Origin of the sequence: Blautia sp. AF19-1, from assembly GCF_003479155.1 — a bacterium.
GTDB classification, from domain to species: Bacteria; Bacillota; Clostridia; order Lachnospirales; family Lachnospiraceae; genus Fusicatenibacter; species Fusicatenibacter saccharivorans.
The window spans coordinates 1-115,343 of the sequence record NZ_QUGQ01000011.1; the positions used below are offsets into that span (position 1 = coordinate 1).

98 protein-coding genes and 5 pseudogenes (1 of these 103 running past the window's edge) are annotated in these 115,343 nt (G+C 45.9%); 21 read left to right on the forward strand and 82 right to left on the reverse strand.

Translation table 11 applies throughout. The features are described 5' to 3' along the window. Window positions 1-51: 51 nt before the first annotated feature. The 15 genes from DWX26_RS08805 to DWX26_RS08880 all read right to left on the reverse strand — a co-directional run bounded on the left by DWX26_RS08805 (window position 52) and on the right by DWX26_RS08880 (window position 19,477). The gene (locus DWX26_RS08805; RefSeq protein WP_118601248.1) at window positions 52-966 is read right to left on the reverse strand and encodes an ABC transporter permease; all 915 of its coding nucleotides are present in this window, start codon (window positions 964-966) and stop codon (window positions 52-54) included. A gap of 96 nt (window positions 967-1,062) precedes the next feature. Further along, window positions 1,063-1,401 (reverse strand): P-II family nitrogen regulator, encoded by a 339-nt coding sequence (locus DWX26_RS08810; protein WP_118601249.1) that lies wholly within the window; start codon window positions 1,399-1,401, stop codon window positions 1,063-1,065. Between the two features lie 42 nt (window positions 1,402-1,443). Next, window positions 1,444-2,658, reverse strand: a complete 1,215-nt coding sequence (locus DWX26_RS08815) for an ammonium transporter (protein ID WP_118601250.1) — start codon at window positions 2,656-2,658, stop codon at window positions 1,444-1,446. An 88-nt stretch (window positions 2,659-2,746) separates the two neighbouring features. Then, on the reverse strand, window positions 2,747-3,085 hold the full coding sequence (locus tag DWX26_RS08820; protein WP_118601251.1) for a P-II family nitrogen regulator: 339 nt from the start codon (window positions 3,083-3,085) through the stop codon (window positions 2,747-2,749). 250 nt (window positions 3,086-3,335) lie between these two features. Continuing rightward, window positions 3,336-4,370, reverse strand: coding sequence for a 2-hydroxyacid dehydrogenase (locus tag DWX26_RS08830; protein WP_118601253.1), 1,035 nt, complete (start codon window positions 4,368-4,370; stop codon window positions 3,336-3,338). Between the two features lie 88 nt (window positions 4,371-4,458). After that, window positions 4,459-5,832, reverse strand: a complete 1,374-nt coding sequence (locus DWX26_RS08835) for an MATE family efflux transporter (RefSeq protein WP_118601254.1) — start codon at window positions 5,830-5,832, stop codon at window positions 4,459-4,461. 680 nt (window positions 5,833-6,512) lie between these two features. Next, window positions 6,513-6,782, reverse strand: coding sequence for a hypothetical protein (locus tag DWX26_RS08840; RefSeq protein ID WP_022462435.1), 270 nt, complete (start codon window positions 6,780-6,782; stop codon window positions 6,513-6,515). Window positions 6,783-7,785: 1,003 nt separating this feature from the next. Next, complete coding sequence (locus tag DWX26_RS08845; protein ID WP_118601318.1) at window positions 7,786-8,943, reverse strand: FprA family A-type flavoprotein; 1,158 nt, start codon at window positions 8,941-8,943, stop codon at window positions 7,786-7,788. A gap of 355 nt (window positions 8,944-9,298) precedes the next feature. Then, entirely contained in the window at window positions 9,299-10,366 is a 1,068-nt protein-coding gene (locus tag DWX26_RS08850; protein WP_118595820.1) for a helix-turn-helix domain-containing protein, read from the reverse strand. Between the two features lie 322 nt (window positions 10,367-10,688). Beyond that, window positions 10,689-12,296 (reverse strand): glycoside hydrolase family 43 protein, encoded by a 1,608-nt coding sequence (locus DWX26_RS08855; protein ID WP_118601255.1) that lies wholly within the window; start codon window positions 12,294-12,296, stop codon window positions 10,689-10,691. A gap of 70 nt (window positions 12,297-12,366) precedes the next feature. Continuing rightward, a complete protein-coding gene (locus DWX26_RS08860; protein WP_118595818.1) occupies window positions 12,367-13,260 on the reverse strand; it encodes a carbohydrate ABC transporter permease in 894 nt (297 codons plus the stop codon). 11 nt (window positions 13,261-13,271) lie between these two features. After that, entirely contained in the window at window positions 13,272-14,222 is a 951-nt protein-coding gene (locus DWX26_RS08865; RefSeq protein ID WP_118595817.1) for an ABC transporter permease, read from the reverse strand. A gap of 67 nt (window positions 14,223-14,289) precedes the next feature. Further along, entirely contained in the window at window positions 14,290-15,960 is a 1,671-nt protein-coding gene (locus DWX26_RS08870; protein WP_118595816.1) for an extracellular solute-binding protein, read from the reverse strand. Window positions 15,961-16,102: 142 nt separating this feature from the next. Beyond that, window positions 16,103-17,698, reverse strand: a complete 1,596-nt coding sequence (locus tag DWX26_RS08875; protein ID WP_118595815.1) for a response regulator transcription factor — start codon at window positions 17,696-17,698, stop codon at window positions 16,103-16,105. A 21-nt stretch (window positions 17,699-17,719) separates the two neighbouring features. After that, on the reverse strand, window positions 17,720-19,477 hold the full coding sequence (locus tag DWX26_RS08880) for a sensor histidine kinase (protein WP_118601256.1): 1,758 nt from the start codon (window positions 19,475-19,477) through the stop codon (window positions 17,720-17,722). A 211-nt stretch (window positions 19,478-19,688) separates the two neighbouring features. On the opposite strand from DWX26_RS08880, the gene DWX26_RS08885 reads away from it, so the two are divergent. Beyond that, window positions 19,689-20,570 carry a helix-turn-helix transcriptional regulator gene (locus DWX26_RS08885; RefSeq protein WP_118601257.1) on the forward strand — a complete coding sequence of 294 codons (882 nt, stop codon included), beginning with the start codon at window positions 19,689-19,691 and terminating at the stop codon, window positions 20,568-20,570. On the opposite strand, the gene DWX26_RS08890 is transcribed toward DWX26_RS08885, so the two are convergent. The 9 genes from DWX26_RS08890 to DWX26_RS08935 all read right to left on the reverse strand — a co-directional run bounded on the left by DWX26_RS08890 (window position 20,567) and on the right by DWX26_RS08935 (window position 35,721). Then, window positions 20,567-22,132 (reverse strand): glycoside hydrolase family 43 protein, encoded by a 1,566-nt coding sequence (locus tag DWX26_RS08890; protein WP_118601258.1) that lies wholly within the window; start codon window positions 22,130-22,132, stop codon window positions 20,567-20,569. The genes DWX26_RS08885 and DWX26_RS08890 overlap by 4 nt on opposite strands. An 11-nt stretch (window positions 22,133-22,143) precedes the next feature. Further along, complete coding sequence (locus DWX26_RS08895) at window positions 22,144-23,880, reverse strand: SGNH/GDSL hydrolase family protein (RefSeq protein WP_118601259.1); 1,737 nt, start codon at window positions 23,878-23,880, stop codon at window positions 22,144-22,146. A gap of 119 nt (window positions 23,881-23,999) precedes the next feature. Continuing rightward, window positions 24,000-25,145 (reverse strand): glycosyl hydrolase family 8, encoded by a 1,146-nt coding sequence (locus DWX26_RS08900; RefSeq protein WP_118601260.1) that lies wholly within the window; start codon window positions 25,143-25,145, stop codon window positions 24,000-24,002. 3 nt (window positions 25,146-25,148) lie between these two features. After that, a complete protein-coding gene (locus tag DWX26_RS08905) occupies window positions 25,149-28,046 on the reverse strand; it encodes a glycosyl hydrolase 115 family protein (RefSeq protein WP_118601261.1) in 2,898 nt (965 codons plus the stop codon). Between the two features lie 84 nt (window positions 28,047-28,130). Next, the gene (locus tag DWX26_RS08910; protein ID WP_118601262.1) at window positions 28,131-29,804 is read right to left on the reverse strand and encodes an extracellular solute-binding protein; all 1,674 of its coding nucleotides are present in this window, start codon (window positions 29,802-29,804) and stop codon (window positions 28,131-28,133) included. 547 nt (window positions 29,805-30,351) lie between these two features. Further along, entirely contained in the window at window positions 30,352-31,113 is a 762-nt protein-coding gene (locus tag DWX26_RS08920) for an aldo/keto reductase (RefSeq protein WP_226906347.1), read from the reverse strand. A gap of 229 nt (window positions 31,114-31,342) precedes the next feature. Then, a complete protein-coding gene (locus tag DWX26_RS08925) occupies window positions 31,343-32,929 on the reverse strand; it encodes an AAA family ATPase (protein ID WP_118601263.1) in 1,587 nt (528 codons plus the stop codon). Window positions 32,930-33,073: 144 nt separating this feature from the next. After that, a complete protein-coding gene (locus DWX26_RS08930) occupies window positions 33,074-35,023 on the reverse strand; it encodes an oxidoreductase (RefSeq protein ID WP_118601264.1) in 1,950 nt (649 codons plus the stop codon). A gap of 47 nt (window positions 35,024-35,070) precedes the next feature. Beyond that, complete coding sequence (locus tag DWX26_RS08935; protein ID WP_118601265.1) at window positions 35,071-35,721, reverse strand: YczE/YyaS/YitT family protein; 651 nt, start codon at window positions 35,719-35,721, stop codon at window positions 35,071-35,073. A 193-nt stretch (window positions 35,722-35,914) separates the two neighbouring features. On the opposite strand from DWX26_RS08935, the gene DWX26_RS08940 reads away from it, so the two are divergent. Next, a complete protein-coding gene (locus tag DWX26_RS08940; RefSeq protein WP_118601266.1) occupies window positions 35,915-36,472 on the forward strand; it encodes a PadR family transcriptional regulator in 558 nt (185 codons plus the stop codon). Between the two features lie 61 nt (window positions 36,473-36,533). Here the strand turns inward: DWX26_RS08940 and thrH are convergent, their stop codons facing one another. Further along, complete coding sequence (gene thrH, locus DWX26_RS08945; RefSeq protein ID WP_118601267.1) at window positions 36,534-37,139, reverse strand: bifunctional phosphoserine phosphatase/homoserine phosphotransferase ThrH; 606 nt, start codon at window positions 37,137-37,139, stop codon at window positions 36,534-36,536. Between the two features lie 389 nt (window positions 37,140-37,528). On the opposite strand from thrH, the gene DWX26_RS08950 reads away from it, so the two are divergent. Together DWX26_RS08950 and DWX26_RS08955 are read left to right on the forward strand one after the other, a co-directional pair. Continuing rightward, entirely contained in the window at window positions 37,529-38,269 is a 741-nt protein-coding gene (locus DWX26_RS08950; protein WP_022462533.1) for a hypothetical protein, read from the forward strand. Between the two features lie 282 nt (window positions 38,270-38,551). Further along, a complete protein-coding gene (locus tag DWX26_RS08955; protein ID WP_022462534.1) occupies window positions 38,552-39,280 on the forward strand; it encodes a hypothetical protein in 729 nt (242 codons plus the stop codon). 76 nt (window positions 39,281-39,356) lie between these two features. Here the strand turns inward: DWX26_RS08955 and DWX26_RS08960 are convergent, their stop codons facing one another. From DWX26_RS08960 to DWX26_RS17180, 4 genes are all read right to left on the reverse strand, one after another. Further along, window positions 39,357-40,541, reverse strand: a complete 1,185-nt coding sequence (locus tag DWX26_RS08960; RefSeq protein WP_118601268.1) for a MalY/PatB family protein — start codon at window positions 40,539-40,541, stop codon at window positions 39,357-39,359. Next, a complete protein-coding gene (locus tag DWX26_RS08965) occupies window positions 40,522-41,700 on the reverse strand; it encodes a trans-sulfuration enzyme family protein (protein WP_118601269.1) in 1,179 nt (392 codons plus the stop codon). The genes DWX26_RS08960 and DWX26_RS08965 overlap by 20 nt, the downstream gene beginning before the upstream one ends. Window positions 41,701-41,901: 201 nt before the next feature. Then, complete coding sequence (locus DWX26_RS08970; RefSeq protein WP_118601270.1) at window positions 41,902-42,663, reverse strand: endonuclease/exonuclease/phosphatase family protein; 762 nt, start codon at window positions 42,661-42,663, stop codon at window positions 41,902-41,904. Window positions 42,664-42,698: 35 nt separating this feature from the next. After that, the gene (locus DWX26_RS17180; RefSeq protein WP_243030594.1) at window positions 42,699-44,492 is read right to left on the reverse strand and encodes a transglutaminase-like domain-containing protein; all 1,794 of its coding nucleotides are present in this window, start codon (window positions 44,490-44,492) and stop codon (window positions 42,699-42,701) included. A gap of 110 nt (window positions 44,493-44,602) precedes the next feature. Between DWX26_RS17180 and DWX26_RS08980 the strand changes: the two genes are divergently transcribed. The 3 genes and pseudogenes from DWX26_RS08980 to DWX26_RS17875 all read left to right on the forward strand — a co-directional run. Then, window positions 44,603-45,019, forward strand: a complete 417-nt coding sequence (locus DWX26_RS08980) for a helix-turn-helix domain-containing protein (protein ID WP_118601271.1) — start codon at window positions 44,603-44,605, stop codon at window positions 45,017-45,019. Next, window positions 45,000-45,566, forward strand: coding sequence for an IS630 family transposase (locus DWX26_RS08985; RefSeq protein WP_158580596.1), 567 nt, complete (start codon window positions 45,000-45,002; stop codon window positions 45,564-45,566). Before DWX26_RS08980 ends, DWX26_RS08985 begins: the two co-directional genes overlap by 20 nt. Next, a pseudogene (locus DWX26_RS17875) lies at window positions 45,473-45,832 on the forward strand (IS110 family transposase); the annotation flags it as partial. The gene DWX26_RS08985 and the pseudogene DWX26_RS17875, both read left to right, overlap by 94 nt. Before the next feature lie 344 nt (window positions 45,833-46,176). Here DWX26_RS17875 and DWX26_RS08995 read toward each other — a convergent pair. The 7 genes from DWX26_RS08995 to DWX26_RS09025 all read right to left on the reverse strand — a co-directional run bounded on the left by DWX26_RS08995 (window position 46,177) and on the right by DWX26_RS09025 (window position 54,321). Beyond that, window positions 46,177-47,070 (reverse strand): ABC transporter permease, encoded by an 894-nt coding sequence (locus DWX26_RS08995; protein ID WP_118601273.1) that lies wholly within the window; start codon window positions 47,068-47,070, stop codon window positions 46,177-46,179. Then, window positions 47,067-48,074, reverse strand: coding sequence for an ABC transporter permease (locus tag DWX26_RS09000; RefSeq protein ID WP_118601274.1), 1,008 nt, complete (start codon window positions 48,072-48,074; stop codon window positions 47,067-47,069). Before DWX26_RS09000 ends, DWX26_RS08995 begins: the two co-directional genes overlap by 4 nt. Next, the gene (locus tag DWX26_RS09005; protein ID WP_118601275.1) at window positions 48,071-48,976 is read right to left on the reverse strand and encodes an ATP-binding cassette domain-containing protein; all 906 of its coding nucleotides are present in this window, start codon (window positions 48,974-48,976) and stop codon (window positions 48,071-48,073) included. Before DWX26_RS09005 ends, DWX26_RS09000 begins: the two co-directional genes overlap by 4 nt. Further along, the gene (locus DWX26_RS09010; protein ID WP_118601320.1) at window positions 48,966-49,982 is read right to left on the reverse strand and encodes an ABC transporter ATP-binding protein; all 1,017 of its coding nucleotides are present in this window, start codon (window positions 49,980-49,982) and stop codon (window positions 48,966-48,968) included. Before DWX26_RS09010 ends, DWX26_RS09005 begins: the two co-directional genes overlap by 11 nt. Before the next feature lie 63 nt (window positions 49,983-50,045). Next, window positions 50,046-51,647 carry an ABC transporter substrate-binding protein gene (locus tag DWX26_RS09015; RefSeq protein ID WP_199676798.1) on the reverse strand — a complete coding sequence of 534 codons (1,602 nt, stop codon included), beginning with the start codon at window positions 51,645-51,647 and terminating at the stop codon, window positions 50,046-50,048. 278 nt (window positions 51,648-51,925) lie between these two features. Beyond that, entirely contained in the window at window positions 51,926-53,113 is a 1,188-nt protein-coding gene (locus DWX26_RS09020; protein WP_118601276.1) for a hypothetical protein, read from the reverse strand. A gap of 95 nt (window positions 53,114-53,208) precedes the next feature. Then, window positions 53,209-54,321, reverse strand: a complete 1,113-nt coding sequence (locus DWX26_RS09025; RefSeq protein ID WP_022461443.1) for a M20/M25/M40 family metallo-hydrolase — start codon at window positions 54,319-54,321, stop codon at window positions 53,209-53,211. 142 nt (window positions 54,322-54,463) lie between these two features. Between DWX26_RS09025 and DWX26_RS09030 the strand changes: the two genes are divergently transcribed. Both DWX26_RS09030 and DWX26_RS09035 read left to right on the forward strand, forming a co-directional pair. Continuing rightward, window positions 54,464-55,750 (forward strand): hypothetical protein, encoded by a 1,287-nt coding sequence (locus tag DWX26_RS09030; RefSeq protein WP_118601277.1) that lies wholly within the window; start codon window positions 54,464-54,466, stop codon window positions 55,748-55,750. A 23-nt stretch (window positions 55,751-55,773) separates the two neighbouring features. Next, on the forward strand, window positions 55,774-56,931 hold the full coding sequence (locus DWX26_RS09035; protein WP_158580597.1) for a M20/M25/M40 family metallo-hydrolase: 1,158 nt from the start codon (window positions 55,774-55,776) through the stop codon (window positions 56,929-56,931). A gap of 127 nt (window positions 56,932-57,058) precedes the next feature. On the opposite strand, the gene DWX26_RS09040 is transcribed toward DWX26_RS09035, so the two are convergent. Then, on the reverse strand, window positions 57,059-57,532 hold the full coding sequence (locus DWX26_RS09040; RefSeq protein ID WP_118601279.1) for a hypothetical protein: 474 nt from the start codon (window positions 57,530-57,532) through the stop codon (window positions 57,059-57,061). Between the two features lie 226 nt (window positions 57,533-57,758). On the opposite strand from DWX26_RS09040, the gene DWX26_RS09045 reads away from it, so the two are divergent. The 3 genes from DWX26_RS09045 (at window position 57,759) to DWX26_RS09055 (ending at window position 58,833) form a co-directional block, all read left to right on the forward strand. Then, window positions 57,759-57,941, forward strand: a complete 183-nt coding sequence (locus tag DWX26_RS09045; RefSeq protein WP_117801888.1) for a FeoA family protein — start codon at window positions 57,759-57,761, stop codon at window positions 57,939-57,941. Further along, complete coding sequence (locus DWX26_RS17880) at window positions 57,941-58,312, forward strand: EAL domain-containing protein (RefSeq protein WP_118601280.1); 372 nt, start codon at window positions 57,941-57,943, stop codon at window positions 58,310-58,312. Before DWX26_RS09045 ends, DWX26_RS17880 begins: the two co-directional genes overlap by 1 nt. A 101-nt stretch (window positions 58,313-58,413) precedes the next feature. After that, window positions 58,414-58,833, forward strand: coding sequence for a MerR family transcriptional regulator (locus DWX26_RS09055; RefSeq protein ID WP_330422998.1), 420 nt, complete (start codon window positions 58,414-58,416; stop codon window positions 58,831-58,833). 107 nt (window positions 58,834-58,940) lie between these two features. Here the strand turns inward: DWX26_RS09055 and DWX26_RS09060 are convergent, their stop codons facing one another. From DWX26_RS09060 to DWX26_RS09080, 5 genes are all read right to left on the reverse strand, one after another. Further along, window positions 58,941-59,141, reverse strand: a complete 201-nt coding sequence (locus DWX26_RS09060) for a hypothetical protein (RefSeq protein ID WP_117801885.1) — start codon at window positions 59,139-59,141, stop codon at window positions 58,941-58,943. Between the two features lie 62 nt (window positions 59,142-59,203). Beyond that, window positions 59,204-60,109, reverse strand: coding sequence for an SIR2 family NAD-dependent protein deacylase (locus DWX26_RS09065; RefSeq protein WP_226906349.1), 906 nt, complete (start codon window positions 60,107-60,109; stop codon window positions 59,204-59,206). 52 nt (window positions 60,110-60,161) lie between these two features. Beyond that, window positions 60,162-60,944, reverse strand: coding sequence for a protein-ADP-ribose hydrolase (locus tag DWX26_RS09070; RefSeq protein ID WP_118601282.1), 783 nt, complete (start codon window positions 60,942-60,944; stop codon window positions 60,162-60,164). A 79-nt stretch (window positions 60,945-61,023) separates the two neighbouring features. Further along, window positions 61,024-61,497 carry a pyridoxamine 5'-phosphate oxidase family protein gene (locus tag DWX26_RS09075; RefSeq protein WP_118601283.1) on the reverse strand — a complete coding sequence of 158 codons (474 nt, stop codon included), beginning with the start codon at window positions 61,495-61,497 and terminating at the stop codon, window positions 61,024-61,026. Window positions 61,498-61,543: 46 nt separating this feature from the next. Then, entirely contained in the window at window positions 61,544-61,939 is a 396-nt protein-coding gene (locus DWX26_RS09080; RefSeq protein ID WP_118601284.1) for a pyridoxamine 5'-phosphate oxidase family protein, read from the reverse strand. Window positions 61,940-62,204: 265 nt separating this feature from the next. On the opposite strand from DWX26_RS09080, the gene DWX26_RS09085 reads away from it, so the two are divergent. Continuing rightward, window positions 62,205-62,573, forward strand: coding sequence for a winged helix-turn-helix transcriptional regulator (locus tag DWX26_RS09085; RefSeq protein WP_118601285.1), 369 nt, complete (start codon window positions 62,205-62,207; stop codon window positions 62,571-62,573). A 67-nt stretch (window positions 62,574-62,640) separates the two neighbouring features. Here the strand turns inward: DWX26_RS09085 and DWX26_RS09090 are convergent, their stop codons facing one another. From DWX26_RS09090 to DWX26_RS09140, 12 genes and pseudogenes are all read right to left on the reverse strand, one after another. Further along, complete coding sequence (locus tag DWX26_RS09090) at window positions 62,641-64,686, reverse strand: beta-galactosidase (RefSeq protein ID WP_118595793.1); 2,046 nt, start codon at window positions 64,684-64,686, stop codon at window positions 62,641-62,643. Between the two features lie 18 nt (window positions 64,687-64,704). Further along, window positions 64,705-67,743 carry a glycoside hydrolase family 2 TIM barrel-domain containing protein gene (locus DWX26_RS09095; protein WP_118601286.1) on the reverse strand — a complete coding sequence of 1,013 codons (3,039 nt, stop codon included), beginning with the start codon at window positions 67,741-67,743 and terminating at the stop codon, window positions 64,705-64,707. Between the two features lie 97 nt (window positions 67,744-67,840). Continuing rightward, complete coding sequence (locus tag DWX26_RS09100; protein WP_243030596.1) at window positions 67,841-68,647, reverse strand: carbohydrate ABC transporter permease; 807 nt, start codon at window positions 68,645-68,647, stop codon at window positions 67,841-67,843. After that, entirely contained in the window at window positions 68,647-69,534 is an 888-nt protein-coding gene (locus DWX26_RS09105) for a carbohydrate ABC transporter permease (protein WP_118601287.1), read from the reverse strand. The genes DWX26_RS09100 and DWX26_RS09105 overlap by 1 nt, the downstream gene beginning before the upstream one ends. Window positions 69,535-69,722: 188 nt before the next feature. Beyond that, window positions 69,723-71,099 (reverse strand): ABC transporter substrate-binding protein, encoded by a 1,377-nt coding sequence (locus tag DWX26_RS09110; protein ID WP_118601288.1) that lies wholly within the window; start codon window positions 71,097-71,099, stop codon window positions 69,723-69,725. Between the two features lie 203 nt (window positions 71,100-71,302). Continuing rightward, complete coding sequence (locus tag DWX26_RS09115; protein ID WP_243030598.1) at window positions 71,303-72,244, reverse strand: AraC family transcriptional regulator; 942 nt, start codon at window positions 72,242-72,244, stop codon at window positions 71,303-71,305. A 173-nt stretch (window positions 72,245-72,417) separates the two neighbouring features. Continuing rightward, on the reverse strand, window positions 72,418-72,717 hold the full coding sequence (locus DWX26_RS09120; protein ID WP_118601289.1) for a cupin domain-containing protein: 300 nt from the start codon (window positions 72,715-72,717) through the stop codon (window positions 72,418-72,420). Between the two features lie 36 nt (window positions 72,718-72,753). Next, on the reverse strand, window positions 72,754-74,157 hold the full coding sequence (locus DWX26_RS09125; protein WP_118601290.1) for an ATP-binding protein: 1,404 nt from the start codon (window positions 74,155-74,157) through the stop codon (window positions 72,754-72,756). A 243-nt stretch (window positions 74,158-74,400) separates the two neighbouring features. Beyond that, window positions 74,401-75,087 (reverse strand): annotated as a pseudogene (locus tag DWX26_RS09130) (ABC transporter ATP-binding protein); the annotation flags it as partial. A 198-nt stretch (window positions 75,088-75,285) separates the two neighbouring features. After that, a complete protein-coding gene (locus DWX26_RS17185) occupies window positions 75,286-76,056 on the reverse strand; it encodes an ATP-binding protein (RefSeq protein ID WP_243030604.1) in 771 nt (256 codons plus the stop codon). 174 nt (window positions 76,057-76,230) lie between these two features. After that, window positions 76,231-76,539: pseudogene (locus tag DWX26_RS17190) on the reverse strand (AlbA family DNA-binding domain-containing protein); the annotation flags it as partial. 116 nt (window positions 76,540-76,655) lie between these two features. Then, window positions 76,656-76,922: a TetR/AcrR family transcriptional regulator gene (locus tag DWX26_RS09140; RefSeq protein WP_118601292.1), complete on the reverse strand. Its 267-nt coding sequence runs from the start codon at window positions 76,920-76,922 to the stop codon at window positions 76,656-76,658. Window positions 76,923-77,230: 308 nt separating this feature from the next. Between DWX26_RS09140 and DWX26_RS17885 the strand changes: the two are divergent. Beyond that, a pseudogene (locus tag DWX26_RS17885) lies at window positions 77,231-77,458 on the forward strand (FCD domain-containing protein); the annotation flags it as partial. A gap of 104 nt (window positions 77,459-77,562) precedes the next feature. Here the strand turns inward: DWX26_RS17885 and DWX26_RS17200 are convergent. The 8 genes and pseudogenes from DWX26_RS17200 to DWX26_RS17895 all read right to left on the reverse strand — a co-directional run. Further along, a complete protein-coding gene (locus DWX26_RS17200; RefSeq protein ID WP_118601294.1) occupies window positions 77,563-78,300 on the reverse strand; it encodes an ABC transporter ATP-binding protein in 738 nt (245 codons plus the stop codon). Between the two features lie 70 nt (window positions 78,301-78,370). Further along, complete coding sequence (locus DWX26_RS09155; RefSeq protein WP_118601295.1) at window positions 78,371-79,159, reverse strand: ABC transporter ATP-binding protein; 789 nt, start codon at window positions 79,157-79,159, stop codon at window positions 78,371-78,373. A gap of 61 nt (window positions 79,160-79,220) precedes the next feature. Then, window positions 79,221-80,870 (reverse strand): ABC transporter substrate-binding protein, encoded by a 1,650-nt coding sequence (locus tag DWX26_RS09160; RefSeq protein ID WP_118601296.1) that lies wholly within the window; start codon window positions 80,868-80,870, stop codon window positions 79,221-79,223. A gap of 102 nt (window positions 80,871-80,972) precedes the next feature. After that, window positions 80,973-81,794: an ABC transporter permease gene (locus tag DWX26_RS09165; RefSeq protein WP_118601297.1), complete on the reverse strand. Its 822-nt coding sequence runs from the start codon at window positions 81,792-81,794 to the stop codon at window positions 80,973-80,975. Further along, a complete protein-coding gene (gene nikB, locus DWX26_RS09170; protein ID WP_118601298.1) occupies window positions 81,791-82,732 on the reverse strand; it encodes a nickel ABC transporter permease in 942 nt (313 codons plus the stop codon). The genes DWX26_RS09165 and nikB overlap by 4 nt, the downstream gene beginning before the upstream one ends. A gap of 9 nt (window positions 82,733-82,741) precedes the next feature. Next, the gene (locus tag DWX26_RS09175; protein WP_158580598.1) at window positions 82,742-83,488 is read right to left on the reverse strand and encodes a class I SAM-dependent methyltransferase; all 747 of its coding nucleotides are present in this window, start codon (window positions 83,486-83,488) and stop codon (window positions 82,742-82,744) included. Window positions 83,489-83,868: 380 nt separating this feature from the next. Next, on the reverse strand, window positions 83,869-84,144 hold the full coding sequence (locus tag DWX26_RS17890) for an IS4 family transposase (protein WP_330422999.1): 276 nt from the start codon (window positions 84,142-84,144) through the stop codon (window positions 83,869-83,871). 42 nt (window positions 84,145-84,186) lie between these two features. Continuing rightward, window positions 84,187-84,501 (reverse strand): annotated as a pseudogene (locus tag DWX26_RS17895) (DUF6783 domain-containing protein); the annotation flags it as partial. A 127-nt stretch (window positions 84,502-84,628) separates the two neighbouring features. On the opposite strand from DWX26_RS17895, the gene DWX26_RS09185 reads away from it, so the two are divergent. Together DWX26_RS09185 and DWX26_RS09190 are read left to right on the forward strand one after the other, a co-directional pair. Then, window positions 84,629-86,215, forward strand: coding sequence for an AAA family ATPase (locus DWX26_RS09185; protein WP_118601300.1), 1,587 nt, complete (start codon window positions 84,629-84,631; stop codon window positions 86,213-86,215). Between the two features lie 11 nt (window positions 86,216-86,226). Next, window positions 86,227-86,574 (forward strand): DUF2116 family Zn-ribbon domain-containing protein, encoded by a 348-nt coding sequence (locus DWX26_RS09190; protein WP_118601301.1) that lies wholly within the window; start codon window positions 86,227-86,229, stop codon window positions 86,572-86,574. Between the two features lie 47 nt (window positions 86,575-86,621). Here DWX26_RS09190 and DWX26_RS09195 read toward each other — a convergent pair whose 3' ends face one another. From DWX26_RS09195 to DWX26_RS09240, 10 genes are all read right to left on the reverse strand, one after another. Further along, window positions 86,622-86,927 carry a cupin domain-containing protein gene (locus DWX26_RS09195; protein WP_118601302.1) on the reverse strand — a complete coding sequence of 102 codons (306 nt, stop codon included), beginning with the start codon at window positions 86,925-86,927 and terminating at the stop codon, window positions 86,622-86,624. 3 nt (window positions 86,928-86,930) lie between these two features. Further along, a complete protein-coding gene (locus DWX26_RS09200) occupies window positions 86,931-87,575 on the reverse strand; it encodes an ABC transporter ATP-binding protein (RefSeq protein ID WP_118601303.1) in 645 nt (214 codons plus the stop codon). A gap of 4 nt (window positions 87,576-87,579) precedes the next feature. Further along, window positions 87,580-88,434 carry a hypothetical protein gene (locus DWX26_RS09205; RefSeq protein ID WP_118601304.1) on the reverse strand — a complete coding sequence of 285 codons (855 nt, stop codon included), beginning with the start codon at window positions 88,432-88,434 and terminating at the stop codon, window positions 87,580-87,582. Further along, window positions 88,427-89,197 carry a hypothetical protein gene (locus tag DWX26_RS09210; RefSeq protein WP_118601305.1) on the reverse strand — a complete coding sequence of 257 codons (771 nt, stop codon included), beginning with the start codon at window positions 89,195-89,197 and terminating at the stop codon, window positions 88,427-88,429. The genes DWX26_RS09205 and DWX26_RS09210 overlap by 8 nt, the downstream gene beginning before the upstream one ends. A 172-nt stretch (window positions 89,198-89,369) precedes the next feature. Further along, a complete protein-coding gene (locus DWX26_RS09215) occupies window positions 89,370-90,572 on the reverse strand; it encodes a hypothetical protein (RefSeq protein WP_118601306.1) in 1,203 nt (400 codons plus the stop codon). A gap of 236 nt (window positions 90,573-90,808) precedes the next feature. Further along, the gene (locus DWX26_RS09220) at window positions 90,809-92,125 is read right to left on the reverse strand and encodes an ATP-binding protein (RefSeq protein ID WP_118601307.1); all 1,317 of its coding nucleotides are present in this window, start codon (window positions 92,123-92,125) and stop codon (window positions 90,809-90,811) included. Next, the gene (locus DWX26_RS09225) at window positions 92,122-92,838 is read right to left on the reverse strand and encodes a LytR/AlgR family response regulator transcription factor (protein ID WP_118601308.1); all 717 of its coding nucleotides are present in this window, start codon (window positions 92,836-92,838) and stop codon (window positions 92,122-92,124) included. Before DWX26_RS09225 ends, DWX26_RS09220 begins: the two co-directional genes overlap by 4 nt. Before the next feature lie 206 nt (window positions 92,839-93,044). Beyond that, on the reverse strand, window positions 93,045-94,898 hold the full coding sequence (locus DWX26_RS09230) for an ABC transporter ATP-binding protein (RefSeq protein WP_118601309.1): 1,854 nt from the start codon (window positions 94,896-94,898) through the stop codon (window positions 93,045-93,047). Beyond that, window positions 94,891-97,209, reverse strand: a complete 2,319-nt coding sequence (locus DWX26_RS09235; protein ID WP_118601310.1) for an ABC transporter ATP-binding protein — start codon at window positions 97,207-97,209, stop codon at window positions 94,891-94,893. The genes DWX26_RS09230 and DWX26_RS09235 overlap by 8 nt, the downstream gene beginning before the upstream one ends. Next, a complete protein-coding gene (locus DWX26_RS09240) occupies window positions 97,202-97,699 on the reverse strand; it encodes a MarR family winged helix-turn-helix transcriptional regulator (RefSeq protein WP_117510074.1) in 498 nt (165 codons plus the stop codon). Before DWX26_RS09240 ends, DWX26_RS09235 begins: the two co-directional genes overlap by 8 nt. A 201-nt stretch (window positions 97,700-97,900) precedes the next feature. Between DWX26_RS09240 and DWX26_RS09245 the strand changes: the two genes are divergently transcribed. After that, a complete protein-coding gene (locus DWX26_RS09245) occupies window positions 97,901-98,596 on the forward strand; it encodes a hypothetical protein (protein ID WP_117801872.1) in 696 nt (231 codons plus the stop codon). 74 nt (window positions 98,597-98,670) lie between these two features. On the opposite strand, the gene DWX26_RS09250 is transcribed toward DWX26_RS09245, so the two are convergent. Further along, entirely contained in the window at window positions 98,671-99,609 is a 939-nt protein-coding gene (locus tag DWX26_RS09250) for an AraC family transcriptional regulator (RefSeq protein WP_118601311.1), read from the reverse strand. 207 nt (window positions 99,610-99,816) lie between these two features. Here DWX26_RS09250 and DWX26_RS09255 point away from each other — a divergent pair, with 207 nt between their 5' ends. Next, window positions 99,817-100,995: an MFS transporter gene (locus tag DWX26_RS09255; protein WP_118601312.1), complete on the forward strand. Its 1,179-nt coding sequence runs from the start codon at window positions 99,817-99,819 to the stop codon at window positions 100,993-100,995. 68 nt (window positions 100,996-101,063) lie between these two features. On the opposite strand, the gene DWX26_RS09260 is transcribed toward DWX26_RS09255, so the two are convergent. The 9 genes from DWX26_RS09260 to DWX26_RS09300 form a co-directional block, all read right to left on the reverse strand. Beyond that, entirely contained in the window at window positions 101,064-102,518 is a 1,455-nt protein-coding gene (locus DWX26_RS09260) for a serpin family protein (protein WP_118601313.1), read from the reverse strand. Further along, complete coding sequence (locus tag DWX26_RS09265) at window positions 102,515-103,075, reverse strand: RNA polymerase sigma factor (protein WP_118601314.1); 561 nt, start codon at window positions 103,073-103,075, stop codon at window positions 102,515-102,517. Before DWX26_RS09265 ends, DWX26_RS09260 begins: the two co-directional genes overlap by 4 nt. Window positions 103,076-103,198: 123 nt before the next feature. Further along, the gene (locus DWX26_RS09270) at window positions 103,199-104,881 is read right to left on the reverse strand and encodes a phospho-sugar mutase (RefSeq protein ID WP_118601315.1); all 1,683 of its coding nucleotides are present in this window, start codon (window positions 104,879-104,881) and stop codon (window positions 103,199-103,201) included. Between the two features lie 219 nt (window positions 104,882-105,100). Continuing rightward, complete coding sequence (locus DWX26_RS09275; protein ID WP_117761871.1) at window positions 105,101-105,769, reverse strand: SGNH/GDSL hydrolase family protein; 669 nt, start codon at window positions 105,767-105,769, stop codon at window positions 105,101-105,103. A gap of 176 nt (window positions 105,770-105,945) precedes the next feature. Continuing rightward, entirely contained in the window at window positions 105,946-106,977 is a 1,032-nt protein-coding gene (locus DWX26_RS09280) for a TRAP transporter substrate-binding protein (protein WP_243030600.1), read from the reverse strand. A 16-nt stretch (window positions 106,978-106,993) separates the two neighbouring features. Next, window positions 106,994-108,283 (reverse strand): TRAP transporter large permease, encoded by a 1,290-nt coding sequence (locus DWX26_RS09285; protein WP_118601316.1) that lies wholly within the window; start codon window positions 108,281-108,283, stop codon window positions 106,994-106,996. Beyond that, window positions 108,283-108,915 carry a TRAP transporter small permease gene (locus DWX26_RS09290; protein ID WP_117761874.1) on the reverse strand — a complete coding sequence of 211 codons (633 nt, stop codon included), beginning with the start codon at window positions 108,913-108,915 and terminating at the stop codon, window positions 108,283-108,285. The genes DWX26_RS09285 and DWX26_RS09290 overlap by 1 nt, the downstream gene beginning before the upstream one ends. Before the next feature lie 104 nt (window positions 108,916-109,019). Then, window positions 109,020-109,781 carry a type I 3-dehydroquinate dehydratase gene (aroD, locus tag DWX26_RS09295; RefSeq protein ID WP_118601317.1) on the reverse strand — a complete coding sequence of 254 codons (762 nt, stop codon included), beginning with the start codon at window positions 109,779-109,781 and terminating at the stop codon, window positions 109,020-109,022. 108 nt (window positions 109,782-109,889) lie between these two features. After that, window positions 109,890-111,104: an MFS transporter gene (locus DWX26_RS09300; protein ID WP_055218956.1), complete on the reverse strand. Its 1,215-nt coding sequence runs from the start codon at window positions 111,102-111,104 to the stop codon at window positions 109,890-109,892. A 281-nt stretch (window positions 111,105-111,385) separates the two neighbouring features. Between DWX26_RS09300 and DWX26_RS09305 the strand changes: the two genes are divergently transcribed. From DWX26_RS09305 to DWX26_RS09315, 3 genes are all read left to right on the forward strand, one after another. Continuing rightward, window positions 111,386-112,333: a LysR family transcriptional regulator gene (locus DWX26_RS09305; RefSeq protein ID WP_055218958.1), complete on the forward strand. Its 948-nt coding sequence runs from the start codon at window positions 111,386-111,388 to the stop codon at window positions 112,331-112,333. Window positions 112,334-112,404: 71 nt separating this feature from the next. After that, window positions 112,405-114,426, forward strand: a complete 2,022-nt coding sequence (locus tag DWX26_RS09310; protein ID WP_022462048.1) for an oxidoreductase — start codon at window positions 112,405-112,407, stop codon at window positions 114,424-114,426. Between the two features lie 50 nt (window positions 114,427-114,476). Then, window positions 114,477-115,343: the 5' portion of a quinate/shikimate dehydrogenase gene (locus DWX26_RS09315; RefSeq protein ID WP_334291836.1), read on the forward strand. It continues 24 nt past the right edge of the window; 867 of the gene's 891 nt are visible here — the first part of the coding sequence; the start codon lies at window positions 114,477-114,479; the stop codon falls past the right edge of the window.

Sequence of the window (115,343 nt, forward strand, 5' to 3'; positions counted from 1 at the left end):
CAATTCAAAAAAATTTCAAAATTCTCTTGACTGTTTATAGTTTGTCACCTCCTAGTTTGTCAGTTTGATTCTCGGGTCAATGAGGGAACAAATGATATCCACCGCCAGGTTTGCAACGGTGATAATCACACCGATGAAAACACTGAAGCCAAGGACTACGGTGTAATCACGGTTTGTGATGGCATTCGTAAATTCACGTCCGATTCCGGGAATGGAAAAAATAGATTCTACAACAAAGCTTCCTGTGATCAGAAATGCGATGGCCGGTCCGAAATAGGTGACAACCGGGATCAGTGCATTTTTAAGGACGTGACGCGCGGTGATGTACAGATTGCTAAGTCCCTTCGCTCTTGCCATCGTTACGTAATCCATCTGGATCGCCTCGGAATACGTACTCTTGGTCAGTCTGGCAATCGAAGCGATCTGTCCGAATGACTGTGCTGCCACCGGAAGAATGTAGTTGGCCGGAGAACCAAGACCGACGATCGGGAGTACCGGCCACCAGACACCGAAAACCATCATCAGCAGGATCGCTGTGACGAATCCCGGGATACTGACCCCCAGCGTCGCAATTCCAAGCAAGGTGTTTTTCACTGCCAGCCGCTTGCTCGTCGCCATCCAGATACCCATCAGAATACCGATGAAAGCGGATACTGCGATAGAGAGAAGTCCGATGCTTAGCGTATACGGAAATCCTCTTGCGATCAGTGTATTAACAGAAACGTTCTTTTTGTAGGAAATGCCGAGATCCCCGTGCATCAGATTTTCCATATAAAGAATATACTGTTTCCACATGGGTTCATCCAGTCCGTAGGTCGATTCGAGCTGTTCAATCGCGCTCTGGGAAAGATTATCCGCCTCGAACGGGCTGCCCGGCATAATCCGAATCAGGAAAAAGGTAATGGTGATCAGTGCCCAGATCGTCACCACTCCGATGAATAAACGTTTTATGATGTATCTTACCATGCAGCATTCCTCCCGTTCCGGCTTTTTTAGCTCAGAAGAGGCAGCCGAACGATCTGTTCTGGCTGCCTCTTTGCACCTTTTTACTGTCTTTTGTTTTTATAATGCTTCCTCGCCGCGCTGGCCGGTACGAACCCGGATGACATCTGCCACTTTCTCGACAAAAATCTTTCCGTCTCCGATATTTCCGGTACACAGCTTCTTTTCCAGGAAGCCTTTTAATACTTCAATTGTCTTATCGTCACCGACGGTCTCGAATTTGCATTTCATCAGTACATTCGGTCCGCTCATGGCTCCGCGGTACATCACCCGGTAACCCTTCTGGTTTCCATATCCGGTGATATCCGTTTCCATCACGCCGTACACGGCACACGATTCCATGATGTCGATGACATCCTCCCGGTTCGCGGGTTTGACAATAACTGTCAGCTTTTTCATATCCGCACCACCTTTTTATTGATCCTTTTTCATCGATTCTTTTTATTTGTCATTGTGGAAGTGGAAGTTTGCATAAGCGCTGCATCCGTGCTCGTGCATATCCAGTCCGTCGATCTCTTCTTTCTCGGTTACGCGAAGTCCGATGGTCTTTTTCAGGACGAAGAACAGGATGAACGCCAGGATCAGGGTATATGCCGCAACTGCTACAAAACCGATCAGCTGGGTGATAAAGCTGCATCCCTCGCCGAAAATACCGGTAAATAGGGTTCCGAGTGCTCCACAGACACCGTGTACACTGATTGCACCAACCGGGTCATCGATTTTTACAACTTTATCAAAGAATTCAACCGCAAATACAACAACGACACCTGCAACTGCTCCAATGAACAGTGCCTCGTAGTCGTTCACTACATCACAGCTTGCTGTAATAGCTACCAGTCCGGCCAGTGCGCCGTTCATTGTCATACTGATATCCGGTTTTCCATAACGTACCCAGGTAACAATCAGGGTAACAAGTGTTGCTGCTGCTGCCGCAAGGTTTGTAGTCATGGCAATGTCGCCAAGGCTGTAGGTTGCTGCTGTGGTCGATCCACAGTTAAATCCGAACCAGCAGAACCAGAGGATAAAGACGCCAAGTGCTCCAAGCGGAAGGTTATGACCAGGAATAGCAACCGGTTTTCCCTCTTTTGTGTATTTTCCGATACGAGGTCCGACCATTTTTGCACCGGCAAGGGCACACAGACCGCCGACCATATGAACTGCAGTAGATCCTGCAAAATCATGGAACCCGATCTGGCTTAACCAGCCGCCGCCCCAGATCCAATGTCCGGTGATCGGGTAAATAAAAATACTGATGGCTGCGGAGTAAATCAAATAAGAGATAAATTTGGTTCTCTCTGCCATAGCTCCTGATACAATCGTTGCCGATGTTGCACAGAACACGGTCTGGAAAATCATGAATACGCCGATCGGCAGTCCGTTGAACATGCCATCTGCATCTGCCAGCGATTTCGGATGAAAGAAACCTGATGTTCCGATAAAGGCATTGCTTCCTCCGAACATCAGTGCAAATCCGATGATAAAGAAGAAAATAGAGCCGAGCACGAAATCCATCATGTTCTTCATCAGAATGTTTCCGGAGTTTTTCGCTCTTGTAAATCCTGTCTCCACCATGGCAAATCCGGCCTGCATAAAATACACCAGAAAGGCTCCGACCATGGTCCATACGATATTGAGTAATACCTGTGTGTTTTCCATAATAAGTTCCTCCTCATTCCCATCTTACCTGTTCCCGTCTGCAGATCTTCTGAAACGGTCATCTCTAAAACGGTAGCTTTCAGATTTTTTAAAGTGCCTGTTCGCCGTGCTCACCTGTCCGGATCCGCACTGCATCTTCGACATCGTAAACGAAAATTTTTCCATCGCCGTAGTTTCCGGTTGACAGGTTTTTCACAACAAAATCAACGATTTTCGGAACCCTGTCGTCCTCCACAACGGTCTCCACTTTAACCTTCGGAAGCATTTTAGCCACGATTTCCGCTCCACGGTACATCTGACGATATCCCTTCTGGTTTCCATATCCAAGGATATTTGTGATCATCATACCGTTTGCCTTCTGCTCCTCGAGGAGTAGCTCCAGGTTTTCGAGGCTCTCCGGACGAATTACAATTTCCAGCTTTTTCATGATTTTCCCTCCCTTTCCGAACCGGCTCCTGTACAGCTTCTGATTTTTCCGGCTGCGGATTTCTTTTTTATCCGCCTTCCCGGTTTTCTCTTCCATTCATTTACCGGCTCTGCTGCTTCTATAATAGAAATCTGTTTTCTGACAGATTTTCTAACCTCTTCTTTCATGCCTGGACTGTTCCGCAGCTCTGCTGTTTTTACAGTTGTTTTTACAGTCGTTTTTTTGCAGCTGTTTTCACAATCCACTGTTTTTAATTAATCACACTCGTCGGCATTCCCTCCAGGTAAGACCGGAAGTTTTTCACCGCCAGATCGACTGCGCGGAGTCTTGCTGCCTTCGGCTGCCAGGCGATATGGGAAGTAATAAAGATGTACGGCGACTGCATCAGCGGAATCTGATACTGCGGCGGCTCATTTGCGACAACATCGAGTCCTGCCATATAAACCTTTCTCGATTCCAGCGCCTCAAGAAGCGCCTCCTCATCGATGATGATTCCCCGCGCGGTGTTGATAATGATGACACCGTCCTTCATTTTGGCAAATGCTTCACGGTTCAGCAGGTTTTCTGTTTCCTTCGTATGCGGACAGTGGATCGAGATTACATCCGACCGTTCGAAGATTTCTTCCATGCTGACCTGCTCGATGCCGTCATACTGCGGCCCCGCCTTTTTGTGACGGCTGTTTGCGATGACCTTCATGCCAAAGCCCTTTGCCATTCTTGCCGTCCAGAGGCCGATTGCGCCAAGTCCGATGATTCCCATCGTTTTCTGGTAGAGCTCAATCTGCGGCACGAACAGTTGATTGTAGCTTGCCTGCGGATTCGTTTCTTTTTCTTTCCAGTACCCTGTTTTGGTGTAATCGCTCTGTACCGTCACGTTATGACAGATGTTCATGAGCAGTGCCATCGCATACTGGGCAATGGTGACATCGCCGTAAATCGTATTCGTTATGGTCACGCCCCGGCGTCTTGTCATTTCCACATCGAAGTCTTCAAATCCATGTCCCAGCGTTGCGATATATTTCAGATTCGGATGCGCTTCAAAGAGCTTTTCGTTGATCACTCCTTTGTGGACCCAGATACCAAGTGCTGCGTCGGCGTTCCCGATCTGACTGCTGTAATCTTCGAAGGTGTACCTCTTTTTCTCCTGATGGATGATACGGAACTTTCCGATCTGTGGTACGGTCTGCAGCATTTTGTTCCACTTTGCTTCTATTTCTTCGTACGTCAGATCGATGGTTCCCGGGTCTCCCTGAAAAACGACTACCTCATAGTTTTCTTCTTTCATACGCCTCGCCTCCTGTTGTACTTCTGTCTTTTTGTGTTCCGATTTCAAGATGGATTTCCAGTATGCCGACAAGTTGATTCTTCTGTTTTTATTCTGTAAGAATTTCCTTTTCCTGTTGCCTTACAACGGATTTATTTTCCCATTTATGACCAAGATACCGGACAATGTAAAATCCTGCACGGACTACCCAGTCGAGGGTCTGTGCAATCCAGACACCAAGGAGTCCCACATGGAGGGAAACACCGATCAGATACGCCAGTGCAATTCGAACGAACCACATGGACAGGATGCTGACAGTCATCGTAAACTTGGCATCGCCGGCAGAACGCATCGTGTTCGGAAGGGTAAAGGCCAGCGGCCAGATCATCATACAGCAGATGCTGTGGTATCGAATCACAATCACTGCCATCCGGTAAGCGCCATCGGAAAGGTTATATGCTCCGGCGAACAGTGGTGCTGCTGCCAGAAGCAGGATATTCAGAATCCAAAGGAATGCGTAGGCTCCTGTGATCAGCTTCTTTGTATAGCTTCTCGCCTGCTTATAATCTCCCGCTCCGACACACTGGCCAACCACGGTTGTCATGGCAAGTCCCATCGCCGATCCCGGCATAAAAGCAAGCTGTTCCACGGTCATTGCACAGGCATTTGCTGCAATCGATGCTGTTCCAAATCCGGCAATCATGCTCTGGGTCAACAGCTTTCCAATCTGGAACATACTGTTTTCCAGTGCCTGCGGAACACCGATGGAAAAGATCTTTTTCATCATCTCCTTGTCCCATCCGGCCAGGAACCATTTCGTACAGTGGATCTCGTATTTTTCCTGATGCAGCAGTACAAGAATCACAATACTGGCAAAGGCTCTGGAAATCAAAGTGGAAAGTGCCACGCCTGCAACTCCCATGTCAAAGCCGAAAACAAAAACAGCATTTCCGATGATGTTCAGCGCATTCATCACGATGGAAGTAACCATTGAAATATTTGAGTTTCCCATAACCCGGAAAAGCGCCGCCCCCGCATTGTAGATTCCAAGAAACGGAAACGAAAGCGATGTAATGAAGAAGTATTCCACCGCGTAGGCCATAACCTGCTCTTCCACCGATCCGTAGACTACCCGGAGAATCCAGCGGTTTCCGAAAAAGGAAATGCCGCAGATGACAAGTGCAATCAGTCCGCAGATCATAACGAGCTGTTCGGCTGCGTGACACGCTGTTTTCTTATCCCCGCTTCCGAGGAACTGTGCTCCGACAACGGAACCGCCGCTTGCCATCGATGTGAAAATCACGATCAACAGTACGCAGATCGTATTGACAAGTGAGATTCCGGAAACAGCCGTTTCACCGGCCCCGGATACTATCACCATATCTGCCATACCGACGGTAACGGCCAGCACCTGTTCCACAATCAAGGGAACGATCAGCCGGACCAGACGCTTTCGGTCAAATAAGACGTTTGTGTTTTCCATCGGACTTTCTCCTTTCCGGTTTCTCATTTTCTCTGTCCTGTTTCTGACAAAATCAAATCTGGTTTTCAGAAGCAGTCCCTGATATCTTTGATAACAAAAAACGACCTGGAAGTCTTCCTTCCAGATCGCCCCGTTGCGAACTTTTTACTGACGTTTCTCCTTTGGATTGAAAAACGCGGCACGAAGCTTTCCTTTCGTACCGCGCCTTTGCGAATCCACTACTTATATGGAGTTTATCTTGAAAAACAGACAGAGCGTTTTCCGGTTTTCTGAGAGTGTTTTTTGGGAGAAATAAAACCTTGGAGAAAGGGAGAAAATTACAAACGGAGCGATTCTATTCCCAGAACCGCTCCGTTGCGTTATCTTTACTCTATTCTTTTTCTCTGCTGTTTTTCAACATAGGCACATTCTAGCGGAATTCCTGCTTTTTGTCAATCCTTAAATTTTTCGATGATTTCCGGTCTTTTGCATCATTTCTGTCAATTTTGCACAATTTCACCGATATTTTTTCGGCTGTTTCTGAATATTTTTCTCATGAACCTTTGAAATTTCTTTGTTTTCTTTTAAAATCGAGGAAAAACTCCGGCAAAATTCTGTGAAAATTCAGAGCGAACGCCAGACTTGGCATTCATCAAATATCCGCTACCTATCTGGAGCGTATTTGAAAAAGCTCTGTTATATCAGATCCAGTCAAAATCTCCGCCGGTAATCGCAAGACTTAAGAGTGCATCCATCTTTTCCACTTCCTCTTCGCCCTCAATTCTTTGCAGCAGCACTGCGGTATCCAGCACATCCTCCAAAGATTCACCAGGCCCGATTTCATAATCCACCTCCGCCTCGCAGTCCGGGCATGGGATTTTTTCCATCGTCTGAAGGGATAAAAAGCGGTTGCCGCATTTCTTGCATTCATAATAACCACATGTTTTGGTTCCGTCTGGTACGTAATACATAGATTCGTTTCCTCCTATCCATTTTCCGTTTCTTATTCTACCATACTTACCTTGCCAAAACCAGCCATCTGAAAAAGAATCGTTTTTGTAAAAAACAACTCGTAAACACATGCGTACAAGTATTACACTGATTCTTGAAAGAAAAACGCCTTTTCAAAATATAATTTATTTTCAACAACGTTGTTGTACCAATTTATTTTCAGGAGGATATGACGATGCTTTTAAATAAAAAGGACGCTGTATGCTCTCGTTTCTTTCGAGGCTGCAGCGTCTTTTCTGCTTTCACGGCTCGCGCAGACCGCAGGGCAGTCAAACAGATTTTTCAGCAGACATAGTTTAAGCCCGATCGATTTATTTTTTTCTCGACCGGGCTTTTAATGAATTTCCAGTAATTTCATTTTATACACCTGCTGCTTTCATTGATTTCGGGGTATTTCGTTATGTTCCTTTTGGACCGTACCTCCTGGATTTTTTTGTTTTTTATTTTTTCCCTATGGGCCTCTGCCTTTCATTGGAATCATCTCCTTTAGGTTCTATATGTAAACTCTTCAGAGATTTTTTTGATGTTCAGATTAACTATGCCATTGGACTGTACCTCTTACTTTCTTAGATTTCGTTTTGATGTTTCTTTTTCGTCTTGATGTTTCTTTCTTGTTTTTATTTTTGTTCTCTTTTCTTTTGTTGATCTTATATTAACTCATCTTCTCTGTTTTGTCAATACTTTCTTTTAATTTATTTTGTATTTTATTATTTTCAGAATATTATGACATCAAAATCGAAAGATCAGAAACCTGATGCAGTCTCACTTACAAAGAGGCGGCCGCAGGCTTTCGCAAAATTCAACCCCCGGCTTTTTTTGACCCACCGCAGGGCGATCCTGCTCCCTCCGGAACTCCACAGAATCTTCTTTCCAAAAGAGTAGAACGAAAGACTCCGCTGTCTTTGCCTTTCGCAAAGTCCAGCGGAGCATTTTTCCCATATTCTTTCTTCTCTTCTTAATTTCTTATTTGCAGAGTTCCTCGGCCAGTGCCTCGATCTCTTTTACGTTCTCTTCCTTCACAGCGGACATTACTTTTACATTATTCTCTGTCCAGGTGATATTTTTGCTCTTCTCAAACATACCTTTCATCACTTTCGCTGCGGTCGGTGCCCAGCTTCCGTTTTCGATCAGACCGATGGTGCGGTTCTGGAAGCTGCGCTCTGTCAGACGGTTGATGAAATCCTGCATGAACGGGTAAATGCCTGCATTGTAGGTCAGGGTTGCGAGAACCAGCTTACTGTAACGGAAAGCATCCGCTACGGCAGCAGACATATCGTCTCTTGCCAGATCGTAAACAACGACCTTCGGGCATCCTTTTTCTTTCAGCTTATCTGCAAGCAATTCGGCAGCTTTTTTTGTATTGCCGTAAACAGAAGTATAGGCAACCACAACACCCTCTTCTTCCGGGCGGTAGGAAGACCAGATATCGTATTTTTCAATGTAGTGGCTAAGATTTTCCGTCAGAACCGGACCGTGCAGGGAACAGATTTTCCGGATATCCAGCGTACCTGCTACTTTCAGGAGCTTCTGTACCTGCAAACCGTATTTTCCGACGATGCCGATGAAATAACGGCGTGCTTCGTCATCCCACGGTTCCTCGCGATCGAGTGCACCGAATTTTCCGAAGCCGTCTGCTGCGAACAGAACCTTGTCGGTGCTGTCGTATGTAACCATAACCTCCGGCCAGTGTACCATCGGAGCGAACACGAAGGTCAGAACGTGTTTTCCGAGCGTAAGGGACTCGCCATCCTTTACTTCCAGTTTCTTTCCGGCGAGATCCATCTTTGGGAAAAAGTTTTTCATCATGGCAAAGGTTTTTGTGTTTGCAACAACGGTTGCTTCCGGATATGCTTTTACGAAGTTTTCAATATTCGCAGAGTGATCCGGCTCCATATGCTGTACGATCAGGTAATCCGGTTTTCTGCCATCCAGTGCTTTCGCAACATTTGCCAGCCATTCATCCGCAAAGTTTGCATCTACGGTATCCATAACTGCCGTTTTTTCATCGAGAATTACGTAAGAATTATATGCCATGCCGTTCGGCACTTTGTACTGACCTTCAAACAGGTCTACCTGATGATCGTTGACTCCCGCGTAGATAATATCCTCTGTAATTTTCATAAAAATCCATATCCTTTCCATCTTGTTTTTTCCTGCCCGGAACCTGCTCCGAACCGTATATTTTTATATTATCCTATGATGGAGGAAAAAGCAAGGAAAAAGCAAGGAAAAATAGTAAAGATTACTATTTTTACTTGCTTTTCTCCGTTCACACACACGATATCCCTTTTCCACAGCTTGCAAATCATCACAATACTTCTATTTTGCAGGCATGTTCTTTTGTTTCTTTATCATAACTGATTCCAACCGCCACTCGCAAAAGCAAGTGCAGAAAGATTCCGAGCGTACATGCTGATACTATGAGTATAGTCTTTTTCTGTGGGAGGCGCAAGAATGGAATCCCGTTTCTCACTTCTTATTTATTTTCCGGGAAAACAATCTCTTTCTCTGGTACGCCTTCTGATTTGATGACGTAGCCGTCAACATCATCAAAATGAATCTTGTACTGATATTCGCTTTCACGTCCCTCTTTTGCGTCATCGGCATCAGCGTAATAGGTAAGGCGAATTTCGAAAGTATTTTTGTTTCCTTCGCGCCAGGACTCATCGCCGATCAGCCAGTCGTTTTCGAGGTTTTTGTTTCTTTTCAGCAGCACCTCGGCGTACTGCTGTGCGCCTCTCCAGATTCCTGTGTTTTTGTACCGGTTCTGCATGGTGTTCTGATACTGCCACAGTGTTACAAACATGATCGTCGCCATAATTGCCGTGAAAAGAACGGTTTTGCATTTCTTTTCTTTTTTCTGTCTCTGCCGGCGGATACATCGAATGGTTCCGATCATCATCATTACCAGAACAAACAGATACCACAGGGTCCAGAAGATCTGCTCTTTTCGTTCCAGACCGCCGGGAATGAATTCTGCCAGCTGATCGCCCCAGACGAAATTTACCAGGGATGCCAGAATGCCGATAGACAGAATGGATGCTGCCCCATAGACTTTCCGGCTTTCTTCATCATCGAGGTTCTGGAAGAAATACCACAGCGATACAAACGCTGCTGCCACCAGACCGCCTAGAATCAGGCCGCCGCCCACGTTTACGATCTTTGCCGCCCACGCTGCCGCTGCCACACCGATCACCAGAAATCCCGCGATCACGTTTGCGTTCCGGTCCTGTTTTTTCTGCTGCCTTGAAATGTCACCTGCGTTCTGCAGCATTTCGGCCACCTCCTTCTGAGTATACTGAATTTCCGGCGCCGCCTCTTCCTTCGCCTTCTCCTGCCGTTCGGAGCGCATCAGTTCCAGCACAGAAATCCCAAGTGCCTGAGCCAGCGGCTCAATCGTCTGGATATCGGGAAAGCCAAGTCCCCGCTCCCACCGGCTGACGGCTTTATCCGTCACATGAATCTTTTCCGCAAGCTCTGCCTGCGTCATCTTTTTCTCTTTTCGCATTCCGGCAATAAACCGCCCGAACTCTTTCGCTTCCACGTCGTGTCCCTTCCTCCTGCTGTTCCCGCACCGTCTCATGTTGCCCAGCGGAGCGTTTTTACAGTCTCAGAATAGGCGAAAATAGGCTGTTTTGTCAATCTACGAATCCTTTACCTGCGTTTTTACGCCAAAAAATCCCCGATTCAGCACAAAAGTGCCAAATCGGGGATCTTGTATTTTCCTGTATTTACAGCCCGATCATATTTGCAAACAATACGATCAGCGGAATGGCAATGATGGTTCTCTCCAGAAAGATCACCAGCAGTTTCCAGAAATTCAACGGAATTTCACTTTTGATAAACGCCGGGGCGGGAACTTTTTGTTAAAAATATCGGAATCTGCCGAATTCTGCGATTCCCCCTGCTTCTTTCGTTGCATAGGCAAACAGTCCAACTCTGCATCCTGTGAAATGATCCATTTTGAAATAGAGCTGATGCCATGGTCCGATCTGTTTCCATTTTTCATCGCTCCAATATAAAAACCGGACTTTATCGTGCTGGTTCTGGAAATCTGCTTCCAGCCGGATTCTTATTCTCGATGATTCAACCGACACTGCTTCCCATTCGATTTCTTCGCTGTTGCCCTGATTTCCTTCCAGGCTGTCATTTTCCGCTTCGAGAGATCTCATAACCAGAAACATCCGTCCATCACGCTTTGTAACTGCCGCCATGCCGTAACATCCCTGTAATGCACACATACCTGCATAATCTCCGTCCTTCAGTCTTTCCGCATCAACGGTTACTTCTGTTATGCACATCGGAAACTTCATCCTCTGGGTGATCGTATTTACTGCCTGCGTGACATTTTTGCACTGCTTTTTACAGCTCATTCGGAGGCACCCTTTTTCTGCATCATTCTCAATCCAGGAAAGTTCCGGTTCGTGATTGAACTGCCAGCAGCTCTTCCATCCAAACGTTCCAAACAGCCGTTTCTGGTCCGGATTCCATTCTGAAAAATCATCACTCTCCACAAGCGAATGATACTGTTCCTCCGGTCTTGTGCTTTTTGTTTCCACTTCACAGAGTGCCCTTCCCGAATCACCCAATACCGGATAATTTTCTTTTATGATCTGCTCTTTTTGTTCGCCCGGCGCCGGCATATAGGTAACTCTGACATTTTTCTCCCATTTTACTGGCACAAGAACCGGGATTCTGCCGACAGCACCTCTGTCCTGGAAAAGTACGGCGTACCATTTATGATCCGGCGTATCCACAATTCCTCCCTGCGCAACGCCCTGGCCGCAATACCCCATGGTATCACACAACACATCTCCGCCTCTAAATTCTCCCGTCAGGCTGTCTGATACATAGCATGCCTGCGTCCGCATCCACCTGTCCGGAAGGGAATGAATCAGGAATAAATAATACATTCCATTGATTTTATAAAAATGACTTCCTTCAAAACCAAGCCCCGGATTCCGACTATCACTGACCAGAATCCGATCCAGTCCGCCTTCCTTTGGACCGCCCAGATCTTTTTTCAATTCCTGCAGACGAACATTTCTATTGCCGGAAACAATATAAACATGATCATCCTCAAACAAAAGTGAGCAGTCATGATAAAAGCCTTCTATGATGCGTTTTTCCCATGGTCCTTCGATATCATCAGCAGTATAAAGGTATGTTTTTCCGGTATCATTCGCCACAAAGCAAATATAATACATCCCTTTATGGTATCGGAGCGATGCGGCCCACATGCCTTTTCCATAGCAGTTTTTCTCACCAACAAGCCTCTGTTCCTCTGTGCTGTCCAGTCTTTCATACACATAGCTCAGATGTTCCCAGTGAATGAGGTCATACGACCGCAGAATCTCACACCCCGGCATAAAGTGCATTGTAGTGCTTACCATGTAATACGTATCATCTACCCGGATGACATCTGGATCCGGATAATCCAGTTCTGTAATTGGATTTTTTCCTGCTATCTTCATATGCTCTCTCCTCATATAATATTTCAGGGTCATGCCAAAACAGCATGACCCTGGATAAAATGCAGTATCTTTATTCTTTTACTCCGCCAAGAGTAAGCCCGGCAACAAAGTATTTCTGTAAAAATGGATAAATACAAATAATTGGAAGCATGGTAATAATGGTTGCTGCTGCACGGACCGACGTCGGTGTGACCGAACCGGCTGCATTTTTCATTGCTTCCACAGAGGTTCCCTGATTCGTAACCGATGATAAGAGTTTCATAAGCTCATACTGAAGGGTCGTCAGATTGCTGTTCATTCTGTTGTACAGCATCGCATCAAACCAGGAGTTCCACTGTCCTACCGCCACAAATAATGCTACGGTTGCATATACCGGCTTACAGAGCGGTGAATAAATCTTCAGAAAAATCGTGGTATATCCTGCACCGTCAAGCTGCGCGGACTCTTCCAGACTGTCGGAAATTCCGTTCATATAGGTACGGATTACCAGCATATTGAACGCACTGACCATTCCAGGAATTACATATACCCCGAAACTGTTTGTCAGGCCAAGTTGTTTGTACAGCAGGAATGTAGGAATCATTCCACCGTTGACATACATGGTGATAACCCAGAATAAGGATAATTCTTTTTTAAACAGAAAGCGTTTTCTGCTTACAATAAACGCCAGGATTGCATTTGCTACCAGTGCCAGCAGCGTTCCGATGATGGTTCGCGCCACTGTGATATATGCGCCCGTGATCAGGTTATCCTTCTGAAGAACGGTGATATAGTTTTTCCATGTGAATTTTCTTGGCAGCAGATAAATTCCTCCGCGAAGGGCATCTGTACCATCGTTTAATGATATTGCCAGTGTATTTAATACCGGATACAGTGTAATGACTATAAACAGTACCATGATAATACCATTTATTATCGGAAACAGATCCAATTTTCCGGTCTTTTTTCCAGTTTTTTTTGCCATGATGAACCTCCTTAGAACAATCGCTCTTCGCCATTGCGTTTTGCAATCTGGTTTGCGATCATAATCAGTATAATGCTGACTGCACTCTTGAAAATACCTGCTGCCGTACCGATTGCATAATCGCCCTGGCTGATACCCCATTTCAATACGTAGATATCAATGGTCTGTGATACTCTCTGTACCAGGCCGTTTCCTAAAAGATACTGAATTTCAAATCCGGCATTCAAAACGTTGCCTACGTTCATCAGGAGAAGAATCATAATGGTCGGTTTGATTCCAGGAAGTGTCACGTACTTAATTTTATTCCACCTTCCGGCGCCGTCTATGGATGCCGCCTCATATAAAGATGGATCAATTGCTGTGATTGCTGCCAGATAAATAATGGCATTCCAGCCGGTTTCCTTCCACACATTTGCAAAAGCAACAATAGGCCAGAAGTAGCTCGTATGTGCAAAAAAGTTAATTGGCTGTTTGATGATATGCAGATTCACCAGAACTTCATTTACAATACCAGTTCCGGAAAGCATATCATGCAGAATACCGGTTACAATAATCCACGAAAGGAAATGCGGCAGATAGGAAATGGTCTGAACCACTTTTTTTCCTATATGGCTTCTGATTTCATTTAATAAAATTGCAAACGCAATTGCCGTTACGAAAGTTACAACAAGATTGATAACTCCCATTGCCAGAGTATTCCGGATAACACGGATAAACGTCATATCTGAGAACAGTGTCCGGAATTTTTCTAATCCTACAAACTCTGAATGCAGGATTCCTAGTTTCGGTTTGTAGTTCTGAAATGCCATTGCCCAGCCAGCAAGCGGAAGGTAATAGAAAATCACACCATATGCTACGATAATTGCTGCCCAGAAAAGCAGGACTTTCTGTCTTTTGATTTCTTTCCATGTGATTTTTGTTCTGGGCTCTTTTGTTTTTGATTTTGTTCTCGCTAAAGACATGACCTCACTCCTTAAAAAAACGGGCAGATGAAATTTTTCACATCTGCCCGCTTCAAAATTTCATTTTTTATTTGAACTTCGCTGCCTGCTCCATTCTTGTGTCTAATTCAGTCTGCAGTTCACTGATAAAGTCTTCCGGGTGGCATGCATTGTAAGCATCCATGTAGGTATCCCATGCCGCGTCAAAATCTTTTGCCATAACAACCTGCGGAAGCTGCTCATGTTTTACATCTGCAATTTTGTTCCATGCAACTCCGCCAGGTGTATCTGTTGTGAAATTGTTAGAGAAGGACCACATCGGATACCAGTCTCCAGGTGCCTCATTTGTTCCAAGCATCTCAACATAAGTCTCAACACCATAAGCCTCAAAGGTTTCTTTTACATCCTGATTTAATCCATCAAAGAACTCACTTGCCTGTCCATCCGGTTTATTGGCGTTAATTCCATCATCACTGGTTCCAGTGTACTGTGGGAAGTAGGAATATGGGCAGGTATGAGATGCTTTGTACGCGGTATCAGACTGTTTCGTCCGCTCTTCCTCTGTTCGGTAGAATTCTCCGTTTTCATCCACCTCATAATCGGTACCCTCTACACCCCAAAATCTGAGATTGTGAATATCCTGATCCAGAAGATCATTTACAAACTGTAATGCTCCTTCCACATCTTCACAGCTTGTTGTAATTGCAAGACCGCTCGACTCATTAAATGCCCCGCCTGAATTGTGCCACTGATTGTCACGGCCATCAATCGTAACCGGAACAGGAATATAATCGCAGCCCTGCTCATCCAGTCCAGCCTGTTTGATTGCATCATTTGCATTCGAGAAATCCCACCACTGATCAATCATTCCAAGTACACGTCCGGTAGAAAGTTTGGAAATATATTCATCGTAACTCTGTGTAAAGGATTCCGGATCTACAATTCCCTTCTGATACTCTTCATTCAGTTTTCGGAAGTAGGCAACCGCTGTATCCGAAGTGTTATAATCTAAAACGGTCAGTGTATCCGGATCTACCATACAGGATCCATCATTTGGATATCCGTCGAGGAACTGCGGGGCATTCTCCAGACAGAAATATCTCCAGTCGTCACAGAGGATGGTGTATGGAATATTTTCCGTTCCGTCTTCCATAGTCGGATTCGCTTCGTTGTAGGATTCAATCAGATTAAAGTAATCATCCATTGTTTTAATTTCCGGATAACCCGCCCATTTTAAGACTCTGGCCTGAATCCAGAATGCTTCATCATTATGTGTACATACTTTTTCTTCATTTTTAATGCAGCTAAACTGTGGAATCCAGTAAATATGGCCATCATCCTGTCTTAATTTTTCCCACTCAAGATCAGAGAACAGATTTTTAATATTAGGATAATCATCCAGATAGTCATCCAGTGCAACCAGTGCATCGGCATCATATAACTGCATCTGTCCGTTTCCGCCCTCAATAAAGTCCGGATACTCTCCTCCTGCGATCATGGTGCCAATAGCCTCAACATCCGTCTGACCCGTCAGCCAGGTTTCTTTTACCTTTGCGCCTGTTTTTTCTGCAATGATCTGCTGAACCTCATTATCATCATTGATTTCGGATCCCGGGACTGCAAAAAATGCGGTAAATTCTTTTATCTCTCCGTCAGAATCTCCCTTAGAGGAACTCTTTCCTCCTGCTCCACATCCTGCGAGCAGGGTTGCTGCCATTGCCGAGGCAAGCAGCATGCTTACAATTTTTTTTCTCTTCATCTTGTAATACCTCCCTTTGATAGTATTTATTTTATCAGTTTGCAGGTTTGAAACAATCGGATGAACTATAGTAAGAAACAGGGTAAATTATAGATCGTAGATACGCACTATAATTTACCCTGTTTCTTACTTCCTGTTTTCTTTAACTTCCCTGCTGCATCTGTTTTCGGAATCTGGCCGGTGTGCACCCTTTCACCTGAATAAAACGGTTTACAAAATAATCCAGATCATGATATCCTACTTCTTCTGCAATCTGCACAATTTTTTTATCCGTGCGGATCAGAAGGCCTGCGGCCTGCTCCATCCGGAAATTGTTCAGATAGTCCTTGAAGGAAAGACCATATTTTTTCCGAAACAGCTGCCCGAGATAGGCACTGTTGACATAGTATTTTTCACTGAGACCCTTCAGCGTGAGGTTGGCGGCATAATTCTCTTTGATTTCTTTTTCTACCATGCCGAGAACGCCCCTGGAAACGTTTTTTCGAAGCTGAGAAAGATAATCGCCGTATTCACATGCAAAGCGCGCCATATGCGCCTTACTGCCACGCAGGATACCATTCTCAAAGCTGCTTTCACTGATCAGACGCAGGATTTCTTCCTGGTTTACGTCATTATCCTGCTCACTCGCCAGATGGATCAGTTGGAAAAGCAGATAATTGATATTCAGATTCATGCTCTCAGCATTCATTCCCATCTGACTCATTTCTTCATAAAACTGTTCTACTGCTTTCCGGATCTCCATGTGGTTATTCTGTTCAATGGTGGTAAGAAGCTGATCCAGCCCCTGTTTGCATAAGACCATTCCAGCCGCTGTAACCTGCACTTCATCCTCATAATAATAGATTTCTTTTCGTGCCCGGAACCCCTGAAAAGAGCGGAGCATACAGGCATTACCATACGATCTTGCCACATTGCTGATATCTGGTACTTTTTTCCCAACCAGCATAATAACCGGCTGTTTCGTATTATTGACAAGATATTGCCGGAATGCAGAAAGGTATGTTTTATCATCCATTCCCAGACGCTCCGCAAGGTTTTCAGAATATACAAAACCAATATCATATATTTTTTCATCCGCAGAAACATCAAATACACAGTGCTTGGCATCTTCTTTCAAAAATTCTCTGCAGCAGTCATACAGCTCTCTTTGAAAATTCCGCAGGTCTTTATCGCTCTGTTCTTCCAGATTGTTCGGCTGTTCTTTCTGAATCTCCACATAACGGATTCCCTGCGTATCTTTCATGTGTTTTTTTACGTAATTAAGATTGACATCATCGTATTTTCCATGGATTAAAGAGATCAGATGTCTCGAAAAATAGGCATGTTCCATTTCCTCATGTGCCTTTGATTCCTGTCTCTCCCGGTCTGATAATGCACGAACCTTATGCAACAGTTTTAACAGGGTTTCCCGGTCAACAGGTTTTAACAGATATTCCGTACATTTATTCTGCATGGCACGCCTTGCGTAATCAAACTCCGCATAACCGCTCAGAATAACAAAATACGCATCCGATATTTCTTCCCTTCGTATCTGCTCCAGTAATTCCAGACCTGTCATACCAGGCATCCGGATATCTGCTATGATAAGATCCACTTTTTCTTTTTTCAAATATTCCAGTGCTTCCAGACCGTTTTCTGCCGTCGCAGCAATTTCAAATCCTTCTTTTTCCCAGTCTATGATGACCTTAATTCCCTGCAGGATAAAGGGTTCATCATCAACCAACAGTACTTTTAACATTTTTCTCCTCCCTGCTCTACACTACATATACTCCAGGGGCATCCAGATTGTTATCAGTGTACCCACCCCTTCTTCTCCATCCAGATCGATCTTCACTTTATTTTCCGATACCATTTTCAATCTTAAACATGCATTGACAATTCCTACCCTTCCTTTCTTTTTCAGCATCTCAATGTCTGCGTTTCTCATGTTTTCCAGAAGTTCCTGCCTTTTGCCTTCTTCCATTCCGTTCCCAGTATCTTCTATTTCCATGCAGATCAGCTCGTTTTGTTCATATACTCTTACAAAAATCCAGCCTGGAGACGCTTTACTTTCAATTCCATGCACACATGCATTTTCTACGAATGTTACCAGCGTAAGTTTTGGAACCTTTCTTTTTCTGCATTCTTCATCAATCTCAATCTGATAACTCAGTCTTTCTCCGAAACGATATTTCTGGAGTGCCAGATACGCCTTTACAAATTCCACTTCCTGTTCAATCGTCACAGAGTCCTCGCCCCATTCGACATACTGTCTTTGCATGACAGCCAGTTTTTCAACCATATCCGCTGTTTCATTCTCATTTTTCAAAATGCTGTGCATGCGGATGCTCTCAAGTGCATTAAACAGAAAATGAGGATTAATCTGGCTGTGAAGGGCAAGAAGTTCTGCATTTTTGCGGCTGACAAGCATCTCCTGCTCTACGAGTTTGTTTTTATAAACTGTCTGAATCAGCTCATTTGTCCTGGCCGCCATTCGATTGTAGCTTCGAACCATACTTCCGATTTCATCTTTTCCGCCTTCATGACGCATCGGTACAAGCTGTTCGGAATCCACGCTTTTAAACACTTCATTCAGCTCCGTAATACGTTTTGTGAACGAATGATTCAGGATATGTACAAAAAAGAATGGCAGAATCGCATTAATCAGGATCAGAAGCAGAATACTCGGTAAATTATGAGCAATATTCGCAATCGCGTTCTCCCCCGTACGTCTGACATACACCTCAAGTTCCGTACCATACAGATTGACCGTCTGATGATATCCCTTCTTTATTTTATCATCCAGTTCTTCAAAGTCTGAACCTGTGCTTCCATGTTTCGTATTGGAAAGTACAATCTGATTCTCCTCACAGATCAAAACTTCGTTGTCAAAATTCATTTTCTGAAGCGTACGCATCATGTTCCCATAGTCAAATTCCAACTGCAGCATTTTTTCCTGATCTCCTGAAAAAAAATCGAGTTTTTGAAGAAATACCACCTTGCGTTCCTCTGCCGTTCCGGATCTGTTTTTGTCATAGACAAAGAAAAAACCTTTTGTTTCCCCACTCTGGTTCAGTTTCTGATACGCCTGCGTTTCTTTCAGATCCTCTATATTACCTACTTTTCCTCCCTTCACAATGGTGTCATTGTTCGTATACATCGTAAATACAATCTGATTCATTCCCAGCAGATTTTCTAACAAAGTATCCTTGAAAAACTCCTGGTATTCCATGATATACTGAGCAGAGGTATCATATTTTCTGGATAGAAAATCATCAATATATCTGCTGGTATAGATCGTTTTTGCCATTTCTCCTGCATTATTTACCACGCTGCTGATGTTGTAGCTTACCGCATTTGCAATGTTGGTCATATCATGTTTCTGCTTTTCCATCTCGGAATTTCTTATGATTAAAAAAACCACGCTGTCCGTAATGATCAGCGGAAGCAGTACGCAAAAAATATATAAAATGTATAATTTCTTTTTGACCGTAAAGTCATCCATCCGTTTTTCAATTTTTTGAAGCAACTCTTTCATTCTCAGAACCTCTCACGTGAATCAGGGAGCAGACACTGCCTGCTCCCTTCTGGATTTTCCAATGTCATCTTTCACACAGTTATCTTATCATATCCAGATTTAGATTGGAATTCTGTTTTCAGTTCTCTTCTTTCAATTTTTTCTCTTGTGATCTCTGTTTTACTGTATTATGATAATATCAAATTTACAGCAGTCCTCCGGAGGCAATATTATGATTGAACATTTAGACGGGATTCACGAAACCGTAACGTATAAAGAGAACAGCAGTCTGCGGCTTTTTGTAAACACAGACTGCGAGGACTATCCCATTCACTGGCATACTCCCATGGAAATCATTATGCCTCTGGAAGGGACTTATACGGTTTTCCTCGGGGATAAACCTGTTCTTCTTCAGGAGGGCGACATTATTTTCATCTGCCCTGGGATCCTTCACTCTCTTGTGGCACCGGAAAACGGAAAACGAATTATTCTGCAGATTGAATGGTCGGTTGTGTCAAAAATCCGCGATCTCAATTCCATCCTCGCGCTGATTTCCCCGGTTCTCACTCTTACTCCTCAGACCGCTCCTGACATCTATTCCGATATTTATCATCTTATCTGCCAGATTCTTTCGGAATATGAAGAGGATTCCTTTCTTTCGGAAGCTGTTATCTATGCGCGCATGCTTGATATTCTTTCTCTGATCGGCAGATACCAGGCCTTTGCATCCTGCCGTTTTGATGCCGGACCGCAAAAGCAGAAAGAATATCTGGATCGTTTTCTTTCCATCTGCAATTATATTGATGAACACTGCACGGAAGATCTTTCCCTTGACCAGGTTGCAAAAACAGCAGGCTTCAGCAAATACCACTTTACCAGACTGTTTAAGCAGTTTACAAATACCACCTATTACAAATACCTTAATCGCAAAAGAATTGATCATGCCATGCTGCTCTTATCCGATCCCGATATTCCTGTCACGGAAGCAGCACTTCAGTCTGGTTTCTCCAGTCTTTCCACCTTTCTTCGCGTCTTCCGTTCTGTCAAACAATGTACGCCTACGGAATTCCGCGATATGTATATTTATCCGGAAAAATTGCAGAAAAATCCCTAATTCCTGCTGCTACAGGTAAACCATGCAAAGTCTGCATGGTTTTTGCTTTCCATTCCATTAGAAGAAGCATACATGCCGATGGTACATCCGACAAAACCACCTGCCTCTTCTGTTGTGTACGGAAGAAGACTGATTTCCTCTGCCGCACATTCCCAGCCATTTTCTGACGCAATCCATACTTTTGCCGTCTGATCATGGCATTGCAGGCGTATTTTCAGCAGTTGTTCCGTCTCTCCTGGCAGTAAAACTTCTGCTGCTTTCGTTTCTGTTCCTTTGATACACGTTACAACACGAAAAACTTTCTGTTCCTGCTTTTTTGCGATTTCCATCCTCAGATGATTCTCATGATTCTGGTAAAGAACCAGACCTGCCGTTTCCTTCTCGTTTTCCGGCACAAAGAAAACTCCTGTTTCCGCTTCAAAGCGATAGCTTTTCTGCCGTAATCCAAGATAGGAGCAATAGGCTGCTTCTGCAATACTTTCTTTTCGGGGATACAACCGCAGCATTCCCTCTTTTTCTTTCAGCGAATAAATGGTTTCATCACACCCGCCAATTCCAATCAGTCTCTGTTCCAACTCTTTATCCCAGAAATGAATCTGATCACATTTTGTAACTTCCTGTGCAAAGCGATATTCTTCCATTGGGATTTCCACCTGTTCTTCCAGATGTCCCACTCCAGGCGCAATGACCGGCCATCCATTTTCCCATATCACTTTAGCAAGAAATGTCTCTCTGCCCATACTGCTGTGTTTTCTGCACGGCCGTGAAGCAAGCATTACTACATACCAGTTTCCATGTCCATCATCTACAAGATCTCCATGGCCTGCATAAATCACCGGATAATCCATTCCCAGATTGCGATGTGTAAAAATGGGGTTCCTCGGGCATCCTTCAAACCACTGAAACAGTTTTCTGCTTCTGGCAACTGAGATACTGTGTTCCGGACCTGTACCGCCCTCTGCATGCATCAGGTAATAATATTCTCCGATTTTGTAAATATGCGGCCCTTCCGGCCAGATGCAGTCTTTTACCGCACCTTTCCAGATTGCCATGCTTTCTCCTGTCAGTTTCATGGTGTTCAGATCAAGTTCCTGTACCCAGATTTCCCAGTCCCCATTATATCGCACACCTTCCGGGTTTGGTCTTGTTCCGCAGTAATAGCACTTTCCATCTTCATCAAAAAACAGGCTTGGATCAATTCCTGCTGCTTCTTCACCAAGGTAATATGGATCTGACCACGGGCCTTCCGGATTTTTCGCTGTAACGATAAAATTTCCACCGTAGCTTACATTTGTTGTTATCATATAAAATAATCCTTCATGATAACGAATCGTCGGTGCAAAAATACCTCTTGAGATTTCACTTCCCTCTACTGGAAGCTGCTCCTTCCGGTTCAGAATATTTCCGATCTGTTCCCAGTGTGCCAGATCTCTGCTGTGAAAAATCGGAACTCCCGGGGCATAAACAAAACTTGAATTTACAATATAGTAATCATCCCCCGCCCTGCAAATCGACGGATCCGGATAAAAACCGGATAAAATTGGATTATTTGCCGTTACCATAACTTTCTCCTTTACTGTACATACCCGAATCCAAGAATCGTAAACTGTTTATTCCTGTCTTCTTCTGGTATTGTAATTCTCACGATATGTTTCTTACTCTCTTCCTCCTGGAAAAGAATGACCGCATTGCAATGCAGCCAGTTATTGATATGCGGATCCGCTGTCATACAGTATCCTCCATCTACGGAAATCTCTGCTTTTCCCGTATAAATTTCACCGGAATCTTTAAAAACAAGAAGCAGACTTCTGCAGGTTATCGTCATTTCGAAATAGTTTTTATCGGAATTGGTGCCATCATACATCCAGTTATACGGGAACTGCGGCACAGGTGTAAGTTCTGCATCCATTTCGACACTCTGCAGTTCCCTGTCCACGGCTGTAAATCCACCTTCATCAATTTCGGCTCCTCTGTATCCATCTTTTCGATCCAGCAGACGAACTGTTTCAAAACTCTTTCCGATTGCGGGTGGCTCGCTCATGCATTCTTTCAGTCGTTCTTCCGCCTTCATCTGTCTTTCCAGTGTTTCAACCCCACATTGATTCCTGAGATCGCATTGTTCAAACAAATACTGCAGACAGTCCGCCATAATCGTGTGCCCCATATTGTTTGGATGAAACATATCATAAAAAAACTGATTTTTTGTCAGAACCCGTCCCCGTCCTTTTGGCATCTGAAACTGCGGGCTTACGGCATCCCGTATACTGACCATCGGAAGATCATAGCGGTATCCCACCGGTTTCAGGCGTTCCTGAAGATTCCAGTCATTTGCAAAAACAGAAAACAGAAGCACTACAGCAGGCTTCCAGGGAAGATTCAGCACTTTACGTACAAGGCTTTCATAGCAGTCCCCCTTTGTTTCATCCCCTTCATCATTAACAGCAAATTCGATCACTACAAGATCCGGCTGTTCCTCTCTGCGCAGAACATCTCTGTCAAAACGGATCATTCCCAGTTCCGAAGGGGTGCCTCCCACTCCTGCTTTTATCAATCTGACATTATCCTGTGCTGCAAAGCGCTTCTGAAATAATTTGCAGGACTGATAGGCGTAACATTTTGTATGGATCGGAATTGCTCCCGCCCCCTGCGTGATAGATCCGCCGATATATGCAAGCGTAACTTCTTTTCCGTCTCTGGCTTTTTCAATTACTCTCTGTATCCGGCAGGTATTTCCGAAATTCATCAGAGATCTTTGTATCATTTCCCTGTATTCTTCCGAACGGACATCTATTTTTTCTTCTGCGGTTTCTTTCGGTGCATCATATCCATCATTTAAATAAAGTCTTACACTTGCTTTTCCCAGCAATTCCGGTATCTGAAAGATAAATTTTATCTGCCCCGGAATATCATCATCTTCTGTCCATGTATAATCGGACAGATCTATTTTTCTCTCCATTCCATCTCCGGGCAGTTTGGTTTTCAGATTCGTTCCCCCTCCATAGAGATCCTTTTTTCCATACATCTGAAACACAAATTCAACAGACTCTCTGGGATCATCCAGTTCCACAGAGATTCCGATGCTGTGTACCAGTTTTCGAAATCCTTCTACGTTCTCCAGTAAGGCCAGTTCCTCCTGATCTGTGATATTTCCGGCAATCTGTGCACTGTTGATCAGTCTTCCGTCACTCTCATACACGAACTGGATTCCGGTTCCATCTTCCTGTTTTGATCCAAAAATTTCTTTGTCCTTTAAAATATAAAAATAGGGTCTCATTTTTTCCGGATCTCTTGGCGCCTTCGGTCCTTCCATCCTTATTATTCCTCCTGCTTTTCCTATGTTAACTCAAGATAACTCCATTGTAACAGAACTCCAGGTGCTGTACACCGGGAGAAACTATAGGAAACCTTCCTGCAAAATATATGATTTTATTACCGATAGATCCGGTAATTTCCTGACAAAGCAAGCATTGCAAAAAGATACAGAAAATTATCATAATACCGTCTCTCGCCTGTCCGAAGCGGTGTATTCCAGAAACGTCTTACACATTTCTCTGCATACGGTCCGTCTGCGGCAAGTGAGGCCTGTGCATTTACCGCAATAATTGCCGTCGGATGAAGTGCTTTTTCTTCCAGCCTGGTGCCGTCAGTCAGAAATACCCCATCCCAGTGTTCCGCCTGTTCTTCACAGTAAAATTGCTGCAGCTTATTGGCATTTTCCGTCTGCCAGGGATCCGCGTCAAACCAGAGATGATCCATTCCGATATTGGCAATCGTACGATACGCATCGCTGTAGTACCAGTCATGACGGCCGAAAATCTCCTGATGCTGTGCATGCGGTGTTCCGTCATAATCTGCATATTCCGCAGATAATCCGGTTCGGAAGTGACATGCCGTGTGAAGATATTTTCGGCTTGCGTCCGCTGCCTTTTTCCAGAATTCATGATCGCAGGGATCTGCCCACAACGCAAACAGCTCATAAAAGTGCGGCAGATGATAGGATGGATCACTGAACTCAAAAGAGGTAACAAATTTGATCAGATGATTTTCCGGATTCCACATCGGCTCTCCTGGATGCCCTGGCTCTCCCTTATGGACACATTCCCGTAAAATTGCTCTTGCCTCGCTGCTGTAATCGAAAATGCCTTCTCCATCTCCCCATCTCTTTGAAGCAAAAAAGAGCGCCATTGCAAAATATTCTTCTCCATCCGGTGCCGGTCCGTCCGCGTTTCTTGTACCATCGACAGCACACGACCAGGCAAAATAATTTTTTCCCGGACCATCCTCGATATACATATACGTCCGTACCCATTTCCATAAACGGTCAAATTCTTTTTTCCGGTTCATCTGGACGCACACCATCATTCCATATGACATGCCCTCCGTTCTGACATCATGATTTCCGGTGTCCTCCATGTATCCCATGTCCGCACCTGCTTCATGATAGAAACGCTCTTCTTCACTCCCATAAAAGATTGTTTCAAATGTTTCTTTCACTCTTTTTTCAATTTCCTCTTCGGAATATCCACACTCTTTAAAAATATTGCGGTATACTCCTGTTTCATATGCTCCTGCCATATTTTATTTTTCCTCCTGTCTGCCGTGATACGTTTCTGCCGGTCCAAGATAACTTTCTTCCGGCTTTTCCCCCATCGGATAAATCACGATTTTTTCGAGAACGAAGCCGGGTGTCACATGATAGACCCGAAGTGTATTGAACCCTGCTCTGCATTTTATCGAAACTGTTTGTCTTCGAATCTGACTCAGAACACCTTCTGCCCATTTCTCTGCCTGATCACCGACCTGATAATCTTTCTCCACTGCGTTTACGGTTTCTGTCATCTCTTCATTTATCCTGACCGCATAAAGAAGTTGATTCTCTCTGGTAACCGGATTGGATGGCTGCATATAGAATTCTGCTTCATATGTTCCGCTTTCTTCCAAAACAAATTGATACTCCAGATACGGCGCATCCTGTCCCGGAACTGTGCAGGCATCGGATGGAAATGCCTTCATCGCTGAATTCGTCTTTCCATATCCCTGCAGATTTTCAAATTTTACCTGTCTGTCTTTGTAATTTCCAGGAACAGAATTTACATAATGTGCCGCTTCGATGCTGAGATACCCCATTGTATCCACAAATACATTTTTCTTATCCTGTAGATTTCCTGTATAAACCGGCACTGTAATCTCACATTTTCCTTCCGGTGTTGCAATCTCGAGCGAATCCTGAATAGTATCCTGGTTCGTTTCCGGTAATCTCTGTTTTATCAAGGTAAGATTCAGCCGCACTTTCTTCTGGCTCACGCCATCCAGCCATCCTTCCATCGGCTCCACAGACAGCCAGCCCGGTTTTTTCAGAACTTTGTACTCTGCCTTTAAATCACTCCGGCTATATAGGGTGACGGATGCTCTGGTACAGTCCGGATTTAAGAAATCCTTTAATTTCATCGTGTTATCCAGCCACGGGCTTCCTTCCGCATGCTGCGCCGTGCCGTCTGCTGCCACAAGGATGGATCTTTTCTTTAATGGTATGACCCGCATAACGACTGGATTCCTGCATTCATCTTCATTCCAGTGTGTAAATCCAATATGCTGTGACATTCCCATTCCATACCATCTTCCCTGATCCATCTGATGATACATTTCCACAGCTTTTCGATCCTGTTCCATGCATCTTTCCACTTCATCCACATAATCATTGGCACAGACCGCACCAAGATTAGCATAATAATGATTCCAGCCTGCAAGAATCTGCATCTTCACAAGATTCATTGTCCCAAATGCCGGATAATATACAAGCGCGATAAATGCGGACAGATTCTGCGGATTCGTTTTTTCAATTGTTTCATATACGTCCTGCAGTTTTTTCAAAAGCTGCTCTGCTTCTTCGAAGATCCTGCTGCTTTCCTTTTCCTGCACCGGATGATACGTCTCCGGGTTCAGTGCTTCCGGCCTTCTTCTGTGGATGATTTTTGTGTACTGCTCTAAAATGTCTGCAATAGTGTCCTGTGTCTCTTCTTCCACAGAACCGAATTGCTGTCTCACCCACTTTCTGGTGTACTCCTGCGTGCAGTTAAGCGCCCTGCTTCCCCAGCGATCAAAGTCATACGCCATGTCCAGAAAAAAGCTCAGTGGAAATTCCTGTGTGGCGATGTCTCCGACATTTACCATCCAGAGTTCCCGCACACCAAAATCGTATGCCATACTCATCTGCTCCCAGATTTTCGGCAGATAAGAACTGTTGATCCACTCATAGGAAACCGGCCATCCGTGGTAGTCCAGATGATAATACATACCATAGCCGCCTGCGTGTTTTCGCATCTCTTCTGTTGGAAGTGTCCGGAGATTTCCATAGTTATCATCACAGAGCATCAGAATCACATCCTCTAACTCCTCTGCTCCCATCAGTCCCTTTGTTTTTTCATCTCCATAGAAAAATTCTTCTACTTCTTTGTATAAGGCTATCATACGCGGAACCCTGGTCAGATCAGGATTGACATGTTCCTGAATCAGTTTTTTCTGCGTTTTCAGTACATCCCGCAGCAATTGAATATTATCTTCCAGTGTTGCATTCTTTCCCATGATCGCAGTATCCGCTTCTCCACGCATGCCGACGGTGATCACATTTTCAAACTTTCCGCTTCTTTTCAGTCCATCTTCCCAGAATTTTGTAATCCCCTCTCTGTTTGTTCTGAAATTCCAGGCATCTCCGTAAACAGAATTCTTTCCCCTAAGATATTTGTATTCTTCCCCCTGCCTTAAGCACGGCTCATGATGTGACATTCCCATAATAATTCCGTATTCATCTGCAAGCTCTGCGTTTAAGAGACCCGGTCCATCATCTGCAAATCTTGCGCTCCACATAGCCGGCCAGAGATAATTTCCTTTTAATCTGAGTAAAAGTTCAAATACATGATCATAAGCTTTTGCATTAAAGCCGCCAAAATTATGATTGCACCAGTTTCCAAATGCCGGCCATTCATCATTAATAAAAAATCCCCGGTATCTGACGGATGGCTCTTTGCTGATACAGGCCATGTCTTCCCTCAGTTCTATCTTTTCCTGCTTTGGCGGCATCAGTCCGCACCAGTCGACAAACGGTGAGACTCCCAGCATTTCCGATAAATGAAAAAGGCCATAAATCGTTCCTCTTTTGTCGCTCCCGGCAATTACAAGAAGGTTCGATTTTGTCCTGTTTTTTATTTCAGGAAAAATCCATGCATAGCATTCTCTCTTTTGTTCCAGCTCTTTTAATTCCGCACTCCCGGCTTCTTCCAGCTTTTTCAGGAAGCTGCTTTTTCCTTTCGTCGCGGCAATGATCGTCCAGTCCTCCCCGCTGCTTTCCAGTGTTTCCGGTATCTCTTTTTCTACCAGAATCTGCGGTTTCTTTCCCGATACAAGTTCCACATCGTGTGCTACCTTTTCCGTAACTCTGATTACGCCCGGAAAGGCACTTTGCTCCAGACAAATTCTCATAGGATTCCCTCCCGTATTTTATAAAAAGCCCCCATCTGTTTACTGGTTATCACCATTGTAAACAAATAGGGGCCTTCGGACTATTTAGTTCTTGTCATTCAATATGCAAAAATTGCTATTCTTTTTGTTCATTCGTTGATTGAGCTCTTTCTGTAAATCCTCAAAATAGCTCTGTGGATCGCATGCGTTGTATGCTTCCATATAGGAATTCCATGTTTCTTCAAAATTCTGTGCCAGAATCACCTGCGGAAGCCACCGGTGTTTTACTTCATCCATCCGTTCCAGTGTCTGTCCTGCCTGTGTATTTGATGTCAGTGAATTGGTATACGAATACATGGGATACCACACTCCCGGCGCATCATTTCTCCCAAGCATATCTACATAGTTTGTTACTCCATACGCCTCAAAACATTCCTGTATATCCCAGGGCTGGCTTTTCCAGAATTCTGCCGGTTGATTTTCCGGCGAAAATGCATTGATTCCATCTGACAGCATTCCTTCACTCCTTGGAAAATAGGAATATGTACAAAAATGCGTCTTTTTCAGTTTCTGATCATTTACCCTTACGCCCTGCTCCTCATTCAGATAAAATATTCCGTTTTCGTCTATCGAATAATCCAGATTTTCTTCTCCCCAGAAACGTAATTTCGTAATCTCCGGATCAAGGAGGTTATTTACAAACTGCATTGCCCCTTCCGGGTCTTCACAGGAAATGGTAATAGAAAGTCCTGACGCGGTATCCAGCTCTGCTGATCTTGCCGTATGCCACTGATTCTTTACTTTTTTGTCTATTGTTATCGGAAGTGGCACATAATCACATCCATAACTGCGCAGATTTCCGGAATCATACGCTGTCTGTATGGCATAATAAAACTGCCATCTTTGATCTACCATGCCAAGAACAGCACCTGTGGATAGTTTGTCCAGATATTCTTCATAAGTATCCAGAAATGTTTCCGGGCTGATCATTCCTTTTTTGTATTCTTCATTTAATTTCTGATAGTATCTTTTGGCTGTCGGTGTTGTATTATAGTCAATGACCTGCAGTGTATCTGGATCTACGATGCAGCTCCCATCATTCGGATATCCATCCAGAAATTGAGGAACATTCTCCAGACAAAAGTATCTCCAGTCATCGCATAAAATAGCAAACGGAATATTCGGTGTTCCATTTTCCAGGCAGGGATTTGCTTCCTGATACCGTTCCAGAAGATCAAAATATTCATCCACCGTCGTGATTTCCGGATAGTCTGCCCATTTCAAAACTCTTGTCTGAATCCAGAAAGCTTCTCCGCTGTGGATTACTTCCGTGTCCTGTCCCTGTGAAACTCCGAATTGTGGAATCCAGTAGATATGTCCGTCTGCCTGCCGAAACAGGTCCCACTGTTCCTCTGTCAGATAATTTTTTATATTGGGATAATTGTCCCAGTATTCGTCAATGGGAATCAGTGCTCCTGCATCATATAATTTACTTTCGCCGGAAATAAAATCCGGATACTCGCCGGCTGCAATATAAGCATTCAGTGCATTATCCTTTGTCTGTCCTTTCAGCCATGTTTCTTCACAATCGGCTCCGATCTGTTCAGCGATCTTCTTTTTCATATCATTATCCGAAGTGATCTCTTCCCCTGTTGTTGAAAAAAAGGCCGTATAATGACGGATCTGATTTCTGCTGTTCTGGCTCTGGTACAGGAGAGCAGCTATTCCAGCTATCATCAGACTCCCTGCCAGTAATAATATTGTTGTTTTTTTCTTCATTCTTTTCCCCTGTCTCATTTCCTCTTTCTATTTGTTATAATAAGCACCTGATATTCTGCAATAATACTTGCTAAAAATAACACCTAGGCCTCTGGCTTAGATATTGTCATTATTGTTTTTATTTTATTGCTTTCTACTTCTTGCACACCAAGGGCAGCCCCATGTTAGCCACTTCAATTAAATAAGCAAGCTAAAACCTATAATAAAAAGAGCCCGACGCATCAGGCTCTTTCAAGGTGTTGTCCGAAGACGGCCACCGCAATTCATAACTATAATGTACCACACAGGGTGAAATCCTGCAAGAAATTTTAAGAGTTATATGTTTTTCCTTTCAGCAGTTCTGCCGCAAGTGCCTCATTGATATCATCGGACAGATTGTTTTCCTCCGGTTTGCCGAAATATGTTTCCATTGCACGGCTTAAGGTATCAAACGCACCGGAAATGACCTACTGGAATGGTACAGACATCGAATATTCTGGATCCAGGAACGCAACGTCTGCCTGTGCAAAAATGATCTTACAGCAGTTGGAAACCAAACCGCCCTGTTTTATTCGTGGATCTTTCTGATATTGCACATTTTAACAAATTCCGGATCAAAATGCTTGACCGCAGTTCCCTGATAGCCAAGATCCAGTGAACTGATTTTCTGCATCTCCTCTTCAGTCAGTGTAAAATCCCATATCTGGAAATTCTCTTCGATTCTCGCTTTGTGAACCGATTTCGGAATGACCACAACGCCGCGCTGCACATTCCAGCGCAGAACAACCTGTCCTACGGTCTTTCCGTGTGCGGCAGCGATTTCTTTTACCATCTCGTTGTCAAACGGATTGTGGCGTCCTCCGCCGAGCGGTGCCCATGCCTCCGGCACGATCTGGTACTCTTCCATGACTTTTAATGCAGACTCCTGTGCGAAGTACGGATGCATTTCAATCTGGTTTACCATCGGACGGATCGCTACCGTTTCCAGTTTACGGTATCCTGCCATGAAATCACCTGCAGGCTGATGGATAAACATCAGATCGATGTAGTCGGTTCCAAGCAGTTCCAGACTCTTTTCTACGGTTCCTTCTGTCAGATACTGGCTTGCCCAGATTTTGGTGGAGATGAAAATGTCCTCTCTTGCCACACCGGATCTTTTGATTCCGCGTCCGACCGCGCGCTCATTCATGTAAGCCTGTGCAGTGTCGATCATGCGGTATCCGCAGGCTAATGCGTCCACAACCGCCTGCTCTGCCTGATCTGGTGTCATCATAAAGGTTCCGATTCCCACTGCCGGAATCTGCACCTGATTGCTTAATGTAAAGTTCATCATCATAACCTCCCTGTTTTATTTTGATGTGTGATATTTTGTTATTTCCCTGTCTTTGTAGCTTTAGCTTATCACCCGGGAGTTGCTACCGGTCAAGGACTTTTTTAAAAAAATTTCTAAAATCTAATCGTTCATTCCTATTTCGTATCGACTGAAATATTTACAAAAACGTCATATCATGAATTCCGTTGTCCATGATATGACGTTTTTCCTCTCAGCATTCGGTTTTCTATCTTTTTATCTTTTCAATCCTGCACTCATGTTCTTTCGTCTTTTTATTGTAGTTAATTCCCACCAGAAGAATATTTCCTGTATATTCCAGAATAGAATCCGGATATTTTTTATCCCAGATCTGCTCTATGGCAGTATCTGTGCTTTTGTTCCACTTAAGTTCTACCAGCAGCGCCGGATAACTTGTTCTGTATTCCGGTTTCGGAAGATAAACAAAATCTGCAAAACCGCGTCCGGTCGGTAGCTCTCTTACGGGTTGGAAATAATACTGCATAGAGCTTAAATATGCTATCGTAAGCACGCTGCTCAGGGAATTTTCATCATTATATTGGATCACCGAACTGTACTCCTGATGAATTCGCTCTATCCCATCTGCTACCGCTTTTTCATCCATATCCAGGGTTGCATCCAGCAAATCTGCGGATTCCTTCTGAAAAGTAATCATTTCATTCCATTTATTGCGTTTCACCGCATTGTTTAATTCATGTCTGATTTCCTCATTTGGAATAAAAACCTGCTCCCTGTCCTGATCGTAAGCCAGATATCCCAAGTGGATCAGATACGTCAGTACATCATCCCGGTTGGCGAAGCTTACGGTATCATTCTGGAAAGATGTCACATCCACATCCACGGCGGCCCCCGACATCATTTCTATAATTGCCGCCCGCAGTCCGTCGAAATTCATGTTAATCAGTGGCACGATTGCTTCATAGCTGCCGGTATTGGACCAGTAGCTTTTATATTTTCCATTCAGCATCAGGCTGACAACGGCTTTTGGATTATATACCTGATACCCTTCCAGAGAATATCCATCATACCATAATTTCACCTGCTCATAGATCTGTCCGTACCTGTCGCATAAATCATGCACTTCCTCTTCTGTAAAGCCAACATACGGTGCCATTCTTCCTGCATCCAGCATGGTAAATTCTTCAAAATTGTTGAGAGCGGACTGTGTCTTTAATTTCTTGATCGGCAGAATTCCTGTCAGATACGCCAATGCAATATATTTTGACGGTTCTGACCCTTTAAACATGCCACGCAGAAAATCAATATACTTTTCCTGTACTTTATGATTCTGTGCCTCATCACGGATCAGTACATCCCATTCATCGATGATGACAACAAATTTGTTTCCGCTGGCAGCCTTGATATAAGACATCGCACCATAAGCAGTTTTTACCGTATCCGGAATCAACTCTCCGTATTTTTCCTTCAGTTCCTGCAGTATTCCATGATTGATATATTCCACAACCTGATCCGCATTCCCGGCGTCCATCATGCACCATTGTACATCAAAATGAATGACATCGTACTGATTCAGATGTTTTTCAAAAGACGAAGCCTTGCAAATCGCATAATCTGCAAACAGTGCTCTGGAATCACAGCCCTTGCTGTAGTATGCTGACAGCATCTCCGCTGTAATCGACTTTCCAAAACGTCTGGGACGGCTGCTGCAGATAAATTTTGATGTCGTACTGATTACTTTATTGGTGTATTCCAGAAGCGGTGTTTTATCTACATAAATTTCCGAATGAATGACTTCCGAAAATGCTTCATTTCCCGGATTTAAAAATCTTCCCATGGCGTCCTCCTGTTCACATTTTTTCTGACTGATACATTCATTATACACGGAAAAAACGCGGATTGGTAGACTTTATCTTTTAAAAAATGCTGCACCACGGATTCTTTTTCCATGGTACAGCATTTCCAAAATTTCTATTCTTGATTAAATATCCAGCGCCGCATGATACCCCTGATATACGGCATTGGTGATGGTAGATACACGTCTTGCGTCTCCGATCACGCGTACAAACGGCGCGGTATTACGGAGCTGCTCTACAACGTCGGTTCTTGCTCTCTGGCCGAGGGCGCAGATGACGGTGGTTCCTTCTACGAGGTGGCGCTCCCCATTCGCATCGGTGCACCATACGCCTTCCGGGGTGATCTCCTCGGCGCGGTAACCGGTGTGGACGGCTTTGACCTGTTTTTCGATTTCTTTTAAGAGCAGCGGGCGGTGGCGGACGTTTGCATCCGGGGCGAGGGCGTCGCGCATTTCGACGAGCTGAACTTCTTTTCCTTCCATGCCAAGAGAGATCGCACACTCGCATCCGGCGAGGCCGCCGCCCATGACAACGACTTTGTCGGAAATCTTGTCGAGATTGCGGTACAGCTCATTGACAACGACAACCTGCTCTCCATCCATGCCTTTGATCGGCGGAACAAGCGGACGGGAGCCTGCGGCGATGATGAGGGCATCCGGTGCTTCTTTCTCGACGTACTCCGGTGTTACCTCGGTGTTGAAGCGGATTTCCACACCTGCATTTCTTGCGAAACGCTCGTAGGTCTCGGTCAGCGCGAACATTTCCCGTTTAAACGGCAGGGCAATTTCGCTCTTTAAGATACCGCCGAGCGCTACTTCTTTCTCGCAGAGCACCACGCTGTGGCCTCTTCTTGCTGCAGTCCATGCCGCATACAGTCCTCCAGGGCCTCCTCCTGCGATGAGGACTTTTTTCTTCACCAGAGCCGGCTGTACTTCATCGCCCTCCATCTCTCTTCCGATCAGCGGATTGACGGTGCATCGTCTCGTGCCGGTTGCCGCACGCTCTGCCATACAGGTGAAGCACCGCAGGCAGTGCACGATATCTTCGGAACGGTTTTCCATGACTTTGCGCGGCAGGAATGGATCTGCGAGAAGGGCTCTTGCCATGTAAACAACATCGGCTTTTCCGGATGCGATGATCTCTTCCATCTGCGCCGGATCATTCAGACCGCCGATCGTTGCGACCGGAATGGAAACGTGTTTTTTGATCTCGGCTGCGAGGTAAACGTTGCATCCGTGGTCTTTGAACATCGACGGATGCGTATCGCCGAAGCCTCTCTGATACGTTCCGGCGGAAACGTGAAGCAGATCGATGCGGGACTCCAATGTCTGTGCGATGCGGACACCTTCTTCCAGATCATAGCCGCCCTCGAACAGCTCGGAACCGCTGAAACGGAACTCGATCGGGAACATCGGGCCGACAGCGGCGCGGACGGCATCGAGTACCTGACAGGCAAAGCGGCAGCGGTTTTCCAGGCTTCCGCCGTACTCATCGGTTCTGTGGTTGAAATACGGGGAGAGGAACTGGTTGATCAGCCAGCCGTGGCCGCCGTGGATCATGATCATCTCGAAACCGGCGCGTTTGGCAAGGCCTGCTACCGTTCCGTATGCCTGTACGATCTCATCAATCTGCTCTTTCGACAGTGCGCGGACCGGTACGCCGTCCGGGCGTGTCGTGTCGGACGGGCCCCACTGGCACATTTCGTGCTGTCTCGTTTTATCGGTCATGTAAGTTCCGGCATACATACCGGAATGGGACAGCTCCAGGCTCGGCACAGCGCCGTGGCGGGAAATTGCATCGGCAGCGTACGTTGCAGATGCCAGGGAATTTAAGACTGCGGTATCCAGATGATACGCATGGGAACCATCGGTTACCGGGTGTACCATGCACTCGCTGACGGTGACAGCTGCTGCTCCGCCCTTTGCGCGAAGCTCATAGAATGCTGCGGACTTCGGTCCGATACATCCGTCGTTCGTGATATCAGTTCCGCCCATCGGTGCGGAAAACATGCGGTTCGGGAAGGTCTTTCCTGCAATGGTAATCGGGCTGCAAAGGTGTGGGTAATCGTATTTCATTTTTGCTTCCTCCTCTTTTTTAAATCTGTAAAATACCCCATTTTTTTTTATTCAAACAGCATCCCCGGAAGGAAATGCAGTTTTTTGCCAATCGTTCTGGCAATGAATCCGACCAGAAGGGCTGCTACGATGGTTCCCTCGCGGACACCGTTCAGCTCACGCGCCAGGAAGAACGAAGCGGCAGCGGCAATGACGGCCATCGAAACATCGAATGCGATTTTCGTCACACCGAACTCCGTTTCCCATCTGGCAACAACCGCGCGGACAAAGGATTCGCCCGGCAGCATGACAACATCAGCGAGCACTTCCATGTAAACACCGACGCCGAGGATCAGACATCCGATCAGAAGATAAGCAACTTTTGCCGCATACATCTGCGGATTCAGTGCGTTTAACAGAATCATACTGAAATCAATGAAAAATCCAAAGGCAATGGATACCGGGATCTGAAGAAGGGATTCCGGTTTGAAATTCTTTCCGAGAATCACAATCTGGAGAACGATCAGCAGGATGCTGAAGATGATCGTAAAGTTTCCGAGAGATAATGCAAAGTTAAGACTTAATACGTAAGGGATCGAAGAGATCGGAGACGTTCCGAGATTTGCTTTGGTGATGAGTGCAACCCCGAGGGAGTTTACAAACAGTCCCGCAAGAAAAATCAGGTAACGTTTCAGAAGGTCTTTTTTGTTGTTTGTCATAGGTGCAGTTCAAATCCTTTCCTCATAATTGTAATTCTTTGTTATCTTATCACCAACCGCAAAACATGTCAACTTTTACATGTTTTATTTTACTTATTTTTTCTGTGGATTTTCCGGTGAAGCTGTGCTATACTCAAAAACACAAAAGCAAAACGGTTTTGAAAAATTATTTGGATAAAGGAGTTTCATGCGAATGGGAACTTTGAAATATGCGATTCTCGGACTTTTGAACCGAAATGAAATGACAGGCTATGAACTGTCGAAAGAATTTGAGACAACCTTATTTGAATTCTGGAATGCAAAGCACAGCCAGATTTATCCGGAACTGAAATCACTGAACGCCGAGGGGCTGATCCAGTATCGGGTGGAAATCACGGGAAATGTGCTGGAGAAGAAGGTCTATACGATCACCGATGAAGGACGGCGCGATTTTTCGGAATGGGAAGAAACGCTCTGCCCGATCCAGACGGCATCCAAGGATGAATCCCGCCTGCGGCTCTTCTTCCTCGACGGCGCTTCGCCGGATTTTCAGCAGCGTTTTCTTGCCGACCAGCTTTCCCAGCATCAGAAGCATCTGGAACATCTGCTGGAAAACCAGAAAAAGTTTGATGAAATCCCTCCCACAGATGACCGCGCGTTTTCGGATTATCTCGTCCTGCGCGGCGCGGTGTACCGGGAAGAAGCTGCACTGCAGTGGATTCAGGAATGCATCAAACTTGGTGAGCAGCGGTCTGCGGAATTAAAAAAATAATTAAAAAATGCAGAGAACCTGTTTTTTCGGTTCTCTGCATTTTTTATAAACGTATTTATACTTATTTCTCCATTGCCTTTTTGATCGCTCCAAGCAGCTCCTCATACGTCTCATACGCCGGGATCTGCGGATAGTCGGCTTTGATCTTATCGGTCGAGCGGAACAGGAATCCTGCCTTGCTTGCCTGAATCATGCCGAGGTCATTATAGGAATCGCCGCTTGCGATCGTTTCGAATCCGATAGACTGCAGTGCTTTGACCGTGGTGAGCTTCGACTGCTCGACTCTCATCTTAAAGCCGGTGATCTCTCCGTCGTCTGCGACTTCCAGGGAGTTGCAGAACAGGGTCGGATAGCCGAGTTTTTTCATCAGCGGTGCGGCAAACTCCGTGAAGGTGTCGCTGATCAGGATCACCTGGGAGAAGGTGCGCAGCTCGTCGAGGAACTCTCTTGCGCCCGGCAGTGGATCAATCTTCTCAATCGTAGCCTGAATCTCTTTCAGTCCCAGGCCGTGCTCTTTTAAGATTCCAAGTCTCCATCTCATCAGTTTATCGTAATCCGGTTCGTCGCGTGTCGTTTTTTTGAGTTCCGGGATTCCGCTTGCCTCTGCAAACGCGATCCAGATCTCCGGTACCAGTACTCCTTCTACGTCCAGGCATGTAATATACATTGTTATAATCCCCTTTCCTGCGCTGCCCGCCTTGTTTGCCGACGGGGTTTTGTTTTTTTTCACAGCATCACTTTACCACACTATATCATAGAATCCATATCACTGCAAATTAAAATCACGTTTTATTTTTTTATACGTATATATCTCTCTAAAATTACATTCTTTTTACAAAATCGTTGTTTTTTACAAATTCATATATTTATTTATATGTTTTTTGACTATTGATTTATTTTTCATATATTTATATAATAATTACAATCATTTTTATTAATTTTCTATTTTATCATCCATATTAACGAACGAATTTACTTTTCAGATAGTGCACTAATCTAAGGATAAATAAAAAACTAAAACCATCCAACAATACTTATGAAAGGAGACCACTCATCATGAAAAAATTAAAAACATGTCTTGCATTTTTTATTTGTTGTATTCTGTCCTTAAATATGGTAATTTGCAATGTAAAGGCAGATAATAATGTTGTTCTATCTAACAAAGCATATCTATTAAAAACCGGAATGCCACAAAAGGAAATAGAAAAGCTGGATGATGACGTCATGCAGTTCATTGTGGATGACTTAAAAAGTGGAGGTAAACATTTTGAATATATTAATTCAAATATCGAAAATCAAATATCGATACTCAGTAGCGAAACTTTAACCGGTATTTCCTTTACTGCATCAGCTTTTAAAAATGCATCAACCATTTATATCTATCCAACATACGAGTTTACTTCTAATAAACAACCTCGCGGAAAAGACAGTTTTTCTTTTCAATTAGGCGCTGCTATGAGACCGTATGAATATGGTGGAAAATTATGGTACAAAGATAATACTATGAACGATTGGAAAGTCGGAGGAACTCTTACTGCAAATAATCAGCAATTATCTGGTGCTGAATTTTCAGGGAGTCAACTAGGAACACCCGACTATGCCATGAAGCTTAAAGGTGTTACATACTGTCACGCTACTGCAGGTAATAGCAGTGATAAAAGAATTGTAATGGGATACTTATATAATCCCCAGAAAACCGGCTACAGTATCTCTTTTTCCTACAACGGTGGTGGAATTAGCTACTCTCCATCAGGAACAGCCTATACTGCATATAAAACAATGAACCTAAGTTATTAAACTTTCATTCACCACATACAAGTACATTTAATTTCTAATTACTCTTTCAAAGTAACAATTTGCCTATCCAGAAGCACAAATTTCTCTGATAGGCAAATTGTGTTTAAGGTATTTTCAAGTAATTTAAGTAAAATCATGAGCAAGTCGCCATTACTCGTAGAAAAACGGGCAGATTATGAATGTTTTAGGAATTGCAGGAACAAAAAGTACAGAACAACCATTCAAAAAAACTTTTAAATCCGGCATCAACTGAATAAAGCCATAAATAAGAGGTAACTCATTATGAAAAAAATCAAATTTTTATTTTTCACCCTGTTATTCTGTTTTTCTGTTCCAGTCAAAGCAGACACTGCATTCGAAAATGACGATACGGTATTGTGCTCTTTTTTAAAAGAAAACGTACCAGAAAATGCTTCGCCAATAGAATCCAGTTTAGAAAACGAGTATCGAAAAACTTCTTCCAAACCTATCGATTTCTATTTTTTTAAACGATCTGAAAAGACAAAAAGTTTCCAAGATCTGTATGCCGCAAATGTACTCACCTATCAGGAAAAATCAGATCGTTCTTTGTTATATCAGACAGTTTTCGATTTTCAAAATATAACCCAGGTAAGAACTGCGAAAGAAGACTTTATCCGTCTGGAGACAGATCCACTGATGTATCTTTTTGAATTAGAAAAAGCAGAATTGTGGACTCGGAACAGCACGGAAGAACCCTGGACGCTGGAACGGAAAATCACAACGCCTGGAAACCCAGATTTTTATCTTCCTTATAGCCAGTTTTCTTCTGATAAAAAATATTTTCGAATTCTGGCATCTTTTTCCTGGAGCCCGAGCCCTGCTGAGGAAAGCGAAGTTTCTTCGCCAGAATATCATTGCATTTATACCTCTGTGTATCCGGTATATCAGATTCCGGTGAAAGTACTCGTTTTGATATGCGGAGGCGCAGCTTTCTTCTTTCTCTACCGGAGACACAAAAAAAATCATATCTCCCAAAAAGATGTTCCGTAAGCTACGCCTTTTCAACATGTTTTCGTCACTGTTCAGAGCCAACTTCCAAAATGCTACGCATCTCATCGGTGTGGCTTTATCTGCTTTTCATCGCATCCCGAATCCGCTCCAGTGCCTCGGTCAGGGTTGCGCGCGGGCAGGCGATGTTGATCCGCTGGAAGCCGCGACCGCAGTCTCCGAAGATCTTGCCGCTGTCGAGCCACAGCTTCGCCTTGTTGATGATCAGGTCTTCCAGTTCGTCGACAGAAAGCCCCGTCTCGCGGAAATCGAGCCATACGAGATATGTTCCCTCCAGGTCGATCATCTTCACGCCCGGAATCTGCTCCTCCACATACTGCCTTGTAAATTCTGCATTTGCCTTCACATAGGAAAGCATTGCCTCATACCACTCCTCGCCCTTATTATATGCCGTCTCGCATGCCACCAGACCCATCACACCAAGCTGGCTCGTTCCGGCTGCATCGAGCTGTTTCCGGAATTTCGCACGGAGTTCCGGGTTGGCGATAAAGATGTTTGACATCATCATACTTGCCAGATTGAATGTCTTACTCGGCGCGGTGCAGGTGATCGTGATGTCCTCGTACTCTTTTTTGATCGCAGCAAACACCTGATGCTCGCCCTTAAAAATGAAATCTCCATGGATCTCATCACTTACAACGGTCACGCCGTACTGCACGCAGAGATCGCCGATCGCCGTCAGCTCATCTTTCGTCCAGACTCTTCCGACCGGATTGTGCGGATTGCAGAGGAAAAAGAGCTTTACGTTTTCAGCTTTCAGCTTCTCCTCGAAATCCGCCACATCCATGTGATAGCGGTTATCATCGCCGAGCACCAGCGTGCTGCTGACAACTCTTCTGCCGTTATCCGCAATGACTTCCGAAAATGGATAGTAAACCGGTGACTGGATCAGCACGGCATCCCCGGGCGCGGTGTAAGCCTTGACTGCCATCGCAAGTGCAAATACAACGCCTGGCGTTTTGATCAGCCATTTTTCTTTCGGCTGCCAGTTGTGATGACGTTTCATCCATCCCGCAACGGCCTCAAAATACGGAGTCTGCGCATCGCTGTAGCCGTAAATGCCCATTTTCGCACGCTCTACCAGCGCATCCTCGATGTAGGAGGATGTCTCAAAGTCCATGTCCGCCACCCACAGCGGCAGCACATCGGATGGCATGCCGCGTTTTACTGCAAAGTCATATTTTAAACAGTCTGTATTTTTTCGGTTGATGATTCTGTCAAAATCAAGATTTCTTTCCGCCATTTTTCTCTTCCTCGATTTCTGCAAAGACCTTCGTAAGCTCGCCGATTAGGTCCTCGATATTTTCAATTCCGACGGAAAAACGAAGGGTGCTCTCCGTAATTCCGTTCCGCTCACGGATTTCCTTCGGCACATCGGCATGTGTCTGCGTCGTCGGATACGTAACGAGTGTCTCCACGCCGCCGAGGCTCTCTGCGAAACGGATCATTCTTACCTTTTCCAGAATGGCAAGGGCAAACTCTTTGCTCTCGAGCTGGATTGTCAGCATGGCACCGAAGCCTCTTGCCTGTTTTTTCATAATCTCATAGCCCGGGTGATCCGGCAGTCCCGGATAAATCACTCTTGTGACTGCTTTCTGTTGCTGCAGCCATGCGGCAATCTGTTTTGCATTCTCCTGGGAGCGTTCCATGCGGATGCCAAGCGTCTTCATGCCGCGCAGTACCAGCCAGCAGTCAAACGGAGCAAGGCCTGCACCTGTTGTCTTGATCAGGAAACGCAGTTTTTCCTGAATATCTTCGCGGTTCGTCACGATAAAGCCTGCCAGTGTATCGTTGTGACCACTCAGGTATTTCGTGCCGCTGTGAATCACAACGTCCGCACCGAGATCGAGCGGATTCTGAAAATACGGGGACATAAAGGTGTTGTCCACAATCAGAATCAGGTTGTGGCGTTTTGCGATATCTGCCATCTTTCTGATATCGGTTACGTTCATCATCGGGTTCGTCGGGGTCTCGATGTAGATGGCTTTTGTATTTTCTTTCACATAGCTTTCCACGTCATCACGACAGCAGTCGATGCCGGAAAATTCGACGCCGTTTTTCTCGTTCACATGGTGGAACAGACGAATGCTTCCGCCGTACAAATCGGAATCCGCAATGATGTGGTCTCCCGGGCGGAACAGCTCCATCAGAAGTGAGATCGCTGCCATGCCGGAGCTTAATGCAAACGCATCAATTCCGTTTTCCAGTGCAGCCACCATCTTCTCCAGATGCTCTCTGGTCGGGTTCTGCAGTCTGCTGTAATCAAATCCGGTGCTCTGTCCTACGCCCGGATGCGCATACGTTGCGGTCTGATAAATCGGGTAGCTGAGTGCGCCGTAGTGGCTACACTGTCCCTCGTCCTCTTCTAAATGGATACATTTTGTGTCAATTCCTCTTGCCATATGAATAATCTCCTGTTATTTCGTGATTTTTCTTTCTATACTAATCTGATAGGTTTTGCAACGTAACCTATCATAACAGAAAATGCGGCGTTTGTATATTCCCTTTTTTCTTTGACTTGTTATAAGTTTTTCCTATAACCGTTATAAAAAAACGCCGCCAGAAGATTTTTTCTCCCGGCGGCCGCCTCTTGCATCCATATTTTAAATAAGTTCCGCACAGATCGGATAATGATCGGAAAGGCACACACCGTCCTTCTGCTCCGTCCATTTCTCCACCTTTTTCAGTTCCCAGTCCCCTTTGAGAATGATGTAGTCAATCGAGCACTGCGGATCGTTCGGATCATCGCGATGATAGTTGTGGAAGGTAATGCCGATTCCTTCCGTCGCATTCACAAGACCTGCAGTTTCCCTCAGCGGTTTCATCTCTTCGCTGTCCGGCTCGGCATTGAAGTCGCCGCTAAGAATCACCGGCACATCGGCAAATGCTTTCTCTGCTCTCAGATGTGCGAGAATCTGCTCCAGGCCAAGCTTTCTCGCCCCGGCGCACTCGTGATCCAGATGGGTGTTGATGACGCGGAACACTTTTCCGGTCTCCATATCCTCAAATACCACATCCGTCGCAGTACGCGGGCACATACTCTGTACCGGATAGCGGGATCCCGGCACGTACGGTGTCGGTGACAGCCAGAAGGTTTCCAGGCTCACACTCTGAAAACGTTCTTTCCGATAGGCAATGATCATTGCCTCGCCGGTCAGATCCTTTTCTCTTCCGCAGCCGACAATGTAATATTCCGTCAGATTTTCCTTCAGCCAGGCAGCCACATGTGGCAGTACCTCCTGAAAACCGATGATATCCGGCTTTTCCTGTCTGATTTTTTCCAGAATCAGCGGTCTGCGGTAGATAAAATTATTGGCTCCATCCTGGCCAAAATCACAGCGAATATTAAATGTTACAAATTTCATCGTAAAATCCCCCTTTTCATTTGTTTTCCTAACCCTTATTTTTGCTGGAAAGCGCTGTGCTTTCTCTTCTTTTTCTTCGTATTCACACGGCGCAGACACGCATAGCGCAGCTTCAGCCGCATTTTCCAGCTGCAGCCCGGTACCGGCTCCGTCAGCTTTTCCAGAAAATGATTCAGCGTACGCTCCTCATAAGGAGACAGCAGAATCTCGCCGTAGATATGTTTCTCGATCAGATGGCAGACACGCGTATATTCGCCTGGCTCGACCGCCGGAAATCTGCGGGCGAGTTCTGCATCGGTTGCTGCCGTTTCCCATCCAAGACCGGCATCTATGCCCCACAGACAAAGATACTGATAAATTCTTGCTTCCGTTCTTCGGATCCGCCCACCCGGCCGCTCCTTCTGCTGTTTCTTTGCCGCCGGTCCAAGGCAGATGATCCGCGCCGCCTCCGCCGCAATCACAAGCAGCGTCAGCAGAATCAGAAGCACGCCAAGCAGTCCGAGAAGAAACAGCGAAACACTGCGCAGTACCGGAAGAACGGCTTCGCCTGCCTTGCTCTTTCGGTTTTCCACACTGGTAATCTGCTCCGCCGACAGTGAATTGTTCTCCAGCGCCACATTCTTCTGTACAGAATCTGGACTTCCGACCATTTTCTGAAGAGATGCAACATTATAATAGTACCCCGGTGTCACATCCGCCGGAAGCCATCCGATGCCGTCGAAGTAAATCTCCACCCACGCATGGGCATCGTTTCCGGTCAGCTCCGCCTGGCCTTTTTCCCCTGTCGGAGCCGATTCCGAAAGAAAATATCCTTCCACATACCGTGCCGGAATGCCCTTCGCACGGAGCGCCTCCACTGCGGTCGACGCATACAGCATCGCATTTCCTTCCTTTGACTCATCCAGGAACCAGAGTACCGGATCCTCGTCTTCCGGAATCGCTCCCTGATTTTCGCTGTACGTTACGCGGCTCTCCAGCACCTTTCGGATCCGGCCAAGCGCACTGTAAATGCCGTCCGTTTCCGATGGATCCTCTTCCCAGAAAACTTCCTGCATTTTATCGTACATCGTCTGGTCAACTGCCGTGTAATGGTCGTAAACAAACGTACGGTAAACGGACTCCGCCTCGCTGTACGTTTTCTGCTTCTCCGTTTCCGGGTTTTCCACCCAGGAACCGGCCACAACAAGCTCCGCCGGACGGGAGGATGACACCTCTGTCATACCGTAGTTCTGTTTTCCAAACAGTCCTTTTGCGGCCAGAAACTGATCTTTTTTCTCTGATGCCGCACCGCGGGTTGTGATCTTTTCCAGCGAAGCAGGCGCATAAATGTAGTAGCGCGATGCTCCCGTATTTTCCACATAAACCCGGTTCGCTTCCGGTTTATCTTCCTCATCCCCGAGTGCATAATACTGCGCCGTCTGTGTCAGCGGATCAAAGTTCTTTTTCGCCAGCCATTCCAGCATGCCCGACGATGTACCGCGGTACGATTCGCCGGAAAGCGGCTCCCATACGCCATTCGCATACGTTCCGCCGACATAACCCTTAAAATACACATTTTTCTTCTGTTCGGAACGGATCGCCAGCACCGGTTCTTCTCCCGTATGAAGGGTATCTGCTTCATACAGATTTCCCTCCGGCAGTCCGTCTTTTCCGTACCGAATCTCATAGATCTTCTGTTTCGTATCGCCCAGAAGCTGTGTAAAAAACGGAATCTTTTCCTGCGGCAGCAGTATTGCCGGAAGCAGGAAAACCAGAAGGCAGGCCAGAAGCCCTGCACAGTTGCTCTTCCACTGCGCATGTGACTTGCTTCCAAGCTCGAGGCCGGTCATTCCCGCACTTAAAAATGCCGCCGATACCGGGTGGAATACATCTATAGCAATTCCATAAATTACTGCAACTCTTGACTAAAGTGATATGCTTAAGCTAAGAGGTGATAGATATGTTACACAACGAAACCAGAAATCTTTTAATTCAAGCTTATAACAAAACACATAACGCAAAAGAAGTAGCAGAATGTTTTTCTGTTGATGTCAGTACCGTATACCGTCTGGTTGAACAAATGAAACGGGAAGGTTCTGTTTCTGTCAAGACAAGTCTCAGGGGGCGTAAAGCTTCTCTCAAAGAGGCTGACCTGCAAAAAATACAAGAACTTGTACAACAAAAACCCGATATTACACTCCAGGAAATTATAGATACCCTTCAGCTGAAAATCTGCATCGAAACTGTCAGAAAAGCATTAATAAAACTGGGATATTCTTATAAAAAGAAATCCCTTCATGCCTCCGAACAGGAGCGTCCCCGATGTACAGGAGAAACGCCGCTCATGGAACGGGACTATGTCTGGCATAAATGCTGAACACTTGGTATTTCTTGATGAAAGCGGTATTAATACAAATCTCACAAGACTCTATGCACATGCATTGCACTGGAAACGGGCGGTTGACGCTGCACCATTAAATACACCAACAGCAACAACTGTCCTTTCATCTATCCGTCTGGATGGTACAACTATATTTACCACCTATCAGGGTGGCACAACAGCAGCGCGATTCCGTGAATACATAGAAAATCAGCTAGTTCCAAGTCTCAAAAAGGAAGACCTTGTAGTTATGGATAATATGCGTTCCCATCATGCCAAAACAGTGACAGAATATCTGGATAAAGCAGGAATTCACTATGCTTATCTACCACCGTACAGTCCAGACCTGAACCCAATAGAGAAAATGTGGTCAAAAATGAAAGCGATTCTTAGAAAACAAAAAGTACGTGTCGCTTCTGAGCTGCCTGAAGCTGTAAAAAAAGCTCTGGAAATGATAAAAGCGACCGCAAAATCAAATCCACCCGGATTTCCCGTTCTGGTACTTATTTTAAACCAGTTTTGGTGCAAGTTGCAAATGCTTTAATCAAATCTAAGAAACATCCTGAATTTATTACACGTTATAAGCGTATTAAAGCACGCCGTGGTCACAAGAAAGCCATCATTGCCATCTGTCGTATGATCCTGACCGCTATCTGGCATATACTTACAGATTTAAAACCGTATACACCTGAAGGTTTTCTTGAATCTCGTCCTGTGAAGGAAGAAAAGATTCTTACCATTTCACAGGCACTTAATCTTCTTAAGTTACGAGGATATGTTATAAAAGACGATCTTCTTCCAACTTCCTGATTAGGTGTTGCGTTAATATTTAATTTTTTTAACCAGCTAGTTAGGTGGTTTGTTTGTTATACTCTTCTTTTCGGGGGTGCCCTCTACTTTCTTGTTTCAAACTTTTGCCTTTCTGTTGGCCGGAACAATGGAACCTGCAAGCGCGGAAGTCCTTTTCCCTAACCGTAAAAACCCTTGTAATTTTTAGCTATATATAACAGATTATATCTCTTATGTCGAAAAGTGTCTACTATAATTATGTATTTCTGTGACTGTCTTTCACGGATATTTTCTGTCAATGGAGACGGCAGAAAAAAGCTGCAGTCTGCAGGGATTCCCCACAGACCGCAGCCTCTCTGAACAGCTCACAGATTTCTCTGTTTTCTGTTTGCCTGCTTCCGCAGATAATTTCCAATGCTTGTAAAACTAAGCAGCGTCACAATCAGAAAAACACCCGGGATCAGAATGATCCACCATGCCTTTGTCATCAGCGCTTTTTCCGAAAGCGACAGCATGCTGCCCCAGGAAATCACCTCCAGAGGAAGACCGATTCCCATAAAACTCAGTGTGGATTCTGCTGCAATCGCACTTCGGATGTTCATAACCACCATAAACATAATAGACGAAAAAAAGTTCGGTGCCAGATGGTGCCATAAAATATAGAAAAAACTGCCTCCCATACAACGCGACGCAATCACGTATTCACTGTTCCGGATCTGCCGTACTTCGGTCCGCACAACCTTTGCAATGCTTGTCCAGCTTGTCATTCCGATCACGGCAGAAATCGTAATCACATTGGATTTTCCCGCAGCGGCCAGAAGAAAAATGACAAGAAGAAGATTCGGCACCGACAAAAAGATCTCGGTCAGCCGCATCAGAAGCGCGTCCAGCCACGCCGGTGCACATCCGCTGACTGCGCCGAAGAGAACGGCAATCACAGTGGAAATCAGCGTAGAAAGCAGACCGATCGCCAGCGATATTCTGCCGCCGTACCAGATCATCGAGAAAATATCTCTTCCCATCGTATCGGTTCCAAACAGAAATTCCCGGCACGGCATGACGGAACAGTTTTTCAGATCCATATACGAGGGATCCTTCGTCATGATCTGCCCACAGAAAAGGCAGCCCAGCACAAGAAGACTCAGAAAAAGCTCTGCTGCCACCGGCCGGTCCTGATACCATTTTTTCTTTTTTTCTGCTTCTGTTTTTTCTGCAGGCCTCTCTCCTGCAAATTGAAATAATTGTGTTTTTTCTGTCACAGCATCATTACCTCCGATGTTTCTGCCGCTTCTTTCTCCCGCATCCGCGGATCAATTCTCTCGTTGATGATCTGTGCCGCCATATTGCACAGAATCACAACGATTCCGGACATCAGGCAAAGCAGCATCAGAAGATTGTAATCTTTGTACCGTGCGCTCTCATACGCCAGCGTTCCGATACCGGGATACGAGAAAACCGTTTCTACAATATAGGTCCCCCCCAGCACATGCGGAACAGAAATGGCCATGATGCCAAGATACGACGGAATCGTATTCCGCAGGCAATGCCGGAACAGAACCGTCTTTCGTTTCAGCCCCTTGGCTCTTGCCAGAAGCACATACTCTTCCCGCACTTCATCCAGAATTTTATTGCGGATCATATATGCGTAATACCACAAATGACTCAGCACTACGACCGTCATCGGCAGGATCAGATGACAGACACGGTCGGAAAAATCTGCCTGTTTTCCAACAGAGTAGGCACCGGAACTCGGCAGCCATTTGAGCTGCATGGAAAAAACAAGAATCAGAAGCAGCGACAGCCAGAATTCCGGAATGCATCCCGTGATGGTTCCCACCTTACAGATGATGCGGTCCAGCCATGTATCTTCCTTCCATGCACAGAGAATTCCAAGAAGCAGCGCGAGGGTGAAAATCAGCAGAAATCCAATGCCGCCAAGCGCCAGCGTATTTCCGATTCTTCCCTCGATCACGCGCGTTACATCCATTTTATATTTGTACGAAATTCCGAAATCCCCATGCAGCGCATTGCCGGCCCAGCGGATATACTGTACGGAAATGGGATCCTTCAGTCCCAGTTTTTCTTCGGCCCACGCTCTTTCTTCGGGCGTCATTTTTTCCACGCGGTCTCCGTAATATGATACCAGCGGATCTCCCGGCGCAAGCCTTGAAATATAAAATACGAGCACAGACAGCAGCAGAACACTTGCCAGAAATGCCGCTGCTTTTTTTCCATAGTAAAGCACTCTGTTCCGGCTTTTCATCCTGCATCGCCTCCCTCCATCAGCACAAAATGATCTTTTTCCACTTCCCGCAGTGTTCCCGTCCGGGGAAATTCTGTATTGGAAAAATCCGGTACGGCTCTCGCTCTTTCCCTTCGCGGATCCGGAATCGGAATGGCAGCGATCAGTGCTTTCGTATACGGATGCAGCGGATTTTCAAACACAGCTCGCGCAGGTCCGGTCTCCACCAGTTTTCCATGGTACATCACACCTACTCTGTCACACAGAAATTCGACCATATCCAGATCATGCGCAATAAACAGGAACGAAAAACCGTGCTCCTTCTGCAGATGACGGAACAGATTCACAATCTGTGCCTGTATTGACGCGTCCAGCGATGCAATCGGTTCATCCGCCACCAGAAGCTCCGGCTCCATCGTCAGTGCCCGTGCAATCGCAACGCGCTGCCGCTGTCCGCCGGACAATTCTCCCGGATATTTTTTCAGATATTCCGGATCCAGCCCCACGTATTTCATCTGGAATCTGGCTTCCTCCTCATAGCTTCCCCGCAGCGGCCGGATTTTCTGCACGCGCATCGGCTCCTCAATAATGTCGCGGACCTTCATTTTCTGATTCAGACTGGAACCGGAATCCTGAAAAATCATCTGGCGTGTCGTCTGCAGCATTTTTTTATTTTTCCGGAACTGGCCTCTGTCGCAGGTATCAATCCCTTTATAATAAATCTGGCCGGCATATGGCTGATAAATATTCATCACACAGCGTGCAGCGGTAGATTTTCCGGAACCGGATTCTCCTACCAGTCCAAAAATTTCTCCTCTTCGAATCTGAAACGATACATCATCGACTGCCTTGACTGCTGTTTTCCGGGACAGTGGAAAAATATGGGTCAGATGACGCACATCCAGCAAAATCTCATGTTCCATCTGTGTTTCCTCCTATCGGCGGCACAACCTTCGGTGCTCTCTCATCCAGCAGCCATGTTGCCGCATAATGGCTGTCTGTGACCCGGAACATCGGCGGCTCCTCCTCAAAATCAATTTCCAGCGCATAAGCATTGCGGCTGGCAAAGGCATCGCCCTTCGGCGGATGGAGAAGAGACGGCGGCATTCCCGGGATAGACGGCAGGCTTTCTTTTCCCCTCGAAAACGCCGGTATGGAACGCAGCAGTCCCCACGTATACGGATGACGGGGATCATAAAAAATCTCATCCACGGTTCCAATCTCTACTATTTTTCCCGCATACATAACCGCTACCCGGTCTGCGATCCGCGCTACAACGCCAAGGTCATGCGTGACAAAGACCGTCGCCGTTCCCAGTTTTTTCTGAATTTCCCGAAGCAGGTCCAGAATCTGTGCCTGAATCGTCACATCCAGCGCTGTCGTCGGCTCATCAGCAAACAGAATTTCCGGATTGCCCGCCAGCGCAATCGCCAGTACGATCCGCTGCCGCATTCCGCCGGAAAAGTGATACGGATATGCCTTTTTCCGCTCTTCTGCCTGCTCGATCCCCACCAGCTGCATCAGTTCTGTCACTCTCTGTTTCACTTCTTCTTTTCCCATGTCTTTCTGATGCGCCCGCACTGCCTCTGCAATCTGCGCTCCGACTGTCATCGTCGGATTTAAGGAAGTCATCGGATTCTGGAAAACCATCGAGAACAGTTTTCCCCGCAGTTCCCGCATTCTTCGCTCCCCGTATCCTGCAATTTCTTCTCCATTGACCAGAATTTTTCCGTTTTTGATCTTTGCATTCTCCGGCAGCAGCTTCATAATACTTTTGCAGAGCACACTTTTTCCGCAGCCTGACTCGCCCACAACAGCGAGCACCTCACCTGCTTTCAGGGAAAAGCTGACATCGCGGACTGCCTGTACTTCCCCCTCATCCGTAAAAAAGCTGACGGAAAGATGCTCCACTTTTAATCGTTCTTTCATTCCGTTTTTCTCCTGTACAGACAAAAAGGAGGTAACCATACCTCCTTCGTCTGCTTTTTGTTTTTATTCTTCGATTGTCCAGTCCTGAATATTCCAGAAAATACCAACGCCGTGGTGCCCCAGTACCGTATCTTTGGAAATGCCCTGAATTTCGGAATCTGCCACATAATTTGCATCAATATAGCAAATGAATGCATAGGCCGGATCTTCTGCCAGTTCTTCCTGGAATTTTCCGTAATATTCTTTCCGCACTTCCGGATCGTCACTCTGGCGGGCAAGAGACAGATACTCATCTACTTTTTCATTGGAATAGCTCGAATAATTCGCCCCTTTGTCCGTGCCGAAAACCTTATATGTATGATCGTCCGCATCGAACGGGCTTCCCCAGCCGATCAGACAGGCCATCTGTCCGCCCCAGTCCATCTGCGCCGGAATTTCTACGGTACAGTTGATACCAGTTTCCCGGAGCTGCTGTGCTGCCGCCTGGGCAATATCAATGCGGTCCTGCTCACCGGACATCACGCTGATGACAAAACCGATTTCTTCGCCGTCCCGCTCATAGAAACCATCGCTGTTTCTGGTGCATCCGGCTGCTTCCAGAATTTCCTGTGCTTTTTCCGGATTGTAATCGTAATGTTCTACGTTTTCGTTATTGTAAATGTTCCGCTGCAGCGGGCTGTATGCCGCCATTCCCTCTCCAAGAAGCACAGAATCGATAATGGCCTGGCGGTCAATCGAATAACAGACGGCCGGAATGATGTCCCTGTTTTTCGTCCAGTAATCATTCGCAAAGTTAAATAAGATTCCGCGGTAATCTGCCGTTGTCATGTCGTAGCAGGTAAAACCGTCTTTTTCTTTGAAATTCTGCGCATTTTTCGGGTCAAGCAGCGCCAGATCCAGTTCGCCGGATTCCAGCTGCATCGCCTGTGCATTATCATCTGGTACAATTTTGAATATAACCTTGTCAATCTTTGGTGCCCCAAGGTAATAATTCTCATTCTTTACCAGAACAATCGACTGGCCCTCGTCCCAGCTCTCCATTTTATACGGGCCGGTTCCAACCGGTGCACGGAAGAAATCCGATTCCTGCATATTTTCACCTTCCAGCAGGTGCTTCGGCAGGATAGCCATCGTCATGTATTCCAGGAAAGCCACGTTCGGCTCGGAAAGGCGGAAGGAAACGGTGCTGTCATCTATAACTGTAATCTCTTCTACATCCTCATAATTTGGTGCATTTTCAGATCCGTTTTCCGGGTCCATGATCGCTTCAATGGTGAATTTCACATCATCCGCCGTAAACTTTTCTCCATCATGCCACTGGATGCCGTCCCGGATATGAAAGGTGTAGGTGCAGGTTTCTGCATCGTACTCCCATTTTTCTGCCAGACCCGGAACAATGTTGTCATCCGCATCGTGTGCCGTCAGTCCGTTGAACAGCAGCAGATTAATTTCGCCATGCTCATCCATCGCCGGATTGATTCTGGTATAATCAGCAGAACCGTAAACCAGGGTCGTCTCTTCCTCCCCTGTCTGGCCGGAAGAAGCTTCCGTCTCTGTTTTCGACAAATCTGTACTGTTGCTGTTTTTCCCGCTGTCCTGACCGCATGCCGCAAGGGATGCTGCAAGAGACACCATCAGCATCAAAGATAATATTTTCTTTTTCATCCTTTTCCTCCCATTTTCAGACCGTTTTTACCCGGACTGACCGCTTTTTTGCTTTGTACTCCCATGATCTGCGCGCCTGATCCATGTACTGTTCGTTCATTATATTTGATATTTCAAGCTCTCACAAGCCGGGTGGGGGGATATTTTTTTCTTTTCTCGTAAAGTTAATCGTCTCATGCAGAGGGAACTGCTCCGCATGCCAACATAAAACATGACCTTGATCAGGGGACTCTTCCTCTGCATCAAGGTCATGTTTCTTTTCCTATGATTTTAAAATTTTACAGCATATTGATAACAAATCCAGCCAGCATCGTGGACAGAACCGTAATAACCGTAATTCCTCCCACAACATATGGCACGTTTAAGGTATCTTCGATAAACGCTTTCTCCTCCGGTGTCTCTCCGACCGCATCGCCGACCTCGCGGCAGATGACCACGTTGCTCGGGAATCCGAGGAACTGCTCGACACCGATGCCGACAGCCAGATCCTTGTCGCCGACAAGTTTCCAGGTCGGGAGAACCCATCCAACCAGTGCAACACCGATCAGAGCCGCGGCAAACAGAACGATGGTCTGGAATGCCATGGTACCGAGATCACTTAAGGAAACCTTCGCCAGAGACGGGATGATGGAGCCAAAGACAGCAACCATCATAAGGCCGTAGGAATTCGATTTCTGCAGCGGTTTTGTCGGAACGAGTCCGGAAGCGGCACAGACAACACCGAGAAGCAGCGCCCAGATGCTGTAGTTGATCGGAGTCAGATCGCCAAGGATGTGGGCAACCCAGGAACCGGCTGCAACGAGCGCCATCATGACGTTGGCGGAATACCATTCTTTGTGTTTATCTGCAAAGGAAACTTTTGCAGAAGTACCGTTTCCGGTCTCCTGCTTTTTAAACTGCGCCGGATTCTCGCGGTATGCTTTCAGCAGTTTTTTTCCGTAACGGATACCCATGGCAGATGCGATCGGCGCACCGACGAATTTCTGTACGGAATAGATGACTGCACAGAGTGCTGCCGCCGTTGCCAGTCCTTTTTCTGCTGCGGCGCTTGCCATCAGCGAAGTTGCCATTGCCGCACCGTTGATAACCGGCATGCCGACGAGCACAGTGTCAAATCCGATGATCGGGGATACCAGAAGCATCACAAGGCAGGACGCCAGCATACAGAGTGCCGCCATTAATACGGTTCTCCACTCCTCGATCAGCTGTTTCACGTTCAGGGTAGTACCCATGTTGAACAGTACCATCGCAATTGCCAGTTTTGATAACGCCGTAAGGCCTCCCTGATCGATGATGTCCGCCGGGATCAGTTTCGTCAGAAAGCCTACCAGGAACAGGAGCATGACGACCATCATTCCGGACAGCTTTCCTTTTGTAATTTTACCGACAATGTCGCCGAGTGCAAACACGATCAGAACAATCATGAAGCTGGAGAACATTGCGTTGTTTGTTAAAATCTCAGCCATTTCTTTTTCTCCCTTGCTCTTTTTAATTTGAAATTATACATAATTTTCTTTTATTTTGCAAGTTTTATCCAGTTTTTATTTTATATTTCGCATATTTATGCAATCTTTCCAATTATCCGCGCCACAAGCTCTCCGGCATGATAGAAGTCATCGAGATGCAGATATTCTTCGGTCGAATGATTCTTGAAATATCCTGTTGCGATACCGACACAGGTGATTCCCTTCTGATTGAAAATATTGCCGTCCATACCGCCGCCTCCGCCGTTGATCTGCGGTTCGATTCCCATCTCTTTCAGGGATTCCGTGACGATCTGAATCATCTCGGAATCCTCCGGGATGAAGAACGGCAGGAAGGTGTTTTCTCTTTTAAATTCCACACGCGCACCGCGCTTTTCTGCGATTTCACGGCAGTGCGACTGGAAATACGCTTCATAGCGGTCGAGTTTTTCTCCCGACCGGCTCCGCATCTCTCCGCGCAGGATTGCGTGGTCGCAGACAACGTTCATTGCCTCGCATGTTTTGGACCAGAGGTGAGAAAAGTTCGACGTTGTATTTTCATCCAGTCTTCCCGTCTCCATCGTTGCGAGCATTTCCGCCATAATTTTTGCCGCATCAATGCCTTTCTCCGGCTCATTTCCCGCATGGGCTGCCTTGCCGAAAACCTGTGCTTCCAGAAGGGCACGGCCCGGCGCACCATTTACAATTCGGCCGATGCGTCCCGGGGAGTCGAGCACATACATCGTTTTTGATGTCAGCAGGCTTACATCGAATGCTTTCGCACCGTACAGACCGGCCTCCTCGCCGACCGTAAAGAGGATCTCCAGTTTCGGAAGCGCCTTCCCGGATTCAATCGCCTGACGCACGCCCTCTAAAATGGCTGCCACACCGGACAGATCATCCGCCGCCAGAATCGTGTCGCCCGAAGAACGAAGGATTCCATCCTCCTCCACCGGTTTGATTCCAATGCCGCCCGGCACACGGTCCATATGGGAACAGAAACAGACAACACCGTCCCGCTCTCCTTCCCGAACCGCCAGAATATTGCCGCACACGCCGCCAAACGTAGCCCCGGCCTCATCCCGCGTAATCGCAAATCCCATCTGCTCCAGTTTTTTCACCAGATGCTCTGCAATCTCCGTCTCCTGACCGCTCGACACATCAATCCGCATCAATTCGGTCAGTTCATCTAACATACGTTGATTTTTCATTTCTTTTCCACTCTCCATTCTTGAAAAAAATTTTCAAAAACAATTCTTCTACATCTTACCATTTGCCTTTCGTCCTTAATAGGTGTAAAATTATGCCATAATTCATTTTTATGTCTTTAATTCTCGGAAAGGAATTTTATATATGAAAATCGGCGTAACAGGTTCTGACCATATCTGCGACAGGATTCAGAAAACGCTGGAGAAGCGCATGCCGGACCTTGAAGTGGTCTACCGGCGTTCCAACGATTACCGGTACGGTCTGGAAGCGGCTGCCCAGTTTCAGAAAGGGAAAGTATCCGGCATTATTTTTACTGGGCCGACCAACTATCACTATGCTTTAAAGCGGCTGGAGCCAAACGTTCCCTGGACCTTTCTTCCGCACAATCAGGCTTCCATCTTAAAAGCGCTGGCAGAATCTGCTGTCCGTTATTCCTGCGTGCCGGATGTCATCAGTATCGATATGTATGAGGAACAGCTTGTGCAGGAAACGCTGGAAGAGATCGGCATTTCCAATGGCCGCGTCCTTGTGGCACACGGCTCTTCTCCCGATCAGGGCGATTTTCAGGATGCCCTCACGGATTTTCACCGTTACAACTATTTTCACAACGGGGCGAAAATCTGCTTTACCAACATGGAAAAAACGTATGAGGCACTGTCGGCAGAAGGCATTCCCTGCATCCGCATCTCGGTTTCCGAGGATGTAATTCTGGAACAGGTTTATCATCTTCAGTTTCTGGAAAATACGGCGCAGAAGAACCGCGGGCAGAGTGCTTCCGTGCAGATCTATTTTGATTATTCCTTTGATCAGGAGACGGATCTTTCGCTCCGGGAATGGGAAAAGGTTCATTATCAGAATGAGATGCGCGAGCTGATCTACTCTGCCGCCCACCGCATGGGGGCTGCTGCGTTCTCCGAGGGCGCTTCTATTTTTTATATCATGTCATCCCGTCCGGTTCTGATGCGGGAATTTATTCAGAACGGGGAATATCAGAAGATTCTGTTTCACGGACAGCAGACGCCGCACAACCGACTGTGGATCGGCATCGGCTACGGTGATACTCCCATGGAGGCGAAATCCCGCGCGGCAATGGCGCTCAACCACTCGATCGCGGACCGCTCCGGCGCGAACTATATTGCGGAGGATGAGCATCAGTTTACCGAAATTAAGATTGATGACCCGACCGATCACACGGCGTATCTTCTGCACCGGCTTCACATCAGCAGCAGTACGTATGAAAAACTGAAAGAGATTCTGCGGTCACATGATCAGGTAATCACTTCCGCACAGCTCGCTACAGATATGGGGATCACGGAGCGGAGCGCCAACCGGCTGATTCTGCGGCTGGAACAGGAAAACTGTGTGACCACGATCGGCAAAATCAGCGGCGGCAGGGGACGGCCGGCACGGATTATGAAAATCACTTTATAAAACATAAGAAATGGAGAATGTTTATGGATAAAAGAACGGAACAGGCATTTGCCTATCTCGAGAAAAACGAACACAGTATGATGGAGCTGCTGAAAAATCTTGTCTCCATTGAAACACCTTCGGCTGATCGCGAGGCGAATGAGCGGATTGCGGCGCATCTCGATACGTACTGTGATGCGCTCGGCATGGAGCGTCAGATTCATCACTTTGAGAAGGCTGGCCCGACGTTTGCCGCGTGGACCCGGCCGCAGGAAAAGAAGCCGATTCTTCTGCTTGGGCATATGGATACAGTTCATGCGGTTGGAAAGTTCGGCCCGGAACCGTTTCTTGTGAAGGATGACCGCGTGTACGGTCCAGGCGTTTATGACATGAAGGGCGGCGATGTGATCGCGCTGTTTGTGCTCCGCGCACTGAATGCGGTCGGGTATGAGGACAGACAGATCAAACTGGTGCTCACCGGTGATGAGGAAGTCGCCCATGCATTTTCCCACGGCGAGGCCGGAAAGCTTGTCGAGCAGTATGCCAGCGGCTGTGAGGCGGCTTTTAATCTGGAATCGGGCTACACCAGCGGCGAAGTGACTACGGGAAGAAACGGCGGCGCGATCATTCGCGTGAAAGTAAAGGGCAAAGCGGCTCATGCAGGAAAGGAGCCGCAGAAAGGCGCGAGTGCGATTCTGCAGGCGGCGCGCATGATTACAGAGATTGAGAGCCGCTCGGTGTTCGGCTATCTTTCCTTCAACTGCGGCCGTATTTCAGGCGGAACCGGAGCCAATGTCATCCCGGATTCCTGTGAGTTTTCCATCGGTATCCGATACGCGGCAAATGCGCAGTATGAAGAAGCCATCGCTTTCTTAAAAAATCTCTGCGAACACGTCACCGTTCCTGGCACAAGCTGCACCATGGAACAGAACGGCTACTACCCCGCCATGGAAATGGTCGACGGTGCCGACCGCCTCCTCTCCCTCTATCAGGAAAGCTGTAAACTCCTCGGCGAACCAATCCCGCAGGGCATCCAGCAGAGCGGCTGCTCCGACACCTCCTTCGTCACCCGCATCGGAATCCCCGCCCTCTGCAGCCTCGGTATCCAGGGCGCAGGCGCACATTCACTTGATGAGTATGCGATTCCGTCCTCACTGCTCGTGCAGTGCAAGAAACTGGTGGCCACGATTTTGGCGATGTAAAATGCTATGCGGTTCTTGACAAAACAGGAAAGTCATTTTAGCATAAAAAAAGAAACGGGTTTTTTGTCCGGTAAGCTCATCGTGAGCCGAGGGAGTTGCTCGTTTCTTTTTTATTATCTTATTTTCTTTACCCAATCACATCCGTAACCGCATTCACCGCTTTCGCCACAAAGCTGATCGTCTTTTCGCTGAACACTTCCCCGTCTTTTGAGAACGAAACGTGTGCCAGTCCGATCTCATCTTTCTCGCTCGCTTCGGTGCTGCCCATGAGGGTGGTCCATTTGATATGGACATCGTCGGCGGTGATGGCGTGGTCGCATATTACGATGTATTGTGCTTCATCGAACAGCGGCGAATTGGATTCCGCATAGACGATGATGTCGTTGTTTTTTTCCTGATAAACGCGCACGGTATAATTTACCAGGTCTTTTTCATCCGTAATATAGTCCTTGTTCGGCGATACGGTTTCTTCGCAGATCAGGCTTGCATCTTTTGGAATGGTATTCTTCTCTTTCGTTTTGGTCATCCCGATCATCAGCATACAGTTGCAGAGCGCTGCGATCAGAACTGCAAGCAGCAGGATTTTTATTCTATGTTTCATTGTTTTCTCTTCCTTTTCCCATGTCATAGTTTGTCACTGATGTTTCATTTCCATTATACATGATTCCCCCAAAATAAAAAACGTTAAAATACGTCCGTCCCCATAAAAGCTTTTTTGAAAAAATTTCTCAAAGAAAAAGTTTTCCATTTTGTTCCAAATATGTTATGCTATACTATCCGTTAGACAATTCTAACTTGATGCACTCTCGCAATAAAGGAGGTCCTGCATGCCTTTAAATTTAACCGTTTTCAATCAGTTTTACGCCATCAATAAAATCTGCGGCCAGGAAAAGCAGCGTCATTATCTGGAGTCGCTTGGGTTTGTTCCCGGGGCCAGGATTTCGATTCTAAAGAAAAAATTTTTACGCTTCTCAATAACAGAAGCGAAGAAAAACAGTACGCCTTTCTGATGACGGATTTCGACAATTTTCATCTGCTCAACGATTACTGGGGTTATGAGACGGGTACGAACATTCTGAATTTCATCCTGAAAAAGCTGGAACTCTTTCCGCAGACACTCTTTGTGAACCGCTATCACTCCGATATCTTTGTCGGCATTATCGATATCACCTGGCAGGATCCGGCCGTGGTGCGGGAAAAGATTTCCGCCTATCACAAGCAGGCGATCCGCTTCTTCCACGATCGGAATATCCGCATTTCCATGGACGATTTCGGATCGGGGTATTCTTCTTTGAATTCGCTGAAGGATATTCTTTTTGATGAAGTCAAGATCGACAAACATTTCCTCTCGGCGGGCCTTTCCGAAAAAGGAAAAATTTGAAGAGCTGATCGCTTGACAAAGTTCGAATTCTATACTATGGTTATCTTACCCGGTAGTTACTACCGATTCAATTCTGTTATGAACTTTGTTGGGAGGTATGCATGATGTATTCCATGAAAGAAGCCTGCATCCAGACAGGCATGTCGTATGAAACCCTGAAATTTTACTGCAAAGAAGGCCTCGTCCCGAACGTAAAACGTGACAGCCACAATTACCGCGTTTTCGACGACCGCGACATCAAATGGATCCAGAGCCTCGGCTGCCTGAAGCGCTGCGGCATGACGCTGGCGGAAATGAAAGAATATCTCGCCTACTGCCTCGAAGGTCCATCCTCCATTCCGGGGCGTAAAGAAATTCTCGCGGTAAAAAAAGAAGCGCTGCTCGCATCGATGGAAAAACTGCAGAAAGCCATCGATTATATCGACTGGAAACAGAATTTTTACGATGATGTCCTGTCGGGAAAAATCGAATATCACAGCAATCTGATTTCCGATGAAGAGATTGCACAGAAGGCACAGTAGTCCTTCCTATCCTATGCAAAAAACGGCGCCGATCTTTTTACAGATCAGTGCCGTTTTCTCATTTTTTCTCTTCTTTCCTCCACCGTCTCCATGCATCGTCTGTGGAGCTATTCATTTACTTCGGCTGCGGTCCGCATACTCTGTCCGAAATCGACGATGTGCCACAGGATTTTTGCTCCCAGGATAAAGGATCCGTAGATGGCTGCATCCAGCGGGCCGTACCAGAAATGCCAGTAATGTGCCAGCGGCAGCAATGTGATTTCCAGCAGGCAGGTATGCAACTCTGTTGAATTTATCTCGTCAATCATGTCATCATCTCGTCACGTAAGTGACGTGATTAATTTTCTCGAATATTATATGTTTTTCCGTCTCAGATCCGATCCAGCACTTCCCCAATATCCCCTTTAATGCACACCGCTCTGTCACGGATCAGATCCGGGACACGCATATCGCTGGTGTTGATGCAGACATAAAGATTATCTTTATCTTCTGCTGTCATGCTGAAAAATGGATATTTGATGATTCCCGGCGTGTTGTATCCCACGCCGAGTTCCAGATACAGGATATGGCCTCTGTTGTGACGAAGCAGGAAATCGATGCGTCGGCTGGATGCCTCATGCCAGCCTTTATCTTCCACAAACGTGTCATCCGCGCGCAGATTCATGCTCATCGGTTTTCCGCAGTGTGGGCAGTACGGCACCAGTTCGGATGGGATCCGCATGCTCAGGTTTCCGTTCTCCGGCGGAACAAGGCTTCCGTCTTCCAGGATCTGATACCCCTGGGCAAGCAGCATCTTTCGAATGATTTCTTCATTGTCATACTTTTCCTTGCAGCACGGCTCAGAGCACTGAAACAGGCCGTAATCTCCCTGCGTGTAAAACAAACGGTTTTTATCAAATCCGGCTTTCTGGAAGCAGTGGTCTACATTTGTGGTGATGACAAAATAGCTCTTATTTTTCATCAGGCTGAGCAGTTTCTGGTAAACCGGTTTTGGCGCGTCCTGATAACGGTTGATGTAAATGTATCTGCTCCAGTACGCCCAGTATTCTTCCAGCGTATCGTAAGGGTAGAAGCCGCCAGAATACATATCGTGGAAACCGTATTTCTGTTCAAAATCTGCAAAATATTTCCGGAACCGCTCACCGCTGTAGGTAAATCCGGCCGATGTCGAAAGCCCAGCCCCGGCTCCTATTAAAATCGTGTTTTTTTCCTGCAGTGCGGTGCGAAAACGCTCCATCTTTTTTTCAAATTCTCTTTCTTTCCAACTTTCAAACATCACAAATTCACCTCTTCTTTTCTTTCTGCTTTTGTTCCCCATTCTTCAGCGATTACTTTTCTCCCAGCAGCTCCTCATAAATCTCCCGGTCGCGGTCCTTGAACACGTTGAAAATGACCTTCTCCACGCTCGTCTCTTTCTGCGCCAGAAACTCTTTCACCGTCGCAACGGCAATCTCCGCTGCTTTCTCGTTCGGAAAATGAAATTCTCCAGTGGAAATGCAGCAGAACGCCACGCTTTTCAGTCCGTTCTCCGCCGCAAGTGACAGGCACGACCGATAGCAGTCCGCCAGCTGCCGGCAGTGTGTTTCCGTCAGATGGCCGCCCACAATCGGTCCAACCGTGTGGAGCACATAGCGGCACGGCAGATTATACGCCGGCGTGATTTTCGCCTGCCCCGTCGGCTCCGCATGGCCCTGCGCTTCCATCATCTCCTCGCAGTACAGCCGAAGCTGCACACCCGCAAACGTATGGATGCAGTTGTCAATGCACCGGTGATTCGGCACGTAACAGCCGGTCATCCCGCTGTTCGCCGCATTCACAATCGCATCGCACCGGAGCGCGGTGATATCGCCCTGCCAGAGATACAGCCCCTGCTGCACCGGCGTAAGGTCGTCGACATTCGTCACGCCCTTTTTTGCCGTCTCCTCCTGCAGATACGCATCCTGAATGTTCAGAAATTCTGCACTGCTCTTTTTCACCATGCGCACATTCATCAGCCCCCGCAGAAGCTGTCTCTGCCCGGTGCTGTCAGACGGAATCTGCATTCCGCGGTACTCCCGGCTCTCTTCCAGCAATGACTGGATCAGAAAATTTCTTCGTTCACTCTGGTTCATGTTATTCCCTCATTTCCATCGTTTCTATAGACTTTATCTTATCACTATTCCCATAAAATCTGTAGCTAAAATAAGGGGACTACTGCCCTCTTTTGCGAATCGTTCCTCTCGGACACGTCTCCGCGCATCGGCCGCAGTGCAGGCACTGGTGCTGGTCGATGACGGCCGGGATGCGGGTGATGTCGAAGTATTCTCCCTCGGCCTCGTACACGCGGAACACCTCAAGTGCCGCGCGTGTATCGCCGGGATAAATTTTCTGCATGTATGGATTTTTTCCGAAAATTTCATCCAGCTTTTCACTGTGGATGTTCTGGATTCTGCCGCGGAGAGAGACTGCTTTTTTATCTTTCGTCGCAGAAATTGCCACATAGCCCTGCTCCATGAGCTGTGCATAAAAGGCTTTTCCTTTTGCCGTCAGAAAATACACTCCTTTCTTGTCCCACAGCATCATATCGATCACACGGGTCTGTGGATGACCGTCTGCACCGATCGTCGCCATCGTGGTTGAGTGCATCTCCTCTACTAACATCTTCAGATAATCATTTCTCTCCATAGCGGCAGATTCCTTTCTCTTTTTACTTCAAATTCATAGCGACAGATTAAAACTCGTACGGCGGGTTTCCGGAAAAGTCTGCGATTACACCGTGTGCATTGTTCAGATAGAACACCTCGAAAATCGGGTTGTCAGCGGTTTGGTACTGGCCTTTTACAATCGGATTTCCCATGCACATTTCTTTTGCAGCCATGTTGTTTTCAAATACAGCTTTTCCGTTCAGACGGATCCATGCATAGGATGGGCTGGAAGTGGAAATTTCAATTTCCGGATTTGCCAGCATATCTTTATAAACATCTTTTGTGTTGTTGGTACAAAACCACAGTTTTCCTTCCATTTCGCCAATAAACATAAACGGACGGCATTTTGCTTTTCCATCGCGCCCTACAGCTGCTAAATACTGTACCGGGTTTTCTTTTAAGAATTCTACTACTTTACTCATGATGATGTCCTCCATTTTCGTTTTTTGATTTTGTTTTTGAGCTTGTTTCTTATGATTTGGTTTCGGCCTTTTTCGAATGCGCTCCAGACCTTTTTTCTCGAAAGGATTGCTTTTTTCTTTCGATGGCTTTATAATAAGCCCAAAGCGTCTTAACGTAAAGTAAGCACAATATTATGCTGTAGTTACCAAAAGGAAACTATTGTGTAAATACAAGGTTTTCCGTGCTTACTTTTACAAGAAAATCTTTATGAAATGGAGGTTTTTTATGTCAGTTTCTGAAAAAAACGCAATATCTTTAGCCGATCTCCCAGCCTGCCCGGTAGAGACTACCTTAACCTTAATCAGTGATAAATGGAAAGTCCTGATTCTCCGTGATCTGATGCCAGGCACCAAACGTTTTGGCGAATTAAAAAAATCCATCGGTCACGTTTCCCAGAAAGTTCTGACGAGCCAGCTCCGTCAGATGGAACAGAGCGGGCTCGTCAGCCGTAAAGTTTATGCAGAAGTTCCACCGCGGGTAGAATATACCCTCACCGACCTGGGCTACAGCCTACAGCCAATCATGGATGCCATGTGGAGCTGGGGAGAAACTTATAAGAAAAAACTCTCCGCCGAAGAATCCGAAACCGCCTGATATTCATTTGTTTTTTGCAAAAAAAATGTCTCAAAACCAGTCTTTTGTTTTGAGACATTTTTATTTTCTATTTTTCCCGGAAATTCGGACTGTTTTCTTTCAGCACCACTGTTTCCCAGCTTCCGATTGTTCCATCATACTGTCCGTTCCACACCGGATACTGTTCGACCGGAAGTTTGATTTCCACGGCATTCCGATTAAAGTTCTGTACGAACACATACCGGATTCCATTCTTTTCGCGCGTTGTAACCTCCACGCCATCCGGAATCTCTTTCACCACCGATGTGACACCTGCTTCTTCTGCCAGTTTTCCGCAGAGCTCATCGTACAGACCCTGTTCAAAACCGGCACAGATCTGATATGCTTTTCCTGCACCATACTGGTTTTCTGTCAGTGCAGGCATTCCTGCATAAAAATCTTTTCCATAAGTCATCAGCACTTCTGCTGTCGATGGTTTCACCAGTTCACAGAGATTGCTGCACCGGTACGTCCGGGTCAGATGCAGACGGTTTTGCGGGACCGGAACTCCTTCGTTCCATTCCCCATCGTACAGGCCGTCAATCTCCATGCTCCGAAGTCCCATTACATCCAGCAGTCCGTGCGGCGTTCCGCCAAGGAAACAAAGATCCGTCTCATCTACAATTCCGGACCAGTACGTTGCCAGGAAAGTGCCGCCTCCGGCCACAAACTGCCGTACTTTTTCCACCCATCCTTCCCGCTGCAGATAAACCACAGGCGCTGCCACGATCTGATAGTCCGAAAGGCCCTGCGTTTCATCGATGACATCAACATCCAGGCCGAGTCTGCGGAAGGCGCGGTATGATTTTTCCACGGTTTCTTTGTAAAACAGGCCCTGATTCCGTGGCCCTGCCGCATCTTCCAGTGCCCACCGGTTTTCGGTGTCATAAATCACAGCCACTTTCGGACTGCAGATGGCACCGGAAAGTTCCTGCATCTGCGCCAGGGTTTCTCCTACCTTTGTCACTTCCCGGAATACACGGGTGTCATCTCCTCCATAATGGTCTATCACCGCTCCATGAAACTTTTCGGAAGCTCCACGGCTCTGGCGCATCTGGAAATACAGGACGCTGTCTGATCCGTGCGCCACGGCCTGCATGGATGCGGCATGCAGCATGCCCGGCTTTTTCAGTTTGCTGACCGGCTGCCAGTTTGTTGCGGACGGACAGCTCTCCATCAGATAAAACGGCTTTTTCTGGATACTGCGCATGATATCATGCTGCATCGCCGTATCTGCTGCCGTAACTGCTTCCGCTTCTTTGTGCCAGGTCGGATAATTGTCCCAGGAAACAAAATCAACAATGTCGGCAAACTTGTGATAATCCAGTCCCTTGAAATCATACATCATATTGATGGTCGTAGGCTGTTTGGCACCGGCATCCCGCAGCGCGCTGATCTCCCATTTCACAAAATCGGCTGTCTGATCTGTTACAAATCGTTTCCAGTCCAGATTCAGTCCGTGCAGCGATGCGTCTCCTTTTGGCGACGGACTCTCCACCTGATCAAAACTCTGGTATGTATGACTCCAGAACGCCGTGTTCCATGCATGGTTTAAGGCCTGTAAACTGCCATATTTTTGTTTTACCCAGTTCCGAAATGCCTCCTGGCAGAGCGGACAATGGCACTCTCCGCCTAGTTCATTCGAAATATGCCATGCAATGACACCTGGATGATCCCTGAACGCTTCTGCCAGTTTTGTATTGATCTTTCTCGTTTTTTCCCGGTACACCGGCGAGGTATAGCAATGGTTATGACGCTCTCCGTACAGATTTCTCTGCCGCATCGCATCCATGCGGAGTACTTCCGGATATTTCTGTGCCATCCAGCGCGGTCTTGCCGCTGTCGGTGTAGCCATCATGACAGAAATTCCATTTTCATACAGGCGGTCTACCATTTTTTTGAGCCATTCCAGATCAAACACGCCTTCTTCCGGCTCCAGGAATGCCCAGGAAAAGATGCCGAGGGAAACTTCATTTATTTTCGCTTTTTTGAAATACGCAAGATCCTGTTCCAGAATTTCCGGATATTCCAGCCATTGTTCCGGATTGTAATCTCCGCCATGCAGAAGTTTTCCAAAATTTATATTCTGTCTCATGAAAATCTCCTTTTATTCTCAAATGCCTCGGAATGTAAAGGTAAATTCCAGTTTCTGGTCAACCGGAATCAGGTATTCCGGATGGGTCTGTGCACCCCAGCTGTCGTCTCCTCCGACACCCATCTGCTGTTTTGCCACGCGCACAACGGTGTAATGTACCTGCGGCAGTTCATACGGATGCATCGCATTTTCCAGCTCGTGCGGTGTGTACGGCAGTGCGGAAAATTCCATCTTGTCGCCGCTGAACATCATACCACGGCCCTTGCGGTTCGTCACGGTTGCCCAGCGTACACCAACCTTGTTGCCGCACTCCTGCGGAACGAGATATTTCGCCATATTGTCTTCGACTTTATTCTTATAAACGCCAAGCTTTGCTCCGGCGCAGCGGTCCACATACGTCTCCTCCGGTCCCATGCCATACCAGGTAACGTGGTCGTAATCGGCATCCAGCTTGAACATCACGCCGAATTCCGGCATATCGCCGAGCTCTTTCACCGGATCATACGTCAGCGTCGTCTGAATGCTTCCATCGCCGAAGACACGGTAGGTCAGACGGCACTCACTCGCCGGTGTGGTCGGCATTACATAGCGGTAGCTGACTTCTGCGCAGTCCTCGTGTACTTCGATTTCCGGTGCATACAGTCCCGGATAATGGCTGCCGTTCGGATATTTGTGGGACAGATACATCGAAGCAATCTTCCACTGGCTGTAACGCATCGGCATCAGGCTTCCGCAGTCATTGTCGATCGGCGCACGCCAGAAGTTCGGTTTCGGAATCATTTTGATCATCTCAACGCCGCCGTAACGGTACGATACGAGTCCGCCGTTCAGATCGGAGAACATCACATCGAAATTCTCGCCGCGCACACCAAAATCATGGTTGGAACGGATCACTTCAAATTTCGCCGGTTTTTCTGCTTTCGCCGGTGCTTCCACTTCATAAACGCCCTGTCCAAATGCAACTTCATGGCCGCGCTTGCCCCATACGGTATCTTCTTTCAGGCGGAAGGAAACGGTCACCGCATACTCTCCCGGAAGTGTCTGTACCGCGATCGGCAGCTCCACCATTTTTTCCGAAAGCGGCTCCACCGAAACTTCCATCGGCACTTCTTTCAGTTTCTTTCCTTCTTTTTCGAGAAGTACTACGCATGCAAATGTATCGGTATTCACAAACAGGTTTTTATTTTTTACAACCGCCTTGTCTTTCTGCACGTCAATGGAAATATTCTGATAGCAGAATTTTACTTCCTGCATCTTCGGAGACGCGTCGCGCTCGCCGCCGTATACGATACCATTTCCACTGAAGTTATAATCACACGGATGGTCGTCAAAATCACCGCCATACGCCTGGAACTCTTTTCCGTAGCGGTCTTTTTTATAAATCGACTGATCGATATAGTCCCAGATAAAGCCGCCCTGGAACATTGGCTCTTCCTCGGTCAGATCCATATATTTCTTCATCGCGCCGCAGGAATTTCCCATGGCATGGGCATACTCACAGCAGACGTACGGTTTTCTGCGGTCTTTCGCTAAAAATTCCCGGATCTCGTTGACCGTGGTGTACATCCGGCTTTCCATATCGCTGGTGTCGTTGTATCTGCGGTCATCGTTCACTCCCTCATAATGGACAAGGCGGGTCGGATCCATCTTCCGGTATAACTGAGACATTTCAAAAATAACCTTTCCGCCAAACGATTCATTTCCGCAGGACCAGATCAGAATCGCCGGATGGTTTTTGTCTCTCTGATACATCGAATTCACACGGTCGAGCATGCAGTCCATCCACTCCGGGCGGTCGCATGGTACAACACCGGAGAAATCTCCGTTTCGTACCGCATCCGTATCTCTCGTTCCATGGGACTCCATGTTGCACTCTGCAATCATGTAAATACCGTATTCATCGCACAGATCATAAATGCCGACCGCATCCGGGTAATGGCAGGTACGGATTGCATTGATGTTGTTCTGTTTCATCGTTGTCAGGTCTTTGATCAGCTCTTCTCTCGAAACAACACGGCCGGATACGGAGCTGAACTCGTGGCGGTTGACGCCTTTAAAGACAATGCGTTTTCCATTCAGCATCATGATGTGGTCTTTCATCTCAAAGCGGCGGAATCCGACTCTCTGCGGAATCAGTTCCTGCACCGTTCCATCCTCTGCGGTGACTTCCAGCAGAAGATCATACAGCACCGGTGTCTCTGCGGACCACAGTTCCGGGTGATCGACTTTCAGAACAAACTGTGTTTCCCCATCCAGCACACCTTCGGTGCTCTGCAGTGCCGTTCCGTCTTTTGACAGGGTAATTTTCACTTTTCCTTTTCCGATCGTTTTCGTATCAATGACCAGATCTGCCTTCGTAAACGTATCATCCAGCAGCGTCTGTACTTTCAGATCCGAAACGTGAACCTCCGGAATCGTGTACAGATACACATCACGGTAAATACCGGAGAAACGGAAGAAATCCTGATCCTCGCACCAGCTTCCGCTCGTCCATTTGAAAACCTGCGCAGCCAGTTTATTTTCGCCCTCTTTCAGATACGGGGTCAGTTCAAACTCGGACGGAGTAAACGTATCCTCGCTGTAGCCAAGGAACGTTCCGTTCAGCCATACGGCAATACCGCTCTCTGCTCCCTGGAAGGAAACAAAAAGCCGTTTTCCTTTCATCTGATCCGGCACTTCAAAATATTTCACATAGGAAGCCGTCGGATTGAACCGCTCCGGAATCTCGCCCGGCTGGATTTCTTCTCTTCCTTCCCACGGATACTGCACATTGGCATACTGCGGTGCGTCGTATCCCTCCATCTGGATATGCGCCGGCACGCGGATATCATCCCATTTTGTGCAGTCATACTCCGGTGTCTCAAATCCCGGAATCGTGCTCTCGTAGTTCTTTGCGTAGTGGAATTTCCACAGTCCGTTCAGACTGTGACGGAAGTTTTCCACATGCTGCTCCATTTCTTCCACCGATCCATAATACCTGTGATCGGAATGCGCCGGTACCCGGTTCTCTCCATAATACGTCGGGTCCTTCACTTTTTCATACTGAAATACACCCATTTTTATTTTCCTCCTTCTGGAATTTTATTTTCTTTGATCTTTTGAAAAAAGGTGGATATTCATCCAAATATCCACCTTTTCTGTTCGATTCTTTTTCTTATTTTACAGCACCTGTGATACCTTCTGTGAAGCTCTTCTGGAAGCAGAAGAAAATGATTGCTGTCGGGATCGTACAGATGAATACGCCGAGCATCAGCACGCCATAATCTACAGTGTAGCCGCCGAGCAGGTTCGCTACCAGCATCGGCATGGTAATGGAATCATTGTTCTGTAAAATAACCTTTGGCCACAGATAGTTGTTCCATGCATTCATGAAGGTGATGATCGTTGCTGCCGCATAGGTCGATTTCATGGTCGGCATATACATGCGGAAGAAAATTCCTGTCTCGCTTAAACCATCCAGTCTTGCCGCTTCGATGATATCGTGCGGGAAAGAACGGGAAGCCTGACGGAACATCATAATCATAAACGGAGTGGAAATCGAAGGAAGCATAAATGCTGCCATCGTGTTGACCATTTTTAACTGTGAAAACATACGGAACATCGGGATCATGATTGCTGCGAACGGGATCATCATCGCAGTCAGAAGCACGGTAAATACCGCATCTTTCGCTTTGTCATGATAAATTTCAAATCCATAACCTGCGATTGAGCAGACCAGAAGACAAAGGACCGTCAGTACCGTTGCATTCCGGAACGAGTTCCACAGTGCAAGACGCAGGTTCTGCTGCGCAATCAGTGACTTGAAGTTTTCCATCAGATACGTACCCGGAATCAGTTTTCCGGCAATAACATCAATACTTCTGTTCGTAGACGCGCAGAACATATAGTACAGCGGAAATACAGAAAGGATGGATGCTACCGTTAAAACCAGATACATGAAGAATTTCTTTGTTTTTCCCATTATCGCTCGTCACCTACTTTCATCTGAAGCAGTGCCAGAATGGCAACCATAATCAGGATCAGGATCGACATTGCTGCCGCATAGCCGAAGTTTGGACTCTGTACAAAGGACATGTTGTAAATGTAATGAGACATGGTCATGGTTGATTTTCCAGGACCTCCGTTTGTCAGGTTCAGGGACTCATCGAACAGCTGCAGCGTACCATTGGTAGAGGTAATCGTGGTCAGCAGGATCATCGGCTTTAACAGCGGAACGGTGATCTTGAAGAAGGTCTGCAGCGGGCTTGCGCCGTCAATTTTTGCTGCTTCGTAGATCGAATATTCAATGTTCTGCATACCGGAGAGATAGAATACCATATTGTATCCCGTCCATCTCCAGACCAATGCGATGATGATAACGGCACGGGCTGTCCAGGCATTGGAGAACCACATGATCGGATGCATGCCAAGTCCGCGCAGAACGGTGTTGATAAATCCATCGTTTGCAAACAGGGAACGGAAAATCATTGCGTAAGATACCAGCGATGTTGCGCACGGCAGGAAAATGCAGGTACGGAACAGTCCCTTGAAACGCAGATCTTTGTTGTTCAGCATCGATGCAAACATCAGACCAAGGATCAGCATGATCGGCACCTGAATAATCAGGTAGAGGAAAGTGTTACTTAAAGTCTGTTTAAAAGTCGGGTCTTTTAAAATACGCGCATAGTTTGCAAATCCGTTGAATTTCAGGTTAATGCCCATACCGGTCTGCAAAGACAGGATAAATGCCTGAATCATCGGATAAAAGCTCATCCATGCGATCAGAATCGTTGCCGGAAGCAGAAAAACCCATCCGGTAAGATTCTGTTTTCTTTCCAAGTTCATTCCTTTTTTCTTCTGGCTGCTCATGGAATCTTCCTTTCTTTTTTCGCTGCGAGGTACGCTTGAAAAAATCTTTTTGCAGACAACATTGCATGTTCTCCTGCAGAAATCATTTTTCAAGCCCACCCCGGTGCAGATACAGAACGGGCCTGCTTCTGTCTGTCTAGAAGCAGACCCGTTTCTTATCGTCCTACTTTTTTACAATATGAGAAATCTCAGTTACCCATGTTGAACTCTACGGTTTCCTGTGCAGTCTGGAGTTCGCTGTCCATATCTGCTCCTGTCTGGATGATATTGGAAAGTGCGGTTCCGACAGCATCGCGTGCATCGTAGTAGAATGCTCCAGTGATGTTGGATGGAGTCTTGGTTGCGAAATCAACGATTTTTGCATAAACCGGGTCATCACTGAAGAATGCAACTGGCTGTGCATATGCTTCGGAATCTCCTGCCGGTGCCCAGGTTGCCAGAGCGCCTTTTGCGATGATGTCATCGTAAAGAGCTGTGCTGCCTGCGAAGGTAGATTTCATAAAGTCAATGGCAAGATCGGTTTTCTTGCAGTTGGAAGAAATTGCCCAGGAAGAACCACCGTTGTTGGAGTAGTTGGTTGCTCCGTCGATGCCGTCCAGTTTTGGCATATTGGTGAGCGCCCATTTACCGGACTGATCTTCGTTTGCTGTGATGGAAGCCATAATCCAGCATCCGTTGATAACGCCTGCTGTGGTTCCGTTGTTGATCGATGCAATGTACTGATCCCAGTCGGTAACTTCTACCAGAGTACCATCTTTTACCATCTGGCTGTAGATCTCAAGGATTGGTTTTAATGCTTTGTTGTCTACGATATTTACGGATCCATCCTCATTAAACAGAGACTCGCCGCAGGACTGCAGCATTTCCATAACAAGGTCTGGAGATCCGGCCTGAGATGTCAGGATTGGCTGGCCTGTTTTCTCTTTGACAACTTTTGCTTTTTCCATAAAGTCATTCCAGGTAATGTCTGTGAAATCATCTACGGTAAAGCCTGCCTCTTCCAGCATATCGGTACGCAGGCACTCGATCACAGCGCCATTGTCAAACGGAATTCCGTAGTTCTTTCCATCCAGTGTAGAGTAAGCAACTTTTGCGGATGAGAATTCGCCAAAGTCGATACCGGAATCGGTCAGATCTGTGAAAATGTCCGGGTAGTTGGTTGCATATTTCTGGAAGGAGTTGTCCTGCATCAGGAAGATATCCGGCAGAGTACTTAAGTCTCCTGCAGAAACTGCTGTGGTCAGGCGGGTTTCAATGTCATCGGACTGTACTTCGCTGACTTCTACCTTAAAGCCTTCGTGATCCTGCGCGTAAATCTCAGCTGCTTTCTGGATCGCATAAACGTTGAAGTTCGGGTCCCAGGTCCATACGGTTAAGGTGTTGTCATCATCTGAACCACCTTCTACTACGTCGCTGCTCTCTGATTTTGCAGTGGTGTCATCTGCTGCTGATGCATCGTTTCCGCCGTTGCTGGAGCTTGTTGTAGTTCCTCCGCTGGATCCGCATGCAGCCAGTCCAAGTACCATTGCTGATGCCATTACGATTGATACAATTTTTCTTCTCATATTGCACATCCTCCTTAAGATGTTATTTTACAACCTGACTTTTTCACATATATCGCTTAAAAGTCTTTTGGTTGTTTTGTACATTTTTTAGGTTTTTATCCCCTCAACATGTACAAATTATAACAACATTCTTTCGTCGGTTGTGCGCATATTCGACTCTATCCTATGCATTTTCAACTATTTATAGATATTTTCACTTTGTTTCACCATCCTTCCTGTGTTTTTATGTCAAATTTCAACAAATTCTGCTCGTAATGTTCCGGTGCCCTCCGCCATTGCTGGGGCGAAACGCCGAGAATCTTTCGAAAATTACGATTAAAAGTGGATATTGTTGTGAATCCGCAGTGCAGTGCAATGTCACTTACGGAGGCATTTGTCTTTCTCAGCTCTTTGCACGCTGCCCGGATCCGAACCCAGTTGATATATTCCACCGGCGGCATCCGCATGGATTCCTGAAAAATACGGCGCAGATGTGTCTCACTGATGTGGCACACATCCGCAAGTTCTTCAATCCGGATGCTCTCGTGGAAATTTTCCCCGATATAATTGAGCGCAGGAAGAATCAGGGCAATGCTGGCATCATCCAGAATGGCATTCTTTTCCTGCGTCTCATCTTTTTCATTCCATCTCGCAATCTGCATCAGAAGCGCCCGCGTCAGCCCCTTTACTTCTTCCAGATAAAATTCCTCTTTTTCATCCATGCATTTAATAATCAGTTTGATCAGCTCCGCCACCTCAGGTCTGTCCTCATTTTTCGAGTAATGAGCCCTCTGGTTGATGCGGGAAATCAGCTTCTGTGCCATACGCGAATTATCCTTATACAGTTTTGTGATAAAGCCTTCCACATCAATAAACAGCCATGCCCAGGAGCACAGACTGTTTTCCTTTGAGTTTGTCGTATGTGGAAAGTTCTTTGGTACTACCGTAAATGCCCCCCCGTCGTACGGAATTTCTTTATCTTCCAGGACAATTGTCCCCTCACCGTAATAGCAGACGCCGATCTCCATCATATTATGAAAATGCAGGTAATCAATCTGATAACCGTAGTTCTGTACCCATTTTTCGCCCAGAAGCGCCAGCACCGGACATTTTTCCGGCACTTCATAAAAGCGGTACTCCATTTTCATCTTTTTCTTTCTGCTCATACAGCCACCCCCTCGAAATAGTAACTCCATCATACCATGTACTGTTTTTTCCTACAAGCAAACCTGCCACTCATCTGTTCCCTTCGTATGCATGGAAACAAAAAAAACTGCCGAAAAAGCTTCTCTTTCAAAATCTCTTTCGACAGTTTCCTTTCCTCTGACAGAATTTTTTATCATGCTTCTTTTTTCTGAATCATCGCCAGAAATATCAGCGGATCGTCTCCTTTGCAGGAAATCGCATGGCCGTTTCCGTCCTCACAGAAGGTCGTCATTCCTGCCTCCACCGGATACGTCTTGTCGTTGTCCTGGTACAGGCCCTCTCCTGATAAAATGTGATATACTTCTGTCTCACCGTGATGCTCATGATAGGAAAGCTCATCCCCTGGTAAAATCGTCACTTTTGCAAATAAGGTTACTTTTCCCGAAAGGCGGTCGCCCTCCAGGAGTTTTTCTGTTGTGTGTTTGTCTGCCATAGTTTTTTCCTCGCTTCATTTTGTATTTCCATTCACTTAATTCATCTCATCACCTGCAGAGATGTGAGAATCCTTGCTATAAGCCCCTTCTAAGAACGCTTTCTCATCCACCCCTGCCAGATATCTTTTCAGCAAAAAAGCACAAAAATACGGAAACGTATAAATCTGCTCTCCGTATCCCATGTTACTGCCTGTAAATTTAATTCCGCAGTGGATGTCCGCATACTTTTTCCCGCTGATTAAAGTTCGTATGGATTTTGCCATTCCATTCTGTGCTTTAACCTCGACCGGAATCAGCGCATTTGCTGTCCGGACAAAAAAATCCTGCTCCAGTGAAGAATCGTCCCGTTTATAATAATACAGCCGGTAACCTGATTTTACCAGTGCTTCTCCGACAACATTCTCATAAAGCGCACCTTTGTATACACCAAGATTTTTATTGCTTCTTAAATCCACCTGGGCTTCTTCATCAAGCATGGCTACCAGCAAACCACTGTCTGCGAAGTAAAGCTTGTATTTCGTTTCATCATAATTTCCCTGCAATGGTAATTCCGGAAAATTCATACAATAGCATACATTGACCATTCCCGCATCATGCAGCCATTCGATGCACCCGCGGTAATCACGGAATCTCGCTCCTGATGCCACTTTTGAAATCTGGAATTTTTTGTTATCCTTCGCAAGCTGCACCGGAATATGGTTGAATACATTTAAAATTCTGGTCTGATCCATTCCTTCCGCATATTTGCGAATGTCCTCTTTATAGTCTGCAATCAGCTGTCTCTGTACTTCCAGTGAGCCCTCAAATGTTCCCTTTTCGACAAATTCCCGCACAACAGCCGGCATTCCGCCCAGAATACAGTAGTCTAAAAAGAGTTCACTGTACACCGACATCTCCACTTCATTAAACGGCTTCAGCGTCCGCATATGTTCCAGCATATCCTCTACCGTGCTGTCATCATATCCTTTCGCCCACAAAAATTCTTCAAAATCCAGAGAAAACATTTCATAATCGGATTTATAGCCAACACTGTTGCTTTCAATTTTCCGGTAATTGATCCCAAGCATAGAGCCGCTGCAGATCACGTCGAATCTGCCATCGATTTTAAAGAATTTCAGTGCAGTTGCAATCTCCGGAAATTCCTGCAGCTCGTCAAAAAAGAACAGGGTCTCGCCTTCTATAAAACGTTTCGACGGGTCAATCCTGGAAATATTTTTTATAATATCTTCCGTTTTATATCCATCGGTTGTAATCATTTTATACTTTGGTTCTTCTACAAAATTAATGCTAATCACACTTTTATAGTTTTGCTCTCCAAACCGCCGGATGGATTCGGTTTTTCCCACCTGCCGCGGTCCTTTTACAATCAACGGTTTCCGGTCCGGATTGCTTTTCCATGCACTCAGAAAAAAATCGATTTTTCGTTTTAAATAAAGCATCTCTTTCGCGCACCTCCTCTGCTTATTCTGATGCTTTTATTATATTCTTAACCGCAAAGGAAAACAACTTTTTTCACAAAATCAGAGGGAATTTTTCTATCTTATTCACATTTTCTGAGCGACTTTACACCATTTCTTCACATTTTCCTTTTTTAGTTTATCGCGCATCAAAAGAGCCCGTCCGGATATGCCAATCGGATATTCCAAACGGGCTCTTTCTATTTTTCAATTTTTACGGATCTGCTATGCCACAACATCCTCAAACTGCGAGTTATACAGATTTGCATAGAATCCATTTGCCGCGAGCAGCTCTTCGTGATTTCCCTGCTCGATGATATCGCCGTCTTTCATAACAAGGATCAGAATCTTGTTGTCTGCCAGAATGGCACGCGCAATCGCCAGACGCTGTTTCTGACCGCCGGAGACGTTGCTTCCGCCCTGGGCGATCGGCGTTTCGTATTTGTCATCTTTTGCTTCGATGAACTCAGTTGCCTGCGCAATTTCCGCTGCTTTTGCAATCTCTTCATCTGACGCATCATCTTTTCCAAAACGGAGGTTGGATGCGATCGTTCCGGAGAACAGAACACCTTTCTGCGGTACAAAACCGATTTCATCCCGCAGATCTTTCATTGTGATCCTGCGGATATCTTTTCCATCCAGTGTGATGGATCCGCCCGTTACATCGTAAAGACGCGGAATCAGGTTGACCAGTGTAGATTTTCTACAGCCGGTACTTCCGATGATCGCGGTTGTCTTTCCAGATTCTGCCACAAAGTCGATGTCATGAAGCACATCTTCCTCGGCACCCGGATATCGGAAGTTGACATGTTCGAAACGAACCACACCGTTTTTGACTTCCACTTTTCCCGGATTTTCTGCAGCTTCAATCGAGGACTTGGTCTGAATGACTTCGTCAATTCGTCCGGCAGCATGGACACCACATTCAGCTTTTTAAACTGATGCAATGCACGAAACAGTTCTTCAAAACTCTCTGTCACTCTTTTTCCCTTCTTCTTCCGCAAATATTTAATATCGTTATCTATTTACTAGTGTTAAATAATAACACCGGCAAGTTTCTCTGCCAAGAAAAATGCCGGTGTTTCTACTTTTTTTATAAATACGCAAGTTTTATTTTATACTATACTTCGTGTTGCGTCCCTTACCTTCCACAGTTATGATCCCTTTTTCCTCCATCTCTTTCAAAAGCTTTGTCGTTTTTGATCTTCCAAATGAAACATATGGTGCAATTTCCCCCATAGATTTCAACCTGTTTTTGCTTAATATCCCGTATATCATTTTCTCATCTTCTGTCAAATCCAGATTGCTTTCCCAGACCGGAAGTACAATCTGAATCGCATTTTCTGACACTTCAAACTCCGGTTTTCTTAAGCTTTTTTCGTAAAGTTGTCTGATTCTCATAATTCCCGTTCCAAAGATCTCAACAAATCCCAACCGGTAAAAAACATTTGCCAGATTTCTATTTCTTAAAACAGAAAGTTTTCCGGACAAATATTCATCTTTTGTAATACCTGCCGGCAGACCTCCCGGAGAAACTACTTCGATTCGATTCTCAAACATCAGAACTCTGATTTGCGATTCCACATCCCAGATCCTGTGAATCAAACCATTGGCGATCGCCTCTCGAAATGCAGCTTCTGGTATTTTTTCTATTTTTTTTCTGTCCGCACCTTTAATTTCCTCATATTGATAGTAATCTCTGAAAATTTCAATCGCTTTCTCATACACCTCTAAAATCGATCTGTTTTCAAATGTTACTCTTTTCTGGATAATACTGATGTTTTCGCCGAATCTGACCATGTCGATTCCCGGAAAGTGGTTCTGATCTGCCAAAAGACCAGCGGCATTATTGTATCCATTGGCATTGTCGTATAGATTCAAGGTTTTCAGCGTGTCCTGGCTAAAGGTTTCGATCTGAATATGTTCTTTCAGCTTTCGCTGTAAAATCTGAAAGGTCAGATTCTGGTCTTTGCATGGCAGTTCTTCAAATCGGATATTTTTTCCTTCCAGAACAAGCCTGGAAAATTCCTGTGTATCTACTTCTATCGTCGCGGTATCATTTCGTTTATATGCTTTTGACCTATATAAATACGGCTTCTGCGCACCGCTTTGTACGGTAAGTTTGATAATTTTATCATTATTTTGTGTTTCCAGTTTATAATCTGGCTGTGGAGAAATACTGTCATTAATTTTATTTTCTATATCCAGGCATGACTGTTTTACATCCGATAAGCCTTTACTGTTTCCCTCGTCATCGACTCCAAACAGAATAACTCCACCGTCATAATTCGAAAAAGCACTTACTGTTTTCAGAAATGTATTGGTAATCGTTTCTTTAAATTCCATGGTCCGTGTTTCTCGCATTCTGTTCACATCCTTTCCACTTTTTCATGCTTTTATTATACGCAAAACACGCAAAAAATCAATCGTATTTTTTTGCGATTGCTTTTTTGCGTGTTTTCAATCAATAAACTCGCGAATCAATTGTTTGTTTGCTTATTTCCATTCAAAAAATATTCGCAATCTGATTCGTTTAAAATTTTCAGCGTTCTGCCTCCTGCTGCCGGTTCCACCAGAGCGCCAAACAGTCCTTCCTTGTCCCGGAACCGGGAATAAATAGAACCCGTGGTTGTCTCTGCTTTTGCCGCAATTGTGCGAAGCGATGCATCCGCATATCCTTTTTCCAGAAACCCCTCCTTTGCACAGGATAAAATTCGCTCTGAAACGCCTTCGATTGGTTTTGTCAAGTTAACCTTCCTTCTTATAACAGTGTTATATAACGCTGTTATAAATATAAATCGTTTTCTTTTTGTTGTCAAATACGGTAATTGTCAAGGTCGGTTTTTCAAATACGCTTTCTGTTTCCATCTTGAATGGATTCCTGCTCCATGTTAGAATAAACACACAATGAAATTTCTATCTTAATCAGACTTTAGCAAAAACAAGAGTTTTTATGGGATGAAATAAATCAACCTTATCTGAACAAACTTATCAGATTCTGCGAGACGATATTTTAACGCAGAAGATCAAATGCGGAGAAAAGCTGAAAGCCGAAGTGACCTCTATTTTTGCCAAAGGGCGCGAAGCCGCAAAATGCGGGGACATAAAAACCTGGAACGACTGCTCCGATGATTTTCACCTGGTCTTCTACCGCTATTGCAACAATTCCCGACTCACCGAGTCTGCCAAACGCCTCAAAAGCGGCATTTCCATTTTTTCCAACCAGTACAGCCAGGAAACCGCCATCCAGACGAGCATTGATGCCGAACATGAAGCAATTTTCGCTGCTTACCAGAACGGTGAAACAGAAAAAGCCGTCCAGATGATGAAAACTCATCTAAACGACTCTCATGCCCTCCTGCTGAAATACTCCGGCCCTGCTGCAGCTTATTGCGCTTCATCCGGCACACACTTTATTTTCTTTATTTCTCCATCAAAAAGCATCAGAATCCGGTCGCAGACATTTGCTACCAGCGCCAGATCATGGGAAATAAAAAGCATGGCCATATGCTCTTCTTGTTGAATCTCTTTCAGAAGATCCACGATTTCCTTCTGCACCGAAACATCCAGCGCGCTTGTTGCTTCATCGCAAATCAACAGCGCCGGATGCCGCAGCAGTGCTCTGGCAATACAGACTCTCTGGCATTCCCCTCCGCTGATCTGCGATGGATATTTGGCGAGATAGCTCACCGGAAGGTGCACACGTTCCAAAATCTCTTCACACTGCCTTTTTCTTTCTGTTTTCGGAATTTTTCTGTAATAAAGCAATGCGTCATCCAGATTCTGCCCAATCGTCATCTTCGGATTCAGGGAAGATTTCGGATTCTGAAAAATCATCTGCACTTTTTTTCCAATTTCTTTTTGCGTCCTTTTTCCGGAAATCTGTTTTCCTTCCAGGTAAATGCATCCTTTCGTTGCCGTCGTAATGCCTGTCAGGATCTTTACGATTGTACTTTTACCGCTTCCGCTGTTTCCAATCAGCCCCAGACACTCTCCCGGCATCATTTCAAAACTGATGTCTTTTAATACATAAGTTCCATCTGAATTTCTGTGAAACTGTTTTTTTAAATGTTCCACCCGAAGCAGTGCTTCCATACCATTTCCGTACCTTTCTCTATCCCTCATCGAGTACAAGTTTCACCGGCTGCGGAATTGCCGCAATCAGTTTTTTCGTATAATCCTCTTTTGGGTCGTTTCATATTTCTTCCGGCAAACCCGATTCTATGATCCGGCCCTGATACATAACGCCGATTTCATCGGCAAGTCTTCTTGCAACTTCCATATTATGTGTCACCAGCAGAATCGAAAGATCTGTCTTTTTCCGCAGTGCGAGCAGCGTCTCGATCGTCATATCCTGTGAGGCGACATCCAGCGCACTGGTCGGTTCATCTGCCAGTAAAAGGGACGGCTGATTCATAATCGCAAGCGCAATTGCAACACGCTGACACATTCCTCCGCTTAATTCAAATGGATATGATTTTAAAACGCGCTGCGGGTTTTCAAATCGAAGCTCTTTTAAAAGCTCTTCCGCATCCTCTAAAATCTCTTTTTTGCTTTTTTTCCCCGCTGTTTTTGCATGCATATTTTGGCATTCCACAAACTGTTTCCCGATTTTGGCAAGCGGGCTTAATGACTGTTCCGGGTTCTGAAAAATATAACCCATTTTGTTTCCATGGACTTCACACCATTCCTTCTCTGAAAGCTGTATCAGATTCTGTTCTCCCATCCAGATATCTCCGGAAACAATTTTTCCCTCTTTTGTCAGGAGTCCTCCGATTGTACGAAGCAGAGTCGATTTTCCAGAACCACTCTCGCCGACAATAACGTAAATTTTCCCGGGAGAAAGAGAAAAGCTGACACCGTCAACTGCCAGCTTTTCTCCATATGTTACCGTTAAACGATCCACAATCAGATTTTTCTCTATTTGATTTTTCTCTGCCAGATGTTTGTCTGTCTTATTCTCTTCTATCCTGTTTTTTTTCATCTTTTGCGATCCGTTTCGTCTTTCGCCGTTGTTCCGGCTTTTGTTTCCTGTGCTTCTTTATTTATTCTTCCACAGACAGAGTATTGGTTACCAGATAATATTCCGTCGGATTGATCTGTACTCCTTTTACTTTGTTGGAGTATACAAAGATCAGCTGCTGATCTGCCACAAATGCAAATGGCATATCATCCAGTACCTGCTGCTCCAGTTCTCTGGTAAGAGAAACCACTTTGTCGTTATCCGATGTGGTACCAATTTCCGCTGCCAGCGCGTCTACTTTTTCGTTGGAATATCCACCATAATTGTTGCTGGCTCCCGTCGTAAACAACATATTGATAAAGTACGACGGAGTTCCAATCGGCGCCATGGCATAGTTTAAAATAGCAAGATCGAAATCACCCGATGCAAGAGGATCATCCAGCACATCCTGTGTCTCAATGGAAAGCTCAATTCCAATCTGGGACAGTTCTGCCTGAAGCATATCAGCAAGCTGGATGCAGTTGTCATTGTAGCTGTAAGTCAGCACTTTGAACGAAAGATTCACGCCGTCTTTGTCGAGGATACCATCTCCATCGGTATCCTGGTATCCTGCATCTGCAAGAATTTCTTTTGCTTTATCCGCATCGTAGGAATCGACGGTCAGATTTAATCCGTCTGTACCGCCAAATGCCAGGTTGTCCGGATAAATTCCATAGCACGGAGTTGCAAATCCCTGATAAACAACATCTGCATAGCCTTCACGGTCAATACAGTAATTGATTGCCTGACGTACTGCCAGATCGTCCAGTCCTTCTGTTTTCAGATTGAAGCTTAAAAAGTTTGCTCTTGTTGTCGTCACGGTATCGGTTGTATATTTCGAAGTATCTGTGAACTTTGATGCTCCGTTTGCTGTTTCCTGTGCGATCAGGTCAATCTCTCCGTTAGCAAGTGCCATATCCAGCGCATCCTGATCGTCGATAATTTTCAGCTCTACGGTGTCTGCCTTCGGAGCGCCGCCCCAGTAATTTTCGTTGGCACGCATTTTGACATCCGTCATAGCGGTAAACGAAGTTGCAACGTAAGGTCCTGTGCAGGAAACACCAAGCTCCTCATCCGGTTCTTCTGTTGCATCATAAATACCGAGAAGCGGATCACACAGATCATTTAACAGTGTTGGATTTGGTTCCGGCGTTACAATTGTAAATTTCATGCCGTCTGCTTCCATGGATTTGATTTTTAAGGTCGAATCTGCTCTCTCATTTTTCTCATAGGTACGCTCAAAGCATGCTTTTACTGCTTTTGCATCTACCGTTTTTCCGTTTGAGAACGTTACGCCATCACGAATGGTGAAAACCCAAGTATTTTCATCCGGTGTCTCTACCGATTCTGCGATCCATGGCTGCGGCTCAATATTTTCATCCAGACGGTACAGATTTTCGCTGATTCCATAGATGGACATGATCCAGCCATCCCAGTTATACGCAACGTCCAGACTTTCTGCACCAAAGAAACCGGTAGTAGCTCCAAGAACGAGATCTGCTCTTTCTCCATCTGTAGTCGTTTCCCCGGACTTTGAAACTGCGCCTGCTGCTTCCTCGGATGCTGAAGTCACACTTGCTGCTTCCGAACCTGATTTGGAAGATGTTTCACTCTCATTTGCCGTGCCGCATCCCGTTGCAAGAGATGCGAACAGGCAGGCTGCCATCATGACACTTACAATCTCTTTTTTCATTTGATTTTTCTCCTCTTTTTTGGTTTTTCCCGTCTTTCAGACGATCTTTTTTATGGAATCATCTGTCCGCCTTTTCGCGTTGCAGGTGGTTTCATCTTGAATTTAATTTTCTGTTCTTGCTTCTTTCTTATGTACAAACTCGCTCAGTCGGTCTCCGAACAGCTGAAAAACTGTCACAACCAGAAACAGGGCCAGACCATTAAAAACGATAATCCATGGTGCTTTCTGCAGATAATCTCTCGCCTCGCTCATAACGGCTCCCCACTCTGCGGTAGGACGCGCAGCACCGAGTCCCAGAAACGAAAGTCCTGCCATACTGAGGATTACACTTCCAATATCCATAGCCGCTGTTACAATAAGGCTTCCCATCATATTGGGCAGAATATAGGCTGTTATCATGCGATAAAGCGGTACACCGTTCATTCTTGCGGCATATATATAATTTTCCTGTTTCATGGAAACCACAAGACTCCGGGAAAGCCGTGCATACGTTGTCCAGTACACGGCGCTTAAGGCAAGCACGCCGTTCCACAGGCCGACACCTAAAATTCCCGCAATCGCAATCGACAGTACAAAAGCAGGAAAAGCCTGGAAAACCAGCGTGATTTTCATCAGAATCTCATCCAGAACCCCGCCTGCAAATCCGGCCAGAATTCCAACCAGTGTTCCCACCAGAAATACGATTCCGACAATCAGAAGTGCTGTATAAATCGATGTCCTGCTTCCCGCCAGAATACGGCAGAACACGCACCGCCCCAGATTGTCCGTTCCAAACAAATATTCTTTGCACGGCGATAAGAATGCATTTCTTACATTCACCGCATACGGATCGTGGCGGATCAGATGCGGACCGATTACCGGGATGATTAAGATAACTGCGAGAAACAACAGACTGATTTTAAATTTTCCATCCATTTTTTTCATCGTGCACTCTTTTCCCTTCTGACTCTTGGAACCAGAATCTGACACAAAAACTCTACTGCAGCATTTATCAGCAGGTAAATCATTGCCATCCAGACAACATAAGCCTGAATCACCGGATAATCCCGCGCGCTGATGGATGTCACAGCAAGTCTTCCGACTCCCGGCCAGGAAAAAATAGTTTCCACAATGGCAGAACCGCCAAGCAGAGTTCCAAATGACATGCCAAGCAACGTAACAATCGGAAGCATACAATTTTTCAGCACGTGGAAAAAGAGAATCCGGTTCTCCGAAGCTCCTCTTGACTTTAAACCATCGACATACTCCTGTTCCAGCTCCTGAAGCACAATGCCGCGAATCTGGCGGATATACCAGGCAGACAGTGTCAGCGCCAGGACAAGAGCCGGCATAATAATTCCTTTTCCACTTACCGATCCTATGACCGGCAGAAGCTGCAGTTTCATGGACAGTACATACATCATCAGCAGCGCCAGGAAAAAGGATGGAAGGGAGGACAGAAAATAAGTGACGAAACGAATCATATTGTCAAACCCTCTGTCCTTATACTTCGCACACAGTACTCCGATCGGAAAGGAAATCAGGATCGTAAGCGCGAGCGCTGCCACTGTCAGAAGCAGAGTCGCCGGAATCGTTTTCTTTAACTCGCCGGCCACGGCTTTTCCTGTTTTATAGGATTCTCCCAGATCTCCGTGGAAGAATTCATTCAGCCATCTTCCATACTGCACGGCAAAGGGATCATTCAGGCCAAGCTCTTCCCGTTTTAATTCCAGTGCCTTTTCCGAAACACGCATACCGGATTTTTTCAGTGCCACCATTGCCGGATCTCCCGGCGAATGATAAACCAGTAAAAAAGAAAGGAACGTAATTCCGATCAGCAGAAGTATTGTTTTTCCGATCACTGTTAACCATTTTTTTATCATGCTATTCCTCTACTTTACCGCGCGGAGCATAAAAAGCGGGGTCGATGCAAAATTAATTTTTTCTACATCATCCCAGACTTTTTTCCAGACCTCCCTGTCTGCCGTTGCTTCGCAAAAACCAGCCCGACGAATCATCCTCAGATCTTCTGTCGGACGCGCGCATCTGCTCAGAATCAGATTTCTGGCGATTTCTTCCATCTTATACGCTTCATCATATGCATTGAAATCAAAAACTTCTGCATCCTCTACATTTCTGTGATCCTCTTCGAATGCATTCTTCTGTTTGTCATCAAAAAGATAGTTATACCATCCTGCATCAAAATTTAAAAGAATGCCTCCTTTTTTCAGAACACGGCACCATTCCTGATATGCCTTCTGCGGTTCTTCCAGATTCCAGGTGAGATTTCTTGTTACAATTACATCAAAACTTCCGTCCTGTATGTTTTCTAGATTCTGCACATCTCCTCTCATCCATGTGATCCTGGAAGCATACGTTCCCGCATTCTGCATAGCATGGTTCAGCATTTCCTGCGTATAATCTACCGCGGTCACATCATACCCTCTTTTTGCCAGGCTAATGGCGAAAAATCCAGGACCAGTTCCCATATCGGCTATTTTTATCTTTTTATCCTCTGGAATTTCTTTCAATATGACATCCATCCAGCTCTTTTCATTGCTGTGATTCAGTTCATGACAGACAACATCCGAATAGCTCTCTGCCCGGCGTGTCCAATATTCTTCTACTTCTTTTAACATTTTCATAGTCTGCCTGTTCTTTTCTATCTGTAATTAAAGTCAAAATCCTCTTGCAGGTCTGCTGCAAAAGGATTTTGGAATTGATTTGCAGGAAGCAGAGGAAAACGCCCCGAAGCGGAGGAATGGCGGCGATTTACAGCTGTTCCCGCATCCTGCGCGTCAAAAAGTGCGGAACTTTCTGACGTTACAGGATCAAAAATTTTTGACGTAAGCATAATAACATAAAAAAAACGCTAAAATAAGCCCCTCTGGGGGATATTTTTCGCGTTTTTTCAAATTTTTTTTTAATACAACCACTATTTTGCCCATCTCAATTACTTGCGTAAATTCGATGGACACGTCTTATATCCCCATAGCTAAAGCCTTAACTTGACCCATATTTATACAAGATAATTTCGATAAGCAAGCAATGAATATAGTACATCCAGTCCTTGCCAGATAGAACGTACTCCGGGCATACCATCGCTCGGAGCACCTTTCGTCCCTCCAAGAACTCCCAGATCATAAATTGCTTCTTTAAGTGAATACGCTTCAGGAATTTCCTTGCTTTTTCTTGCGCAACAACATAATACTTTCCATTCCTCTTCAGCAAATACGATCCCACTTGAAATTTCCGGACATATTTTCCCAAGATAAGTCAGATTTAATATCTGCATTGCAATGACAGAATATAATAACGTCAGAAAGCTTAATCTCCCATATTCCCTTGCCTGGTTCTTTTCTATTTTGCATCCACTCTTTAATATAAAATGAAACCGTTCTATCTTCCATCTGTGTGCATAACACTGTACCAGCTTTTTTATTTCTTTTTCGCTCTTTACCGTTACCGTTGTCAGCCGTGACATGTGACAATAGGCGGTAATACATAACGCCAGAGCGTGTCTGAAAAAGGCTTTTCGCAGGCTGCGAGTCCCGTTTGTGGGAGATTTTGTCCGAATGAAGGTAGCGTAGCGTGCTACGGCAACTGAATGAGGGCAAAATGCACCGCAAAGTGGTGCTTGCAACACAGCATGTTCACGCTTGAATCAGGTGCTGAGGAAATAGCAATGAATCGTGTTCCTGGTTTTTGCCGGTCTTGCTATTTTCGTAGGTGGGTGATAAAATGACGATAGATCGTGAGATCAAAAAGGGAGGAATGTTGTGGGACGATTCTTTAATTCGAAGGTCAATGCGTTTCAGGATGTGTTAAACTCCAAAATATATATCGATAAAACAGGATTACTGGAATACACCAACAGTGTGATAGACACAACATCAAAGTTTATCTGCAACAGCCGACCCAGAAGATTTGGAAAATCAATCACGGCGGATATGCTCACTGCGTATTACAGCAGAAGTCTGGATACGGAAGAAATTTTCGAAAAACTTGAGGTCGGAAAAACAGCGGATTTTCGAAAGCATCTGAATCAGTACGACGTGATTCATATTGACATTCAGTGGTGTATTGAGCCGGCCGGAGGTGCAGATCAGGTAATCACTTTTATTAACAAAAATGTGATTGAAGAGCTGCGTGAAACATATGAAAAAGAATTATCGGAGGGAACATCGTCGCTTCCGGATGCGTTGTCACAGATCAGTGCAAAAACAGGAAAAAAGTTTATTCTGATTCTGGACGAGTGGGATGTACTGATTCGAGATGAGGCGGCAAATCAGAAAATACAGGATGAATATATCAACTTTTTGCGAGGGCTTTTTAAGGGAACGGAACCTTCGAAATATATTCATCTTGCATATCTGACTGGAATCCTGCCGATCAAAAAAATAAGGACACAGTCTGCACTGAACAATTTTTCAGAATTTACAATGCTGGATGCGAAAGTTTTTGCAAAATACACTGGTTTTACAGAAGAAGAAGTGCAGGCGCTCTGTCGGACATACAACAGCGATTTTGAAAAAGTAAAGCGCTGGTATGACGGATATCTGCTGGAAGAGTATCAGGTTTATAATCCAAAAGCAGTTGTAGAGGTTATGACCTGGAATAAATATCAGAGCTACTGGTCAGAAACGGGCACGTATGAATCAATTGTACCGATGATTAACATGAATTTTGATGGTCTGAAAACGGCAATGATTGAACTGCTGGCAGGCGGATCTGTGAAGGTAGATACTTCAACGTTTCAGAATGATATGATAAACTTTTCCGATAAGGATGATGTGCTCACATACCTCATCCATCTGGGGTATCTGGGATATGATCAGCAGCAGGAAACAGCGTTTGTGCCAAATGAAGAAATACGGCTGGAGCTGACGAAGGCGGTAAAAAGAAAAAAATGGAATGAATGGATTTCGTTTCAGAGAGAATCGGATGCACTGCTGGATGCGACACTGGATGGAGATGCGGAAAGCGTTGCTGAAAAGATAGAAGAAATTCACATGGCCTATACATCTGTAATTCAGTATCACGATGAAAATTCATTGAGCAGTGTGATTTCGATCGCATATTTAAGTGCTATGCAGTATTATTTCAAACCTGTCCGTGAAATGCCGACAGGAAGAGGATTTGCAGATTTCGTGTTTTTACCGAAACCGGAATATATACAGCAGTACCCGGCGATGGTTGTGGAATTGAAATGGAATAAGAGTGCACAGACAGCGTTGAATCAGATCGCGGATAAAAAATATCCGGAGTCTTTGCGACAGTATACGGGAGAAGTTCTGCTAGTGGGAATCAATTACGACAAGAAAAGTAAAAAACATGAGTGTGGAATTGAGAGCTATGAAAAATAGGAGGAATCTGTATGAAAAGATGTAGTTACTGTGGCAAAAAAATAAACGGAAGTGTTGGATTTTGCAGTGATGCATGCGAAAGCCGCTATAAAAAAGTAATGGAAAAAGATGGACCTAAAGTTAAATATTTTATTTCCGGTATTATTTTAGGATTCCTGGTGATGTTTTATGGAATTATATCAAACAGCAGCTTCCTGATAGGGATGGGAAGCATAGTAATAGGAATTGATGTTGTTTTCTTTCCGTTTACCACGCCGGAAACAACCGCTTTTTTGGGATATCAAAAGGCAAAATTAGTGGGCCGCGTAGCAGGTATATTACTGATAGCAGTTGGAATATGGGTGGGGACTATTCACTGATGAACAGAGATGCAGAAGCTGCCGCATTAACGTGCGGCAGCTTATTTTTACAGCAATTCCGCTTTTTTTTGGATCATTGCCAGAAATACCAGCGGTTCTTTTCCGCTACAGGAAACGGCATGGCCGCTGCCGTCCTCGCAGAACGTCGTCATGCCCGCCTGCATCGGATATGTTTTGTTATTATCCTGATATATTCCCTCCCCGGACAGAATGTGATACACTTCCGTCTCGCCGTGATGCTCATGGTACGGGAGCTCATCGCCCGGTAAAATCGTTACTTTTGCAAAGAGTGTCACCTTTCCGGAAAGGCGTTCGCCTTCCAGCAATTTTTCTGTTGTGTGTCTGTCTGCCATTGTTCACGTCCTCGTTTTCGTAATCTTTCCTCTGTCAATCTCCACCGTCGTATCGCACAGTGCCGCGATGTCTTCCCGGTTGTGGCTGGCCAGAAGAATCGTTTTTCCTTCCTCTTTTAACTTCAAAAACAGCTGCCGCATCTCCTGCACGCCCTGGTTGTCGAGACCGTTCATCGGTTCGTCCAGGATCAGGAGAGAAGGTTCTTCCATAATCGTCTGTGCAATGCCGAGACGCTGGCGCATGCCGAGCGAATACTTGCCGACATGCTTTTTCGCTTCCGGATCCAGTCCGACTTTTCGGATAGCCTCATCGATCTCCTTTTTCCCGATCTTCCTGCGGATGCCGGCGAGAAACTGCAGATTCTGTCTGGCGCTGTATCCCGGAAGAAAGCCCGGCGTCTCGATGATGGCGCCAATACTCTCCGGCGCTTCAATCTCTTTCCCGATCTGTTTTCCATCCACCAAAACCGCTCCATCGTCCACCCGAAGAAATCCACAGATGCATTTGAACAGAACCGTCTTGCCACTTCCGTTTCTTCCGATCATTCCGTGAATTTTTCCTTTTTCAAAACTCAGGCTGATCCCGTCCAGCGCCGCGTAGCTGCCAAACTTTTTTGTCACGTTTTCTATTCTTATCTTTTCTTCCATTCTTTCAGATTTCCTCCACAAAGTTCAGATCCTTTTTCCGAATCCCGAGATACGAGAGGATCGTGCATGCGCCGATGACAATCGCAAAGACACTGTAAACATATGCCATCGACGGCCCGTTTCCATACCCCTGCCACTTGTAGCTCGCAATGTTCATCCAAAGCGGCGGTGCGCAGTAATAGCCGATTGTGATGTTGGAAAATTTGCTGAGCAGAAGCGCGGTGAGTGCGATGCCGCAGTTGATGACGATTCCAAATCCCCTGTGTACCAGAAAATTTCCGGCATAACTCACAACGCCTGTCATAACCGACAGGCACCAGATTGCAAGCATTGTGAGCCCCATTGCCTCCTGCGGCGAAAATCGCGAAAGGATCAGATAATCCAACGGTTCCTGGTCAAAGGTATATGCCGCATTCGTCTGAGCCAGCGTACTGATCACCTTCCCCCATCCGGTTTCCCACCCTACATTCGGAAACACAAGCAGTACCGGAATCATACTTAAGCATATGGTGTAAAAAAAGGAAACAACCACAATGTATAGCATGTTTCCCCAAAACCAGCTTTTCCGCCCGGCCCGCAGAATCTGCCACCCGCTGTTCGGTTCCAGAAACGGAGCATCACAGAAAAGCAGCAGAGCCCCAAGAACGATGATAATCTGGTCTCCATTATATCTGGTCATAAACGGCAGCATCCAAAAAGTCACATCAACTCCGGTCTGCTCGCAGAAGCCTCGAATACCCACCGTCATTACATGAAAAAGGATCGCAATCCACAACAGCGCAACATAAAACCGTGGTGTTGTGAATGTTTTCCGCAAACGTATCTGACATACCCGAAGGCTCATCCGTATTCTATCCATTCTGCTCCCTCCTCTTTACCATTCGCACGAAAATTACACCTTCCATTCCTGTCAGAATGAGGAAATAACCAGCTATCACAAAAAAATCCTTAAAATTCTGGATACTTCCCCCATGGAGCTGGTACCATCTCATCTGCCCCGGCAGCTGCAGCGCTTCTGCTACAAGCTGGCTTGCATAATAAAAAAGAGCCGGTGTGCTGACCAGCACAAACAGATTTTTTATTTTCCCCGATATCATAAGCGCAAAAACTGCCATAAATGCATATTTGACAGCCTCAATTCCAAATCTTGCGGCAAGGTAAAACGGCAGGACGAGTCCATTTCCATAGTTTAAACCGCCTGTTAATGTTTCAAGCTCTTCTTTTTTTATCCACGGTATTTTTAATGCCAAAACGCCATAAACAACTGCCATTCCCAGAAAAATACTGATCACAGAGCCGAAAAAGGCCACTACCAGATGCGACCAGCAATACGCTGTTCTCCCTATGCGTGTCTCAATGCATCTAAGATAGCCATTTCTGCTGTCTTCCCAATAGCTCAGCGCAAACGGCAGCACAGCCAGCACAGAAAACACTTCAAAAAATGCACCCACACCATGGCTGCTGACAACCAGGTAATATACCGATACATTCCACCGGCTCTGCATTGCTTCCTGACTGATGTTCAACACAGTAACCAGCATCGCACCTGCAATGGCAAAATAAAATTTTCCTGATAAAAGCATTCTCGTAAAATCCATTTTTATCATTCGAAAAAAATTCATGAAAGATCACCTTCTTTCTGTTTTGATTTTCGAGATAGTTTTACTGGTTGATACATTCCATCCCTCGAAACTTCTCTGCGTCTCTATAAAAGATGTGACCCCGCTTAGCCCGGAGCCACATCTTTCACAAAAATAATTTATTCTTTGAGTAAATCATAAAGCTCAGACAAACTCACCCCGCAATTTCCCGTCCATCCAGTGCATTGATGTAAACATACTGTTCGATCTCATCTTCTATAAATCGAAACTGCCACGCAGGAATCATATCACACATCCAATGCCCCGTTTCATTTCTTCCCGTTGTCATCGGGTAATAAATCAGTTTCATCTGATCCAGCGTAATCGGCTCGGCAATTGCCAAATCATACTTATTTCTCAGCGTTTCCAAAATAATATCTTTTTCCACAAGAGATACCGGTTCCTTTTCCCGAATAGCATAGTGATTAACTGCTTGAAGATATTGAATTCCTTCCTTTGTTATAACGGCCTGTATTTTAGATGACGGAATATAAAGATCATCCTGCCGGTTAATTTCATTGCATAATACGGGAATCCCATTCAGATAACCCTGAAAAAACAACAGTAAACAATCATCTGCTTTTGACCACTCATATTTCTGAATCTTCTGAGGCTTTAGCAATTCTCCATTCTCGATTGCCTGTTCCATTAATTCCTGCTGTTTTTCCATCTGTTTATACGAAAAACTGTATTTACTGGTCAATTCAACCTTTTCCCAGTCTCCAATCCATCTAACAAACTCTTTTCCCTCCTCTATCAGCTTTTCTTCGTCTTCCAATGAAATTTCCTGCTCATTGTCTCTGACTAAAATCCCTTCACCATAGGCTGATGTAATATATTCAACAGGTAAATTATAATAAACTTTTTTTCCTTCTTCCGTTTCTACTCCTAATATATTGCTGACAGACACCGTTCCATTTTGATTTTTTAATTGTTCGCCAAGTATTCCCTCATACGAATAACAAACATCCGGCTCTCCTGTGTCTCCTTTTCTTGTTTCCAATCCACTTTCCGGGATTTTCCCAAGTATTTTATTGAACACACTTTCTCCTTGAAATCCATCCACTTCTATCACACATTTTTCAAACTCGTTCCATTTTTTGTCAGGCATGTCAACAACCGCATCAATTTTTGCCTGACTGCCAAGCTGAAAACTAATATGCTCACCATCGCTTAATTCCTGATCATTTTCATGTGTCACATTTGTTTCCGTTTCATCATTGCTGATAGAAATATTCCGTTCTTCTCCATTTTCCTGTTTTTTTACCTGCTGCAAATTTTCTGACTCATTCCCCATATTCTGACAACCCGAAAGAAGCAGCAATATCGTCAGAACTCCCAACACTTTCTTTCCCATATATCCCCTCTTTTCAAAATTTCGTTCTTTCTCTTCTGTACTCGAAGCATAACGAAAATTTTCTCCATCGTCAACGGATCTGGGATATCATGCTCTATCTGGGATAATCGGTACAGATGGCAAAAAATAAGACTTTGTCCTTTGAAATCCGCATTCTTTTTGCTTCCTTCATACAAACAAAGTCTTTTTTATTGCGTTCTATGAGGTAGGTATCAAAAGGTCTTTTGACACTGATATCATTTTATCGGAAACACTGCCTCTGCGCAAAACAAATCTCCTGTCTCATAATACTTTAACGCGCCACCTACCTTTTGCATCGTCCGTTTTACACTTTTGTGCCCAATCCCGTGGCTGCTTGTATCTTTCTTCGTCGTATTCAAACTTGAATTTTCATTTAAAACAGATTTCTCTATTTTGTTTTGAATCTCCAACCGAAGATATCCCATTTTTTCCTCTACAAAAATTATAATTTCTTTCTTCTCTGTAACTTTCCGCTCTGCTTCAATCGCATTATCCATAAGATTTCCAAACACAGAGCAAAACTCCAAATCATCAATTCCTTCCATTTTGCTCAGAATCGTACATTTCACATCTACTTTTTCACTTCTCGCAAGAGTAATTTTTGTATTAATCATAGAATCCACATAACTGTTTCCGGTCTGAATCAGCGTCTGCACATCTTCAATTTTCTGATTAATTTTTTCCCATACCTTTACCATTTCCGACTGCGGCATGGTCTCCATTGCCTCTTGCAGAGGTAAAAGATAATTTTTCAAATCATGTTTAAATTCTCGTAATTCTTCATTACTTCTCGTAATAATTTCCATACTTTCCTTTGAATATTTCTCTTTTTCTTTCATCAGTTCATATTCTAGCTTTGTTTGATTATCCTTGCTCATTTGCTGTACTATAAAGTACATAATCAGGCACATCAGCCAGATACAGCATACGCACAGCAAAATCCATTTCTGTTCCTGCATCTGCACACTTGACAGATCTCTTACTACCAAAATCATAGTATCTCCCGCAATAATTGAGAAAACAAGGTTGCATCCCATGGCAATCCATTGCCAGCTTATCAGATTCTCTCGTTCAAACAAAAGACTATTTAGTAATTTACCAACAAAAAAATAAGAAATTTTTGATAATAGCACGAGCGCAATTCTTACTGTATCCTGATCTTGAATAAACGATGCAACACTTTCTTGAAGGACAAAACTGCCGCCGAAAAGGATCGCTGTGTTTACCATCATCAATACTGCTCTCGCAACTACCGCTGCAGTAACCTTTCTCAGAACACTTCCCCGTGTACCCACCATCAAATAGACAAAAAGCCAAATCAATGTGATCCACATTTCCCACCTGTCATATAACGCAGGATACTTTTCCAACGCAGGAAAGATTAGCCCAAATAGTACTGCAATTCCCCACAAAATTTTACCTTTTTTCCCTCTGGGTTTCTGCTGCATAAAATCCATGCAGAATTCCAACAAAAGTATGTTTTCCCAAACAGAAATTGCAAGTTCAAAAACCTTCCAAAATGCTGCACTCATTCCATCACCACTCCCATAATTTTCATTCGAACCTGATTCAGATAATTTCTGCTGACAGGAATGCTTTTCCCGTTCAATAGCAGAAGTTCTTTTTCGCGCAACCGATATACATAGTTCATGTTAACCAAATATCCTTTATGGGTCCTTACAAATTTATGCGCTTCTAGTTTTTTCTCCGCTTCTGACATTTTCATCCTTACGCGAATCGCCTCATCCCTCGTATCTTTTTCCCGATAAAAAAGCAGATAGTTCTTCTCGCTCTCCACAAACCAGATATCACGCAATGCAAGTTTTACACTCTGACGCCCTGTCTGCAGTTCTATTTGGGGAACTTTCTTTCCTGCCTTTTTCTGCAGTTCCAGCATCTGCGGCTCCAGTTCCTCATCCAGATGTGCCTTGCGGATAAAAAAGAATGGATGATACACCAATGACTGAAACACCAGATCATCCTTATTCGATACAAACACAATGCAACATTCCCTGTTCCACTTTTTCAGATACGATGCAGCCTCAAATCCATTCACTTCCGGCATATCAATATCAATAAAAAAAGCAGAAATCTCATCAAGATTTTTGATTCCTTCCAGCATCTCCTTCGCAGATACGTAGCACTCCATTTCCACTGCAATCTTATGTTTCTGACATAAACCTCGAATTCTGATTTCCAGTTTATTTAAAAACACTTTATCATCATCGCATAAAATTAAATTCATTATTTTCCCCCATACTCTTCTTATCGAAGATTCTACTTCTCAACAGCATACCAAATTTTTTCTTTTCTCTCAAGCAATCCGGGACAACCCGCAGTATTTGGGATAAACCGCAACGCAAAACAGCACCCGAATCATTATAATTGTTCCTAAAAAAAGAGACTCCCGTTTCCAGGAATCTCTTTCTTCTTAAATAGAATTGCTGTGTGTTACGCCACGACATCCTCAAACTGCGAATTGTAAAGGTTTGCATAGAACCCATTCTTCGCGAGCAGTTCTTCATGGCTGCCCTGCTCGATGATATCTCCGTCCTTCATGACAAGAATTAAATCCGCATCGCGAATCGTAGACAGCCGATGGGCAATGACAAAGCTTGTTCTGCCCTTCATCAGGTTATCCATTGCTTTCTGGATCTCGATCTCTGTTCTGGTATCAACGGATGAGGTCGCCTCGTCGAGAATCAGGATCTTATTGTCTGCAAGAATTGCTCTTGCGATCGTCAGAAGCTGTTTCTGTCCCTGGGATACATTGCTTGCATCCTCATTCAGCTCCATCTGGTAGCCGCCCGGCAGGGTCTGAATGAAATGGTGTGCTCTTGCAGCCTTCGCCGCTGCAATAACCTCCTCATCCGTGGCATCGAGCCGGCCGTAGCGGATATTTTCCATGATACTGCCTTTGAACAGCCACGTATCCTGCAGCACCATACCAAAGGCATCGCGAAGCTCTCTGCGGTTGAAATCCCTGATATTGTGGTCATCCAGAAGAATGGCTCCGCTGTTTACATCATAATAACGCATCAGCAGCTTAACCATCGTCGTTTTTCCTGCTCCGGTCGGGCCGACAATGGCAATTTTCTGACCCGGTTTTGCCTTCGCGCAGAAATCATGGATGATGATCTGGTCCGGATTGTATCCGAACTGTACATGATCAAAGGTTACTGCTCCTGTTACCGTCCCAATATCGGCCGGATTTTCTGTGGTCTGATCCTCTTCCTCTTCGTTCAGGAATTCAAAGACACGCTCGGATGCCGCCGACATCGACTGTACCATGTTGATCACCTGCGCAATCTGCTGGATTGGCTGGGTAAAGTTTTTTACATACTGGATGAATGCCTGGATATCACCGATTGTAACCACGTTTCGGATCGCCAGCAGTCCTCCGGTCAGCGCCACACAGGCGTAGCCCAAATTCCCGACAAACATCATAATCGGCTGCATCATACCGGATAAAAACTGCGATTTCCATGCGGAATCATAGAGAATGCTGTTGGTTTTCTCAAACTCCTCAATGGTATCCTTTTCACGGTTAAATGCCTTAATTACAAGATGGCCGCCGTAAACCTCCTCAACCTGTCCATTGATGTGACCCAGATATTCCTGCTGGTCACGGAAGAATTTCTGGGATTTCTTCGTCACCAGTCCGATCAGCCCCATAGAAATTGGCAGGATCACAAGTGCGATCAGCGTCATCAGCGGAGAGATACTCAGCATCATGATCAGAACGCCGACCAGCGTTGCCACGGATGTGATGATTGTGGTAATGCTCTGGTTCAGTCCCTGACCCAGTGTGTCGACATCGTTGGTAATACGTGAGAGCACTTCGCCATAGGTGCGGCTCTCAAAATATTTCATCGGCATGCGGTTGATTTTCTCCGAAATTTCCTTTCGAAGCCGATAACATACCTTCTGGGTAACACCGGTCATGATCCAGCCCTGGATGAAACTGAACAGGGCACTCATCAGATACAGGCCAAGGGTAAACAGCAGAATTTTTCCGATTTTCGTAAAGTCAATGCTGCCTGTCCCTCTGATTTTTTCCATCAGTCCCTCGGACAATGCCGTTGTTGCTTTTCCGAGGATTTTTGGTCCCGCAACGTTGAACACGGTCGAACATGCGGCACAGAGCATAACGACAAAAATCGCAATTTTATATTTTCCGATGTACTGTGCAAGCTGTTTGATCGATTTTTTCAGATTTTTCGGCTTCTCGCCCGGCTGCATACCGCGGCCCATGCCTCCCATCGGTCCTCTTTTGCGCGGCTGCTGATTTCTCTTGTCACTCATGGTCAGCCACCTCACTTTCTATTCCAAGCTCCTTTGCCGAAAGCTGGGATTTTGCAATCTCCTGATAAACCTTACAGTTCTTCAGCAGTTCTTCATGTGTTCCTTTTCCGACAACCTTTCCGTCATCGAGCACCAGAATCTGCTCCGCATGGAGAATTGTACTGATTCTCTGTGCCACGATGATCACGGTGCTGTCTTTGACATTCTCCGCCAGTGCTTTTCGAAGCGCCGCATCCGTTTTCAGGTCAAGTGCAGAAAAACTGTCATCGAAAATAAAGATTTTCGGATCCTTTGCAATCGCACGCGCAATCGCCAGACGCTGTTTCTGTCCGCCGGACACATTTGTTCCGCCCTGGGAAATCGCGGTCTCATATTTATCATCTTTTGCTTCAATAAACTCTGTTGCCTGCGCAATCGCGGCTGCTTTTTCGATCTCGGCATCGGTTGTATTTTCTTTTCCGAAGCGCAGGTTCGATGCGATCGTTCCCGAGAACAGCACACCTTTCTGCGGTACAAAGCCAATCTCGTCTCGCAGATCCTTCATGGTAATGTTTCGGATATCTTTCCCATCCAGGGTAATCTGTCCGCCCGTCACATCGTAAAGACGCGGAATCAGGTTTACCAGCGTTGATTTTCCGCAACCGGTACTGCCGATAATTGCCGTTGTCTTTCCCGGCTCCGCCACGAAATCAATGTCATGCAATACATCCTCTTCTGCTCCCGGATACCGGAAATTGACATGGCAAAAGCGAACAACACCATTGTGTACGTCTAATTTTTCCGGCGTTTTAGCATCCTGAATCGAAAGCTCTGTCCGGATAACCTCATCGATACGACCTGCAGCAACCGCAGCACGCGGCAGCATGATAGACATCATCGTCAGCATCAGGAAGGACATAACAATCATCATGGCATACGTAATGAACGCTGTCATTGCGCCGACCTGCATCGTACCCTCATCGATTCTGTGTGCACCAAACCAGACAATTCCTACGGTCAGTACATTCATAATCATCATCATGCCGGGCATCATAAAGGTCATGACACGGTTGGTAAACAGTGTCGTTCCGGTCAGCTCCCGGTTTGCCGTATCAAAACGCTCCTCTTCTTTATCCTCTCTTCCGAATGCACGGATAACGGAAAGTCCGGTCAGAATCTCACGGGAAACCAGGTTGATGTTATCGACCAACTTCTGCATCTTTTTGAATTTTGGCATTGTAATAGATACAAGCAGCATGACATAGCTGATAATCACAATAATTGCCAGTACGATAATCCAGCCCATGCCGGCGCCCGTTTTTATCACCTTGATAACACCGCCAATACCAAGAATCGGCGCATACGCAATCATGCGCAGCAGCAGCACCGATACCATCTGGATCTGCTGGATATCATTTGTACTTCTCGTAATCAGAGACGCGGTAGAGAATTTATCCATTTCCGCATTGGAAAATCCGACAACCTTTTTGAATACCTGATCTCTCAGATCGCGACCGATCCCGGCAGCAACACGGGAGGCAAACAGTCCGACAAAAACCGTTACCACCCCCATCAGAAGTGCCATGCCGACCATCTTAAGACCCGCCGTCAGAAGATACGACTTCTGAATCCGGTCGATATCAAGTCCCGCCGCTTTATCTGCGGAAACTGCATAGGCAATTCCCATCGATTTTACCAGCGAGCTTCCCATCGTATCGAGCGTTTTTTCCATGCTATCGCGCATCGAAAGCACGTCATCCTTCTCCATCTGTCCACTCTCGAGCATAGACGCAAAAATCGGACGGACATCCACGCAGGTCACTTCCACCTTGTTTCCATCCTCATCTTCTTTTTCCTGCCGGAAGCTCTTCAGCTCCACATGCATCATCTCGCCGATCTGCTCTATCGTCATGTTTTCAAACGCGGAAGCATCCTGACCGGTCTGCTGTGCCACGAGCTGTTTGAAGGCAGTTTCCTCCATCGCACCCATCTGGTAATTCATAAGGAGTGCAACGGTCAGCGTTTCATCCGCTGTATCTAGTTCTTTTTCGGAAGCTTTGTTCCGCTCATAATAGCCGTCCTTTTTCGTATAAAGGCTTTCCCACAAGTCTGCCTCATCATCCGTCATGATAAACTTTGCTGTCTGAAATTCTTCCTCTGTGATCCGTTTCGGTGTAACGTGCTCAACACCGCTGTTCTGAATGCCCACATCGATGATATCAGATGTGTACGACGGGAGCGACAGGTCGCACCACGCCTGGACAAACAACAGCATAAGAATCACAAGAATCGATTTCCAGTACGGGAGCATATTCTTGAAAATCTTACTCATTTTTTCCCCTTTCTTCTTTCCGGTGTACCAGCTTGCCGGCACACGAATTCTGTCGTTTTCGGGTTTCAATTTCTTTTTCTGCAATCTCATAGATACGATCTAGATAAGCAACCAGCTGATCTACATCCTCTTCCTTTAACTGTGACATCACAGAGCAGCCAAAATCATGCATTCTGTCCCGTACCTCTTCCCCCTTTTTCCAGCCCTGCTCTGTCAGACTGATATACGTATTTCTGCGGTCTTTTTTGTCAACGGTCCGCTCTACATATCCTTTTTCCTCCAGTCCGCGCAGTGTCCGCGACACAGCCGGCGGAAGCGTTTTGGTCTTCGCTGCCAGCTCTGAGCTTGTAATTTTTCCGTTTTCTCCCATCTGCAAAATCGCACCCATGACGGAAAACTCGGAACTGCTGAGTCCCGGAATCAGGTCTGATACGTTCAGTTTTTTAAACTGGTGCATCGCACGAAACAGTTTTTCAAATGCATCTTTCACGGTTTCCCCCTCCTTTTTGTGTAAATACTTAACAGTATTATTTATTTACGTGTGTTAAATAATAACACCGGCAAATTTCCATGTCAAGAAATCTGCCGGTGTTTATGTTTTTTTTAGAAATCAGGCCACTCAAATAGAATTTGACAAACGCTGCCATTTTGTTTAGATTAGAAGCAAATACGAAAGGACATCTTCATTCCCATGCCAGGTTTTATTTTACATCTCACCGCAGCCCAAATGCTGTTAAAGCACCTCCCGTCCCACCCGGATTTTCCATATCCGATTTCATCGGTAAATGATTTTCTAATCGGAAATCTTCTGCCGGATGCGACGCAGCAGAAAGAATCCTCCCATTTCCGCGATCCGCTTTACCGCGAAAAAATGATGGTATTCCCGGATCTTACACGGTTTACAGCGAAATACCGTTCACTTCTGCCAGATTCGAGCGCACTGGGATATTATTTTCATCTTTATATTGACCGGAAATTTTTTAAGGATTTCATTCCGCAGATTGTGGAATTTTATAATGCGGATGGGGAAATTACAGATATGAGAGATGAGATTGCAACGGTTTATATCAAAAAATCGCGGACATCCATTCCTTTTTCCAGATATCTCACGGAGGAGTATTATTACGGGGACTATACACGAATGAATACATATCTTGTCAACCGCTATTGCATCCCGCTCGATCTCAATCCTAACGTCACGAACCCTGGAATCACAGAAATTCCGTATGAGAACGTCCAACAGGTACTTGACCTCCTCCATCACTTCCTCTCCGTCCCGCCGGAAGCCGCGCAGGATCTGAAGGTCTTTCCGCTTGAAGAGCTGCTTGCGGCACTAGAGCAATATGTAGAAGAGTTTTTGGCTGTGCCGAATAAATATATTCCATAATTTTCCATTTAAAAAGGAGCAGAACCCACACCGGATTCCGCTCCTTTTTCAGAATGTAATTTTTCCGTTTTCTCTTACACTACATCTTGAACGATCCCTTCTCTGTCATCCGTATCCATTTGTTTTTTTCTTCGATATTCCGTCGGTGTCCTCCCATAATATTTCTTAAATGTTTTGCAAAAATAATCCATATTTTCAAATCCCGTCTCGCCGGAAATTACAGTTATCTTTTTCTCCGTCGTGGCCAGAAGCTTTGCAGCCTCCTGCAGACGATACTTCACCAGATAATGCACCGGCGTATCGTGAAGATATCTTCGGAACAGATTCAATGCCGTACTTTTGCTCACCATAGCCTGCCCGGCGATATCCTCCAATGTAAGATTTTGTCGGAAATTTTGATGAATATATTGCATCATCAGCTGTGTTCTTCCCTGTGAGGATGCCGTATTTTCTCTTTTTTTCTGCAGCACTTCCGAATCCATGTGCAAATAAAGCAAGTGCCACAATTCCTGCGTCAGAAATAAAGTAACCAGTTCCCGGTCTTTGTCTGATTCCTGCGCTTTGAGAATTTTCTGCATGAGCTCCAGTGCTTCTGCCTGCCATTTTATTTCCCTGCAAAAGACAATGCACTCCACCTTACACGCCTGTATCGGTGCAATGTATTTTTTGTAAATCAGGCTGTCTGCCGGAGCGAGAAATGTCGGTTTCAGAACGAAATTTGGCACAATCGCATGGCCTTCAGAAAAATAGCGATGCAAAATCTTTGAGTTAATAAAAATGCCCGTTCCCTGTCCCAGTGAAAGCTGCTTTTCGCCAACCCAGAAGGTTGCTGTTCCCTCCTGTACAAAAACAAACTCAAACTCCACATGCCAGTGCCATTCTACACAATGAAAATCAAACAACGCAAGATCGTCGTAATACAATTGAAACGGATATTCACTGTTTCCATGCTGTATCGTTTCCATCATGGTTTCATCCGTTTGGATCTTGTTATAAAATGTATTAAACTCCATCTTTCCCCGCCTCCGTTTTTCAGGCACGCCCCTCTCTATTTTGCGATATTATACAATAAACAGACGATATATTCCAGTGAAAGCGACACCATTTTACGTTATTATACAAAAAGAATCGTTGTCGCTCCATGGAACACGGTGAACGGCAACGAAACGAACACTACGGCCGCAGCAGTTCTGCCATTTTAAAAAACGGAGTATATCACTATGAAAAAGAACTACCACAAAACCTTAATTGCCTGTTATCTTGGATTTATCACGCAGGCAATTTCTGCAAATTTTGCACCTTTACTATTTCTTACCTTTCACAGAACTTACCATATTTCTCTTGGAAAAATTGCGTTTATCTCGACAGTATTCTTTTTCACACAACTTCTTGTCGATTTGTTCTGTGCCAGATATGTCGATAAAATCGGTTATCGCAGGTGTGTCGTTGCTTCTGAGATTCTTTCCGCCTGCGGCCTGATTGGACTTGCCTTTCTGCCCAATATTCTGCCAAATGCCTATGCAGGAATTTTGCTCAGTGCCATGATCTATGCCGCCGGAAGCGGACTGATTGAGGTTCTTGTCAGCCCAATCGTAGAGGCTTGTCCGTTTGACAATAAGGACAGCGTTATGAGTCTGCTTCACTCCTTTTACTGCTGGGGGTCTGTAGGCGTCATCTTACTCTCCACTGCTTTTCTGGCAGTTTTTGGTATGGAACGCTGGCCGATCCTCGCATGTATCTGGGCTGTACTTCCACTGTACAATACGTTTAATTTCCTTTCCTGCCCGATTGAATCACTCACCGGAAGCGAAGAAGGACTTACCATTCGTCAGCTGTGCCGTCTTCCCATTTTCTGGATTTCCCTTGTTCTTATGGTCTGCGCCGGAGCAAGCGAGATTTCGATGGCGCAATGGGCTTCCGCTTATGCCGAGTCTGCATTAGGTCTCTCAAAAAGCATTGGAGACATTGCAGGACCGTGCCTGTTTGCTGTGATGATGGGCATCAGCAGGACTTTCTATGGTAAATACGGGGAAAAAATTGACTTAACAAAATTTATGATCGCATCCGGTACACTTTGCCTGATCTGTTATCTGGCTGCAGCTCTCGCACCATATCCTCTTTTAAATCTTATAGGCTGCGTTGTATGTGGTTTCTCCGTAGGAATTATGTGGCCGGGAACCATCAGTATTTCATCCTCTAAAATTCCACTCGGCGGAACTGCACTGTTCGCACTTCTCGCCATGGCCGGAGATATGGGTGGTTCCATTGGCCCATTTGTTATTGGATTTGTCACACAAAACACCGGCGACGATCTGAAGGCAGGTATGCTGGCCGGCTGCATTTTCCCTGCTGTACTGATTTTGTCTGTTTTTCTGCTCCGACAAAGGAACGCAGAGTAAAAATAAGCACCGAAGAGATACTGTAACGTGTCTCAGACACAGGAGCCGGACAGTCCGACTCCTTTTTTTCATGTCTCTGCAATATTTCTCACAACTCCCGAAAACAGAATCGATCCGTCCTGCCCCGTGACAAGAAACAGGAATGGACGATCCAGTACGAAGTCGATTTCGTCGTCCGGTATTTCTGCTGCGGTTTCTGAAACGCCGAGTTCTGTATACGCTGCTCCGGTTACTCCGTTTTCGTCGATTTCAAGCATGGCGGCGTGGTCTGCTTTGCTCAGGTATAAATTCTCTTTGTCCCCTGTTAATGGGCTGAAATCTGCCAGATCCGCATCCAGTGCATCCGTTACACCCAGTGCGCGCACCGTTTCGATCAGGTCTGTTTTCTCCGATACTTTAAATTTAGGAACAGACAGGTTCACCATAGGGGAATACCAGTTATCACTGCTTTCATCCCGCCGTATAACCTTCATCAGATCCGGATCCGATACCAGTTCATTGACATCGGTATTTTCATCCGGAAGCAGGAAATACATGGAGCCGCTGTCCTGAAGGCTAAGGCTGACTGCACGGAAATGTTCGCCCTGGTAGACATCCATCCATTCCGTTTTCTTCATCATGTCCACAGTGGTATCTCCCGCAGCTCCGTGGAAGGTTTCCTTCTCTGTATTTACTTCCCAGAAATTCTCCCGCCACATCGCCTTATAATAGATGGTTGATACCAGTTCAAATACCGTTTCCGGGGCAATCGCCATGTTTTCGGTGTATTCTTTTAAAAGCCCTCCGGTATTATCATCCGTCCAGGTCCGCAGGGCCTGATTCATCTCTTCCGATCCGGGAGTCCCACAGAAGGTCGATGCATAATACTGTTCCGCCAGCCGCTGCAGCGTTGTGTCATTGTATGCTTCCTCACCATCCAGCCACAGCGAATTTGCCAACACACTTTTCAGCGCGGGTGTGTCTGCATAATTGCTTTCCCAGAGTGAAGAAACATTTTCCCGTAAGGTGTCCATGTCCTGCGCACCAAGCATATCCAGAATCTGCTGCCGCGTATTTCCATCCGAAGTTTCCGCCAGCATCGCAAACGCAATATACAGATTGATCGGCGAGCAGACGGTATTTTCATCCTCTGAAACCAGCATTTGTTTCATCAGGTTCTGATAATATGCATCCATTCCCGACTGCAGTTCTGCTGATTTTGCTGTCAACTCCCGGTACGAATCCCACCAGTCCCAGTGTGCATCGCTTTCCATGAATTTCTGTGCATCCATCGTCCGAGCCACAGATGCCGGATAAGCCGCCAGAACCGTCGTTACCCCCGACGGATAACGGACTGCAGAACCCTCCCGACCGTTTCTCCATGTCGCAACCCCCAGCACAGCTCCGCCGATGATCACCGCGCAGGCTGCGGCGGCCGTCCATTTTTTCCATACGCCTCTCCGCGGGTGGCGATCACTCCGTGCTTTTTCCACCATACCAGGCTCCAGATTTCCCAGCACTTCAAACAATTCTTCTTTCTTCATAATTCGAACCCCCTTTCCGTCAAGTGTGTATGCAATTTTCCACGGATCCGGTTTAATGAAACTGAAATATAATTTTCACTTCTTCCCAGCCGCTCCGCGATTTCACCGATACTGTCTACATACCAGTACCGCAGGACAAACATGCATCGTTTCTCCTCCGGCAGCTTCTGCAGAAACTGATTGATCTCCGCGATCAGTTCTTTCATCTCCCACTGCCGCTCAATATCATCTTTCCCCGAAACACATTCTTCCAGCTCGTCCAATACCGCATCCATCTGACTTTCTCCGCGTTTTTTGCGATGCATTTTTCGATACAGATCAAATGAAAGATTTCTCGTTATTTTTCCAAGAAATGTGGATAACAGAGACGGCCGGTGCGGCGGCATAGCGTTCCACGCGTGAAGCCAGGTGTCGTTGACACATTCTTCTGCATCCGCCGGATTCCGCAGAATATTCTGTGCAATGGACGTACAGTATGTACCATATTTCATCGCAGACTCGCTGATCGCTGTTTCGTTCCTGTCCCAGTACATTTGGACAATATGAGTATCCTCCATATGGAAATCCCCCCTTTCATCTATCATCACGCCATTTTGCAGAAAATCTTACACTTTTCAAAAGAAATTTCGGTTCAAAAAAGGGCGTGACCAAAGCCACGCCCTTCCATTCTTTTATTTTTTTTATGCCAGAATCGGTTTCAAAGCCTCTGCGAGTTTTTCTTTCTCTGCTTCTGCCTCTGCCAGATCCTTACCAAGTGTTGTGTAGTATACTTTGATCTTCGGCTCTGTTCCGGACGGGCGGACGATGACGGTTTCACCGTTTGCCAGCTTGTAGATCAGAACGTTTGCGGATGGGAGTCCTGTTTCTTCCGGTTTCTCGTAATCGGTTACTTTGACAACAGCGGAACCTGCGATCTCGGTCAGCGGCTCTTTTCGAAGGCCATCCATGATGCCGGCCATCTTGTCCATTCCGCTAAGTCCCGGGAACTCGAAGCTGTCTACTTTGTTCAGGTAACGGCCATACTCGGCATAGATCTCTTCCAGTCTCTGTTTCAGAGAGCTTCCGATGCTTCTGTAATAAGCTGCCATCTCGCAGATCAGCATGGAGCCGATGACTGCATCTTTATCTCTTACATACGGACCGGCCAGGTATCCGTAGCTCTCCTCGAATCCGAAGATGAAGCGGTCTACTTCGCCGTCTGCCTCAAGGTTTGCAATCTGATCGCCGATCCATTTGAATCCGGTCAGAACGCTGCGGAGTTCCACGCCGTAGTGCTCGGCAACAGCATCTGCCAGTGGTGTGGATACGATGGATTTTACAGCAACCGGTTTCTCCGGCATGGTGCCTTTCTCGATGCGGCCTGCGCAGATGTAGTCGAGAAGCAGAACGCCGACTTCGTTTCCGGTTACCAGCTCATAGCTTCCATCCGGGCATTTCATCGCGATACCAACACGGTCTGCATCCGGGTCGGTAGCCAGCATCAGGTCTGCGCCGGTCTCTTTTGCAAGATCCAGGCCTTTTTCCAGTGCTGCAAAGATTTCCGGATTCGGATAGCTGCAGGTGGTGAAGTATCCGTTCGGATACTCCTGCTCCGGAACGATGGTGATATCGGTAATTCCGATGTCTTTTAATACACGGGTAACCGGTACAAGACCAGATCCATTCAGCGGGCTGTAAACGAGTTTCAGTCCAGCGGTCTTGCAAAGACCTGGACGAACCTGACGGGATTCGATGGCTTCGTACAGTGCATTCTTGCAGTCATCGCCGACGAAACGGATCAGTCCCTCTTCTACTCCCTGTGCAAACGGCATATATTTTACGCCGGTCAGGATATCGGTTTTCTGAATCTCTGCGTATACGATTGCTGCAGCATCATCGGTCATCTGGCATCCGTCCGGGCCGTAGGCTTTGTAGCCGTTGTATTTTGCCGGGTTGTGGGATGCAGTTACCATGATACCTGCATTGCAGTTATAGTAACGGGTTGCAAAGGAAAGTGCCGGTACCGGCATCAGTGCATCGTAAATTCTGACTTTGATTCCGTTTGCAGCCAGAACGCCTGCTGCTGTTTTTGCGAATACATCGCTCTTGATACGGCTGTCATAGCTGATGGCTACGGTCTGGTTTCCGCCCTGTGTTTTTACCCAGTTTGCAAGACCCTGTGTTGCCTGACGTACTACATAGATATTCATACGGTTTGTTCCTGCGCCAAGTACACCACGAAGTCCTGCGGTTCCGAATTTCAGAGATACAGCAAAACGGTCCTTGATCTCCTCATCGTTTCCTTCAATCCGTGCCAGCTCCGGGTTTAGATCTGCGTCTTCCAGATCAGCTTCCAGCCATCTCTTATACTCTTCCAGATACATGTGTTTATCTCTCCTGTTCTCTTTTATTTTATGTCCTGCTATGTAATGTCCATCCTAATGCAAGCATAAGTACACTATAGTCATAATATACCATAGCCAGCCCAAAACAGCAATTAAATTTGGTCATTTAAGCAGAATTTTACCGTTCTTTTTCTCTTTTTTTCGACTGTATCGGCTGTTTTCAGACAGAACAGGAGCAAAACAGATTTATCAGCCTTTTTATTCCTCTCCCGGTCTGTGATGATAATCAAATCCACATTTTTCCAGAAATGCCCGAGCGATTACCGTCGCACCGATCTGGTTCGGATGGATTCTGTCCCAGGCGATGTAGGAAGAATGGCGGTACTGGAAATAATCATTGAATACGGCCTGCAGGTCGATGAAGCGGCAGCCGTATTTTTCAGCCAGCTCACTGCAGATGGCCCCGTAGGTGTCCATGCGTTTTCTCATCCAGTCCTCTCCATTTGGCTCCATGTAGTATGGGGTCATAAGGAAAATACCTTTTACGTTGTCTTTTACGGAAAGAATCATCTTTTCGACGTTGAAACGGTACTCCTCCGGGGATACCTGCTCGTCCGGGATAGCCGGGCTGTCGAACTGTCTCCAGACATCGTTGATACCGATGCAGATGGAAACCCAGTCCGGTTTCAGAGATACCACATCGCGGTCAAATCTCTGCAGCAGATCGCGGCTTGTGTTTCCGCCAATACCGGAGTTTGTCACACGCAGATACACCTCCGGGTAAAATGCCGCAAGCATATTCTCGACGATTCTGACATAACTCTTTCCAACATTTTCAAATAAACCTTCCCCCACCGGCTGTGCGCTCTCCATATCCGTTACGGAATCTCCTGCAAATACAATCCGGTCCATGTGTTCAAAAATCATTTCTGTACCTCCTCTGGTCCTAATTTTTTAAATCTTCTGAGCCCCATTATAGTCTTGCCGTTTCGACTGTGCAAGGCAATCTTTGCGAATCCCCCCCACTTGGCGGACGCAAAAATTCCCGGCGGCAAAGCGTCGTTTTTTGTGCCTTGCTGTCGGGAATTTCATCTTTCTTTTTCTTACTCAATGCCATCCATATAAGCATTGTAAATTGCCGGGTCAATATTCTCCTCGATCGACTCATACACGCTCTTCGACGCCTTTCGGATCTCCGCTCTTGTCTGGTCATCAAGAGTCAGGATCTTCGTTCCGCTCTCCTCGATCGTCGCAATTTTATCGGCGATACGGGCATCGGACTGTTCTCTTGCGTACTCGGTCGCAATCTTTGCAGCCTTGGTCATGATCTCCTGCTCGTCTGCAGGCAGATCTTTGAAGAAATCGTCGTTGACAATCAGGGAAATCAGATGCGGCAGATGGTTCGTTTCCACTACGTAATCCTGCTGCTCATACAGATTATTCGAAACGATGACCTCATACGGGTTCTCCTGCGCATCAATCGTGTGCTGCTGCAGGCCGATGTAAACCTCACTGAAGCTCATCGGCGTCGGGTTGGCACCGATGGCTTTCCAGAATGCCAGATGGTAGCTGTTCTCCATGGTACGGATCTTCTGGCCCTTGAAATCCGAAAAGCTGTAAACCGGCTTATTCGTACTCATGACACGAAATCCCTGATCTGCCATACCGAGCAGGTGATAGCCGCCCTCTGTGTAAACATTGCTGATCAACTCGTAAAACTCCGGATTATCAATCTTCTCACGGCATTCATCGAGAGAATCAAACACACACGGCAAATCAAACACGGCAAGATCCCCCATAAAAGAAACCTGCGGTGCCGTATTCTGTACGACAAACGGAATATCGCCGTCAGCACACGTTTCCAGCAGATCGCGGTCGCCGCCAAGCGTTGAGTTTGCGTAAACCTGAATTTTCATCCTTCCATCGCTCAGCTCTGAAATCTCTTCCGCAAACTTCTCAGCGAAGATCTGCGTTACCGTGTCCTCCGGGCTCGCCGTTGCCAGCGGCCAGGAATAGCGCTGTGTCGTCTCTCCATCGGAAGAGCCGCAGCCGGCAAGCGATGCGCCAAGCGCAATGACAGCGGCAAGTGCCGTCACTTTTCGGAAAAGCTTTTTCTTTTTTGTCATCTTTTTCATTGTCCTTCGCTCCTCCCTATAAAATTCCAATCGAAATCGCCGGAATAAACGTAATCAGCAGCAGTGCCACAAGGAAGAAACCGATCATCGGCATAGCCTTCTTTGCGATCTGCATGACCGGAACCTCGGTCAGGGAGCTTGCCACGAACAGGTTGACGCCGATCGGCGGTGTTACGAAGCCGATCGCCAGGTTGACAACCATGATGACACCAAACTGAATCGGATTCATGCCGATCGCCTGTACAATCGGCAGAAGGATCGGAGTCAGAATCAGGATTGCCGGTGTGGTATCCATCACCATTCCGACAATCAGCAGGAATACATTGATGATCAGAAGGATCGCAACCGGGCTGTGGAAGTTGTTCAGGATAAACTCGCTGACCGTCTGCGGTACCTGCATCAGCGTCAGCACACGGGAAAATGCCGTCGATGCCGCCAGAATAAATAGGATCGGGGTGAAGGTACGAATCGCCTCAACCAGAATGGACCAGATGTCGCGGATGCGGATACTCCTGTACACAAAAAGGCTGATGATCAATGCATAGAATACGGAGATAACAGCCGCCTCAGTCGGGGAAGCGACACCGCTGTAGATACAGCCAAGGATGATCACCGGGCTGAGCAGTGCAAAAAAGCTCTCTTTTAAAACGCGAAGCAGGCCTTTGTCATGCAGCACTTTGACTTCTGCATGGATCTTCTCTTTGTCCTCCCCATACCGTTTGCAGTGATAAACGGCATAAACCATCAGCAGCAGACCGATCATCAGACCCGGTACAATTCCGGCAAGGAACAGGTCACTGACCGAAGCGCCGGAAGCCATACCGTACATGATGAACGGAATACTCGGGGGAATGATAACGCCAAGGCCGCCGGCAACTGCCACAATCGCTGTGGAGAATGTCAGATCATAACCAAGGGTAGTCAGAATCGGGATTGTCATGCTTCCGACAGCGGCAACGGTCGCCGGAGCGGAACCGGAAATCGCACCGTAAAAAAGGCAGGTGACGATAACGGCGCACGGCATACCTGCGGTGAATTTTCCGAGAAAATAGGCAAAGACATCAAACAGTTTTTTGGAGATGCCCCCCTTAGCCATGATGATACCGGAGAGGACGAACATCGGAACTGCCAGCAGAGGGAAGGAATCGAGTCCTCCGAACATGGCACGGATCAGATATTTGGCTCCTACCGTAAAAGACGGGTCAAACACCGACGGAAGCACAGATGTGATTCCAAGGGTAATCGATACCGGAACAGCGATGACCAGCAATGCAACAAAAATCAGAAATAATACTACGACCGGCATTAGCGTTCCTCCTCATTCGAATTTTTAATCGTATGGATGCGGTTGTCGATACCCGCGTTCAGAGCATTTTCTGTGGTGTTATCTGCTCCGGCATTTGCCTCAATGAAGGATTCCGGCGTATTTCGCTCCGGATGGGCCGGGTCGAAAACGTTCTCACCGCGTGCCACACGGAACTCGATCATCCACCGCTGCAAAACACGGAATGCAACCAGTACAAAGGAGACAAGCGGTGCTGCCTGGATAAAGTACATCGGGATTTTGCAGGCCGGGGAAAGCTGGCCGCTTTTAACTGACGACATCATATAAGAAAAAGCAAACGGAATCATATAGATGAAAAAAATCAGTTCAAACGTATGATTCACAATTTTGAAAACGGCTTTTCCTCTCCGCGGAAAAATCGCAACAAACTGCTCGATCTTGATGGAAAGGCATTTTTTGCTGCAGTAGCTGACGCTTAAAAAACCGCACCAGATAAAAATATATCTGGTCAGCTCTTCCGACCACGACAGCGACATGCCAAGGACGTAGCGGCAGAAAACCTGAATTCCCATGATCAGCGTCATGGCGATCAGACCGATCACAAGAAGAAATTCTTCCAAGTTTTCATCCAGCCAGTGAAATACTCTCTTCATAAAAGGCATACCTCCGTTAAATTTATAACAGAACAATAATACAAAAGGGACATCGGCATCAACAGCAAAGCTAAAAATACCGGTGTCCCCCAAAGAAAAAACGGTTACATGGCTTTGTGAAGCAGATCCAGAACGGTGCTCAGATCATTCACACCCATCTGACCCGGTGCGGATGCTTTCTTCGCCGCGCCGAAGGTCATGGAAGAACCAAACACCTCACCGCAGAGACGGCTGATTACACCGGTGCCTGCCATAGACATGGTGATGATCGGTCTGTCCGCATAATTGGTGGTCATTTCCTCTGTTGCTGCAAGCAGGGTCAGAACGTCTTTCTTATTCTGCGGCATAACAGCGATCTTCGGAATGTCTGCGTTCATATCCTGCATCTTGCGCAGTCTGTAGATGATGTCTGCTTTTGCAGGAGTTTTGAAGAAATCATGGTTAGAAGCAACAACCTTTACGCCTGCAGCGTGTGCGCCGTCGATGATTTTCTTTACGATCTCATCTCCGGTGAAGATCTCAACGTCGATCAGATCAACGTATCCGGTCTGTGCTGCCTTGATGTTCAGCTCAGCGTATGCTTCCGGCTCGATAGCTTTTTCGCCGCCTTCTTTGGAGGTACGGAACGTCATCAGAAGCGGAATATTGCCGAGTGCTTCGCGGAGGTCTTTTAACACGTCCTCTACCTGCGCAAAGTCGAATACGCCTTCAAACCAGTCTACACGCCATTCTACAACATCAACCGGAATCGAATGGAAGGTTTTTGCTTCTTCGATGATATCGTTTTTGGTAACACCTACGATCGGAACGATGATTTTCGGTGCGCCGGCACCGATTTCAATATCACGAACTTTTACTGTATTCATGTGTTTTTCCTTCTTTCTTCAATTTAACCCTGACTTTTCTTTGCAGGCTTTTCTTTTTCACGTCCGGATTCCTTGGTACTTCGTACTTCCGCAATCCTTAACCTCATTTTAATTGTCCTGCTGTGCAAGTTCAACCATTTTTTTATAGCGGATATTTACAAACAGTCCAAGTGCAACACCAACTGCGGTCAGAACGATATTCATGGTCATAACGCCGGACGGCTGCATTTTAGATGCTGCGGTCAGGATGGTGTAGTTGCAGAGAGAAGATGCGATCATAACCAGTGCGGTTACGGTTCCTTTGATTTTCGGGAACAGCATGTTGCAAACGGAAGTTGCGATCTGAAGCAGTCCGCCTGCACCAGCCCATCCGATAATGAAAGCACCGGCGATCATCAGCGGTTTACTCTGTCCCATCAGGACAGCGATCATTGTTACAAGGCAGATAGCCGGGTAAACAACGATGAAACGAACGTCTTTGATTTTTCTGGTCAGGAATGCGGTTACAACGAGTGCCAGCATAGTTCCTGCAGAATAGTAGGTCTGCATGATGGACGGATTCGCCCAGCCTACATTTTCTTTTGCAAAGTTCTGCGCGCAGTTCAGCCACAGCTGGAAGGTACCGGTGCAGGTGAATCCGATCAGGATCATGGCGATGGACTCGAAAGAGAAATGGGTATGCTTCAGGCTGTCGATCAGACCCTCTTTTTTGCCGGATGCTTTCTGGTCAGCATCTGGCAGCGGGAACAGGAATACCAGTACAAAAAGTACGATATACGCAATTCCGCATCCATAGAATAACGGATTGTAGGAGGTAAAGCCGGCTGCGGTAGAAGTAACCGCTACACCAAGAACAAATGGAAGCAGCATCTGTGCGATTGCGATGAAGAATTTGATTCCCATAGTAGCAACGCTCGGAGCTTTGTAAATAATTTCGGATACTGCCGGGTAAATACCGGTATCCAGAAAGGAGTTTGCGATACCGCCGATAATGGCGCATACGTAAGCGATGGTATAACCACCGTGTGTTCCTGCATTAAATGCAAGGGCAAGGCCGATCAGATAAATTGCATAAGAAGCACTTCCGATTGCGGTGGAAATGCGACGTCCGAGCTTGTCGGACAGAGGACCTGCAAATGGCAGTGCGATCAGACGGCCAAGACCGAGTGCTGCGGAAATTGCGGTAATTGCCATTGCTTCCACTCCCCATGCTGCTGCCAGAGCCTCTTTGATGACTGCCTGGCCCAGAATAGAGCATCCAACACCGTGGATAAAGTAGTTCAAGTACAAAATTAATGCACTTGGCAGGTATTTCTTGTTCATGGTTTCTCTCCTTTTTAAATAGATCATGTGTTGAGGTCAAATTGTCTTTTTCCTCTGTTCGGTTCATCCTTTTGTTTTGTCACAAACAACAGATTACCAGTTTCGTGAATGTTAAAAAAATAACATTTGCCTTTATTTTAACAGTGAAAGTGTGTGCGGTCTAATGCTTTTAAAGGAAAAAATCAATGCATTGAATGCATTGATATGGTATACTTGAGTTATCATAATAAGAGGAAGCAAAGACTTTCTTACGGAACCATTTTTTCAGGAGGAAAAACCACATGACACTGAATCAGATTCTCTATTTCCGAAAGGTCGCCCGGCTGGAAAATTATCACCAGGCGGCAGAGGAGCTTTATATTTCCCAGCCATCCCTGAGCCGTTCGATGGCCGCCCTTGAAAGTGAGCTTGGAATCACGCTGTTTGAAAAGAAAGGGCGCGGTGTTGTCCTTACCAATGCCGGCCGTCTTTTCCTGGAGCATGCAGACCGGATCGCAGGCGACTGTGACATTGCGGCAGGCAAGATGAAAGAACTCGCCTCCGGTGGCGGAAAAATCAACATCGGTTATATTTTTCCACTTGCCGGACATTATATTCCGCACAATGTCCGCACCTTTCTGGACCAAGAAGAAAACAAAAATGTTGCCTTTAGCTTTTGGCAGAACCATACCCCGGCCATTGCACAGAAGGTGAAATCCGGCGAACTCGATCTTGGGTTTGGCGGCTTTTTAAAGCGCGACGACATGGAGTTTTTTCCGTTGATCCAGCAGCCGCTTGTCATCGTGTCCCCGGAACAGCATCCGATTGCCGACGAACCGGAGGTTCCGCTTGTAAAGCTTACCCGTTATCCGGTGATCGGCTACGACCGCGCATCCTGGATGGGGGCCTACACCGGTCATCTCTACCGCAAATATCAGCTTCATCCCAATATTATCATGGAATGCCCGGATGAATATTCGATTGTGGCACTGGTACGCGAAAACTTCGGCATCGCGCTCATGCCGCGAACCGATATTCTGGAACAGGCAGACGGTATCCGCATCCATACACTGAAAGGTCTCGAGATTTATCATCAGACTTTTATGTTCTGGATGAAGAACCGCTACCGGCTTCCGGCTGTCGAACGGTTTACCGAATACATGAAACAGCACGCTGACATTATCGAAGAGTCCAGAAACGATAGCGAAAACGTATCAAAAGTTTATCTGAAAGATATTGTTAATTTTTAGTCGAAAGAGTTATGATGGATTTGTCACAAACAGAGGATTACCGCTCATGTAATGAATAAGGAGAAATTTTCATGAAGAGTGCTTACCCAAAAATTTTTGAACCAATTACCATCAAACGAACAACGATTAAAAACCGTATTGCAATGACCCCGATGGGAACCAACTACGGTGAGACAAGCGGTGAGATGAGTAACCGTCATATGAATTATTACTCTCTCCGCGCAAAAGGCGGCGTTGGTCTTATTATTCTGGAGAACGCCAACATCGAGTACCCGGTCGGTTCCAACGGAACCAGCCAGATCCGTATCGACCACGACAGCTTTATGCCGCGCTACTATCAGTTAGTCGAAAATCTTCATAAAAACGGTGCTACCGTAGCAATTCAGATCAACCACGCCGGAGCTTCCGCATCTTCCGCAAGAACCGGTATGGAAACCGTTTCTTCTTCCAACATCCCGACAAAAGCCGGCGGAGAAACCCCTCGCCCGATGACAAAAGAAGAAATCATGACAACCGTGAAAAAATACGGCGAGGCTGCAAAACGTGTGCAGGCCATCGGCTTTGATGCCATTGAAATCCACTGCGGCCACTCCTACCTGATGAGCCAGTTCATCTCCCCGTATTACAATAAAAGAACCGATGAATTCGGTGGTTCTGTAGAAAACCGCCTGCGCTTCCCACGTATGGTTCTCGAAGAAGTACGTAAAAACGTCGGACCGTGGTTCCCGATCATCGTTCGTATCTCTGCTGAGGAGCGTGTTCCGGGAGGAAATACTCTGGAAGATACCCTCGAGTACCTCGAGTACCTGGATGAGTTCGTAGATATGTATGACGTATCCTGCGGCCTCAACCCATCCCTGCAGTATCAGATCGACTCCAACTTCCTGCCGGATGGATGGCGTTCCTACATGGCAAGAGCCGTAAAAAATAAATTCAAAAAGCCTGTGATCAATGCTGGTAACTACCGTGACCCGAAGGTCGTTGAAAAAGTTCTCGAGAGCGGCGATGTAGATATCGTCGGAATGGGACGCGGCCTGATCGCTGAGCCGAACTGGGTGAAAAAAGTTGAGAACGGCGAGGAAGATCTTCTTCGGAAATGTATCTCCTGTAACGTTGGATGTGCCGGAAACCGTATCGGCGTCAACCGCCCGATCCGTTGTACCGTAAACCCGGCTGTTCCGGAAGGCGATATTTACAAAGCACTGAAAGTAAATAAAAACTGTAACGTTGTTGTTGTCGGCGCCGGTACTGCCGGTATGGAAGCAGCCTGCACCGCAGCAGAAGTCGGATGCAACGTTTTCGTACTTGAGAAAAACGATCACATCGGCGGTCTTTCCACTTTCATCTCCGATCTTCCAAGCAAGACCCGTATGAAAGATTTCCCGAAATACCTTGAGGCAAGAGCTGCAAGACTGAAAAACCTGTATATTTTCCTCAACACCGAAGCTACGGTGGATAAGATCAAACAGTTCAAACCGGACATCATTGTAAACTCCACCGGTTCCGTTCCGCTTGTTCCGCCGATCAAAGGCCTGAAAGAGAACATCGATGCCGGAAACGTAAATACCATCTTTGGTATGATCAACAATGTAAACGCCGGAAAATATCCGGAAGAAGCCTGTCAGAGCAAGAAAGTCGTTGTAGTCGGCGGCGGTTCCGTAGGACTTGACGTTATTGAATACTTTGCACCGAGAGGCGCCGAGTGTACCATCATCGATATGCTGCCGCAGATCGGTATGCTTGCAGACCCGATCACCAAATGCTCCATGCGTGAGACACACGACAAATACGGTGTAAAAGAATATGTCAACACTGCTCTTCAGGAAGTAAAAGAAAACGCATTCACTGTAAAGCTTCCGGACGGAACCATCCAGGATCTCACCTTCGATTACGGATTCAACTGTCTTGGAATGCGCTCCAATAACCCGATTCTGCCGGAGCTTCAGGAAGCATTCGCTGATACCCATACTTATATTTATACCATCGGCGATTCCGTCCGCGCACGCCGCATCATGGAAGGTACCATGGAAGGCCGCGCGATCCTGAATGTACTGGAGTCCCAGGGCTACCTGCATCTGGAGCCGCTTGAGTAATCACTGAATCACTTTCTTACACAATATAAAAAAACAGAAAAGAGGAAAATATCATGCCAAATATTACAGGACATACCGAATTAGTTGGATTAATGGCTTACCCGATCCGTCACACCCAGTCTCCGACAACCCACAACCTTGCATACGACAAAAACGGAGATGACGTCATTCAGCTTGCTTTCGAAGTTGATAACGATTCTTTAAAAGATGCTGTGCAGAGTATCCGCGCGCTGAAAATGCTCGGTTCCAATATTTCCATGCCAAACAAAACTGTTGTCCACAAATATCTGGACGAAGTAGATGAAGCAGCTAAGTTATGCGGCGCTATCAATACCGTAGTCAACCTCCGCGACGAAAACGGTCAGGTAACCGGAAAACTGAAAGGCTACAACACCGATGGTATGGGATACTGGCAGGCACTGACCGAAGAGGGCATCGATTTCAAGGGAATGAAGATGGTCCTGATCGGAACCGGCGGTGCTGCTACTGCAATTGCAGTGCGCGGTGCTCTGGATGGAGTTGCAGAAATTGAAATCTTCAACATCAAAGACAAATTCTACAGCCGTGGAGAGGAAATTGTTGATCTGATCAATAAGAACACCAACTGCAAGGCTACCATGAACGATCTGGCAGACAAAGACCTCCTGAAAGAAAAAATGCACGCAGCTGACCTGTTCTGCGATGCTACCGGCGTAGGAATGCATCCACTCGAAGACCTTTCCAACATTCCTGATCCTTCCTTCTTTAAAAAAGATCTCATCGTAACGGATACCGTTTACGCTCCGCGCGAAACCGTTATGATGAAACAGGCAAAAGAAGCAGGATGTGAGAAAGTATTCAACGGCATGGGCATGATGCTGTTCCAGGCACTCATCGCAATCAAGCTGTACACCGGAAAAGATACTCCGGTTGACTAC

Coding starts and splice junctions, on each gene's coding strand:
- DWX26_RS17880 (WP_118601280.1), top strand. CDS start 57,941: ATGACGGATTTCGACAATTTTCATCTGCTCAACGATTACTGGGGTTAT.
- DWX26_RS09290 (WP_117761874.1), bottom strand. CDS start 108,915: ATGAAGAGAGTATTTCACTGGCTGGATGAAAACTTGGAAGAATTTCTT.
- DWX26_RS09165 (WP_118601297.1), bottom strand. CDS start 81,794: ATGAAAAAAATGGATGGAAAATTTAAAATCAGTCTGTTGTTTCTCGCA.
- DWX26_RS09230 (WP_118601309.1), bottom strand. CDS start 94,898: ATGAGTGACAAGAGAAATCAGCAGCCGCGCAAAAGAGGACCGATGGGA.
- DWX26_RS08830 (WP_118601253.1), bottom strand. CDS start 4,370: ATGAAAGAAGAAAACTATGAGGTAGTCGTTTTTCAGGGAGACCCGGGA.
- DWX26_RS09225 (WP_118601308.1), bottom strand. CDS start 92,838: ATGAATTTAATTTTATGCGATGATGATAAAGTGTTTTTAAATAAACTG.
- DWX26_RS09055 (WP_330422998.1), top strand. CDS start 58,414: ATGATGTATTCCATGAAAGAAGCCTGCATCCAGACAGGCATGTCGTAT.
- DWX26_RS08835 (WP_118601254.1), bottom strand. CDS start 5,832: ATGGAAAACACAAACGTCTTATTTGACCGAAAGCGTCTGGTCCGGCTG.
- DWX26_RS09215 (WP_118601306.1), bottom strand. CDS start 90,572: ATGGGAAAGAAAGTGTTGGGAGTTCTGACGATATTGCTGCTTCTTTCG.
- DWX26_RS08905 (WP_118601261.1), bottom strand. CDS start 28,046: ATGAGAATTTGTCTGGAGCAAAGTGCCTTTCCGGGCGTAATCAGAGTT.
- DWX26_RS09035 (WP_158580597.1), top strand. CDS start 55,774: ATGGATAAAAGAACGGAACAGGCATTTGCCTATCTCGAGAAAAACGAA.
- DWX26_RS09265 (WP_118601314.1), bottom strand. CDS start 103,075: ATGGAGGATACTCATATTGTCCAAATGTACTGGGACAGGAACGAAACA.
- DWX26_RS08865 (WP_118595817.1), bottom strand. CDS start 14,222: ATGTCTTTAGCGAGAACAAAATCAAAAACAAAAGAGCCCAGAACAAAA.
- DWX26_RS08855 (WP_118601255.1), bottom strand. CDS start 12,296: ATGAAGATAGCAGGAAAAAATCCAATTACAGAACTGGATTATCCGGAT.
- DWX26_RS08885 (WP_118601257.1), top strand. CDS start 19,689: ATGATTGAACATTTAGACGGGATTCACGAAACCGTAACGTATAAAGAG.
- DWX26_RS09255 (WP_118601312.1), top strand. CDS start 99,817: ATGAAAAAGAACTACCACAAAACCTTAATTGCCTGTTATCTTGGATTT.
- DWX26_RS09300 (WP_055218956.1), bottom strand. CDS start 111,104: ATGAACAAGAAATACCTGCCAAGTGCATTAATTTTGTACTTGAACTAC.
- DWX26_RS08880 (WP_118601256.1), bottom strand. CDS start 19,477: ATGAAAGAGTTGCTTCAAAAAATTGAAAAACGGATGGATGACTTTACG.
- DWX26_RS08870 (WP_118595816.1), bottom strand. CDS start 15,960: ATGAAGAGAAAAAAAATTGTAAGCATGCTGCTTGCCTCGGCAATGGCA.
- DWX26_RS09195 (WP_118601302.1), bottom strand. CDS start 86,927: ATGGCAGACAGACACACAACAGAAAAATTGCTGGAAGGCGAACGCCTT.
- DWX26_RS17180 (WP_243030594.1), bottom strand. CDS start 44,492: ATGACCGGCCTCGAGCTTGGAAGCAAGTCACATGCGCAGTGGAAGAGC.
- thrH (WP_118601267.1), bottom strand. CDS start 37,139: ATGTATATTACATGCCTGGACGTAGAAGGAGTACTGGTACCGGAGATC.
- DWX26_RS08895 (WP_118601259.1), bottom strand. CDS start 23,880: ATGGAAGGACCGAAGGCGCCAAGAGATCCGGAAAAAATGAGACCCTAT.
- DWX26_RS08955 (WP_022462534.1), top strand. CDS start 38,552: ATGAAAAAAATCAAATTTTTATTTTTCACCCTGTTATTCTGTTTTTCT.
- DWX26_RS08805 (WP_118601248.1), bottom strand. CDS start 966: ATGGTAAGATACATCATAAAACGTTTATTCATCGGAGTGGTGACGATC.
- DWX26_RS08845 (WP_118601318.1), bottom strand. CDS start 8,943: ATGAAAATTACAGAGGATATTATCTACGCGGGAGTCAACGATCATCAG.
- nikB (WP_118601298.1), bottom strand. CDS start 82,732: ATGATAAAAAAATGGTTAACAGTGATCGGAAAAACAATACTTCTGCTG.
- DWX26_RS09040 (WP_118601279.1), bottom strand. CDS start 57,532: ATGAAACATAGAATAAAAATCCTGCTGCTTGCAGTTCTGATCGCAGCG.
- DWX26_RS08970 (WP_118601270.1), bottom strand. CDS start 42,663: ATGAAATTTGTAACATTTAATATTCGCTGTGATTTTGGCCAGGATGGA.
- DWX26_RS09210 (WP_118601305.1), bottom strand. CDS start 89,197: ATGAATTTTTTTCGAATGATAAAAATGGATTTTACGAGAATGCTTTTA.
- DWX26_RS09030 (WP_118601277.1), top strand. CDS start 54,464: ATGAAAATCGGCGTAACAGGTTCTGACCATATCTGCGACAGGATTCAG.
- DWX26_RS09080 (WP_118601284.1), bottom strand. CDS start 61,939: ATGAGTAAAGTAGTAGAATTCTTAAAAGAAAACCCGGTACAGTATTTA.
- DWX26_RS09245 (WP_117801872.1), top strand. CDS start 97,901: ATGCCAGGTTTTATTTTACATCTCACCGCAGCCCAAATGCTGTTAAAG.
- DWX26_RS09280 (WP_243030600.1), bottom strand. CDS start 106,977: ATGAAAAAGATGACAAAAAAGAAAAAGCTTTTCCGAAAAGTGACGGCA.
- DWX26_RS09045 (WP_117801888.1), top strand. CDS start 57,759: ATGCCTTTAAATTTAACCGTTTTCAATCAGTTTTACGCCATCAATAAA.
- DWX26_RS09155 (WP_118601295.1), bottom strand. CDS start 79,159: ATGAAAAAAAACAGGATAGAAGAGAATAAGACAGACAAACATCTGGCA.
- DWX26_RS09205 (WP_118601304.1), bottom strand. CDS start 88,434: ATGGATAGAATACGGATGAGCCTTCGGGTATGTCAGATACGTTTGCGG.
- DWX26_RS08925 (WP_118601263.1), bottom strand. CDS start 32,929: ATGGGAAGATTTTTAAATCCGGGAAATGAAGCATTTTCGGAAGTCATT.
- DWX26_RS09270 (WP_118601315.1), bottom strand. CDS start 104,881: ATGTATCTGGAAGAGTATAAGAGATGGCTGGAAGCTGATCTGGAAGAC.
- DWX26_RS09110 (WP_118601288.1), bottom strand. CDS start 71,099: ATGAGAAGAAAAATTGTATCAATCGTAATGGCATCAGCAATGGTACTT.
- DWX26_RS08860 (WP_118595818.1), bottom strand. CDS start 13,260: ATGGCAAAAAAAACTGGAAAAAAGACCGGAAAATTGGATCTGTTTCCG.
- DWX26_RS09235 (WP_118601310.1), bottom strand. CDS start 97,209: ATGAGTAAGATTTTCAAGAATATGCTCCCGTACTGGAAATCGATTCTT.
- DWX26_RS09000 (WP_118601274.1), bottom strand. CDS start 48,074: ATGAAAAGCCGGAACAGAGTGCTTTACTATGGAAAAAAAGCAGCGGCA.
- DWX26_RS09200 (WP_118601303.1), bottom strand. CDS start 87,575: ATGGAAGAAAAGATAAGAATAGAAAACGTGACAAAAAAGTTTGGCAGC.
- DWX26_RS09115 (WP_243030598.1), bottom strand. CDS start 72,244: ATGAGCAGAAAGAAAAAGATGAAAATGGAGTACCGCTTTTATGAAGTG.
- DWX26_RS09070 (WP_118601282.1), bottom strand. CDS start 60,944: ATGAACCAGAGTGAACGAAGAAATTTTCTGATCCAGTCATTGCTGGAA.
- DWX26_RS09250 (WP_118601311.1), bottom strand. CDS start 99,609: ATGGAGTTTAATACATTTTATAACAAGATCCAAACGGATGAAACCATG.
- DWX26_RS09260 (WP_118601313.1), bottom strand. CDS start 102,518: ATGAAGAAAGAAGAATTGTTTGAAGTGCTGGGAAATCTGGAGCCTGGT.
- DWX26_RS08810 (WP_118601249.1), bottom strand. CDS start 1,401: ATGAAAAAGCTGACAGTTATTGTCAAACCCGCGAACCGGGAGGATGTC.
- DWX26_RS09100 (WP_243030596.1), bottom strand. CDS start 68,647: ATGGGAAAAACAAAGAAATTCTTCATGTATCTGGTTTTAACGGTAGCA.
- DWX26_RS09010 (WP_118601320.1), bottom strand. CDS start 49,982: ATGAAAGAACGATTAAAAGTGGAGCATCTTTCCGTCAGCTTTTTTACG.
- DWX26_RS08840 (WP_022462435.1), bottom strand. CDS start 6,782: ATGTATTACGTACCAGACGGAACCAAAACATGTGGTTATTATGAATGC.
- DWX26_RS08985 (WP_158580596.1), top strand. CDS start 45,000: ATGTCTGGCATAAATGCTGAACACTTGGTATTTCTTGATGAAAGCGGT.
- DWX26_RS09275 (WP_117761871.1), bottom strand. CDS start 105,769: ATGATTTTTGAACACATGGACCGGATTGTATTTGCAGGAGATTCCGTA.
- DWX26_RS08980 (WP_118601271.1), top strand. CDS start 44,603: ATGTTACACAACGAAACCAGAAATCTTTTAATTCAAGCTTATAACAAA.
- DWX26_RS17200 (WP_118601294.1), bottom strand. CDS start 78,300: ATGAGGGATAGAGAAAGGTACGGAAATGGTATGGAAGCACTGCTTCGG.
- DWX26_RS09285 (WP_118601316.1), bottom strand. CDS start 108,283: ATGCCGGTCGTAGTATTATTTCTGATTTTTGTTGCATTGCTGGTCATC.
- DWX26_RS08920 (WP_226906347.1), bottom strand. CDS start 31,113: ATGAACTTTACATTAAGCAATCAGGTGCAGATTCCGGCAGTGGGAATC.
- DWX26_RS08820 (WP_118601251.1), bottom strand. CDS start 3,085: ATGAAAAAGCTGGAAATTGTAATTCGTCCGGAGAGCCTCGAAAACCTG.
- aroD (WP_118601317.1), bottom strand. CDS start 109,781: ATGAATACAGTAAAAGTTCGTGATATTGAAATCGGTGCCGGCGCACCG.
- DWX26_RS09060 (WP_117801885.1), bottom strand. CDS start 59,141: ATGATTGACGAGATAAATTCAACAGAGTTGCATACCTGCCTGCTGGAA.
- DWX26_RS09125 (WP_118601290.1), bottom strand. CDS start 74,157: ATGCTTTATTTAAAACGAAAAATCGATTTTTTTCTGAGTGCATGGAAA.
- DWX26_RS09190 (WP_118601301.1), top strand. CDS start 86,227: ATGAAAAGATGTAGTTACTGTGGCAAAAAAATAAACGGAAGTGTTGGA.
- DWX26_RS09015 (WP_199676798.1), bottom strand. CDS start 51,647: ATGAAAAAGAAAATATTATCTTTGATGCTGATGGTGTCTCTTGCAGCA.
- DWX26_RS09160 (WP_118601296.1), bottom strand. CDS start 80,870: ATGAAAAAAGAGATTGTAAGTGTCATGATGGCAGCCTGCCTGTTCGCA.
- DWX26_RS09220 (WP_118601307.1), bottom strand. CDS start 92,125: ATGAGTGCAGCATTTTGGAAGGTTTTTGAACTTGCAATTTCTGTTTGG.
- DWX26_RS08950 (WP_022462533.1), top strand. CDS start 37,529: ATGAAAAAATTAAAAACATGTCTTGCATTTTTTATTTGTTGTATTCTG.
- DWX26_RS09120 (WP_118601289.1), bottom strand. CDS start 72,717: ATGGCAGACAAACACACAACAGAAAAACTCCTGGAGGGCGACCGCCTT.
- DWX26_RS09005 (WP_118601275.1), bottom strand. CDS start 48,976: ATGGAACATGAGATTTTGCTGGATGTGCGTCATCTGACCCATATTTTT.
- DWX26_RS09025 (WP_022461443.1), bottom strand. CDS start 54,321: ATGAAAAATCAACGTATGTTAGATGAACTGACCGAATTGATGCGGATT.
- DWX26_RS09310 (WP_022462048.1), top strand. CDS start 112,405: ATGAAGAGTGCTTACCCAAAAATTTTTGAACCAATTACCATCAAACGA.
- DWX26_RS08890 (WP_118601258.1), bottom strand. CDS start 22,132: ATGGTAACGGCAAATAATCCAATTTTATCCGGTTTTTATCCGGATCCG.
- DWX26_RS08960 (WP_118601268.1), bottom strand. CDS start 40,541: ATGGCGGAAAGAAATCTTGATTTTGACAGAATCATCAACCGAAAAAAT.
- DWX26_RS09075 (WP_118601283.1), bottom strand. CDS start 61,497: ATGGAGAGAAATGATTATCTGAAGATGTTAGTAGAGGAGATGCACTCA.
- DWX26_RS08930 (WP_118601264.1), bottom strand. CDS start 35,023: ATGAAATACGATTACCCACACCTTTGCAGCCCGATTACCATTGCAGGA.
- DWX26_RS08875 (WP_118595815.1), bottom strand. CDS start 17,698: ATGTTAAAAGTACTGTTGGTTGATGATGAACCCTTTATCCTGCAGGGA.
- DWX26_RS09175 (WP_158580598.1), bottom strand. CDS start 83,488: ATGTTAAAAGAAGTAGAAGAATATTGGACACGCCGGGCAGAGAGCTAT.
- DWX26_RS09020 (WP_118601276.1), bottom strand. CDS start 53,113: ATGGCTGAGATTTTAACAAACAACGCAATGTTCTCCAGCTTCATGATT.
- DWX26_RS08910 (WP_118601262.1), bottom strand. CDS start 29,804: ATGAAGAAAAAAACAACAATATTATTACTGGCAGGGAGTCTGATGATA.
- DWX26_RS17890 (WP_330422999.1), bottom strand. CDS start 84,144: ATGCAGATATTAAATCTGACTTATCTTGGGAAAATATGTCCGGAAATT.
- DWX26_RS08940 (WP_118601266.1), top strand. CDS start 35,915: ATGGGAACTTTGAAATATGCGATTCTCGGACTTTTGAACCGAAATGAA.
- DWX26_RS09085 (WP_118601285.1), top strand. CDS start 62,205: ATGTCAGTTTCTGAAAAAAACGCAATATCTTTAGCCGATCTCCCAGCC.
- DWX26_RS09090 (WP_118595793.1), bottom strand. CDS start 64,686: ATGAGACAGAATATAAATTTTGGAAAACTTCTGCATGGCGGAGATTAC.
- DWX26_RS09105 (WP_118601287.1), bottom strand. CDS start 69,534: ATGAGCAGCCAGAAGAAAAAAGGAATGAACTTGGAAAGAAAACAGAAT.
- DWX26_RS09095 (WP_118601286.1), bottom strand. CDS start 67,743: ATGGGTGTATTTCAGTATGAAAAAGTGAAGGACCCGACGTATTATGGA.
- DWX26_RS08900 (WP_118601260.1), bottom strand. CDS start 25,145: ATGGCAGGAGCATATGAAACAGGAGTATACCGCAATATTTTTAAAGAG.
- DWX26_RS09305 (WP_055218958.1), top strand. CDS start 111,386: ATGACACTGAATCAGATTCTCTATTTCCGAAAGGTCGCCCGGCTGGAA.
- DWX26_RS08815 (WP_118601250.1), bottom strand. CDS start 2,658: ATGGAAAACACACAGGTATTACTCAATATCGTATGGACCATGGTCGGA.
- DWX26_RS08965 (WP_118601269.1), bottom strand. CDS start 41,700: ATGGCAAGAGGAATTGACACAAAATGTATCCATTTAGAAGAGGACGAG.
- DWX26_RS09065 (WP_226906349.1), bottom strand. CDS start 60,109: ATGTTTGAAAGTTGGAAAGAAAGAGAATTTGAAAAAAAGATGGAGCGT.
- DWX26_RS08935 (WP_118601265.1), bottom strand. CDS start 35,721: ATGACAAACAACAAAAAAGACCTTCTGAAACGTTACCTGATTTTTCTT.